Genomic DNA, 111488 nt, shown 5'->3' on the forward strand with positions numbered 1-111488 from the left:
TCAGACCCCAACGAAAGATCACTAGAGGCATTTGCGCGTGACGACGATTGATCTTCCAGAGGCCCTGCAGCGCGAACTCTGCAAGTTTGCTGACAAATATGAGCGTGCCACATGGAGCGGCGCGAGGGAGCCCACACTAAAGTCCCCTAGTCCGACCTTAATCGGGCAGGAACGGGAGCGCACAGATGCGGCGCTGGAGCATCTATGCCAGACGCGGGCGCTAAAACCAGTCTTTGGTAGGCGCCGGGACCAAGCTCATGTCATTGAGCGGTACAAGGTCGCAGACTTGGAATCATTGAACGAACAGTTGAGTAGGTCCTTGCTTGGCGACCGCATCGAACGCGGTTTGGCCTCTATTTCTCATATCTACGCAGACCGAGCAGAGGCCCGCAACTTTCAAGACTGGGTAATCCGAGCAGCAGCCGAGAAGTGGCGCACAGGTCAATCTTTCTATGGCTACCGTATTGACAACGCCTTAGCCCTTTCAAAGGTCGTTACAGTGGCCACCTCACTCATTGCAGGCAAGGGCGGAGGCAAAACAATCAGGAAGTTCAGCACTGAATCTGTCAGGGACAGCAAGTTCGTCGGAGACCACCAGAGCAAGATACAACGATTGTTGGTTGCCTATTATGGCTTTGAGCCGGAAACTGCACCAGATTTTCTGAGCAAGTTTGGACTCGGGACCCCAGCCGCGCCTGTATTCGTCTCAGGGCAACTTAAGGCGGTATATGACGGCCACGCAGGGATAGACGTTGGCGAAGTCCCGTTTGTCGGTTTGCCACCAAATGGCGCCTTTTCGCCAGCGCTAGCAGTGAAGGCCGTTTTGACAATCGAAAACTGGGAGAGCTTCTATAGGCATATTGTCGAGGTGCCGGAGCGCGAAGTGATCGTTCTCTATACCGGGGGTTTTGCGTCAGTGGAGACAGCTTCTATCCTTGAGAAGCTGATAAGCGCTGGCCTCGACTGGTTCCATTGGGGTGACATAGATCCATACGGCCTAGCCATTATTCAAGCGCTTGAAGGTGCGGTAGGCCAACCGTCAAAACCACATCTTATGTCTCTCGAACGACTGCACGAGATTGGGGCTTGGGCTGACCGGCCAGCAAATGCGAAAGTCCTGCAAGACCTGGCCGACAGAGATGGATGGATGCAAGACTTGGCACAGTATTTCCTGAGTGAAGATCGCACCAGGTGGCTTGAACAAGAAATGCAAGACCCTGAGCCAATTTTTCGCCCCTCGAACGTCAAGCCAGTTGAAAATCCGCCCTCGGAAAAGCCGCTCTATTAGCCTTGGTTGAGGCTGCTGACGCTGCGTAGCACTGCCGCCTATATCATGTTTTGTCCGGGAAAAGGCCTGGCATCCATCTGCCTGCCAATGTAGCTGGGAATGTAAGCCGCAGTGGCGCCCGTGTGCTTGCACTTGTGAGTACCCCTCGATCCAGCAAAGCCGACGTAATGCGCCGCGCGGTACGTTCACTGGCGTTCAAGAGTGGGCCGACATCACCGCGTGGCAGTTCACCCCGAAACAGAACCGCCTCCATGACATTTCCGGACTTGGCCGGCAGACGGTCTCCGCGGATTTCTTCTTCCACCCAAATCAACATGCGATCCCGCAACCGGTCTGGCTGAACCAGCTCTTCCATAAAACTAACCTCGTCAATGCAGGCCTTCAGGAAGAATTTGGCAAACTCCGCGAGCGATTCTTCGCTCAGGTTTCCACGGCCATCCAGGTCATTGCGTCGGGGTTGATCGCAAGCTGCCAGATGCGCCTTGTAGGTTTCGACATTGCGGGCAAGTCCACGCGCAATTGACCAAATGCCGCCTGTATCGAGCGCATCACGCAGCATGGCATAAGACATCAAACGAGATACACGTCCGTTGCCATCCAAGAATGGGTGAAGCCAGGCAAGTCGATGGTGTGCGGCGGCGGCGGCAATGATGGAATCCAACCTACCCAGCTTTTCATACGAAGCCTCAAAACGCTTCATGAAACGAGGCAGGGCCCCTGGGCTGATTGGGATATGCCGTCCGACCTCTACATCTCGATCACGAATTTTCCCCGGTACGACCTCGATCTTACCTTTCGTGACTGGGTCTTCTACCCACAGCAGCTCCTTCGGGAGCAATTCACAGAAACGGCGATGGATTTCCAAGATGCCTGCTGCTGAAGTCGCTTTACCATTCAGGCCACCTTCATCAATCCATTTCTGCACAGCAATGTGGGCTTCAGCCTCAAGTTGCAAATCACGCTGTTGGGGGTCGGCGCTATAATCTTTTTTCATTGCGCGTTCGATATCGACCGGGTGCGTATCATGTCCCTCAATAAGATTGCTGTAATAGCAGTTCATGGCACGTACGAGATCGGACAAGGCGGTAACCACGCCGTCGGGCAGGCTCCGCCGCAGGCCTGTCGATTTAGCGGTCAGCTCCAAAGCGAGATCAGCCAATTCCCCCCGGTGTTTAGAGCTTTCAGGCACAAGCATGGGCTCCATACTTGTAACAGCTTCACCTCGATCTACGGGCATTTCCTTGTCCATATCTTTGGCCGCTTATCTGTCCGGTTTTAAACAAGTAATAAGTACATATATATCATTATGTTATATTTTTAAATAGGCGTTTATGTCAGAGAAATTGGCCACTTTATTGGCCTATGAATTATAAGACAACTCTATGCTTTTAGCATCGCCCAAAAGACGAGAGATCCCTGGCTACATTATGTCATGGAAACAGATGGCAGGTGAGGATGGTTGACAAGAACACCCACATCAAAAAGAGCGATTTATCTGCTGACGAAAGAGTGATTTACTAAACAGGCGGTTTAACGCCGCCTGTTTACATTATCCTCGGTGGAACGATCCGGATTGTCCCGCGCATACTCACGGCCGTTGATTTTGACAACATGTGCATCTGGATGTTCGCCGCGTTTGATTTCAGCGACAACATTCCTGCGCGGTACATCTTTTCGTGCACCAATATCATAGTGTTCATTACGACCTCCAGGGCCGTCGTTTTTGCCAACAATTTTTGTCATTTTGACTTCTCCTGCTATTTGGCTTTCCATCAGTTAAGTGAATTGATCACACGCCCGACCTAACGCAAGCGCCGTTTCATCCGTTCGATCTGTTCGGGAGAGCCTTCAGCCTCAAAGCCATTCCGGGTTTTCTTCACTCTAACGCCCGGACCCGCAGCCCTACGGATTCCCTGCTCAATCGTTTTTTCAAACGATCGTTTCATTTCGCGTTCAAGCTGCTGCGAGCTTGTAATGTGTTTACCGTTAAACTTCATATCAATGCGTACCATGTCAGGCCTCCTATTATCCCTTGGGTGGAAAAGGGTCATTGCCGTATGAGTCGCGAGCGCGAATGCGTCCATCGCGGCCATGAATCAGCAATTCACTTTGCTGGTTGCGAGCAATTTCGCGGGCAGCATCAATAGCTTCAGCCTGCGTGTCGTGAATGGACGTTGCCCGGGAATTTCCTTCGCCCTGGACAGCCCATTGGCCTTGCCTTGGCGTAACATGTTGATTTTTAGACATTTTACTAACCTCTTCCTGCATAACACGTTGACAAAAACGCCCTGTCGTCATATTGTTTGTGACGTTTTGTCATAGGTGCGGCTCAAAAAATATCGCCACGCAATTGTGACGATTTCGTCATCGTAACAAATACGGAGTAGTCATGTCAAGTCCATCCCGCCCTGGTGAAATCTTTGCAACCCGACTAGCTGAAGCAAGAGAACTAAGACGGCTTAATCAGTCCGAACTTGCACGCAAAGCAGGGCTGCAGCCCTCTGCTATTGCCCATTTCGAAGGGAAAAGGCGTAAACCGTCGTTCGCTAACATTCTGGCGCTAGCAAATGCGCTCGGTGTTTCGTCTGATTATTTGATTGGTAAAGCAGCCAATATTCAGGGAGCCACAACCGCCTTTCGAAACGAGGAGAAACTTACGGCTGATGATAGAGATTTTATTCAGTCAATCATCAATGCTCGTATTCAGAAAACCGAGGAAGAGTAATGGCCGAGCGCTTCCAGCTAAAGATGGCGAAACAGGAAGGTGAACGGATTGCAAAGGAAGCTGGCTTCGACAGCTTTCCCATCTGCCCGCGTACCATAGCAAGTAAACACAATATCCTTATTGAAGCTAAGCCGCCTGACATCGCGGGGGTAAGTGGCGGAATCATTTTTGTGAACAACCAGGCCATAATTTTTCACGCGACAAATATTGAAAATGAAGGCTTCATAAATTTCACTATATCTCACGAGCTGGGGCATTTCTTTTTGCCCGGACACCCTGAAGCAATTCAAGAACAAGGTGGGGCGCACGTCTCTAAAGCTGGCTTCACCCAAGGAGATTCCTCTATCGAACTTGAAGCGGATCACTTTGCTGCGGGCCTTCTGATGCCCGAACATCTGGTGAGAACACATATAAATCAGAATCCTCCCGGCCTGGGCTCCATATTAGAGTTAAGTTCTATTGCAGAATGTTCTGTTACTGCCGCAGCAATTCGTACGGCTGAATGCAGCCGAGATCCCATCGCAATTGTTGTTAGCTCCGCTGATACCATTGCTTACGCATTTATGTCAGAAAGCCTCAAAGATTTCAGACCACGCTTTTTGAGAAAAGGTTCGGCACTTCCAAGCTCAGCGACTGCTCAGTTCAATAAGGCTCCAAATCAGGCACTTACTGCAACTCGCAAATGTGCGCAGACAACGTTTTCAGATTGGTTTGGAGGGGAGCATTCTTTCGTGATGGACGAGGAAATTCTTGGCCTTGGCCAATATGGATTTACGCTGACCGTCTTATCGTCGGAGGAAGTGCCCAAACTTGATGATCCTGATGATGAGGAAGAAAATAATTTAGAAGAGAGCTGGACACCGCGTTTTGCCTATGGGCGGTAGTCCTGTCGAAGAGATACGCATTTCATTTCAGCATACAAGGTCAGCAATAGACACCCTCAAAGCCGCCGCAATTTCACTGAGCACTGTGATTGTGGGGTTCCGAACACCCCTTTCAACACCCGAAATATAGGTGCGGTGCAGCCCCGATCGAAAAGCCAGTTCCTCCTGCGAGATGTTCTGCTCCCGCCGGATTTTTGCAATGTTAGCGCCGACTTGCTGCTTGATGTCCATGCAGCAACTGTTCGGCCATCGTAGATTATTGGTCTACAGACTATGAGTCACATTAAGCATTGATGCTGGCCTTAAATTGCATACTATAAGTAACAGCACGACACGAGGAGACGTAGGATGATTAGGAAAACTGCGGTCGGCTTGGCTGCTGAACAGGCCGTAGAAAATACCAGGCGGCGCCAGTGGGAAGCAGAACAGCATGCAAAAACTGAAAAGCTAGTTCAGGAAGCGGTAGAGGACGCGGTTCTGGAACAGACCAACCCTGCAGTTGCCAAACAGAGAAAGGAAGCGAAAGCAGATGCCAAAGGTGTCGTGCCGTTTTGCCTTTTCTATTTGGTTATGGGAGGCATCGCCTACAGCAATATAGGCCAATATGAAAGCTTGGCGTTTCTCAACTTCCCAGGAATCGGTTGGCTAATGGGGTTTGCAATCTTCTATTGCGGCATCGTCATACCTGCGAGAGACGTTCGTTGGCCCTACCTGCCAGGGATCGCGGTGATGCTCTACCCAATATATGATATGGCACCATTTTTTACATCCTTGGTTGGCATGCAGGAAAACATGCAAAATGTTGGCGTTGTCGCCGCCGTCATGTTTGGGTTTTGGTTTCTGGTGCTGCGGACGGCACGAACCGCCCAAGGGTTTGCCTAGAAACTTGAAGGTAGAAACCACGTGTTCCCATGTCCAAAGGGACCCACAAAATGAACACTGTCAGGTACCCATTCTACACGATACTATCGACGGTCAATGCGCCCTACAGAGAGCATATTGATGCCGACCAGCTAGCAGAGTGCATTCGCGACGTTGGCGAAGTAAATAAGTTTACGGCGCAAGTGTGGGGCTTTTTCGGGGAAGTGCCTATCCCGCATCAAATAGCTTTTGCCGCCCATTATTCGATGTCCCCGAAAGAACTGCAGGCGGCAGCGAGAAGGTTCAGCGAACTGTCGGGCGCGTACTTCAAAATCTGTGAAATCGACCTCTGACTGCGAAGTATATGGCTCAACAAATCGTTCCAGAAAACGCCTCCACCTCCTCATTGGTGGCGTATAGCACCACAGTCATGTAGGCTAACCAGCCAAGCATTTTGACGCCGAGGCGGCGACCCGCTTGGCCAGCCCCGAATTCTTGTTTTGTGTGGGCCAAAGTCGCGTACACGATGCCATTTTCATTACTGGGGTTTTTACGGCTTCTTTTTGTATTGAAATTTTTGTCTACAAGGTGAAAAAAAGGCGCTTTGCCCCAGTACACTAAAATATCATTTTCAGCTCTTTTTACTTCCTCGCCTGAGCCTTTTACCGTTGCAACCAATTCCAATTTCCAAAATTCATTGGGAAGCAAACCGTTCGAAAACCCGGCGATATCATTAAGCTCTTCGCGCGTATAAATAACGAGCTGGTGCTGGCTCACAGTAAAGGATTTTAGAACCGCTAGAGCTTGTCTTACTTTCAATTTGCGCTCACGTTTTTTTTTGCAGTATTTCCTAAGCTTATTGGCTGCCTCCATTGCCAACTGCCTGACTTTTGGGCTCTTGTGTAGATTTGGCAAAATAGCAGGCAGGCTTTCCTCGCACCCTCCATTAGAAACTAGTTTTTGTGCGCCTGTACTAGTTTTAATATCCGCCAATTTCCTGCATCTAGATAACATATCTGACAGATCGGACTTAGAAACAGGATACTGAACGATAACCGAACTTAACTCTTGTCCCCCTGCTAGCTTACTAAGTGCACCAGCCAAAATTAAATAGGTTGCAGGTAAATCAAATGTCAGGTCCGGTTTGATGCTTCTAGGTTTTTTAACAGGCTTTTGTTTTTCTCCTGTATTTTTACGCACCTTCTTAGCCAATCTATTCATTACTCGAACATAGCCCAGTTCATCCAATTCGCCTTGCCGGAAATTCAGAAGTTTCTTAAGCGATTCTTGAAGAGGGTCTAATTTCATTGGAGTGTCCTTATTAGTTTTTGGATGCCAAAGGCTTCTGGCCAGCTTCTGATGCATTATCTCTGGAATCGTATGAATGTACGTTTGTATGGAAGTGGCCGGTGACGCATGGCCGAGTGCCCTAGCGATTTGCCAGAGACCGTCCCGCGCCAGATCCTCACTTCGCAGCCAGTGCTCACGCAGAGCAAGCAATTTGTCTTCATCAAAACCAGTAAGTGTCTTTGCTAGATCCCATTCTTCGCTAACAATCGCATAGGAGGTACTTGCCCAGCTGTGACGTAGCGAATGAAAAACAACTTCAGTATTGCCAGTCGATTGCCTTAGAGCGCCCCCTAGAATTTGGCTGCACTTGACCTGTTCCAAAGGGATATTTTGCCCTCCAAGCCCAAACAGATAGTCAGCCTTATCACTATCAATCTTGAGTTCATGATAATATTGCTTGAGTAGAGTGAGCTCTTCCTCACATAAAAGGCTGGCCAACTCCAACTTTCGCAGTGAATTATCAGACTTGTTTGAGCCCAACCGGCTTCCGCGTACATAGATTGCCCAATTTGATTCTGGGTCGATGTCTCTAAACCGCAGCTTTAGAATTTCTCCAATCCTGACACCGCACCTAAACCCAAAAATGAGGATCAACTTCAGCTGCGCTCTGAAAATTTCGTCTTCATCGAGCTGATCTAGAGCTTCCAATACGTTATAGACATGCCGATAATCGACAATAGAGGTACAGACGAAGGTAAGTGAGGAGCTCGTTTTTAGAAAGGTTGCCAACTCGCCCTCTAACGGCCACCCATACTCCTCCACTCCAAACTGGTGAATCCAGCGAAGCCGCTGAATATATGTTTCACGCCGGTTGGTGTCAGTAGTACCTTCGATTATCTGCTGATACACAGCGAGTATTTGATCGGCTGTTAGCTCCTCGAAGCTGTGCCCCTGGACAGCGGTAAACCACTCAACATCGATGCTAGTCAGATAATCTTTGGCTGTCGCGACTTTGATATGGCTGAGTTTGTATTCAATCCATTGGACGAGTAACTGCGTTTCAATAGTCCAATCGCGCATTTCATGAATAATGAAATTCTGTATGTTGTTTCGCGACGCTTTAATACTTGTATTAACTAACAGGCTGCGAATTTGCGAAGCGGCCATTTCACCAAATGAGCTGCTTAGCCTGCCCTTTTTATGTTTGCGAACAGACTTCTTTTTCTCCCGAGCAGAATTGTCAACTGGTCGCCAAATTATGCGATTAATCGAATTGTGCAGGCTTAATAGTGATCCATTGTTCGGCGCAAAATTATACTGCCCCGGTCCGGCAATATAAGCATCTCCATAACTAATATCAGCCTTCAAAACGAACCACTGAATATATGGAACACATCGACATAGTTCCTTAAGGGAGTTAATGCCGCGATCACTGGCCCCTACAAACCAGGTCGAAAACCAAGAAAAAAAGCGGCTCCTGCTATTTGGTAGATTGTGATGCGAGACACTCGAACAAAACGGGCCAGCCAAAAGCAAACACAAAGTCTGCATGTCTACTGGCCAATGCAACTGCCTATGCGCTTCATCTTCTGACTTACGCAAATTGAAAGGGCCTTTGTCCACCTTGGAAGATAGGTCAACATAACTGCGGCCTCCCACTGTCCACCACTGGAGGCCGCCTCTGTGCAATTGGGTATAAAGTGCATACACCATCTCGGGTTTGGTTAGCCCTCCGCGGGTCATAGCGGAGTAGATTGTTAAGGCCATCCATGCTTCGATGTCTGGATGGTTTATTTGCAAACTCTCCAAGCGTGCAACAAACTTAGATTCCCAGTCCAAAAGGCTAACACACCTCTGCATTCGCTCTTTGGTCCAATACGCATGAGTTGGAGCAGATTGGTTCGTTGATTCCGGCTCTTTCTTGAGTCGGCTTTTTTCAGCATTGTTCCAACTGCCTAGTTTCTTCAAGGCCTCTGGCAATGAAACTTTTGGAGCCTCGGGCAATTTCCAATCGCAGGGGTTGAAAGGAGTGATACCAACGCCTTCCAGCACCCGAGACATTGTCTCAGACGCTTCTCTCTGAAGTACAGGACCCAGGCCTGAAAAACGGTCATCGGCTTCTTTTTGGCCTTCAAGGTGACCTGCCCATGCAGGAAATTGGTCTGCAGACAAGGTTGTTACTAACTTGGTCAATGTGAAGTGCCTCGCCCAATTCGGCGGAAAACGCCAGAACTTCTGCACCAAGGCCTTGAGATTCCTCACGCTGAAATCTTTGCGCTGTTTTTTGCCGTCGATCAGAAAAAATAGAGGCGCGTCGCCGTTCAAGCTCATTTCTATGTGCTTGGCCAATTGGAGCTGACTTAGGTCGGCCTGCCTTTTAAAATTTTGAAGGTAACCAAGATAAAATTTCAGTTGCTGAACTGCTGCGACTGATAACACAAGTGGCCGCGTTGTCTTGTCTTCGACAATGATCAAGCCTGACAACAAATCAAAATGTAAGACCGATTTTAGTGCGCCAACATTATGCCGATGTCCCGTTGACAGCTGAAAATATACCCAGGTCATGTAGGCTATTTCATTATGGCGGTTCACATATTCGGCTATGTCATCTGCCAAAGCACCCCGCAGGGGTTTGACCTGTTGCCGGTACATCCATGATAAGCTGTTGTCATCAATAGTTAATGCTGTGCCAACAACAGCATCAGGAACACTCGGTATTTCATCGTCCGAGAATCCTAGTTCCTTAAGAAACCTATGAAGGGGGGGAAGAATATCGGAGATCTTTAGTTGACTATAGTGAAGAGCTACGCATCGCCGAGGGCTTAAGCCGGTCAGATAGCCAATATCTGCGATCCCACATTTCTTGGTAGATAAATAGTAAGAAAGAGATGATGCCACTCGCCCAGGCGAATAGGGTCGCCGATCATATTCCTGCAGGTCTTTAATAATAGTGCCTGCAATCTTTCCTACTTCCTTCCGCCTGAGGACTGAAAGTTTAGCCCACAGCGTCAAATATACGCCTAACGACTTAGGAATGGGTTGCTGGAAGGGGCCAGTTTTCACCTCATTCACAAGGTGACTGTAGCCTGTTTCCTCAATGAAACCTTCCAGATCACTCCTGATTATTTGAGGGCGATAGTATAAGTATATACCCCCATCTTCTATACCCCACCATTCTTCATTTTCGGGATGAGCTTCAAACTGCAACCTCATCAATCGACGCTGGGAACGTCCAGTGACCAACGACAGTCCGGTGAATAGCGCCATGCACCATTTAGTGGAGCCCGATGGGGCAGCCTTCAATAACGACAAACATTTGCTCAAAAGGGCTTGGTCTTCACCCAAACTCTCGGCATTGTAATTGGCAGTTAGCCAGCGCTCTTGAAGGACAAAGTTTTTGCTCGACTTACCTTTTTCTCGGCCCTTTTTCTTACTGGCTAAATTGCCCCGAAAAACAGTCATGTGTCTGTTTTCTTTGTGTGAGACCAAAGGTTCATTTGATCACTCTGATCTTCACGATTTGCCGCCACTTCTATCAGGTAGTTGAGCAAAGCAGTTGCCAGGCTATCAAAGTCCTCCTCGGCTTTGGCTGGCCGTCGCGAGGTTTTTTCCACCGGCCTTTGTCCAAATGTATCGAATATTCCAACATGGGTTTTGCGACAAACTTCAATGACACTAAATGCAGCGCGAACCTTAGCCCAAACCAGCTCTTCCACCTCTTCCTCAGACATTGACACCACAATTGCAGGGATCGATATGTCATCGAAAGCAGCCCATTGGTGTTTCTTCAAGATCGCCGCAAAGACAGGACAAATCACATAAAACTCACGCGATTTCCCCGCCCTAGCAACTAACGGTCGGTCCGCAAGTAGATGCTGCTTACACCTTTGAAGGTTCTTTACAAGAGAAGAAGAGTGTCGGTCGGGATCAATAAACTCAGGTCGAATCTTCTGCTCCAAGAACGGATGGATCAGCAATCTGTGGTTCTTTACTGAGAGGTTTATGAATGCCAAATAATTTTCCTAAGTCGCAATTGTCAAGCAATCCCCAATCCCTCGAAGTGCAGAGTTCCTGGAACGAATACTGATTCCATTCATTGTGCTCCAACAACCCTACGCTTGTCACAAGACTTGACGAGTTATAGCGCACAAGGACACCGTGATGAAGGATTTATACAGGATTATATCCCATGATTATGCAGAAAATTTTATATACTTTGAAAATTGATTTTAATCAACGTCAATTACCTTAAGCCAAATATTGTATAACTAACTGATTTAACAATATAAATACACTTATCATATTTTTTGGTAAATTAATATACATGCTTAAATATTAGCTTCAGGTGCTAGTGTCCGTATGGACGTGGAGGTTCGAGTCCTCTTCTGGGCACCATCAAAACCCGCCTTAACCGTTTTCGGTCAGGCGGGTTTTTGCTTTTTGGGCCAACGGCCGCTCTCGACCCCAGTGCCTTCAGGATCCAACGCCGCGTCAGATAGCTGGTTCATTTCATGGAAGCATCAGGAAAGCTTTCCACGTCGCCTTTGGGGCCCAGTTTATGATTTTGGCAGCGGCCCGGGCTTGATTTCACATGTTATTTTCTTGCTGGTTTTTTGAAGAAAGAAACGGACAACCACCCCGTTGTTCAGCGATACCGTCGTTCCGCCGCAGATCTTTTCAAAGTTGGTCGGCCCCGGGTGTGGTTCGATGAAGAATTCGAATGAGTTCGAAGGATCGGGATTGTATCTTGGATAGCAGGATGCCGGTATCTGGTACTTGTTGTAGGTACCCTGATCAAGCAGTTCATTGGTAACCTGCACGATCTTGGTGGAATCCGGGTCGTCACCATCCCTGCATGTCAGCCAGATGTTATCTCCCGAAAGCCCGGGAATCGAACCAATTTCCGAACGAAGCGCCACATAAGCGGTCCAATTTTCCTCAGACTGAGAAGCCGCCCCTGCCCCAGAAACAAGACTGGCCGTCGCACCCAATGCGGCAGCGGCCGCCCCGATATATTTGATGTTCACATGAACCTCCTAAGAATAGAATATAACCATTGGTAGTATCGAGAATTGACCTTATCCATTGTGAGTGCCCAAATATAGCTGAGGCGGTATTCATCTAACTATTATTGGTTGTATTTTCGAAGCCACCGCTCCACAACCGTCGACGGATCGGCCAAAACAGGCTACTGATGCGCCATGAACACAAATGATGACTTAGAGATTTTCCTGGTGACCGTGCCGGGGCTGGAACCGGCCCTGCTGGCGGAAGCGACCGAACGCGGCTTCGATGGGGCCGAGGCTACCACAGGCGGTGTGACCGTGCGCGGCGGCTGGCCTGACGTATGGCGGGCCAACCTGGAACTGCGCGGGGCCTCGAAGGTACTGGTGCGGCTGGGCGAGTTTCGCGTGATGCACCTGGCCAAGCTGGACAAGCTGGCGCGCAAGTTCCCCTGGGGCGAAACGCTTCGCCGGGATGTGCCGGTACGCGTGGAAGTGACCTGCAAGAAATCGCGCATCTATCATCATAAGGCGGCGGCCGAGCGGATCGAAAAGGCCATCACGGAAGAGTTCGGCGGCACGATTTCACCAGATGCCGAGGTGTGCATCAAAGCGCGCATCTTTGACGACATGTGCACCATCAGTGTCGACACCTCCGGCGAAAGCCTGCACAAACGCGGCCATAAGGAAGCCGTGAACAAGGCGCCCATGCGGGAAAACCTGGCGGCGCTACTGCTGCGCGAATGCGGCTATAAGGGCCAGGAGCCGGTTGTGGACCCCATGTGCGGGTCCGGCACCTTTGTGATTGAGGCGGCAGAGATGGCGCTGGGCCTGAACCCCGGCCGGTCACGCACGTTTGCGTTCGAGCAGCTGGTGGGCTTCGACAAGGCGGCCTGGCGCAGGATGACCAAACTGAAACCCAACCCGCAAACAGACGTACGCTTCCATGGCTTTGACCGCGACAAGGGCGCCGTGGCCATGTGCGACGCCAACGCCGAGCGGGCGGGGGTCAAGCATATCACCCACTTTGACCAGCTGACCATCAGCCGCCTCAAGGCGCCCGAAGGCCCGGCGGGCCTGGTGATCATCAACCCGCCTTACGGCGTTCGCATTGGTGAAGTGAACAAGCTGCGGTCGCTTTATCAGTCGCTCGGTAATAGCTTGAAGGCCGAGTTTGTCGGCTGGCGCGTCGGGCTGGTGACCAACTCGGACGAGCTGGCGCGGACGACGGGCCTCAAGTTCCGCAAAGCCAAAACCCGCTTTTCGCACGGCGGTATTCCGGTGACACTGTACCAGACCGCACCACTGGCGAACGGCGGCTAAACAGCCGCCAGCATCTCTTCGCTGATCGTCCATAGGCGGTCGGCATTTGCTTCATCGCACGCCCATTCGCGGACATGTTCCCAGCGCTGGCTGGTCTCGTCACCAAGCTTGGCAATATCGCAGTCTTCACAGTAAAGGCCACCCATGCCCTCAAGCTTTGGGGAGGTCGCGGCCCACACGGCGGTCGATGCCCCTTGCTCTGGCGTCTTGAACATGGCCTTCACGCGCTCAGGCACCGTGCCGTCGGCGTTCTTCCAGCCGAGCGCAACCATTTCTTCTTCCGGCAGGTGGCGCTGAAGCGGCGTGAAAATGCCGCCCGGATGCACTGAAAAGGCCCGGATACCGTTTGCCGCCTCGCGCCGGTCGAGCGCGTTTGCAAACAGGGCGTCGGCGGTTTTGGATTGGCCGTAGGCTGTCCATTTCTGATAGTCCGTGCGCTCAAAATGAATGTCGTCCCAGAGGACATCCGTGATGATGTGGGCCGTGGACGACAGGGCAACCACCCGCGCGCCACCCGCGCGCCTGAGCGCTGGCAAGAGGCCGAGTGTAAGCGCCATATGCCCCAGGTGATTGACACCAAACTGGGCTTCCCAGCCCGGGCCCACGCGGGTTTCGGGGCAGGCCATGATGCCCGCGTTGTTGATCAGGATATCAAGCGGCTTGTCCGTGGCTTCATAGCTATCCGCGAAAGCGCGGACCGAGGCGATATCCGCCAGGTCCATCGCCGCCACGGTGACGCCAGGAATGCCTTTAAGCGCCTCAGCCGCTGTGTCCACGCGCCGGGCCGGAACGGTGATGCTGGCGCCTGCTGCCACCAGAGCCCGCACCATCTCAAGCCCGATGCCGCTATAGCCACCGGTGACAATGATGTTCTTGCCCTTGAGATCGATGCCCTCAAGCACCTCCGATGCCGTTGATTTTGCGTGAAACCCCGATCCGATCGGTTTCTGGTCTGCGGCTGCCATATGATGTCCCCTCATGAATATGTTCCTTCATGAGGTAAGGGGACGGGGCCCGAAGGCAAGGCCGTTAATCCATTCGTGAAAACCGGGGGTTATTCAAAATAGGTCATGCATTGGCGTGACAGCGCGACCAGATCACCGCTTTCGGTGAATATCTGGCCGGATTGCTGGCAATAGCCGCCAGCCGCGGCCTCCAGGCTATAGTCCAGATAGAACCAGTCGCTGTCCACTTCATGCGCGGGCACGACAAACTCAAGCGACCAGCTGAGCGAGCTGGCCATGATCCGCCGGTCATAGTGCGCCATCATGAGCGGCGGCGGGATATCGGCGACCGCGATGATTTTCTCGACCGGAAAGGCGCTCATGTCCGACTTGTGGCGCACCCACTTGCCAAGCCGGCGGGCGCCGGTATTCGATGTGGGGATGCCGTCGCCTGTCCAGTGAATGTCGAAATTCTGAAGGAAAGACGGCAGCGGCGTGCGTGAAGGGTCCATCGGGGGGACGCTGTCGCGCGGTTCCGGCCGGAAGGCTGCAGCCGGGGCGACCGCTTTGGTGTCGCGCGCGCTGCCGAACGCGGCCGATGCCTGAAGGCACACCGCATCACCGGCCAGAACCCGCGTCGTCGCCTGGCTGACATTCTTGCCTTCGCGCAACAGTTCTGACCGGACAGTCACCGCTTCTGCCGGGATCGGCCCAACGAAGGACACCATCAGGGACCGCATGGGCTTTTCCTCTGGCAGGACCTGGCGCATGCCCGTGGCCGCCATAGCCGCGCCAAGCCCACCGAAGGCCGCGCGCCCCTGCATCCACAGGGGTGTCACCTGGGTCATCGCTTCTGGTCCATCAATATCGGCCAGAATGTCGGCCATCGTTCTGTCTGTCATCTGTCTCAGCCTCAAAAAAACACTGCACGCTCAGCAATGCACGCATCGCAAACAAGGAAATAAGGCACTTGCATGCCAGAACAAGCGTTCAATGATGCATGGCGCCTATGTCCAATTGTATTCAAGCCTTTCCGGCATATAGTTCTTTTTTCTGCCACAAGGCTCTTTATAATAGCCATTCGTCATGACAAAAGGTGGCAGTAGGGTGCCTTAAGGGGCCCACAGACTGTTTACATCTATTTCAGGAGCACATATGGCCATTCACTTTTACGAGGGCGACCTGCCGGACGGGCTGGATTTCGGACCGTCCGTAGCCATCGACAGCGAAACCATGGGGCTCCTGCCGCACCGGGACAGGCTGTGTGTGGTACAGCTTTCAAGCGGCGACGGCGACGCCCATCTGGTGCGCTTCAAAAAGGGCGCCTATGACGCGCCGAACCTGAAGAAACTGCTCGCAGACCCGAAAGTTCTGAAGATTTTCCATTTCGCCCGCTTTGATGTCGCGGTGATGAAGCAGTATCTGGGCGTCGACACGGCGCCGATCTACTGCACCAAGATCGCCTCCAAGCTGGTGCGCACCTATACCGACCGCCACGGCCTGAAGGACCTGTGCCGCGAACTGGTTGGCGTTGAGCTGGACAAGCAGCAGCAATCAAGCGACTGGGGCGCAGACGACATCAGTGATGCGCAGAAAAATTATGCCGCATCCGACGTGCTGTATCTGCACAAGATGAAAGACAAGCTGGACATGATGCTGGCCCGCGAAGGGCGCACGGCGCTGGCGCAAGCGGCTTTCGACTTCCTGCCGACCCGCGCCGAGCTGGACCTGGCAGGGTTCGAGCCGATGGATATTTTCTCCCACTAATGGATAGGGACAAGTTTCGTGACCAAGGCTGATCGCGACCATTATACAAGCCCAGGGTTGGCCCGCGAGGAAGCCATGGCCGCCTTGTCGCCTGTCATGGCGACCCCTTCCAGCCCCTTTTGGGACAGCTTCATTCATGCCATGCGCGTGGTGCTGCCTTTGGTTGCCATCATCCTGGGCGGGATAACCCTGCTGTGGCCCATCCTGAACGAAACGGAAGTCAGCTTCACCCTGTCGAAAGATGAAGTGGCCAAATCGGACGGCGTGATCCGGATGACCAACCTGAGCTATGCCGGCACGGACGGGCTGGACCGGCTGTTCCGGGTACAGGCGGCCTCCGGCCTTCAGGAAAACCCGAGCGCGCCGCGCATCCGCCTGACAGACATCCGCGCCGAAATGGAACTCGACCCCGGCATGCCGGCAACCGTTGAGGCCCGCACCGGCATCTACCGCATGAAAGAAGGGACGCTGTCGCTTGTGGGCGGCGTTCATGTCAACACATCGAACGGCTACCGGCTGGATATGGCTGGCGCCGAAGTGGACCTGAAAGCCCACACAGCCACAGGACAGGGGTCCATCAACGGCGTGTCCGACCTGGGCACGCTTGAAGCAGGCCGCATGGAAATCCTGGTGGATGAACGCGAAGGCCTGTTTGATGGCGGCGTGAAGCTGTCCATCACGCCCCGCCGCCCAAAAGGCAATGACACAAAAGACAACCCAGCCGCTAACCGTGAGGCAAAATCATGATTTCCAAGACCCTGAAGACCGTGGCCGTATCGGCAATGCTGCTGGCCGCACCGGGCGCGATGGCGCAGTCCGTGCTCAAAAATCATGATACCTATCAGCCGCTGGATATCTCTGCTGAGCGGCTGGAGATGAAACAGCGGGAAGGCCGGGCAATCTTTCAGGGGTCCGTCAATGTCAAGCAAGGGGGCATGACCCTGACATCAGACACATTGACGGTGTTCTATGAGACCGAAAGCGGCATCAAGAACCCCAGCATCGACCGGCTGGATGCCCAGGGCCATGTGACCCTCACGTCCTCGTCCGAGAGCCTGGCAGGCGACTGGGCCGTCTATGATGTGGACCGGCGGCTGGTGACCATTGGCGGCAATGTGGTGTTCACCCAGGGTGACAACAGCCTGCGCGGCGAACGGCTTGAATTTGATCTGGTTTCCGGACTGGCAAAACTGGATGGTGAGGCCAGCAATGAGGGCCGGGTGCGCGGCACCTTCAACGTGCCAACCAAGAAAGATGGCGACCAGCAATAGCAGCCCTTTGGCCACATTCACCTGATGATTCATTGCCTGGTCTTTTAGGAATTTTCCTGCCTAATGGGCTGGCGTAAACATCTTATTCATGATTTATTGACAATGCTTATGCATAAAATGAGCCAACAGCAAGTTTGGCTTGCTGCTAAGCGTGGGGGATGGCCCGGGGCCCGGGTCACATCGAGAGGCAGTATATGAGTGTAGACACAGACATCAAGGCAGGCGGCGCCCCCGCCCACGGCCTGACCGGCGGGACCGATGAGGGTCTTATTATCGACGGTATCGGCAAGTCCTATAGCGGCCGGCCGATCCTGCGCGATGTGTCATTGTCTGTGCACCGCGGCGAAGTTGTCGGCTTACTCGGCCCCAACGGCGCGGGCAAAACCACCTGCTTCTATTCCATCACCGGACTGATCGCGCCAGACCATGGCCGCGTCATGCTGGACGGCAATGACATCACCCACCTGCCCATGTACCGCCGTGCCCGTTTGGGCATCGGCTACCTGCCGCAGGAAACATCCATTTTCCGCGGCATGACGGTCGAGGACAATATCCGCGCCGTGCTTGAGGTGGTCGAAACTGACCGCAAGCTTCGCGACGCGATGCTCGACAAGCTGCTCGAGGAATTCTCGATCACGCACCTGAGGAACACGCCCGCGCTCGCGCTTTCAGGCGGTGAACGTCGGCGCTGCGAAATCGCCCGGGCGCTTGCCGCCCGCCCAAGCTTTGTGCTGCTCGATGAACCGTTCGCCGGCATTGACCCGATCGCCATCGCCGACATTCGCGACCTGACGGCCCACCTGAAGGACCGCGGCATCGGCGTGCTGATCACAGACCATAACGTGCGCGAGACTCTTGATATCATCGACCGTGCCTACATCATCTATGACGGGCACGTTCTGTTTGAAGGTAACGCCGAAGCTGTCCTCAAGGACCCGGATGTCCGCCGGGTATACCTTGGCGAAAGCTTCAGCCTGTAGGAGGTGGAGACGTGGCGCTAACGCCAAGACTTGATCTCAGGCAAAGCCAACAGCTGGTGATGACTCCCCAGCTGCAGCAGGCGATCAAGCTTTTGCAGCTCTCCAACTTAGAGCTGGCCGACTATGTCTCGACCGAAGTGGAGCGCAACCCGCTTCTGGAAATTGGTGAGCCCGGCGACAGTGGCGGCCCGGACGAGGGCAGCAACCAGGGCGACAGCGACTTTAGCGACTCGAACCTGCGCGACGGCGGCGAAGCCCGCGACGGCAGCGACGGGATCGTGGCCGCCGACAAGAGCATGGACAGCGACTTTGATACGTCGTCCAGCTCGGACGGCGCGCTCGACGCCAACTATGAGACCAATATCTACAATAACGACGCCGTTTCCGACCGGGTGCCGCAGGAAGGTGGCGGTGCCAGCAGCGGATCGCTTTCCTATGAAGGCGGCGGCGCCATCAAGGGCGGCGGCGGCTTTTCCGACGAGCGCAGCCTGGACCAGACGCTTGAAGGCGAAGAAAACCTGCATGACTTCCTGATGCGCCAGATGTCCGTGCTGCTGCAGGAGCCTGCAGACCGGCTGATCGCGACCCACCTGATCGACCTGGTGGATGAGGCCGGCTATGTGAATGCGGACGATGTCCAGGAGGTTGGTGAACAATTGGGCGCCACACCGGAAGACCTGGAGCGCGTGCTGATGGCGCTGCAGACGCTCGAGCCTTCGGGCTGTTTTGCCCGCTCTTTGTCTGAGTGCCTCGCGATCCAGCTGAAGGAGCTGGACCGGTACGACCCCGCAATGCAGGCGCTTGTCGAAAACCTTGAGCTGCTGGCCAAACGCGACATGGCAACCCTGAAGCGCCTGTGCGGCATCGACCAGAATGACCTGGCGGACATGATCAAGGAAATCCGCCTGCTGAACCCGAAGCCGGGCCTTGCCTATGGCGGTCAGGCGGTGCAGCCCGTGGTGCCCGATATTTTCGTTCAGAAAAGCCGGGCCGGCACCTGGGTGGTGGAACTGAATACCGACACGCTGCCGAAGGTGCTGGTGAACCAGCAATATCTGACGGAACTGGGTGACGTGAGTGGCGGCAAGGAAGCCAAAGCTTTCGTGTCCGACTGCCTGTCGAACGCCAACTGGCTGGTAAAGGCCCTGGACCAGCGCGCGCGCACCATCCTCAAGGTTGCAACAGCGCTTGTGAAAACCCAGAGCCAGTTTTTCGAGCATGGCGTGCGGTTCCTCAAACCGCTGACGCTCAAGGACATCGCGGACGAGATTGAAATGCACGAATCCACCGTCTCGCGCGTGACCAACAACAAGTTCATGTCCTGCCCGCGCGGTATGTTCGAGTTGAAGTATTTCTTCACCTCCGCCATTTCTGCGGGCGATGGCGGCGATGCCCATTCGTCCGAGTCGGTCAAATTCCGCCTCAAGGAACTGATTGACGATGAAGATCCGAAGAAAATCCTGTCCGATGACAAGCTGGTGATCATGATGAAGGCAGAGGGCATCGACATCGCACGACGCACGGTTGCAAAATATCGGGAGGCGATGAAAATCCCGTCTTCCGTCCAGCGCCGTCGCCTGAAAAACATGGGCAGCTAGAACACGGCTGGCTGAGTCGTTTTCGGCCCTTGCAAAACCACCTGCCAGACCTCACATGAAAACTTGTTAAAATTCAAAAATTTGACACAAATCAAAGTGGATTAACCACACTTAAACCATCTTTTGTGGTAGGCTGAAATTTCCAACCGCAATGGTTGGAAAGCGGCGCCAGTGTCAGACGGGGACAGACGCTGGAACTCAACGCTGCAGCCGGACCGCAACGGTCCGTGGTATAGTAGCGGTAGCCTCCCCGGCTACCTGAGAAAGGATGATTGGCTCCTATGGATATCAATGTTACCGGACGGAAAATGAATGTTGGTGAATCGCTCACTCAGCATGTCGAAGAACGCCTCGAAACTGTCGCAGAAAAGTTCTTTAACCGCACCATTGATGCAAACGCCACTTTTGTCAAAGAAGGACACTTATACCGAGTTGATGTATCGCTTCACGCCAATCAAGGGATCAATATGCAGGCCCACGCGGAAGCAGACGACCCCTATGCTGCATTCGAACTCGCAGCCGATAAAATAGAAAAACAGTTGCGTCGATACAAACGACGCCTTAAGAACCACCACCACACGCCGCAGCGCGAGATTGCAATTGAGGTCGCAAGCGACCTGGTGCTCGCGCCGGAAGAAGAAGATGCCGAGGGCATGCTGAACGGCGAGAGCGCCGAAGGCCAACCGTTGATCATCGCGGAGAACAAGAAAGAGATCCCCCACGTCAGTGTGCGGGACGCCGTGATGTTGATGGACCTGGCCGATGCCAATGTCTTCATGTTCCGTAATCGCAAGGGCGATACGCTGGACGTGGTATACCGTAGGCCAGATGGCAACATCGGGTGGATCAGCCCGAGTGCCGCCTAACAGGTAGCAGGTAGGAAACAGACAAGAGGGTTTACCGGGCCCATCAGTGGTGGGCCCGGATGAGAGAGAGATCATGGAGATCGAAGATCTGCTGACAGCGGAGAACGTGCTTGGTGACTTCAAGGCATCAAGCAAGAAACAGACACTGCAATCCCTGTCCCGCAAGCTTGCAGACTTTGCCGGGCTGGACGCACGTCTTGTTTTCGACAAGCTTCTCGAACGCGAAAAACTGGGTAGCACCGGCGTTGGCAAAGGTGTGGCCATCCCGCACGCGCGCGTCGAAGGCCTGGATGAAATCAAGGGCCTGTTCGCACGGCTCGCGAGCCCGATTGATTTTGACTCGGTTGACGATCAGCCGGTGGATATCGTCTTTATGCTGCTGGCCCCGACGGACGCGGGCGCTGACCACCTGAAGGCGCTGGCTCGCGTCTCGCGCCTGCTGCGCGATGAAGGCACACTGAAAAAGCTCCGTGCCACGTCAGACGACAGCGCGCTTTATGCCATGCTGGCGCAGCCAACCAGCAACGCGGCCTAATCCACAGCCCTTCGCGGCTTATCACGATCTTGCTGCAATCATCGCCCCAAGCCAATCAGGCCCTTGGGGCCTGTTCCGCTGACCTCTATATCAGCCTTAGTGCTTTGAATAATAGAGACAGCGAGACCTCAATGAACACCCTGAAATCCTTCCTTCTGAACCGTCCGGTTAGCGGCTCAACCTGCCTGATTGCCATCAGCCTGCTGGTGGTGCTGGGCATTCCCTATCTGTTTGCCGATACACCTTCGGTCGCCTTGACGCTGAAAATCGCCACCCGCCTGCTGATTGCCGCGGCGGCGGTCTATGCCCTTGTGAAGATGCAGCTCGTGCAGGCTGCCGGGCTCGGTGGTCGCCCCTGGCGCAAACGCTGGTGGATTGCCCCCCTGCCCATGTTGGCTATTGTTGCCATCAACATACTCGGTGTTAACTGGTCGGCGCTTGTCTTCACGCCAAGCACAGTAGCGGGGTGGCTCGGCTATAACCTGTCTGTTGGGCTGTTTGAGGAACTGCTCTTGCGGGGTGTGTGTTTCTGTCTGCTGGCCACCGCCTGGCGGCACCGGAAAAACGGCCTGCTGTTGGCGGCCGTCACCCAGGGCGCCATCTTCGGGCTTCTGCACCTGATCAACCTCACGCATGCGCCCATGCTCGACACCCTCAGCCAGACGGTCTACGCCACCCTGCTGGGCATCGGTTTTGCCGGAATGACGGTCTTTTGCCGCAGCATCTGGCCTGCGGTCATGGTCCATGCCGCCATCAACCTGGCCGGGTCCATGAATATTGATCTGGTGCCGGGCGCCACCCCGCCCGAGGGGTCCCTTAGCGGTTATATCGTGGCAACGGTGGTGATTTTGCTGGTGTCGGCCCTGCCGGGCCTATGGCAGCTCAGACGCGAACACCGGGCGCTCGCTGGCGCCTAGCCTTCAAACTCGACATGTTTGAAATAGAGGCCGTCAGGCGGGGCATTGAGCCCCAATGCCTGGCGGTCACGGGCGTCAAGCGCGGCCTGCACATCGGCTTTGGTCCAGTTGCCAGCGCCCACAAGCTTCAGCGTGCCCACGATCGAGCGGATCTGGTGATGCAGGAAAGACCGGGCGCCTGCCAGCAGGCGCACTTCGTCGCCTTCACGCTCAACCGTCAGGTAATCCATAGTCTTGACCGGGCTTTTGGCCTGGCAGGCCACATGCCGGAAGGTGGTGAAGTCGTGCTGGCCAACCAATATCTGGGCGGCGTCATGCATCGCTTCGTGGTCCAGCGGCGTTTTCACATGCCATTTGAGGCCCGCGTCAAACGTCAGCGGCGCGCGGCGGTTGGCAATACGGTAGACATAGTGGCGCTTGACGGCGTCAAAGCGGGCGCTGAACTCGCTGTCCACCGCCTCTGCCTTCACGATCGCGACCGTATTCCTGGGCTGCATATGATAATTGAGGGCACCCTGCACCTGGTCTGGCGTCATGTCGCGCTCCAGGTCAAAATGCGCGACCTGGCCAAGGGCATGGACGCCGGCGTCCGTGCGGCCGGAACCGATCACCCGCGGGGCTTCACCCGGCGCAAATTTGGTGATGGCATCCTCAATGGTGGCCTGAACGGACGGGCCGTTTTCCTGGCGCTGCCAGCCCACGAAGGGACGGCCATCATATTCAACGATCAGTTTGAAACGCTGCATGCTCTTGCCCTATTCAAACCGGGTGCCCTTGGGCACGCTGAAACCCCGCAGAAGCTCCTCGCGGTCCATCGCGCCCTTGCCGGCGCGCTGGGCGCGGTCAATGCGGTAGGCGCCACTACCGCAAGCCACCAGAAGCGCGTCATCAAGGGCCGTACCCGCGTCACCAGACCCGGCTTCCACACTGCCCGCCAGCAGCTTGAGCCGCTCGCCGTCCACCAACGTCCAGGCGCCAGGGAAAGGGAACAGGCCGCGCACCAGCCGGTCAACGGCGCTCGCATCAGCTGACCAGTCCACCCTGGCTTCGGCCTTGTCGATCTTATGGGCGTAAGTGACGCCTTCGTCCGCCTGGGGTTCCGCCTTAAGCGAGCCGGCCACCAGACCTTCAACGGCCTCAACGATCAGCGCACCGCCCATGGCCGACAGCCTGTCATGCAAACTGAGGGTTGTGTCCGTGGGCGCGATATCGGTTTCCGCGCGCATCAGCACCGGCCCGGTATCCAGTCCGGCTTCCATCTGCATGATGCATACGCCGGTTTGTGTGTCGCCTGCCATCACCGCCCGGTGGATCGGCGCCGCACCGCGCCAGCGCGGCAGGAGGCTGGCGTGCACATTCACGCAGCCATGCTTCGGCGCGTCCAGCACCGCTTGCGGCAGTATCTGGCCGTAGGCCACCACCACCGCAACATCGAGGTCGAGCGCCTGAAATTCGGCCTGAGCGGCCGCGTCGCGCATGGATTTCGGGGTATAAACCGGGATGCCCTGGCTTTCAGCCCAGGCATGAACCGGCGAGGGGCGCTCTTTCTTGCCGCGGCCCGCAGGCGCGGGTGGTTGGCTATAGACCGCAACGACATCGTGGCTGGATGCCGCGAGGGCCTTCAGCGTCGGCAGGGCAAAATCGGGGGTGCCCATGAAGGCAATGCGCATGGGGTCTCTCCCTTAAAGGACGGTGACGCCCTTGGTTGCCTTCTGAACTTTCTTGATGATCATGTTGCGTTTCAGCTTCGACAGATAATCGATAAACACAACACCGTTCAGGTGGTCGATTTCATGCTGCACGCAGGTGGCCATCAGGCCTTCCATCAGCTGGTGCTGCTGCTTGCCGTCATAATCCAGGTATTTCACCTTCACCGACGCCGGGCGCTCAACTTCGGCATAATGCTCAGGCACCGACAGGCAGCCTTCATTATAGACGTTGAATTCAGGCGACTCCCAGGTGATTTCCGGGTTCACCAGGAAAAGCGGCTGACGGTCTTCCTCGTCGCCTTCGGTATCCACCACAATCACGCGTTTGGGCACGGCCACCTGGATCGCGGCCAGGCCAATGCCGGGCGCGTCATACATGGTTTCCAGCATGTCGTCCATCAGGCGACGCAGATCATCATCCACCTGTCCGACCGGGTCGGACATGGTTTTCAGAAGCGGGTCTGGCACATTGACAATTTCAAGTTTCGACATGCTCGGTTTCCTTAAACGCTCAGAACTCGGTAGTTTCCTATGGGCTTTACCTATGGTTGGCGCCCTTCTCCGTCAAGCGCAAAGCGGCCTAATACTCGGAAATTGGGGCATCCGGCTCATATTTGCCAGTGTTATCCTCAATCTCGATCACCCAAAGGTCCGTGTCAAAGCCCCGCTTCTTGGCGATCAGCGCGTCAGCCGCGGCCTCATCCTGCCCTTCTACGGCCCCCAGGCGGCGCCAGATGCGGTTGCCGTCAAAATCAAGCGACTGCTCGAACACCAGCACCCCTGCGGCGAACCGGTTGACCTTCAGGATGATGCCGCCGCGCTCCGCGTCACCCTTGGCAACCACGAACGACGGCATATCCGCACCAAAACAGGTGCGCAGGTGGGCATCAATCCAGAGCTTGGTTGAAAGGCGAACGGTCATGGAAAGGATATGCGCCCAGGCAGGCGCCGCGGTCAAGAGCGAAGAAAGCGGGAAGGCTTAGTCGTCTTCGCTAAGGCCAAGGACATGCAGGCGGTCTTCGAACATGCGTTTGACCACCTCCGGGCCGACGTCAAAGGCGACGCCGAGAAGCTCGCCTTTGGCCCAGGCGACTGTGGCCGGTATCTCGCCGCGGCCTGTCAGCACCAGCTCGATCTTCACGCCGTCCTGAAGCGGCAGGTCAACGCGAACACGGGCACCGCCCAGCGACAGATTCCAGATCTGGCAGGAAAGCTCATGCTTGCCGACCCGTATTTTGGCAGGCCAAAGCACGGACCGCCGCTTGAAACGGCGGCTGTCTGCCTCTTCAGCCTTGGCTTTTTCAGCCGCTGCCTTCTTTTTTACTGTTTCTTTCGCCACGTCTTGTGCCACGCCACCAATGAACGATACCCGCAAGCGGTTGCGAGCATGCTACCATAATTCCGCATTCAGACTATAGCCTTAACCGGTAAACCAAAAATGACCAAATCCATATAATTTTCCTAAATTCAGCGTATGAAGAGCCAAAGGTCAATGCGAAGGAGATGCTTGCCCAGGGGCATGCCATTCGATACCAATAGAGAACCGGGGGTAAGGAGCGCTCTATGGCGTCGAAAGAATTGGCCGAAAAAAAGGGTGATGCTGCCCAGCATCCGATCCTGATCGTTGAGGACAGCCCAACCCTGGCGCTGACATACCGGGAATATCTGCGCCGTGCCGGCATGGACGCAACCATCGCGGAAACCGGCGCCGCCGCACTCCAGGAAATCGAACGGTCGAAACCCGCCATCATCCTTTTGGACCTGCGGCTGCCGGACATGGATGGCCTTGATATCCTCAAGCAGCTGAAAGCGGAAAAAAACAGCGCCCGTGTTGTCGTGATCACTGCCCATGGGTCCGTCAAGGTCGCGGTTGAAGCCATGCAGGAGGGCGCGTCCGACTTCCTCCTCAAGCCGTTTGCCGCCGAACGGCTGGTCACCACGGTCAACAACAACCTGGAAATTAAGCGCCTTGCGGGCCTCGTGCAGCAATATGCCGGCGGCCAGAAGAAGAAATTCGGCCGTTTCATTGGTGTCAGTCCGGCGATGCAGGCCGTTTACCGGATGATCGAAGATTGCGCGTCATCAAAAGCCTCCGTCTTCATCATGGGCCAATCGGGTACAGGCAAGGAACTGTGCGCCGAGTCGATCCACAACCAAAGCCCGCGCAGGGACAGGCGGTTTGTGGCCCTGAACTGCGCCGCCATCCCGTCAAACCTGATTGAAAGCGAGATTTTCGGCCACAAGAAAGGCGCTTTCACCGGTGCCACATCCGACCGCGAGGGCGCGGCCGTGACCGCCGACGGCGGCACCCTGTTCCTGGACGAAATATGCGAAATGCCGCTTGATCTGCAGGCCAAGCTCCTCCGGTTCATCCAGACCGGTGAAGTGGTGCCCGTGGGCAGCAACACGCCCATCCAGGTGAATGTGCGCTTTGTCTGCGCCACCAACCGCACACCGTGGGAGGAAGTCGAGGCCGGGCGTTTCCGGGAAGACCTCTATTACCGGCTTCATGTGGTGCCGATCCATTTGCCGCCGCTCGCGGAACGGGACCAGGATACCCTGATCATCGCCCGTCACATGCTCGAGAGCTTCGCCAAGGAAGAAGGCAAGGGCTTCACCAGCATCAGTCCTGACGCCGAATCCCGCCTGCTGGCACACAGCTGGCCGGGCAACGTGCGCGAGCTTGGCAATGTGATCCAGAGCGCTGTGGTGCTGAACGACGGGCCGGAGCTGACCGGCGCGATGCTGGATCGGCTGATGGGCCCGACCCGCAGGCACGCCCTGAGGCAGGCTGCGAGCCATGCCGCGCCGGAAAGCCTGACAGCAACGGGCGCCATCGAGCCCCTGGCAGCTGTTGAACGCCGCGTGATCGAACGCGCCATCGATATTTGTGGGGGGAAAGTAAGGCTTGCGGCCAAGCGGCTGGAGGTAAACCCCTCAACGCTCTACCGCAAGCTCAAGGACTGGGAAGAGGAATAGCGCTGCTATTCCTCGTCTTCGCCGTTATGGCTAAGCTCTTCGCGTGCCTGCTCAAGCGCAAAGGCCGTGCTGGCCGCAAGACCCGCCATATTCACCAGATCAGACGCGCTCGCGGTCATCCGTGCCACCTGGATGGAATGCTCCATCCCCAGCAGCATCGGGCCAATCACCCGGGCGCCGCCCAGTTCCGTCAAGAGCTTGTAGCCGATGTTGGCGCTGTGAAGCGCCGGCATCACCAGCACGTTCGCAGGGCCCGAGAGGCGCATGAAGGGATACTGTTCCATCAGGTCGCGGTTGAGCGCCACATCCGCCTGCATCTCGCCGTCATACTCGAAGTCCACATCGCGCTCATCCAGAATGCTCACCGCTTTCTGGATATGCTGGGTCTTGTCAGACGGTGGGTTGCCGAAGTTTGAGAAGCTCAGAAACGCCACGCGGGGCTCATGCCCGAGCCTTTTCACGAAATAAGCCGCGCTTTCCGCGATATCCGCCAGTTCTTCCGCATTCGGGCGTTCGTTCACCGTGGTGTCGGCCATAAAGACCGTGCGGCCCTTGGTGACCACAATCGACATGCCGAACGGACGGTGGCCCGGGATCGGGTCGATCACCCGGCGGATGTTCTTGAGCGCGCGCCAATAGTGCCGTGTCACGCCGGTGATCATGCCGTCGGCATCGCCCGTCGCCACCATGCAGGCGGAGAAGACGTTCCGGTCACGTTTGACCAGACGCTGCACGTCGCGCAGCAGGAAGCCGCGGCGGTTCAGGCGCTCGTAGATATAATCGATATAGTCGCTGGTGCGTTTGGTGTTGGCCGCATTCCAGATTTCAAACCCGTCGTCGTCCACGCCCATTTCGCGCAGTTTCTCACGGATCGGCGCTTCATAACCCACCAGGATCGGCACGCCGTAGCCGGCGTTCTTGAAGCCAACGGCGGCACGCAGGACTTTTTCTTCCTCGGCTTCCGCAAACACAATGCGCTTGGGCTCGCGGTGCTTGAGGTCCTCGAACATGGTCGACAGCGTATCGGCCGTCGGGTCAAGCCGGGCCGAAAGCTCCTGCTCATAGGCTTCCAGGTCCTCGATCGGCTTCCGGGCCACACCCGTGTCCATCGCGGCCTTTGCCACCTTGACCGGAATACGGCGAATGAGCCGCGGATCAAACGGCGCAGGGATGATATATTCAGGGCCATAGTGCGGCTGCTTGCCGCCATAAGCCGCTGCCACTTCTTCCGGCACGTCTTCACGCGCCAGTTCGGCCAAAGCGGTCGCGGCAGCGATCTTCATTTCTTCATTGATGGTGCGGGCACGGACATCCAGCGCCCCCCGGAAGATATAGGGGAAGCCGAGAACATTGTTCACCTGGTTCGGGTAATCCGACCGGCCAGTGGCGATAATGGCGTCAGGGCGCGCCTCGCGGGCGTCCTCCGGCGTGATTTCAGGGTCCGGGTTGGCCATGGCGAAAATGATCGGCTTGGCCGCCATTTTCTTGACCATATCCTTGGTGATGGCACCGGCAGCCGCCAGGCCGATCACAGCGTCTGCGCCCACCAGCGCTTCTTCAAGCGTGCGCGCGTCGGTCTTGATGGCGTGCGCTGATTTCCACTGGTTCATGCCTTCCGTGCGACCGGCATAGATCACACCCGTCCGGTCCACCATGGTGACATTCTCATGCGGCAGGCCCATGGCTTTAATGAGCTCAATACAGGCGATACAGGCTGCACCCGCACCCAGCGCCACCACTTTGGTGGTCTTCAGGTCGCGACCCGTCAGGTCAAGCGCGTTGATGAAGCCAGCGGCTGTGATGATCGCCGTGCCGTGCTGGTCATCATGGAACACCGGGATGTCCATCAGTTCCCTGAGGCGCTGTTCGATGATGAAACACTCAGGCGCCGCGATATCCTCAAGGTTGATGCCGCCGAAGGAGGGGCCCAGAAGCTTCACGCAGTTGACGAATTCGTCAATGTCTTCGCTGTCCACCTCAAGGTCGATGCTGTCCACATCGGCAAAGCGCTTGAACAGGACCGATTTACCCTCCATCACCGGCTTGGAGGCCGCCGCACCCAGATTGCCCAGCCCCAGGATCGCTGTACCGTTCGAGATCACCGCCACCAGGTTGCCCTTTGTGGTATAATCATAAGCTGTATCGATGTCTTCCGCGATCGCCTTTACCGGGACTGCCACACCGGGGCTATAGGCCAGCGACAGGTCGCGCTGGGTGGCCATTGGCTTCGACGGCGTAATCTCAAGCTTGCCGGGACGACCGGCGGAATGGAACCTGAGGGCCTCCGCATCCGTAAATTTGGATGAATTGCTCGGCATGGGGAATCCTTTGTTCTTATGATTGGTGTCTTATGGTAGCAGTCCGGGGCAGAATGCTCTAAAAGCGTTTTATGCTATGCGGCATACTATGGCATAAAGCGGCTGACAATTGAAATCGGGAAGTTAACCGGGAGTTAGTTAAAAAAATGGAAGGACGCGCTGTTTTGGGCTCCGAAACGGAAGAAAATTTGTCATCCGACGCCCAAAATGAAACAAAATATCAAAATGGCGTGGACAACAAGTGGGCACGGGCGGCAAAGGTCCCTGGCGTGACCCCGATGATGGCCCAATTCCTCGAAATCAAGTCCCATTACCCGGATTGCCTGCTGTTTTACCGCATGGGCGACTTTTACGAGCTCTTCTTCGAAGACGCGGAAAAAGCCGCTGCCGCCCTTGATATTACTCTCACGAAACGTGGCAAGCACGACGGTGACGACATCCCCATGTGCGGGGTGCCCGTACATTCGTCTGAAATGTATCTGTCGCGCCTTATTCGCAAGTCTTTCAAAGTGGCGGTGTGCGAGCAGACGGAAGACCCGGCGGAAGCTAAGAAGCGAGGCTCCAAATCCGTGGTGCGGCGCGAAGTGGTGCGGCTGGTTACCCCCGGCACCATCACCGAAGAAAACCTCTTGGACGCCCGCTCCAGCAACTATCTGGTGTCCCTTGGCCGGGCACAGAGCGATTTTTCGCTCGCGGTTGTCGAAATGTCCACCGGTGACTTTTTCATCCTGCCCACCAAGATTGGCCGGCTGGATGCCGACTTGGCGCGCCTCACTCCCGGCGAGCTGATCATCCCCGAAGGCCTGATGGACGACGACAAGATCAGCCGCGCGCTGTTTGACTGGCGCAGCATCATCAGCCCCCTGAATGCGGGCAGGTTCGACAGCAGCTTCGGTGCCCGGCGCCTTGAAGACATCTTTGATGTTGCGACGCTGGATGGTTTCGCGTCCCTGACCCGCGCGGACCTGGCGGCTGCCGGTGCGCTAGTGGACTATCTGGACGACACGCAGAAGGGCAAGATGCCTCGGCTGTACCCGCCCAAGCGCCTGTCCGCCGACGGCACCATGATGATCGACGCCGCCACGCGCAAAAGCCTGGAGCTGACGCGCACGCAAAACGGCGAAACCTCTGGCAGCCTCTTGTCTGTCATTGACACCACGCTCACGGGGGCTGGCGCCCGGCTGCTGGCCAAGCGCCTGTCTGCGCCGCTAACGGACCCTGTGCGCATCAACGAACGCCTCGACGCCGTGGAATATATGCTGGAGCGTGCGGGGCTCAGGACCGACCTGCGCGTGGCGCTCAAGGCCGCTCCAGACATGGAGCGGGCACTCGCTCGCCTGTCGCTGGGTCGTGGCGGCCCACGGGACCTGATGGCAATCCGCGTGGGGCTGGAAGCCGCGCGCACCATCGAGCATTATCTGACCGCCCCCAAAGGCGCCCTTGAAGACATGGCCGAACTGGTGGCCGATGCCGTCAGCGACCTGGGCGAGCATGAAGCCCTGATTCATGAGCTTGAGCGCGCCCTGGTGGACGAACCGCCGCTGATCACCCGCGATGGCGGCTTTATCCGCGCCGGCTATAGTGAGGCGCTTGACGAATACCGCATGCTGAAGGACGAAAGCCGCCGCCTGATCGCGGGGCTTGAAGCGGACTATCAGAAGCTCACGGAAGTGAACTCGCTCAAGATCAAGCATAATAATGTGATCGGCTATCATGTGGACGTGACGGCAAAGCATGCTGAGAAGCTGATGTCTGCGCCGCTGAATGAAAGCTTCATCCACCGCCAGACACTGGCCAATTCGGTGCGCTTCTCCACCAGCGAGCTTTCAAAGCTTGCGGGTAAGATTTCGGAAGCGGGTGACCGGGCCCTGTCGCTTGAGCAGGAGCTGTTCGGCTCGCTCGTGGCTGCGGTGCTCGAGAAAGCCGGCGATATCTCTATCGCCGCCGAAGCCCTGGCGACCCTCGATGTCTCCACGGCACTCGCGACTCTCGCCGAGAACGAACGCTGGACCCGCCCCGATGTGGACGACAGCCTGGCCTTTGAAGTGACCGGCGGACGCCACCCGGTGGTTGAAAAGGCGCTTCGGGCAGAGAACGACACGCCGTTCGTGGCAAACGACTGCGACCTTGGCCCCGACGACCGCCTGTGGCTGATCACCGGCCCCAACATGGCCGGTAAAAGTACCTTCCTCAGGCAGAACGCCCTGATCGCCGTACTGGCGCAGATGGGGGCATTCGTGCCCGCCGAACGCGCCCATGTCGGCGTGGTGGACCGCCTGTTCAGCCGCGTGGGCGCATCAGACGACCTGGCCCATGGCCGCTCCACCTTCATGGTCGAGATGGTCGAAACCGCCGCCATCCTCAACCAGGCCGGGCCACGCAGCCTGGTGATCCTGGACGAGATCGGCCGCGGCACCGCCACCTATGACGGGCTGTCGATCGCCTGGGCCGCCGTTGAGAATTTGCATAACATCAACCAGTCGCGCGCCCTGTTCGCCACCCACTATCATGAGCTGACGGCCCTCAAGGAAACGCTTGAGGCTGTGTCGCTTCGGTCCATGAAGGTGCGGGAGTGGAAGGGTGAAGTTGTCTTTTTGCACGAAGTTGGCTCAGGCGCCGCGGACCGGTCCTACGGCATCCAGGTTGCCAAGCTTGCGGGCCTGCCGCCCCGTGTGATTGAACGCGCGCGCCAGGTTCTTGATCATCTGGAAAACAGCGACAAGGGCGACAAGTCTACAGGGCTTGTCAATGATTTGCCGCTTTTCCAATCTACACCATCTTACCATGCACCGGCACCAAGTGGGCCGTCGGAGCTCGAGGAAAAGCTGACGGACATCAATCCGGACCAGCTGACGCCCAAAGAAGCGCTCGACCTGATATACGCCCTGAAGGACATGTTGCCTCAAGACTGACGACTATCGCTTAAGGACATGACATGACCCCCATCCGCAATCGCCGCGCCATCATCAACCGCAAGAAGCTTGTGGTTGCCCTGAACGAGCTCGCCGAAACCAAACGCCCCGCCGATTGCCAGCAGGATGTGGTGAAACTGCTGAAGGATGCCCACACGGCAGGCTGGAACGAGGTGAAGCGCCGGTTCGATGAGGAAGCGGAAAACGGCCGCACGGCGGCCAAGTCGCTCTGTTACCTGATGGACCAGCTGTTGCGCACGCTTTATGACTTCGCGACTGAGCATGTCTATCCGCTTGCCAACCCGACAGCGTCAGAGCAGCTGTGTCTTGTGGCCACTGGCGGCTATGGCCGGGGCGAGCTGGCACCCTTTTCTGACGTCGACCTGTTGTTCCTGATCCCCTACAAATCAACGCCCTGGGCCGAAAGCGTTGTGGAATATATGCTCTATGTGCTGTGGGATCTGGGCATCAAGGTGGGCCACGCAACCCGCACGCCCGAAGAATGCTCGCGCCTCGCCAAGGAAGACCTGACCATCCGCACCGCGCTTCTTGAAAGCCGCTACCTGTGGGGCGAAGAAGTGCTGTTCCAGAAAGCCGCCAAACGCTTCATCCGCCGCGTGGTCGCGACGAGCGGTTCCGAATTCATCGAGCTGAAGCTTGAGGAGCGCGACAAGCGCCACCAGAAAATGGGCGACAGCCGCTATGTGGTGGAACCCAACATCAAGGACGGCAAGGGGGGCCTTCGGGACCTCCAGACCATGTGGTGGATCGCGCGCTATCTCTATGGCGGCATCTCGCGCGACAAGATGATCGGCGACGATATGCTGACCATCCACGAAAACCGACAGTTCAAGAAAGCCGAGAGCTTCCTGTGGACCGTGCGGGTGGCCATGCATTTCATCGCCGGGCGCGCCGAAGAACGCCTGACCTTCGATATGCAGCGCTTGCTGTCGGAAAAGCTGCACTATAAGGACCACCCCGGCGCATCCGGCGTCGAACGCTTCATGAAGCACTATTTCCTGGTGGCCAAACAGGTGGGGGACCTGACGCGGATTTTCTGTGCCGTGCTTGAGGAGCGCCAGCACAAGAGCACCTTCCTGGCCCGGTTCCGCCGCACCAAGAAGGTGCAGGAATTTGCCGTTGAAGCCGGCCGCCTGACATTTGTTGCGCCAGACGACATTAGGGAAAGCCCTGTCCTGATGGTGAAGATTTTCGCCGTCGCAGACGACAAGGGCTTCGACATTCATCCAGATGCCCTCAGGCTGATCAAGCTGAACCTCAGCCGCATCACAGACAAAGTACGCCGCGACCCGGAGGCCAATGAATATTTCCTGTCGGTTCTGACCAGCACCAAGGAAGGCGAGATTAACCTGAGGCGCATGAATGAGGCGGGCGTATTTGGCCGCTTCATCCCCGACTTCGGCCGCGTTGTCGCCCAGATGCAATATGACATGTATCACCACTATACGGTGGATGAGCATACCATCCGCGCCATCGGGCTCTTGCCGCGCATCGAAAGCGGAGAGCTGAAGGATGACCACCCGCTCTCGACCGACGTGATCCAGAAGGTGATCTCGCGCCGGGTCTTGTATGTGGCGGTGCTGCTGCATGACATCGCCAAAGGCCGCGGCGGCGATCATTCGGTGCTGGGCGCGGAAGTGGCCGAAAAGCTGTGCCCGCGCTTGGGCCTGACGCCAGCGGAAACAGAAACCGTGGCCTGGCTGGTGCGCTGGCACCTCTTGATGAGCAACACCGCCTTCAAGCGGGACCTCAGTGACCACAAAACCATCCTTGATTTCTGCGAAGTGGTGAAAAGCCCGGAGCGCCTGCGCCTTCTCCTGGTGCTGACCGTTGTCGACATCCGCGCCGTGGGCCCGGGTGTGTGGAACGGCTGGAAGGGCCAGCTTCTGCGCGAGCTTTATTCCGCCTCAGAGGAAGTTCTGCTGGCAGGCCACGCAACCAAGGGCCGGAACGAGCGCGTAAGGGCCAAGCAGGAAGAGCTGCGCGACACGCTCAAGAACTGGTCCAAGAAAGAATTTGACGCCCATGTGGCGCGCATGAATGACGCCTACTGGATCGCCGAAGGCCCGCGCACGCTGGCGCAAAACGCCCGGCTTATGAAACGCACCGATGAAACCGATGCGGCGCTCGGGGTCACCGCCCGTGTCGAACAGTTCCAGGACATGACCAAAGTGTCTGTCTACACGCAGGACCACCCAGGCCTGTTTGCCCGTATTGTGGGCGCGCTGGGGCTCGCGGGCGCCGCCATTCAGGGGGCGAAGATCCACACCTCGCGCGACGGTTTGGCGATGGACAATTTCGCGGTGCAGGACCTGGACGGCAACGCCTTCGACAGCCGCCGCCAGCTGGACAAGCTTGAGGAAACCATCCTCGAGACGCTCAAGGGCAATGTGAAACTGAAGGAACAGCTGAAGGAAAAGCGGGTGTTCGGCGCCAAGGATGGCGCGTTCGAGGTAGAGCCCGTGGTGCTGATCGACAACAAGGCCTCCAACTGGTCAACGGTGATCGAGGTGAACGCCAAGGACCGTCCGGGCCTTCTGTATGACCTGGCCTATGCGCTCTATAGGCTGAAGCTGTCGCTGGTGTCCGCCCATGTCGCCACCTATGGCGAGCGCGCGATCGACGTATTCTATGTGCGCGACCTGGTGGGCCAGAAAGTCAACAACAAGATCCGGCTCAGAAACATTGAAGACAAGCTTCTGAAGGCCGCCAAGGGCGAACAGATATTCACCCGCAAGAATATGCATACGGAGACAGCCGCGTGAGCCTGGCGAAGCGGATTTCCACGGTCGGGGGCTTCACGCTCCTGAGCCGGGTTTTCGGCTTCATCCGCGACGTTCTGATGGCGCGCTATCTGGGCGCCGGCATGGCGTCGGACGCCTTCTTCATTGCTTTCAAGCTGCCGAATTTCTTCCGCCGGCTTTTTGCCGAAGGGGCCTTTTCCGTTGGCTTTGTGCCGCTGTTTGCCCGCGCGCTGGGCAAGGACATCACACCCGAGAGCCAGCAGGCGGCGCTTGATTTCGCCAGCCGCGTATTCGCCTGGCTCTTGCCCATCCTGCTTGTGTTCCTCCTGATCATGGAAGCCGCCATGGTGCCGGTGATGCTGGGGCTCACGGGCGGCTTTGACGGCGACCAGACCAAGTTCGACCTGACGGTGGAACTGGGGCGCTACACCTTCCCCTATCTGGCACTGATCTCGCTGGTGACTTTCTATGCCGGCATGCTGAACGCCATGGAGCGCTATTCCGCCGCCGCTTTCGCGCCAGTGATCCTGAATATCTTCATGATTGGCGCGCTGATCGCCTTCGGGGAAAGCGAGATTGGCGCGGCCCGCGCGCTTGCGGCTGCTGTGTCCCTTTCCGGTATCGCCCAGTTCCTGTGGCTGGTGCGCGCCGCCATGCGCGCTGGGCTCAAGGTCAGGCTGGCGCTGCCGAAGCCAAGCGAAGACGTGCGGGAGCTGATGCGCGTGATCGCCCCCGCCGCCATTGGCGCGGGGATCATCCAGATCAATCTGCTGATTGATGTGCTGCTGGCCGCGCGCTTTTTGCCAGAGGGCTCAGTGTCCTGGCTGTTTTACGCGGACCGGCTAAACCAGTTGCCGCTCGGCGTCATCGGCGTGGCGGTTGGTACAGTCCTGCTGCCCAGCATTTCCCGCCTGCTCGCGGGCGGGGACGAGGCCGGCGCGCTCAGGCAACAGAACCGGGCGATCGAGTTTTCCCTGTTCCTGACCCTGCCCTCTGCTGTCGCGCTGGCGGTCATCCCCGGGCCGATCATCGCCACGCTGTTTGAGCGCGGCGCCTTCACAAGCAGTGAGACCGGCCAGACAGCTGCAGCCCTGATGGCCTATGCCCTTGGCCTGCCGGCCTACGTGATCGCCAAGGCGCTGACACCGGGCTATTTCGCCCGCAAGGATACCAAAACGCCGGTGAAGTTCGCGACCGCGTCATTGGTGGTCAATCTGGTGCTGAACCTGATCCTGATCCAGTCTCTGGCGCATGTGGGCCTCGCGCTCGCCACCGCCATTGCCGCCTGGTTCAACGTCCTCCTCCTGTATCTGGGCCTCAGGCGCAGCCATGGCTTCCATTTTTTCCGCGAAACGCTGGTGCGCCTCGCCAAGATGATCACCGCCAGCCTTGTGATGGCAGCTGGCATCTATCTGATGCTGGACCGTTTTTCCGGCAGTTTCACGGCTGACGGGGCAGAGCGGATTGGCGCGCTGGCCATCATGGTTGTCGCGGGCGCCGCGCTCTACTTCATCGCCATCATCGCCCTCCGTACCCTGCCGATGGATGAAATCCGCAAATTCGTGAAGCGCTAGGCCGCTTGCGCGCTTGACCCCCCCGCGATCGCTTGCCATAAGGTTTGCGCTCGGCGGCCCGTCCAAAGGTGCCGCCATAATTATGGAGACAGACAAGTGACCAATCGTGTTTTTTCGGGCGCCCAGCCCAGCGGCAATATGCATCTCGGCAACTATCTTGGTGCCTTCCGCAACTGGGCAAAGCTGCAGGACGACTTTGAATGCATTTACTGCGTCGTTGACATGCACGCGATCACTGTCTGGCAAGACCCGGAAGACCTGAAAAATCAAGTGCGCGAAGCGGCTGCTGCCTATATCGCCTCCGGCGTTGATCCATCGAAATCGATCCTGTTTAACCAGAGCCGCGTGCCCGGCCATGCTGAACTGGCGTGGATCTTCAACTGTGTGGCGCGGATCGGCTGGCTGAACCGCATGACCCAGTTCAAGGACAAGGCAGGCAAGAACCGCGAGAACGCAAGTGTGGGCCTGTATGTGTACCCGAACCTGATGGCGGCGGACATTCTGCTGTATAAAGCCACGCACGTGCCGGTGGGCGAAGACCAGAAGCAGCATCTGGAGCTGACGCGCGACATCGCGCAGAAGTTCAACAATGATTTCGGTACGGAGCTGTTCCCACTGACAGAACCGCTCATTCTGGGTGAAGGCGCGCGGGTGATGAGCCTGCGGGACGGCACCAAGAAGATGTCCAAGTCCGACCCGTCGGAATACAGCCGCATCAACCTCAACGATGATGCCGACACGCTGGCGCTCAAGATCCGCAAGGCCAAGACCGACGCGGAACTGCTGCCTGCGCTGGCGAAAGACCTGGAGGGCCGCCCGGAAGCCCAGAACCTTGTGGGCATCTATGCCGCCCTGATGGACATGAGCCGCGACGCGGTGTGCGGCCAATTCGAGGGCAAGGGTTTCGGCGACTTCAAAAAGGCGCTGACGGACGTGGTGGTGGACAAGGTTGCCCCCATCACCAACGAGATGACCCGCCTGATGGCGGACCCGGCTTATATCGACAGCATCCTTCAGGCTGGCGGCGAGAAGGCCCAGGCCATCTCCGAGCCCATCCTGGCGGACATCAAGAAGGCTGTCGGCTTCCTGGCCTGATGAAAAAACCTGGCCGCCGCGAGATATCTTGCGGCGTTCAGTTTGCGTTCAGCCAGCCTCTGGTAAAACTTGTCCCATACCCGGTATGCGGCCTTGCTAACAGCTTAAGGCCTGATAGAGTAACGGGGATTGGAGAAAGAGGCTTATGACTGCATTCATGTCCCGCTTGAAACCTGTTGTGATTGGCGCGCTTGCGCTGACGCTCGCGGCCTGCACCAACACTTTCCGAAGTGATGTCGCAACCTTCCACGAACTGCCGATGCCGAAAGGCGAGAAGGTTTCCATCATGCCGATGAGCGAGGACCGGCAGGACAGCCTGGAGTTTCGCCAGTATGCGGCCATTCTGGGCAATCACCTGCGCCTGAACGGCTATGACCAGGCCGGTGACGCCAAGCCCGACCTGATCGTTGGCTTCGATGTCATGATCAATGACGGCCGGGAAAAACTGGATACCCGCCCGAGCCTCGCAAGCCCGCGCCGCTTCTATTGGCGCAGCTATTGGCACTATGGCTATTTCTGGGACCCGTATGACCCCTTCTATCGCCACAATACCGAAGTGGTGGCGCGCACGGTTTATACCGCCACGCTGGTGATGGAAGTCCGCAAGCCCGACGGTACGCTGCTGTTTGAAGGCCGCGCGGAAACCGAAACCCGCACCAAGGCCGTGCCCGAAGTGGTGCCGCTTCTGGCTGAAGCCCTGTTTGTCGATTTCCCCGGACCATCCGGCGTGACCCGCCACATCAAGATCGACCTGGACGAAGCAGGGCGATAATCGCCTGAAAACAAAGACACCAAAGCCCCGCGCCACCGCCGGGGCTTTTTTATTGTTTGGGACAAGATGAATAAGCGGGCTATAGAGAAACCCTGTGCTCAACTAGAGGTATGGGGGAGATGGGTATTATGTCGCCCGAATTCCACGAGGTTGGAAAATGGTTACAATTTATGATCTAGCTGTGGATGGCTATGAATACTGGGATGTTGCAGCCATTGGGTTGTTTTTCTCTGGTATTGGTTTCATCTTTAAAAGAAGGCCAGCAATCTTCAACGCCGCTCCGGGAAGTAGCCTAATGCCTTGGATGCCAGGTCTCTTCTTTTGGGGAGGGTTGTTTTGGGCTTTCGCCGCTTTTGGTTTGACCTATTCCGAATATGCCAAGCAGAAAGAACTCTACAAATCCGGTCAATATGACGTTGTTGAAGGCGTGGTTGAGGCTGTATTGCCCGCGCGACGGGCGAAGCGCGGTTATCAAAGCATCAAAATTGACGGAGAAGAATATGTGTTGCCGCTCGCGTTGCGCTCGGAGGAGGGTGATCAAAAAAGGTTGCTTGGAAAAGAAGTAGTAATTTTCGAAATCAACAAAAAGATAATTTATATGGCTCGAATTCCTGGGGCATAATACTTAATTGCCCCATTAGCTGAAATGGGCACAGTTTGGGCCCTAAGGGTGTGCCCTTTCCCGGTGTGTGCCCTTGAGTGCACACCAAAGCCCCGCACAACTGCCGGGGCTTTTTATTGGCTACGCCCCCCTAAAAAAACAGGCTAAGGGCAACCACCGGTGTGATGGAAGAGGGCGTACCGTGGCTTTTCGGCACAATCCGCACGCCCGCGAGGATGCCCTTGGTTTCTGACCAGCTGTATTCCACCGCAGGCGCGATGGCGAAACTGTCTGCCGTGCCGGACCGGTAGGCGTAAGCGCCGCCATTCAGGATGCCCTGCACTTTGGTGCGTTCCGTGTGGCTGTAGCTCAGGTCTACGGCCAGAACCCAGCTTCGCGTCAGGCTGTATTCCCAGCTGTGGTCTATGGTGAAAGAGGACCCGGGCTTGGCTTCGCCCAGAAAGCCGTCCGGCGTGCCGTAAACGCTTCTGTCTTTAACCGTGGCGGTACCAGCGAAGGTCCGCGACAAGCCAAGGCGGGCGCGAAGCAGCCTGCCGTTCGGCGCCCAGAAAACCTCCTGCGCCAGGAACCGGAGCGTGAGCATCGACGTGCCCGCGCCCATGCCGTCCCCCAGGCGCTTCAGCTGGTCATGCCTGCCTGTCGGCAGCGACCATTCAAGCGCCAGTGACGTGTCGGGCATATAGGTTTCGGCGTTATATCTGGTCAGCTGGTACCGCGCGATCAGCGACAGGTCCCCCATGCGCGGGCCAGACGCATTTTCGCCGCCGCCCAGGCGGTTATAGCCAAAGACCGGTATCAGCCCCAAGGTGAGCCTGTCTGTGGCGCCGTAAAGCATATAGGTGCGGGAGCGGACATAGTCGTTGCCACCGGAGTGGACGTTATAGAGGTAAGGCTCGAAATAGGCGTGGCCTTTGGGCATGGCCGCAGCCGACATGCTGATGATCGGACCAGTCCACCAGGCGTCATCAAGGCGCTGTCGGCCGGGGGCGGTCTCTTCACCCGCAGAGGCGGCCGTCACTGTGAGCATGCCCACAGTGGAAATGATAATCGTTCGGACTGTTTTTCTGGCAAATTGCATCTGTTGGGCCTTTCACTCGGAACCTGAAATCATGTCGCCGGTGAAAGGCTATTAAAGCATAGACCGGCCACCTGCTGTGATCTTTGTCACAGAAAGGGTCGCTTCGGTCTGGCCATGACCGGACATGGCTTTACCCAAAATGGGCACATTATGGGCCCTATGGGTGTGCCCTTCGTGTGCCCATTTTCCCGATGTGTGCCCCTGAGCGCCCCCCAAAACCCGCCCCAATTTAGCCTTTTCGGTCAAATGCACCGCAGATTCTGCGGTCTGGTGTCAACACCGCACATCCCCCTCTTGACATCCGAAAAAAAACACTTACTTTGTAATTCAAAGTTCTTTGAATAAACAAAAGGATGACACGATGGCACAAGAAAACCTGACACAAGAAAGCGCGGCAAGCGACCTGGCGCTGATCCGCGAGATGATGGAGGCCGGCAAGCGCCGCGTGGCCTTCAACGGCACGCACCTGATTATCTGGGGCGGCGTGTTGATGGTGGGTTTTTTCGCCCAGTTCCTGGCCGTTGTGGGCAGGTTGCCGGATACGGTTCTGGGTATTTGGGGCCCTGTGCTGGCCGTTGGCTGGGGGCTTGAATTTTTCCTGTTTCGCGGCAAGGCCGGCCCGAGCGAGAAGAACCTGCCGATTTTGGCGCATGCCACCAGCTGGCTGGCTGTGGGCCTTGGCACGATGATCTATTTCGGCATTTCCCTGGCCTTTGGCACGTTTGAACCCAAAGCGATCACGCTTATCTCCACCGCCCTGATCGGCTCGGCCTTCTTTGTCACCGCCGCCATGACAGGGGTAAAGTGGCTGAATGTGGTAACCGCCGGCTGGTGGGGGCTGATGGCCTATGTGGCGCATCAGGCAACCTTTGACGCTGAGATGCTCCTGGTGATGGCCGTGGCCACCGGGCTGTTACTCTCTCTACCCGGCTTCCTGATGCGGCGCCTTGCTCCCGCCGGGGAGTAAGGGCCATGACGGATTACGACTACCGGAATATCGACGATGTGATCCATTCCCGTGTCCGGCTGGCGATCATGTCCTACCTGATGACCGCCAAGGAAGCCGATTTCACCGAGCTGAAAACGGCCCTGAAGGTTTCGGACGGGAACCTCTCGACGCACCTGACCAAGCTTGAAGGCACGGGCTATGTGACGCAGGAGAAGAAGTTTGTGGGCAAGAAACCCCAGACACTGGTGCAGATGACACCTGAAGGCGAAGCCGCCTTCAAAACCTACCTTGAAGGCCTCGCAGCTATGCTGGGCCAGCAAAACAAATAACAAACCAACAAAAATAAATCACGACAGCAACCCCGGCCCAGGAGCCACAACAGCGAGGATACTGACACCAGCGACCCTGGTGGAGATTGGGGCCGCAGAAACCGCGGCCCTTTCTTTATTGCGAATGAGCAGGGCAACCGCCATCCAGCACTGTCGTGTAGAGGAACTCCGGCGCCACCTCCATCATATCAAGGACACCCTGCCAGGCACCGATATCGACCAACCGGTTATGATGGGCCTGATGATGGGCAACGGACTCCCAGCCTTCAACCAGCACAAAGTGCGCACGGTCGGCAATATCCCGCCGAACCTCGACCGATCGGAAGCCCGGTACTGTGGCGTTTGCTTCTGCAATGCCGCCCAGAATTGCTTCAAAGGCCGGGACAGCATCCGTCTTCACCTGAAAATCGATCACTAAGTCCACACCGTGATCGCATTGGTTTTCGGCATGCGCCGCCGCGGTGAATACAGTGGCAGCCACACAATATGGCAGAAACAGCTTCTTCAAAATCATACTCGCTCCTTTTACAAATGGCCCGAAGGACCTGTTATCGGTACTGGATATAGGCGCAAAAAAACCGCCGCTGTGACACGCGTCACAGGGCGGTTTCGATTTGCTGTTGCTCTGCAGGCTTAACTAGAGACTTTCATACATGAAGCCTGCAACCTCGCTCGCCCAGCTATCATGGAACTGGATCAGGTCATAGTCCTTGAACGGGTTGATCGCCTTCACTTCCTCAAGCGTTTTGCCCACTGCCTTCAGCTTGGCCACAATGTCCCTCATCTCGCCAATGGTCTTGCGGTAGGCAACAAGCCCCGCCTTGTCTGTCACCTGGCCGTGGCCCGGGATAACGATGGTGTCTTCATCCGCCACCTCGATGGCCTTGTCGAGGGCGGCGAGAATGCCGTCAACATCGCCGCCGTTGGGCACATCAATGAAGGGGAACATGCCATTGAACATCAGGTCGCCCATGTGCAGCACATTGGCCTTCCTGAAATGGATCATGCTGTCGCCGTCGGTGTGGGCGTTTTTCACATGAATGATGCGCACGTCATCCCCGTTCATATGGAGCGACATCTCGGCGTTGAAGGTAATGGATGGCAGGGCCACTTTGGGCTGTGGGTCCATCTTCATGTCGAAGGCCGCAACGAACGCCCCTTCGCTCAGGCGCTGGCGGACATTGTCATGCGCCACAATCACAGCCGCATCCCCGAGGTTTTCATTACCGCCGCTGTGGTCGCCGTGGAAGTGGGTGTTCACCACATAACGCACCGGCGCGTCTGATAGCTCCGCGATCGCTGCTTTGATCTTGTCAGTCAGCGGGGCATATTGGTCGTCGATCAGGATGACGCCGTCTTCGCCCACGGAAACGCCAATGTTACCGCCGGCCCCATAGAGCGCATACATGCCGTCCCGAAGCTGTTGGGCCTTGATTTCAACCTTGTCCCAGTCCTGCGCCTGTGCACCCATTGTCAGGCCCGCAATCAGCGCGCCGCCCAGAAGGCTTTTGGCCCAAATCGATTTCTTCATCTTATGCTCCCTGTACTGTCCGGATGGTTGTACGTTTGCCGCAAGTGTATGGTTTTTAACGCCTTCGTCAATTGACAGCTTGGTGAAGGCGGGCACGAAATGTCAAAGCACAGCCCTATCATTGCCCTCAAAGCGCCAAGCTTTCCGCTTTTAGTCGCTTTGGGCTTGGATTAGCCTTTGCCCAAATGCCTTGAATTGGCTACATGAATAGGGAGCCCGGTGGCAACAAATCCGCTGGGCGCAGTATTGGTTTAAAAAGGGGGAGCGCCCGTGGCCCAAAAGAAGGTCATTGCAGTCATTTTTGGCGGAAGAAGCGTGGAGCATGACGTAAGCGTGCTGACCGGCTTGCAGTTTCTTGAGGCGCTCGATCCCGGTCAGTATGACGGCCTGCCCATTTATGTAGACCCATTGGGCCAGTGGTGGACCGGCGATGCCCTGTTAAGGCGCGCGCATTATCCGCTCAAAAGCGACAAGCACAAAGACCTGCGGCAGGTCATGCTGGATCTGGCAACCCCTGCGACCGGCCGCCCGCAGCTGGTGTCCTTCGCCAAAGGCATGATGGGCGAAAAGCGCACGGTCATTCCGTTTGACCTGATGGTGCCTGCGATCCACGGCTCGAACGGCGAAGACGGATCATTGCAGGGCTTGCTTGAGTTTGCCGATATCCCGTTCGCCGGGTGCCGGTCCTTGGGGGCCGCCGCCACCATGGACAAGGTTTTCGCCAAATCGGTCGCTCGCACGGGGGGCATTCAGGTATTGCCGGAGCTGGCGCTGAACCGCCCTCTGAGAGGCACCTTCCTGGACCCCGAAACGCTTGAAGGCCAACTGAAAAGCGCGTTTGGCGCAGTCACATATCCCTACATCGTCAAGCCCTGCAACTTGGGCTCCAGTGTGGGCGTCGGCAAGGCCGACGATATGGACGGCCTGATCGCCGCGCTGATGTCCGCCTTCCGCCTGGACAGCCGGGTGATCATCGAGCCATTCGTCGCCAATCTGACGGAATATAATATCGCTGTGCGCCGCGGGGGTAACGGTACCATCCTTACCTCGGCCATCGAACGCCCGCTCCGGGAAGCCGAGCTTCTGGATTTCAAGAACAAGTATCTCGCAGGCGGTGAACCCGGTGGCCCGAAGCTGGACACCGGCCCAAGCGAAGGCATGGCCTCCCTGAACCGGGAGCTGAACCCGACTGAGCTGACCGATGCCCAGGAAAGTTTCATCCGCGACAGCGCCAGCCGCATGTTCGACCTGCTGTCGCTGGGTGGCAGCGTGCGCGTTGACTTCCTCTCGAACAGCGAAACCGGTGAGCTGTGGCTCAATGAAGTGAACACCATCCCCGGGTCTTTCGCCTATTTCCTGTGGGAAGCGGCGGCAACGCCCACCAGCTTCCTCGAGCTGACGTCGGCCATCATTGAGGAAGGCTTCCGCCTGTCCGCTGATCGTCTGGGCAGCACCGACAGCGGCCTTGGCGGCGCCACCATTTTCAAAGGCAAGGACTGACGCAGGTATCCCGCATGACGGCGCATTCCCCAAAGTGGCATTTTGAGCAGATCGGCGATGAGGGCCAGTCCTTCGTGTGGCTGCATGGCTGGAGCCAGGACAGCGCGTCCATGCTGCGGTTGGCAGAGCTGTTCAAGGCCGAAGGCCAGCACCGCATTTATGACCAGCCGGGGTTTGGCAGGACCGGACGGCTCCCGGACGGGGCAGGCACCGAAGATTATGCGGATGCGCTCGCGCTTGAACTGGCGGAAGTCGGCCACGGGCCCCACATCCTAATCGGCCACAGTTTTGGTGGAAGGGTTTCTGTGCAGATGGCCGCGCGCCACCCGACCTTGGTGAAAGCCATCATTCTGATTGGCGGCGCGGGGCTGCAACGCAGGCGGTCCTTGGCTTTCCGCTTGCGGGCCTTCGTGCTAAAAACGCTTGGTCGTTTGGCACGACTTTCCGACAAGCTGTTCAGCACTTCTTTCCGCGATGCCTACGTGGAGCGTTTCGGCAGTGCTGATTATAAGAATGCAGGGCCCCTGCGTCCGACCTTTGTCAAAGTGGTGAATGAAAACCTGGTACAGGAGGCGAAAGCTGTACGGTGCCCTGTACTGTTGATTTACGGCGCGGACGATACGGAAGCACCGCCTGAAATTGGCAAAAAGTATGAACAGTTGATGCCCATCGCCCGATTTACTGAAGTCAAAGGCTTCAATCATTGGGACATCCTGACCCGCGGCGCTTACCAATGTCAGGCACTGATCAAATCCTTCCTGAAAGACCTGCGCGATGACTGACGCGATTTTGCCCTTCCTCTGGCCAGCTCTGGCAGCCATTACTGCGCTTTATTTTGCCCATGAACGTGGCCTGGCACTCATGATGTTCTTCCAGCAGGAAGAGTATGATGGCCCTCGCTTCTTCACGTGGCTTCAGGAAAACAAGGCCTATGACCGGCGCACAAGCGTGTGGCTGATGGGTGCGATCCTGGCAGGCATAGTGCCGCACCTGCCTATTCTGTCTGAGATGGAAGCGGTGGCAACCATATTGCTGGCGTTTGGCTGGGTACCGATATTTCTTGGCTTTGGCCATGGGGTTCTGCGGTCTCGCGCGATCAGGAAGCAATCCAAAAAACCACTGGTGGTCACCGCCCGCGTCAAACGTATTCTCACTGTTTATCTGGGGCTCGCTGCTGCACTTCTCGTGCTTGTCGTGCTGGCGGCGCAGCTGGCGCCGCAGGGTACAAATTATGCGCTGCAGCTGGATCGCAGCGGGTTTGGCTTCGTGGCCATGACGTTCAACTGGGAAGCTGTTCTGCTGGCGGCACTGCTTGTCGTATTTGTGCAGACCATACCGGTCCTGTTGGTTTTCGCCAACAAACTGCTGGAACCTGCCGAAGAGCGCGTGAAGGCAAAATTCCGCCAAGAAGCCGTCGACAAGTTCGCGGAGCTGCAACCCAAGGTGATTGCCATCACCGGCTCTTTCGGCAAGACATCCACCAAGCATATCCTGAACCATATCCTGGCCGCCGCCGCGCCAACGCTGGCGACACCCGGCAGCGTGAACACCGACATGGGCATTACCCGGGTGATCCGCGAACAGCTAAAGCCCGATCACCAGTTTTTCATCGTGGAGATGGGCGCCTATGGCCCGGGTTCCATCGCGCGACTGTGTACGCTGACACCGCCTGACGTATCGCTGATCACGGCTGTGGGCGCCGCCCACTATGAACGCTTCAAGTCGCTTGAGACGGTGGCACGCGCCAAATTCGAAATCGCCGAAGCCGCCTTTGCCCGAGGCGGCAAGGTGGTGGTCAACTGCGCCGGCATCGAAGACCGCCTTCTGGATGAACGCATGGCGGCGGTCAAGGGCCCCTACACGCTGGTGGGCAAAGGCAGGGATGTTTCTTTTGACGGCTTCGACGCCACCAAGGAAGGCCTTGTGGTGCATGTGACGGAAGGCGGCAAGAAGCACGCCCTCAAGGCGCCACTCTATGGCCGCCATCAGGCCGGCAATATCGCGCTTGCCGCCGCAACCGCGCGAGCCCTAGGACTGCCGTGGGCTGCCATCAAAGGGGCGCTCGCCAGCATGCCGCAAATCCGCCATCGGCTAGAGGTCAGCCATAGCGCGGGCCAGCCAACGCTGATCAACGACGCTTATAATTCGAACCCTGTAGGCTTCGCCGCCGCGCTTGAAACACTTGATGTGCTGGTGGAAGAGAACGGCAGACGCATCCTGGTGACTCCCGGCATGGTGGAACTGGGTGACAAGCATGAGGAAGAACATGCACAGCTGGGGGGCCTTGCAGCCAAACATTGCGATATTGTCGCCGTGGTAACGCCAGACAGGATCCCCACCTTTGTCAAAGCGCTTGAAAAAGCCAATGACGGCAGTGTTACCGTCATGACGTTTGCAAAGCAAGAAGATGCGGAAACCTGGGTACGCAGCCACTGGAAAGCAGGTGACGCGGTTCTTTTTGAGAATAACCTGCCAGACCTCTATGAGGCGAAAGTCAGTTTCTAGCTGGCTTTCTTTTCCTCGACTGTCAGGTCCATGCGCTCGATATTCGCGCGGGCGGCATCCGCGTTCGGGCCCTCGTCCTCGAGCAACAATACCTTGAGCCACGCCTGACGGGCAGCTTCCTTGTCGCCTTCAGCGTGCCTGAGGTTCCCAAGTTCCAGATAACCGGAAGCCTGATTTGGGAAAACAGCCTGAAAGTCAGCAAGCGCCTGATTGGCGCGCATGAAGTCAGCCACGCCACGGGCGGCGGCGGCCACCAACACCAGAATGTCTTTCCGGCCCGGATCGCCCTTCAGGACATAGTCGAGATCCGTCAGTGCCAACTGGAAGTCTTCGTCCGCGGCCGCAATACGGGCGCGGTCCAGCACCAGTTCATATTCCTGGGAGGAGTTCTTGGGCGCCAGAGTCAGCGCCAGATCGATAGCGTCTTCAGCGCGTACAATTTCACCTGCCAGCAGCCACGCATTGGCAGCCTGACCATACATGTCCGCCAGCATCGGCGCGCTCGCGACCACCCTTTGACCCATGCGGATGGGCATATCACGGCCAATACGCATGTCTTCCGCGATCTTGAGGAATCGCGCTGCCGCTTCGGCATGCTCGCCCATTCGGGCAAGACCATAGGCCTCGCAGTGACGCGCAGGTACACCGCCGCCATCCGCAATCCAGGCAAGCGCAAGATTGATGCCCTTGTCGGGCGACCGATCAGCCATGTCCATGCACGCGGCATAGCGGTCTTCACCTTTGGTAACGGGCTGGCCCAAAGCGGCACCTGTCACAGACGTGATTGCGATGGCACTGGCGACGCACAGGAAAATCGGTATGCTGACATTTGTTTTCATAGCAGCGAAAATGCGCAAAGCGCGTGTCAATTTCAAGGCAGTAAGTGACCTATATGTCGAATAATCCGCATCTCCTGATCTTCGGGCCCGGCTTCAGCGCCCGCGCCATTGCAAAAAGGGCCCAGGAAGCCGGCTGGGATGTGAGCGGTACCTATCGGAATCCGGATAAGGCGGCCGAAATTGAAGCTTTGGATATTACCCCCGTCGCCTTTGACGCAACCGCACTCGCGGATGTCCTTCAGGCGGCTACGCATTGGCTGGTGTCTACAGCTCCGGGCGTGGATGGCGATCCCGTATTGAATTTGCTGAAAAGTCGAGCCGATAACCAAATGCCGCCCAAGTGGATCGGCTACCTTTCAAGCACCAACGTCTACGGTGATCATGGCGGCGCCTGGGTGGATGAAGACACGCCACCCACCCCCAGCCTGGACCGCGGCAAGCGGCGGGTGGAAGCGGAAAACAGCTGGCGAAAAAGGGCTGACACACTTGAAGCCACTCTTCATATCTTTCGCCTTGCAGGTATCTATGGCCCAGGCCGAAACGCCGTGCGGTCGCTTCTGGACGGCAAGGCCCGGCGCATTGTTAAACCAGGGCAGAAATTCAGCCGGATTCATGTAGCCGATATTGCCCAGACCGTCTGGACGGCTATGAACAGCACCTGCCCGAGCGGCGTTTTCAACCTGGCGGACGACGCGCCCTGCCCACCGCAGGACATCATCATGGAGGCGGCCACTGCCATGGGCATCACGCCGCCGCCCGAGATTCCGCTGGGACAAGCCGAGATGAGCCTGATCGCGCGGAGTTTCTATGCGGAAAGCAAGCTGGTGAGAAACGAACGAATCAAGCGCGATCTGGGCATCAAGCTGATCTATCCAAGCTTTTCAGATGCCCTGCCGGATCTGGTGAAATCAGAAAAATAGGCGCATACACCAGCCATCAGGCCATGGCATCAACCTGCTCGTATGTCATGTTGCCGGGAATGAGAAACAGCGGACACGGTAGCTGGCTCGCCAGTTCATTGGTGAAATAGTCCACCAAAGGCCCAGGACCACCTTCAGACCCCACGCCCAACACCAGGCCGAAGATATCCTGCTGGCCTTCAATGCTTTTCTTAATTTCTTCCTGAGGTTCGCCTTCGGCGATAATGACTTCCGGGATTACGCCACAGTAGGCATGCAGGCGCTCTGACACTTCAGCCAAAAGGGCTTCGGCTTCCTCATAGGCTTCCTCGCGCATGCGGTCCGCCACAGCCATCCAGTGCTGGAATTCGCCGGGACGGATGCAGTGAAACAGGATCAACTCACCGCCCGTAATATGGGCAGCACGTGCAGCAGCAAACCGGATAGCGACCTTGGATTCAGGCGACCCATCCACGACCACCATCAATTTTCGAACACGTTTTGTGACCGGCCGTATCGGCCCGTGAATTTCTTCTGTCACCCTGCCAGTTCCCCTCGTTTCCTTGCACCAGAGTGTCTTATGACTTACTTACCCGCAAGTTATTTGAGCAAAATATTACTCACTTCTCTCAGTTGGGTTCGGGCGCGAAGCAGATAAAAACCCTGCACTGACAAGTGGTTAGCGGCCAAGCCGTCTGCTGCACCATTCGACACAAGAATGGGGTCAAGCATTGCGGCCCTGGTCATGGAGCTAATCAGCTCATCATAGAGTGCACCGAGCTCCCTGTCCTCGATCACATTCGGGAAATCCTGCCGTAGCGCCTTCAGTATCATGAGATAACCATAAACCTGACCCTTGACCTGATAAAACAGATCATCTGCGCCCAGATCAGGCAAAACACCCCCGGCATTTTCGCCAACATACTGCTCCAAAGCAGCCGAAGACGCACCAAGATCAAGCGCGATCCGGTCAATGGTCGCCAGGAAATTATCCGCGCGGCGCTCAAAGATGGCATCCCCCTGAACAAGCCGCACGTTATAGGCCTCCAATTCCTTGACTGCCTCCTTGTAGAAACTGTCAGACGGTCTGGTCGGCAACATCGACGTAGAGAAATCAATCACCCAGCGATCAGGCTCGATGCCCAGGCCGCTGGCCGCCCTTTGAAGGTTCTCATCCACCGTGCTTGACCCCCTCATGCGGCCGAGCTGATCGCGCAGCTCAAACGAAAAGCGCTCAAGCGCGCTCTTGAGTCCCATCTGGTAATTGGGTGTATTGTCGACCCACCAACCGGGCAGGAAAATCGGATCATTTGGCGTCCAGTTATGGTCCATTGCCTCGCGGCGCACCAAGTAGGCAACTGTTGTGACCGCCTGAGATCCCCCTTCTGGGGCAGCCGGCACATCGTCCATGCTGTCATCCACACGGTGCACGACCATCATTCCCAAAACGATATAAAGGAAGAACAACACCGGCACGGCAATCGCCACCTTGCGCCAGGTGCTGCCGGATACAGTCGACAACCACCCCATCAGGTAGCGCCATAGCTTTCTGAGCCATCCGCCAAGGCCACCGAGCGCCTTGCCAGCCATCTCCTTCAGCCAGAGCCATATCTCTTTTGCCATCCGGTCGTCTCCCTGACGAAATTCATTGCCTGAATTCCTAATGTCGTCACTAATTGGGGTCAAAACAAGTGGTAACTCGCGAAAGCCATTGTAAATTCATGATTGGTTCAGGTTGTTCTCTCAACCATGTGCCATGATTGAATTTGAGGAAGACAATGCCGAACCAAAGCCGACACTTTCTGACAATGACCTTGGCCAGCTTGCTTTGCCTTGCACCTACAACGGCGCTGAAAGCCCAGGAAACCGCTGAAGCAAAAAAATGTATCGATGCCGGCAAAATAAGTGGCTACAGGATCGTCACTGATGAAGTCATCCGCCTTGAAATGCAGGGCCAGAAGGATGTGCTCTTGCGCCTGAAACGACACTGTCCGCAACTTCATTATCACAAATACATGTCTTTCACCCCGGTCAACGGCCAATTGTGCGCCCGGTTTGACGACATTATCACGCGCAGTGGCACCCCATGCCGTATCGAGTCTATTTCAGAAGTTTCCGACGAATCCGCGGATACCAACCCATAGCGCCAGCAGGCTGCCACTATTCGCTTGAAAGGCGCTGTGGAAGCGCTTATTCAAACGGCATGTCTGCCATGATTTTAAAAATTCTGCGCCCCAGCGAGTGGCTTGAAGCTCAACATGCCGACTATTTTGCGGGCGCGCCCATCGACCATGAAGATGGCTATATCCACTTCTCAACAGACGCACAGGTAGTAGAAACTGCCGCTCGCTATTTCGCGAATGAACCTGTCATTCACGTGCTGGCCATAGACCTGGCCCGCCTACCTGAGGCAGAGCTCAAATGGGAACCGTCCCGTGGCGGTGATTTGTTCCCGCACCTGTATGGCCGCCTGCCCATGGCGGCTGTCAGTAAAGTGTGGCATCTGGAGAAAGCTGAGAGTGGCTTTAATTTCGGTCCCATTCTTGAGGACTTACACAATGATTAACCTGTTCCCATTGGCCCGCCCTTTCGTTCATGCACTCGATCCTGAGAATGCCCATAACCTGACAATCGCGGCCCTCAAGCACGGTGTCACCGGATGTTTTGGCACCGGTATTGACGATCCTGTACTGGCTTCAGAAGCTTTCGGCCTCCGGTTCTTAAACCCTGTTGGCCTGGCAGCAGGTTTTGACAAGAACGCCGACGCCGTGATGGGCGCGCAGAAAATGGGATTTGGTTTCACCGAAGCAGGCACGGTTACCCCCAGACCGCAGTCAGGCAACGACAAACCGCGCCTATTCCGCCTGTCTGAAGACCGTGCGGTGATCAATCGCTTCGGTTTCAACAATGAAGGCCTCGACTATTTTGAGAACCAGATGAGGGCATTGCCGGAACAGCGCCAGCCCGTAGGAGCCAACGTAGGTGCCAACAAGGACACTGAAGACCGGACAGCAGATTATGTTACCGGCATCAGGCGGCTTTATGGCCTAAGTGACTATTTCACAGTCAATATCTCCAGCCCCAACACACCGGGTCTGCGAGCACTGCAGTCGAAAGCTGCGCTTGAAGACCTGATAGGGCGGGTATTGGAAGCCCGCACGGAAAAGATGGCTGAAGGCCACCGTTATATTCCAATGCTGGTCAAGATCGCACCAGACCTGCTGGAAGCCGATATTACAGACATCGCCGACCTGGCACAAAAGACAGACATCGACGGGCTGATCGTCTCCAACACCACCATCACACGACCCGACACGCTGAAATCCGCACACAAGGGCGAAACAGGTGGCCTATCAGGAGCTCCCTTGATGAGTCTGTCCACGGAAACACTGGGCGCCATGTACCAAGCCACCGGCGGCAAAGTGCCCTTGGTGGGGGTTGGCGGCATTGCGAGCGGCCAGGACGCTTACGCCAAGATCAAAGCGGGCGCGGCGCTGGTACAGCTTTATTCCATGTTGGTTTATGAAGGCCCAGCACTAGTGCACAGGGTAAAGCGCGAACTTGCAGCGCTCCTGAAGGCCGATGGCTTCAACTCTGTTGGGGAAGCGGTCGGGGTCAACCACCGCTGAAGCGTCAGGCAATCAGGTCAATGCTGATAGACACTGGCTGTTGAACTGCAGGGCGCGGCGCACCCACACCAAACACCGGCGCGTCAGGCGCAAGCGCCGCCTCATCTTCACTTTGGTCTGCCAATTCAAATGGTGATGCCACAGCGGCATCAGCGCCGCCGGCACCTTCACCCTGTTCCTGTTGTTCTGCTGTACGCTGTTCCTGAAGCTCAGCTTGCGCCGCTCTAAGGGACTGTTCGGCGGCTGCAGCCACAGCCCGGTCCTGGCCTGATGGTCGGGCGGGCGCCAGCGCCGCTTGACGCACCACTTCCATCTTGGCAATGGTGGCTTCCGGATCATCCGGTACAGTGCTTGTGTCAATGCTGACATGACCACCAACCGCATACTGAACGCCGTCAGGCCCTCGAACATATTCGAAATTGGGTTGACTGGTATAACCGCTGCCCGCTGTGGCGTGGGCAGCCTCATGAGCGCGCACTTCACGGTCCCGGGACTTGAGCTGCCGCACATAGGCCTTGTCTTCGTCCGACAGTTCCCCAGACAGCTTGATGTCCTGGGGCTTTGGCTGCAGGTCTTCGACCTTCGGTGGGTCGATTGAGGCGTTGGCGGGCACTGCGTTTGAAGTTGCCGTTGCTTGCCTGCCCTCTAACACCTGAAGGGCGACTGCAGAATTGCTGCGCTGAGGCTGTTTCCCATTTCCGCCTCGACGTCCTTCAAGTTCAGGCGCCGGTGGCTTGGGCTTCGGTGTGGGCTCAGGTTCTGGGCGCTCACGTGCATTGCCCCGGCGCGAAAGCTCTTCCGCCCGGGTGGCAATCTGTGGTTTCAAGTTCTCCGGCACATTGGGTCGCCGCATATTCGGCGGCGGTGGTCCAACCGAAGGCAACGTGCTAGTGCTTGTCATACGGGCATTTTAGCACGAAAGCCCCAGCCACGCTAATTTTCATGAATTCTTTACGAAAATGTGAGGTGCTATGCCCCAGGAGGTGGTGGCGGCCTATACTTCGGGTCAAGCCCTTCATCATCCCGTAGTGGCGGTGGTGGACGCCGGTCGTGTGGGAAGCCTTCCATACCCTGTCGACGGGGCGGGCGGCCGTCGGGCCCTGGCCTGCGGCGCTCGAACAAATCGTCAGCCAGTGCCTTGCGTGTCTCCTGATCCAGTTTGGCGACCACATTCAGGATAATGTCGCGAAGCGGAGCCTTGAGCTCTTCCGCCTTGGTCTGGTGGCTATCAAGCGCAGCTTCAAGGGCAGAAAGGTCGACAGTTTCGGCCAGCAACAGATCCTTGATGCGTTGTTCGCTCACACGCATCTCCCGGAAATGACCCCTCAGCTTCTGGCGGTGGTCGCGCATGATCATCCGCAGTTCGTCCTGCTCGGATTCCGGCAAATAGGATGCAAGGCGTCGCAGGTTAAACTCCACCCGCTCGCGGGGGCTGCCCATGGGGCCCTCTTCACCGCGAATTTGCCGCCCAAGCATCACGCCGCCAATGAACAGGTTGACGGCCAGAGAAGCGGCAAGGAGAACCAATATCCATTTCATTTTGCCGGTCATATCTTATTGATCCTCAAGGTAGAAATCGGCACTACTGGAAAAAAGCGTACTGCTCAGATCAACTGAGCTTTCTTCATCATAGGGCTGTTGTAGCCCAACAAAAACCCCTACGACCAGAACAAGGGCATACGCAACGCCTTGGGACGCCAGTCCCAGCGGGGAGAACAGGGTTCGGAAGTCCTGATATAGGCCTGCGAGGGCGGAAAGAAACCCGCTATTTGCTTGCTGCACCGGCATATGCTGTACGGGCACATCCAGAAGCCGGCCGAGAAACACATCAGCCCTGGCCTGCGTACCAGGCTGGTCGGCGAAGGCCGCCAACCGGGCATCCAGCGCCAACTCAGAGGCTGCAAAAGCAGCCCCTTTATCGGTTTTCAGGAACAGGCGCGCTCGGTCAGCGACATCAGTAGGCCAGTTGGCCATATCCGTCCCGTGCGCCACCCGCGCCAGTTCAAATTCTTCAATCGTCATGGGCTTCATCTTTGCCCTCCTATCCTAAAACCGCAAGCAAACCGGACTTGCTGTTTTCAAGCTCGTCCCTGAGCTTCGCCCGCGCCCGTACCAAAAGGCTTTCATAGGCTTTCAATTTCAGTTCCATAACGTCCGCCGCTTCTATGTTCGACAGGCCGTCAAAATAACTTAGGGTCACCGCCACTCGCTGACGTTCTGGTAACGCCTCGACTGCCGCCCTCAAGGCACCGTTGGCGCTATCGGTGACCATGGTTTCCTCCGCGTTATCGGTCTCGTCTTCCTGGTCAAACCCTTCCGGCAGCGGATCATGGGTGCGTTTGCGCTTTTCGTCCAAACACCGGTTCACCACAATACGGTGAAACCAAGTGGTGAACTTGGCCTTGGCCGCATCAAACCGGTCCGCGTGGGTCCACAGCTTGACAAAGGCTTCCTGCACAAGATCCTCCGCAAGCGCCAAATCGCCCGTCATACGGTACGCAAGCGCCCGGTAGCGGAGGCCGTGCCGATGCACCAGCACGGCGTAAGCCCCCCTGTCAGCCGCAGCAACATGTGTTACCAGCGTTTCGTCATCCAGTTCTTCACTCTTTTGCCGCAAGCTCTTACTCTTCAGGCAGTACACATTCTCTGATCCTGTTACGGACAGGAAACGCACCACCCTTCGCAAAAAATGGGGGCGATGGAATTACCCTATCACAATAGCGTAATATCACCACGCTATGGCATGCGCCATTGACGAAGGCGCCGCTAGCTGCAATGAACGTCAGCTAAGGCATTGTTTCAGGGAAGAGATCATGAAGATTGCAGTCATCGGCACCGGTTATGTGGGACTTGTTTCCGGCACCTGTTTTTCCGAGTTCGGTCACACGGTTACCTGTGTGGACAAGAATCCTGGGAAAATTGAAGCCCTGAACCAGAATGTCATGCCCATCTATGAGCCTGGGCTGGATGTCATGGTGGCCAAAAACCGCTTGGCGGGGCGGCTCCATTTCACGACAGACCTCAAAGCCGCGATGGCGGAGGCAGAAGCCGTGTTTATCGCGGTTGGGACCCCAAGTCGACGGGGCGATGGCCAGGCGGATCTGCAGTATGTGTTCGCCGCCGTGGAAGAAGCCGCCGCCTATATCCAGGACTATACGGTCGTGGTGACCAAATCGACCGTCCCTGTTGGTACGGGCGCAAAGATCAATGACATCCTGGCAGCAAGGCTGGACAAAAGCCTGTTTGATGTGGCGTCAAACCCAGAGTTCCTGCGCGAAGGGGCGGCAATCGAGGACTTCATGAGGCCCAACCGGGTGGTGTGCGGCGCGGACACTGATCGTGCCCAGGCGGTCCTGAAGGAGCTCTATCGGCCGCTGTTCCTGAATGAAACGCCAGTGTTGTTCACCAGCCGCGAGACGGCGGAAGTGATCAAATATGCCGCCAACGCCTTCCTGGCCACCAAGATCAGCTTCATTAATGAGATGGCCGATCTGTGCGAAAAAGTGGGCGCAGATGTGCAGGAAGTGGCCAAGGGCATCGGCCTCGACAGCCGCATCGGCGGCAAATTCCTGCATGCGGGCCCAGGTTATGGCGGCAGCTGTTTCCCCAAGGATACCAGGGCTTTGGTGAGCACTGCGGACGAACACAAGGTGCCGATGCGGATCGTGCGGTCCGTTGTTGAGGTGAACGAAGAGCGCAAACGCGCCATGGCCGACAAGATCATCCGCGCCTGCGGTGGGTCGGTCGACGGCAAGCGGATCGCGATCCTTGGGCTGACGTTCAAACCCAACACCGACGACATGCGCGAGAGCCCGTCGCTGGATATCATCCCGGCGCTACAGGCAGCAGGCGCCAGCGTCGCCGCCCATGACCCAAAGGGCATGGAGGAGGCGCGTGAACTCCTTGAAAACATGGAGTTTTGTGACGACCCCTATGAGGCCATGAAAGGCGCCGATGCGCTGGTGATCCTGACCGAATGGAACCAGTATCGGGCGCTTGACGTCGGGCGTATGAAAGACCTTCTGAAGGCGCCGGTGATGGTTGACCTGAGGAATATCTATGGCCGCGCCGACCTGGCTGGCGAGGGCTTCAAATATGTGGGCGTGGGGCGGTGCCCGGAATAGGGACACACCAAAAGGGCACACATCGGCCCCCAATGTGCCCTTTTTCCCATTTTGGGCACACCCATAGGGCCCACCGTGTGCCCAAAAAGGCCGCGCGAAAGACCAAGCCGTGACCAAGCCCGTCCTCGCCCACCCCCACAGGCGCATCTGGGCCATCGCCGGCCCGGCCATCATCGCCAATTCCTCCGCCCCGCTTGTGGGACTTGTGGACACCTGGATCATCGGCCACCTGCCGGCGGCCAAATATCTGGCAGCCGTCAGCGTCGGCAGCCTTCTGTTCAGTTATGTTTACTGGGCGTGCGGCTTCCTGCGCATGAGCACCACCGGCCTGGTGGCGCAGGCGCATGGGCGCGACGACCAGGACCAGGTGGCGCGGGTGCTCTTGCGCGCCACAATGCTGGCGGCGCTGCTGGGGCTTCTTTTCCTGGCGCTGTCCACGCCGTTTCGTGTCGCAGCCCTGGGGTTCCTTGACCCGCCTGCTGATGTCATCCCGCTCTTTGACACCTATTTTGACATCCGGGCGTGGGCCATCCCAGCGGCGTTGCTGGGGCTGGGGATCAACGGTTTCCTGATCGGCACCGCGCGGGCCAAGCTGTCGCTTTATGTGCAGCTGACGCTCAATATTGCCAACGCTGTTCTCAGCCTTCTGTTCGTGCTGGGGTTCGACATGGGGGTAGCCGGTGTGGCGCTGGGGTCACTGATCGCCGAATGGCTGGCGGTGGCACTGGGGTTTGCCTTTATCAGCCGTACCCTGGGCTTGAAGGCGCTGGCCGCCGCCGTACGCGAGAGTGAGACCTATAACCCGGCCAAGATGAAAAAGCTGATGAGCGTGAACGGCTTTATCTTTGTCCGCACCCTGTTGCTGATCTTCGCCTTCGCGCTGCTGACCCGCGAGGCGGCGGCGCTCGGCGGTGTGGCGCTGGCGGCGCACCATGTGCTGAATACCTTCATGATGCTGATCGCCCTGGGGCTGGACGGCTTCGCCTATGCCTCCGAAGCGCTGGCGGGCGCGGCATACGGCAAAGGTGTGCGGCACGAGTTTCGTGGCTGGGTCAAGTACGGCATGATCTGGTCGGGGGCCATGGCCATCCTGTATGCCCTTGGCTTCTACCTGGGCGGCGCATCGTTGATCTTTGCCCTGACAGATTTGGAAAGCGTGCGCGCGGCGGCAACGGAAGTGATTCCAGTAATCGTGCTACTGCCGCTCGTAGGCGCCTGGTGTTACCAATATGACGGCATCTATATTGGTGCCACCGCCGGGCGCGCCATGTTTGGCACGATTGCGGTCTCGGTCGCGGTCTTTGTTCCCTCAATCGGACCGCTGGCGGACGCCTATGGCCTGGTGGGGCTGTGGATGGCCATGATGGTGTTCCTGGCCATGCGCGGGCTGACGCAGGCCGTCTGGTACCCGCGCCTTGAGCGGCGGCTGGCCACAGATAAGACTGAGGGCGCATCATGAACACCGCGCTGTTCCTTGGGTTCCTGGCGGCAACGCTGGTGATCGCAGTCTCCCCCGGGCCATCGGTGGCGCTGGCCTCCAGCCAGGCGGTCAGGCACGGCCCGAAGGCCGCCTTTGTTGCCACGCTCGGCGATGCGCTGGGCACGGTGGTGCATATCCTGGTGGCGGTGATGAGCCTGGAAGTGCTGGTCCGCTCGGCGGCCAGCATCCTGCCGTGGCTGCAGATTGTCGGCGGGCTGTATATTTTGTATCTGGGCGGGAGAAGCTTGAAGGCCGCGAAAGCAGCGAGCGAGAAGACCGCCAAGCCGCCAGCTTACCGGTCCGCCTTCACCAGTGGTTTTCTGGCGTGTGTGAGCAACCCCAAGGCCATCGTGTTTTTCATGGCGCTGTTCCCCGGCTTTATCGACCCCGCGCTGAGCCTCGCGCTGCAGTCTGCCGTTTATGGCACAGCCTTCGTCCTGATCGACGGGGCCTTTATCTTTGGCTATGCGCTGATCGCGCATGGCGCTGCGACGTCGCGCCTTGGTCACCGCCTGAATATGGATATGCTGAGCGGCCTTGGCCTGCTGGCCGTGGGGCTATTGCTGGTGGTGCGGGGGGGCGCGGCCATCTAAGCCAAATTGGCCTGAAAAAAGAACTGGTTTAACAGGCGCCGGGCAGCCCCAAGCCTGTTAAACGCCTTGTTTTCCTGAACAAAAGTACACTGAACGCAGTGAAGGCCTTTTGTTCAAGTCAGAGGATTTCCACGACACCTTCAGGTGGGCGGCCGATCCTGGCTTTGTCCGCATTGAAGACAATCGGGCGTTCGATCAGCTTCGGCGTATTCGCCATGGCAGCCACAAGCGCCTCGCCTTCCATGTCGGCACAGCCACCCTCTTTATACTCGGCCTCGCCCTTGCGCATCAGCGAGCGCGGGTCGTCCATGCCGAGCTTCGAAAGCGCATCTTTGATCTCTGCTTCCGTCGGCGCGTCCTCAAGATACAGGCGCACAACAGGCGACAGGCCCTTTTCTTCAAGAATTGCCAGCGTCTGGCGGGATTTGCTGCAGCGCGGATTGTGCCAGATGGTGAGTTCCATGGTTGCTCCCCTAATTTTCATATCTTGCTTACCAGACGGTTTAGCGGTGATATGACAGCGGAGCAAGCGTGATCGACCATATCCTGAAAACTCAATCTCATGAAAAAACGAGCCATGAAATTCCGAGACACATTTCCACTGACAGATGAGCAGGTCGCTCTCATTGAATCTGAAAATGGATGGACCTTCCCACAAGCATACAGGGATTTTCTTGGTCGCCATAACGGCGGCGTGCCCGATGTCAATATGTGCGCTGTTGGCGACAACCAGGACTGCCGCGTTACCGGCTTTATCCCGGCTGATGGAATCAAGGAAGAAGCGCGTTTCATCGAAAACCTTTCCGAAAATGCAATCCCGATCGCCTGGGCCGAGTGTGGCAACTATGTGCTTATGGAAATGAGCGGGTCAGGCGCCATCCGGTACTGGGATCATGAGGAACCCACCCGCGATGTGGTGCTTGCAGAAACATTTTCTGGCTTTATTGGCGCTCTCAGGGAATTCAGCTTAGAAGAACTTCCCCCACACAAGGTTATCCGTGTCTGGATTGATCCTGAATTTGCGAAAACCCTGAAGTGAGAAAGCTTGGAACGACGGCATGAAAAAGTTGAATAGGGTCGGTTTTTTCAACGAACTCCGTCACGGCGACCCGGATGGGCCAAGTTTGACGACCGGCCAGGACAACCTTCCGGAAGACATTCTCGAAAGGGTCTGTCGATATCTGGAATCTGGACATCTTTTTATCGGGTGCCCAGCCCTAGTCAAAGACGTCCTGAATGATACTGGTCCCTTCATTGGCGCGCCAAACATTTTAACCGACGGAGAATGGGCCTGGCCTGCCGACCTTGTACATTATGTCAACGTGTATCGAGTGGCTTTACCGTCCGCCTTTTTGGACCACATGATAATTTCCAACTGGCAGGTCCCCGCTGTAGGTTTGGAACAGATCAGCCTTTAAAGGTAACCCCCAAACGTTTCAGCTCCCGTACCGCCCGTACATGGATCAGGCGTTTACCTGCGGCCTTTTCCTCAAGTTTCTCTAATAAAGCGTCATTCCAGAACAGCGGTGATTTCCTGAGGAACCGCCAACTGGCGAGCGTGCCTTTCCAGACACTGGCGCCTTCGGGCCAGCCTTCGGGCTTGCGCCATAGGCTGACAAGCCAGCGTTTCGTCACCCACCAATAGTGCCGGGCATAGGGCAAATCCACATAGACCAGTGTGTCGGCAGCGTCCACCCGGCGCCAGAAGGTCTCGAGTGTGCCCAGGCCGTCGACAACCCACGCATCGCCGTCAATGACCTCTTGGTGGGCCTCAAGGAATGCGTGCCTAGGCATCATCTCGCCATTTTGCCGGTACTGGATCAGGTCCAGCGGATGGAGGGGCAACCCGGCCTGCGCAGCAAGGTATTTGGCAAGCGATGACTTCCCGCCGCCGGGTTTGCCGAAAACCATGACCCGTTTCATATGATCCTATCCTCAAATCTGTGCCGCCCCTGTGGGCTGGTTCTGTCTGTTCTGGGGTATCTACTCAGCGGTGGGGGCTTCAATGCGCTCGAAAAACACTTTGGCGATCTTGCCGTCCCTGACCTCATAGCGGGCGATGACTTCCCGGGTGCTGCCGACCAGGCGTTCACGGTCAATCACTGTATTGCCGTCGACCGAGCGGGACAAAATAACCGCGTACAGGTCCGGCCTTTTCTCAAACAGCGCGCCATAAATACGCCGGACATCATCCAGATTGGTGGCGAACGGGTCACGCCCTTTCCACTGCAACACGACATCTGGATGATAGGTGGCCACAAAGGCATCGATATCGCCGCTGTTGTAGGCATCCAGCTGGCGCTGGACCACCTCAGCCGCCATCGCTTCTTCCACCGTTACCGGCGCCAGCGTGTCCGAAGCCGCGCGCAGCTCTGTGCCGATGGCAATTGCCAGTATAGCAAGCGTGGTGATCAACAGGTTTTTCATAAGCTCTCCCCCAAAAGGCTTGTTGTTGCGCCGGAACTCTATGGCAATTTGGGAGAAAGGCAAAGCCCGGCTGGAAATGACAGATGGCCGACAGCTTTATCTTGACCTGTCCCCTTGGGCAGCGCATCAAAACAGCGCAGACCATCAAGCATAGAATAGGGCATCCATGTCGTTCATCGCCAAAGACGTTATCCGGCTTCACGGATTAAAAATCGGTATCGACAAGGACGCCGTGTCCATGCCGATCCTTCGGTCCATGCTGCAAGGCTGGTATGAAGCCGTTGAGTTGACGCTGATGAAGAAAGTGCTGACACCGGGGGACCGGATTGTGGAAGTTGGCGGCGGTATAGGCATCACCGCCATGAAAGCCGCAGACATCATTGGCGCCGAGAATATCTTCTCGTTTGAGCTGAACCCCTACCTGATTGAATGGTCGGCCGATAATTTCAAGCGCAACGGCTTTGAAATTCAAGTGTTCCAGCAGGCGCTGTTCCCGCGCGCGTCCCTGCCCGACGGGCTGGTGGACTTTCATGTGCACCAGAATTTCTGGGCGTCGTCGCTTGCGCCAAGGGAAGGCACCGTGGAAACCATCAAGGTGCCCGCAGCCTGCCTTGAAGACAAGATCGCGGAGCACCGCGCTAACGTTCTGATCGTGGATATCGAAGGCGCCGAGGTTCATCTGTTCAACGGCCTGGACCTGACGGGGATCGAGAAGATCGTGATGGAAATCCACTACCGGGCCGCGGGCAGGACTGAGACCAACGCCATGATCCGCAGCATCGAAGACCGGGGCTTCTTTCTGGACTATGAGATGATCGACAGCGGGGTGCTGTGCTTCACCAGGACTGCGGACGCACAGACGTAAACGACCCAAGGGCACAGGCCCAGGATCGCCACATATTCAGACTGTCGGAGATTGGAGCGGGTGAAGGGAATCGAACCCTCGTCTTAAGCTTGGGAAGCTTCTGCTCTACCATTGAGCTACACCCGCGTGCCATCGGCTGGTGAAATCACCATTAACGACAGCTTCTCTGAAAAGCAAGAAATGATAGACTGCCATCACATGCTTTGTCTTGACGCGTCAGAAATGGCGGCGCATCAAAGGTTCGCGTACTTTTATGCATATGCAATGAACCCCTGAAGTTAGCAAGATCTGGAGACTACAGATGAAAAACCGCACCGGTACAGACCGCAGCAAGACCAAAAAATGGGATCGCCAGACCCAGATGGTACGCGCGGGCTCGATGCGGTCCGACTTCGGAGAAATGTCTGAGGCCATGTTCATGACCTCCGCCTTCACCTATGAAACAGCCGAGGTGGCGGAAGCGCGCTTCGACGGCCGCGCGGAAGGTTTCACCTACAGCCGCCAGACGAACCCGACCGTGGCCATGTTCGAAGAACGCATGGCGCTTCTCGAGGGTGCAGACGTGGGCCGGGCCACCGGCACCGGCATGGCGGCCATGACCGCAAGCCTGATGGCCAGCCTGAGGGCGGGCGACCATGTTTTGGCCGCGCGGGCGCTCTTTGGCTCCTGCCGCTGGCTGCTCGACACTTACCTGCCGCGCCTCGGCATTGAGACAACCGTGGTGGACGGCACGGACCTTGAGGCCTGGAAAGCAGGCATCAAGCCCAACACCAAGATCCTGTTCACCGAGACGCCCGCCAACCCGACGCTGGAGATCGTTGATATCCGCGCGCTGGCAGACCTGGCGCACGAAAACGGCGCGCTTCTTGTGGTCGACAATGTGTTCGCCACCCCCGTGCTGCAGCGCCCCATGGAGATGGGTGCCGATATTGTGGCCTATTCCACCACCAAGCATATCGACGGCCAGGGCCGCTGTTTGGGTGGTATCGTTCTGTGCAGCAAAGAGTTTGATGAAGAACATCTCTATGCCTATTACCGCCACACCGGCTGTGCCATGTCGCCCTTCAATGCCTGGGTCAACCTCAAGAGCCTTGAGACCCTGAGCCTGCGTGTCCACGGCATGTGCGATAACGCCGAAAAAGTGGCGAAAGCAGTGGCCGACCGTGTAGTAGACACCCGCCACCCGGACCTGCCCAATTTCAAGCAGCAGAATCTGGCCCGCGCCCAGATGGACCGTGGCGGCACCATGGTGGTGTTCGAGCTGCCAGGCGGGCGCGACCAGGCTTTCACTTTCATGAACAGCCTTGAAATTGTGGATATCTCCAACAATCTGGGTGACAGCCGCTCGATCGCCACACACCCGTGGTCAACCACCCACAAGGCGCTGGCGGAAGAGGATCGGCTGGAGCTTGGCATCACGCCCGGCCTGATCCGTTTTTCCGTGGGCCTTGAGAACGCGGACGATCTGGTTCAGGATGTGATGCAGGCGCTCGACAAAGCGGGCGTCTAAGTCGTTCAGCAGGAGTAAATATGGACAGCGATGATGATCTGATTGATGGCGTTCTGACGTTCGAAGCGGAAACGGCAGGCGTCCATATCGCTGTCCAGAGCTATTTCCTGAGCGAACAGTCCGCGCCCGAAGAAGGCCAGTATGTCTGGGCTTACCGGATCAAGATCACCAACAAAGGTGATGTGCCGGTTAAGCTCCTCAACCGGCACTGGATCATTACCGACGGTATCGGCGGTATCCATGAAGTGCAGGGCGAAGGCGTTGTGGGCGAACAGCCGCTCATCAGCCCTGGCGACAGTTTCCTTTATACAAGCGGCACGCCGCTTTCGACCCCCACAGGCTTCATGCGCGGGTCCTACGAGATGCGCCGCGCCGACGGCCAAACCTTTGATGTTGAAATTCCCGCCTTTTCGCTGGATAGTCCCCATACGTCGCTGGACATTAATTAGCGCCCGGCCATCGTTTGGTCGAGCCAAACAGCCATAAGCGGGAAACCCGGCATACATGGACTTCAGACCTGTTCTTTACACGCTTGGCGCGCTTGTCGTGCTGCTGGCTGCGGGCATGATCCTACCAACGCTGACCGACCTGGCGATGGGCAACCCTGACTGGCAGACTTTCCTGATCGCGCTGTTTCTGACCGCCATGGTTGGCGGCATGATGATGCTGTCGACCCGCGACAGCGGCGATGCGCTGAACCTCAGGCAGGCCTTCCTGGTGACCACGCTTGCCTGGGCGGTGCTGCCGGGCTTTGCCGCCCTGCCACTGGCCTTCTCAGAACTGGACCTCAGCTTCACTGACGCCTATTTCGAGGCCATGAGCGGCCTAACAACAACCGGATCCACTGTGATATCCGGGCTGGATCACACGCCGCCCGGTATACTTCTGTGGCGGTCGCTCCTGCAGTGGTTTGGCGGCATCGGGATTGTTGTGATGGCTGTTGCCGTCCTGCCGATGCTGCAGGTGGGCGGCATGCAGGTATTCAAGGTGGAGAGCTTTGAAACGGTGGAGAAGATCCTGCCACGCGCGGCCCAGATTTCCGTAGCCATGAGTGGACTTTATGTGGCCTTCACGGCGCTTTGCATGATGCTATATATGATTGCGGGTATGGGCGCATTCGATGCCCTCGCTCATTCCATGACTGCCATCTCAACCGGAGGTTTCTCAACCTCCGACGCCTCCTTGGGCAAATTCGACAGCTACGCAATCGACATGATCACGCTGGTGTTCATGATCATCGGGTCCATGCCGTTCCTGTTGTTCCTGCAGGTCCTGAGGGGCCGCCCCGTGGCCCTGTGGCGGGACGAGCAGACGCGGGGGTTCCTCTCGCTCGTCCTGTTCCTGTGCGCCTTTGTCACCGTCTGGCTGGTGATCTGGAAAGATTTCACGGTCGCCGACGCTTTCCGCTTCGGTAGCTTCAATATCATCTCGGTGCTCACCGGCACCGGCTATGCCTCGACAGACTATGGCCAGTGGGGGGCTTTCTCCTCGACCCTCTTCTTCTTCGTCATGTTCATTGGTGGCTGTGCCGGGTCAACAAGCTGCGGCATCAAGATCTTCCGCTTTCAGGTGCTCCTCAAGTCCATGCGCAGCTGGATCCGGCACACGGTGCAGCCGAACGGTGTGTTTGTGGCGCGCTATAACGGCCGCCCGATCCCGAGCGATGTGCGCGGCTCGGTGATGAGCTTCCTGATGTTTTTCATGGCCATTTTCCTGGTGCTATCGATCCTTGTCGCCAGCACAGGTGCAGACCTGATCACCGCCATGTCGGCTGTCGGCAGCGCCATGGCCAATGTGGGCCCGGGCGTTGGCGATGTGGTCGGCCCCGCCGGTAATTTCTCCAGCCTGACAGACACCGCCAAGTGGCTCCTGTCGTTCGGCATGCTGATCGGCCGGCTGGAGCTTTTCTCCGTACTGGTTCTCTTTTCACCCGCCTTCTGGAGGGCCTGAGCCTTGGGAAAACATTGCTGTTATGCTCAGGTTCATCTCAGCCCCCCTATGCTGGATTTCATGAAAGCCCTTCTTTTAAGCCTGTGCCTCACGCTTTGCTTTCCCCTGACCGCCCGCGCCGATGAAGCTTTGGGATGGCAAGCCTACAAGGCCGGGGACTTTGTGCGGGCCCGCGAGCTTTTCGCACAAGCCGGCACTCCTGACGGATTTGCCGCCGCCTGCCGCACTGGCCTGGTGCTGGGCGGTTTTTATCAAACCGGCGAGGCCAGCGTGCGCTCGCTCCACCGCGCGCTGGATGACTGCAAGGCCGCAGTGGCCGTTGAGCCCGCCCATGTGGATGCCCATATCAGCTATGCCATTGGCCTCGGGTTTGAGGGCAAACGCCTGAAGAAGGCCAAATACGCCAAGGCATCGCTGCTCCTGCTTGAAGACCTATTAGTTGTTTCAGACGACTACGGCATTTTACATGCCGCATTGGGCGGATGGCATACCTCCGTCTATGAAGCCGGCTTTTTCGCCCGGCTGGCACTTGGCGGAAAACGCAGCAAGGCCCGGGCCCATTTTGAAAGGGCTGTAGCGCTGGCACCCGAGGATATCGGCGTACGATATGAATTCATCAAATATCTGGCCTACGGCAAGAGCGACGAGCGCCAGGAAGCCCTGACCGAGATCGCCACGCTGGCCACCTTGCCTGTGCGGGATATCTTCGACCGGTTTCTGCTGCAGCGCGCCCAGGACATTGGCGCAATGATCGAAGCCGAAGACAAGGATGGCCTTGAGGCGGCGCTGGAAGCGGCCACCGCATTTACCAATATCCGGGAGCAGAAAGACCAGCCTGCCTACCCGCTGGAGGCCGAATAGGCATGGCGTGCGGCCACCATATTGATCACATTTGCGCAAGCTGCTGGTCTGGAACGGCCCAGATGACGTAGAATATTCTTTCGGCGCTGTCCTTTCGGGCCAGTGGGAGGGATAAACCCGATGTCACATGACGTGATTGAACGCTACACAGGCACCGCCATGCTGCTGCACTGGCTGACCGCGGCCAACATTCTGGTCCTGCTGGGCCTTGGCTTCATCATGACTGGCATGCCGGACGGCAATATCGAGCTGAAATTCACCCTGTATCAGCTGCATAAATCCTTCGGAATCCTGCTTCTTCTGATAACGCTTGTCCGCCTGGGCTGGCGCATCAAGGCATCGCCGCCTGCGCCAATCATTTCAGGATGGATGTTGCGCGCCGCAAGCCTCACGCATTGGGCACTCTATGCCATCATGATCATGATGCCGATTGTCGGATGGATGATGGTTTCCGCTTCGCCGCTACAGATCCCGACCGAGATTTTCGGCCTGGTGGAGCTGCCGCATCTGCCTCTTTTCGACAGCGGCGTCGACCGCAAGGCGCTGGAGCATTTGTTTGAGGAAATCCATGAAAGCATGGCATTCGTCCTGATCGGCATTCTGGTTCTACATGTTGGCGCCGCGCTTTATCATCACCTGGTCCGCAAGGACGCAACGCTGGTGCGTATGACACCAGGGGCGATCCACAAAAACTGAGCACGATCCGGGGGCTTGATACCAATGATACGACTGATCGCACTGATAATGGGCCTGACTATAAGCCTGATCACGCTGACACCATCAGCCAAGGCCGACAATTGGCAGATCATCGCCCCCGAAAGTAGCCTCAGCTTCACCGCCACGCAGGCTGGCAGCCCTTTCACTGGGCACTTCAAGCAGTTTGATGCCGCCGTCACCTTCGATCCCGCAAGCCCAGAAGCGGCCCACATTCACGCAGAAATCGACCTAACCAGCGCCCGGACAGGCGCGGATGACCGCGACGCGGCGCTCATGACCCCCACCTGGTTTAACTCAGAAGCTTTTCCTAAAGCCGTCTATGAAGCATCTGGCTTCACACCGGTAGGAGATGGCCGCTTTGAGACACAGGGCACACTGACCCTCAAGGGTATCAGCCAGCCACTGACGCTTCAGTTTACCCTGGAGATAACAGACGACATGGCCCACGTAACAGGTGTGGCGAAAATCGTTCGGACCAACTTTAATGTGGGCAGTGGCGATTTTGAAAGCGGCAAGTGGATATCGAAAGCCGTCGAGGTACAGCTGATGCTGACCGCCGAGAAGGTGCCTGCGGGAGACGCGCCATGACAAAAGCCCTGCGACCCACCCTGAAGCTGATGCCCTTCCTGTTGCTGGCGGCCTGCGCGGCGGCGGCAAAAGTGCTTTACCCTGTCAATGAAGATGCCTTCAACGCCAAGCCCGGCGATTATCTGCTGGACGGTGAGCATGCCACAGTGATTTTTGGCCTGGATCACATGGGCTTTTCCACCTTTTATGGCCGGTTCGATACGCTTGAAGGCAGGTTTTCCTATGACGGTGACACGCCGACCGACAGCGAGGTGGCCATCCGCATCCTGACAGCGTCGGTGAATACAGGCTCCAGCGCACTGGATGAAGACCTGCGCGGCAAGGCCATGTTCGACAGCGCGGCTTACCCGGCCGCCAGCTTCATCAGCACCAAAGTCACCCAGACAGGCGAGAAGACAGGCACCGTTGAGGGCCTTCTGACCATCAAGGATGTCACCAAACCGGTGACACTGGCGGTTACCTTCGGCGGCAGTGGCACCCATCCGCTTACGGGGATGAAGACTATCGGCTTCAACGCCACCGGCATGATCAGGCGCTCAGACTTCGGCCTCAGCCGCTGGCTTCCGTTTGTGGGCGACGAGGTGTCGCTGATCATCGAGGCCGAATTTACCCGCAAATAGGCAATAAAAAAAGGGCACCTGATTGGGCACCCTTCTTCTGTGGACTGTCGACCGCGCCTTAGGAGAAGGTTTTCTGTCGCGCAGCCACACCACGTTCAATCGCTGCAGCCGTCAGCCGTTCGATGTTGAAATAGTGGCGGATCATTTCAAGCAGGCGCAGCTCTTCCTGGCTCAGGGAACCGTCCGACGCCGCCACTTCGCAGGCCAGGCCATATACCAGGTCCATATGGCTATCCGGCACTGCTTCATCGATCAGGCCCAGAACGGCGTCCAACCCTTCCTCGCTTTGCAGCAGCTCGATACAGCTGTTGGTATCCGTGCGCAGGCGCTCGATATTATAATTCCGGAAGGCCGGAAGATAGCCAATGATCCCGGTCATCCGGTTCAGTTCGCTATCGGTCATTTCCTCGTCCGACGCGGACACGGTCACCATGATATAGACCAGCGCGGTTTCTGGACTGATTGTCGACATACTTAAACTCCTCTTATCGCGGGTCGAGCCTACCCGAGCCCGATAGGGAGATACAAGTGAAATGCCGATCAGATCGGTAAAAACCGGCGCATTCGTTCGGTCACCGGGATGGTTTCCCTGTCCATGAAATAAGCTGCTTCATCAATGCCTTCGACCAATCCAAATTGCTGCCACACCTTCAGGACTTCGGGGATGATGTCTACGTCTTTTTCCTGCAGCACCGCACGGTGAACGCCCATGCAATAGACATCTGCGTCCGCCTGCAGTCTACCCAGTACTTCCCCGGCCCTGTCCGGTCTGGCGCGGGCGCCGCGGAACAAGGTCGCCGTCGGGCAATTTCTGCGCTCATAGGTGATGTCAAAGTCGCCCCGAACACTCAAATGATAGGCACTATAGAGGCTGAATTCCGTGAAGCGGCCTTTGGCCTCCATGAAGAAACGTTCGAACGGCTTGCCTGATCGGGCTTCCACAGCGGCAAGCATGTCCACGACCAGCTGTCGGTCCGCAATGAAGGGGGTCGTTGTCGGCATGCAGGGATTATCATGGTCCGCTTCTACACCGAAAAGCTGGCAGGCCGTGGAGAACTGCCGTCGGAATTTTGGCGCCATCAGGTTGAGATGAGAGCGCCAGCGTAAATCGGCAGACCGAATAGCCTGCCCTGACACCTTGCGGATGAAATGGTTTTTGGCATCCAGGATCATATAGGCATCTGCTTGAGACAAGCGGGCCACCAGCAGCTTACACACCTGCTGCGATTGCCATCCTACGCCGTGACGGCCTCCACGCCAAAGCTCGTCCCGCTTCACAATTTTGACCTGAGGGCCCAGGGGGCCGTATTCGGGCAGGGTATGATGATGGATAAAGCGGGAAACCCACGCCTGATGGGGATCATTCACGATGACAAAAATGGTGCCCACCAGGGCGGGATCGAGATAGCGGGCCATGGATCGGGCCTGCAATTTCAGCAGCCTGAGTTCGTCGCCAAAGACAACTGTCACCACATCCAGTGGTTTCCGTTCCATACATTGACCCCCATCAATATCGATTTTTAGTGCTAAAGCATTGGTTGCAAGCATGCAATCAGGCAAAAGTTTAGGTGTTGCATACCAGGAACCATTGCAACAGGCAGATCAACGGCTGGTCAAAAGGGCAGATACCGCCGCCACTTTGGCAGCCCGTTCTGGACGGTTGTGAAATAAGTCTGCTCTTTCGTATCCGTCACAAGGCCAAAACGAGCCCAGGTATCCGTGACAAGGTTGATCACTTGCGGGTCGGCCTGTTTGAGGACCTTCCGGTGGACGCCCATGCAATAGACGTCCGGTCGGTCGAGTTGGGCCAGGATTTCAGCGCCTTGCCGAGCGTCTTTTGCATGCCCTCCAAAAAGGGTTGCGGTCGGCGTATATCGCTTTTCATAGAATTGTTGGTGGCCACGATAGCGGGCCAAAATATAACCGTAATAGAGGTAGAATTCCGTGAACAGCCTGTCTTTCATGAAAAAACTCTGGAATGAAACAGCCTCTCGTGCCTCGATTTCCGCCATCATTGCCCGTACAATTGAGCGCTTCATCAGGAATGGCGTTGAGGTGGGCAACCCCGTCGTCAGGTCAGGCTCGCTCCCATAGCCAAAATAGGCACAGGCACGCTTGAAATGTCCCGTGAATTTTGAATGAATGCGGTACATCTGGGTTCTGAGCCTGCCATCTTCGGCAATAAAATCGGCAACGGTGGTAGGGCGAATGAAGTGGTTTTTAGCATCCAGTATCAGGAAATCTTCCGTTTCAACAACATTGGCCGCCATCAGTTTGAGCGCCTGCTGCGACCCCCAACCGGACTTGCGTGAAACTTCTGGCCAAAGATCACCCGAATGCCACAGCCTGACCTTTGCCGACAGCCCGCCATACTCGGGCAAGACCTCGCGCAAAAAACGACGCCGAACCGCGCGGAAACATTGATCATTCACTATGATATGAATAGTGCCAACCATCGCCGGGTCGGCATATCGCGCGAGAGATCGCGCCTGCAGTGCCAGTAATCTGAGATCGGCGGAGTGTACCACCGTCACGATATCAAGTCGTGTCGTCTTCATAGCCATGCCCCCAAACATGTTGTCTCAGGGTTTAGCGTATGTGTGAAGAGAACACAACTGAAAGGTTAGTCTATTCTCCGTTATTTTGGGAAAAATTCACAGATTGATTTCACGGCGTCGGCAAGACCGAGGCGTTCGATTTCCACGCCTTCGGGCAGGGCCTCCAGAAGGCGGGTCGGCGTCTGGCCGTCCAGCATCACGAACACGCCGCGGTCACCCGCGCGGCGGACCAGCCGGCCGTAAGCCTGCGCCAGCTTCAGGCGCGTCAGCATTTCGTCATAACCGCGGCCGCCAAAGGCCGCACGGCGGGCGCGGTGAAGAAGCGTGGGCCGGGGCCACGGCACCCGGTCGAACACGATCAGCCTGAGGCTTTCACCCGGCACATCTACCCCGTCCCGGACCGCATCGGTACCGAGGAGGCAGCTGTCCATCTCGTCGCGGAAGATATCGACGAGCGTTGCAGTATCCACCGGGTCCACATGCTGGGCATAAAGCGGGATGTCCATGCTCTCAAGCGGGCCAACGATCTGCTCATATGTGGACCGCAGGCGGCTGATGGCGGTAAACAGCCCCAACGCCCCACCGCCTGACGCCATGAACAGCGACCGGTAAGCCGAGGCCACCTGCCCAGGGTCATGCTTGTTCACATCGCCGACAATCAGCACTTTGGTCTGAGCCGGGTAGTCAAAGGGCGACGGCACACCAAGCCGCTTGGGCGCGATGGTCAGGTGCTGGGCGCCCGTACGCATATCCGCCGTACGCCAGGCATCGTCACTGAGCGCCTTGTCGCGGAGTGTCGCGGAAGTGATCACCACGCCGTGGGCGTTCTCGAGCACCACATCGGCGAAAGGTTTTGTGGGGTCGATGAAGTGGCGGCACAGGCCCATATCACGCTCGCGCCCGAACGCGCGGTCCAGCATCAGCCATTCAACGAACTGTTCGGGCACAGGCGCACCGAAACCGGTAGCCATCTGGGCCCACATGGTCACCGTGTCAGCCCGAAGTTTGAGCGACCGGGCGCCGGCCTCAAGCCTGCCGCGCGACGTGCTGTCGAGCACCTCGGCGTCCTCATCCAGCCTGCGAACCAGCAAGACTGCCAGCGCCGCCATGGGTTTCGCCAGCTGCATCAGGGATTCCCCCAGCGCGTGGGCCGCATCCACAAGGCCTTCAATTGGGTCTGATGTCGTGGCCTCTAGCCCATACGGCCCCTCGTTCGCGTCAGACCGCGCCAACACTTGCGCGCGCGCCAGCATCAGGAAAGTCTCGAACCGGGTCATGGCGGCGGCGCCGGTCACGCGACCCAGCCAATTGTCTGACGGCAGCAGGCTGGCGGCATCCAGCACCTCTTCCATCAGTTTCCTGGCTTCCATATCGTCGCTGATCAGCTCTTCAAGGCGGGACTTGAGCCCCCGCGCCCTAGTCGTGCCGCCCGACTCCTTACCGCGCAGCCAGCGCCGAAGCTCCGCCCCTTCCATGCCTGTCAGGTGGGCTGAGAACGCGCTGTCAGCGGCTTCGAACACATGGTGGCCTTCGTCAAACACCAGGCGGCGCGGCAGGTCCGGGTCGTCGCCGCGCGTGGCGGCCTGGGTGACCACCAGCGCATGGTTCGCAACCACAAGGTCAGCGTGTTTGGCCTTGCGGGCGGTCTTCTCAACGAAACATTTGCGGAAATGGGCGCAGGCGGAATAGAGGCATTCGCCGCGCCGGTCGGTCAGCCCCGCGATGCGGCCCGCGCCGAAGTGGGCGCCCAGCCAGCTGGGGAAATCGCCGCCGATCATGTCGCCGTCGCGGCTATAGCGCGCCCAGCGCACCACAAGCCCCATCAGGATCTTGTCCCGATCCATACCTTTGTTTGCGTCCACACCGGCGCGCATCATCACCGCGCGCATGGTTTCCTCGATATTGAGGAGGCAGGCATAATTTTCGCGGCCCTTGCGGATAACGGCGCGCTTGGCCTTGATCTTGGGGTCCGGATACAGTTTCGACAGTTCCTGATCCAGCTGGCGCTGCAGGTTCTTGGTGTAGGTGGAAAGCCACACGGCTCCGTCATTCTTTTGCGCCCACATGCTGGCGGGCGCGATATAACCCAGCGTCTTGCCGGTGCCGGTCCCGGCCTCCAGAAGCTGCAGGTTCGGGCCGTCCTTGAACTCGCGCGGGCGGAAAGCATGGGTCGCGGCGGCGGCGTAGCGCTGCTGGCCTTCCCGCGTTTCAGAGCCGTCACCGAGCAATTCCGCAAGCCGCGCCTGGCTCTCGTCCGGCTCCACCGGCTCGTCACCCGGCGGCGGCGGCGGGGCGCCGTCTTCCCATTCCGTCAGTGCAGTCCACACCAAAAGGCCATCGTCACGGCTATGGTCCGGGTAGGCCTCGATGGCTTTGAGCGCATAGGGGCCCCAGGTCCAGCCGGCGCGCGCCATCATCATGGCGACCTTCGCGCCCCCGGCCCGGTAGGCGTAGGTCTGGGCTTCCATATCCAGCAGGAGACGCTCGGCAATCGCCTTCACCGCCAGGCATTTGTCCTCATCCGAGTCGATATCCAGGCTAAGGTGCAGGGCTTCCATCAGCCCCTGGATGGTGGGCAGGCAGTAGCGGGCGGGGCGCACAAAGGCGTATAATTCGAGGGCATCAAACGCGCGGATCGGTGGCAGGCCAAGGCGGCGGGCCGCCATCACCCGGTTGACCATCAGATGCGGGGTGCGGGAAATGCGCTCGGCCGCATCGTCAAGGGACAGGCGCTCAAACTCTCCGTCAGCCGAGAGAAACTGCGCACTTCGGGCCCCCACCACTGCCACAGGCAGGGTGGAAAGGTCTGCGCCTTTCATCTCCGCACTAACAACAAGGTCTTCCATGGGCCGGAGCATAGCGAGGGAAATGTCCAAAAAACAGTGAATAAGTTGCGTGTGCGTAAATAAGCTATATCTTGACGGAACGCCGCGGAGAGCCTAGCTTCCGCCGCTGATTTCAACGACCAGAGAAGGTAACGATTATGACCGGTAACATTGACCTCGCCCTTGCGTCCAAAGCCTGGCCCTTCCAGGAAGCGGAGAAGCTGGTCAAACGGTACAAATCGGGCAAACCCGAGAAGGGCTATGTGCTCTTTGAAACGGGATACGGGCCATCGGGCCTGCCGCACATCGGTACCTTCGGTGAAGTGTCGCGCACAACCATGGTGATGCGTGCCTTCCAGGAAATCTCCGATATCCCGACAAAGCTGATCTGTTTTTCGGACGATATGGACGGCCTCCGTAAAGTGCCGTCGAATGTGCCGAACCAGGACCTGCTGACCACAGCGCTTGGCAAGCCACTGACGCAGGTGCCGGACCCGTTCGGCACGCATCCAAGCTTCGGCGCGCACAATAACGCGCGCCTACAGGCGTTCCTCGACCAGTTCGGCTTCACCTATGAGTTCTATTCGGCGACCGACTGCTACAAGTCTGGCATGTTCGACGAGACACTCATGAAAATCTGCCGCCTGTATGACAAGGTCATCAATGTGGTGCTGCCAACGCTCGGTGAAGAACGCCGCCAGACCTACAGCCCGTTCCTGCCGATCTGCCCGGACACCGGCGTGGTGCTGCAGGTACCTGTGCGCGTCGAGGACCCCGAGGCGGGTATCATTTCTTTCGAAAATGAAGCCGGCAAGCGGTTCGAGACGGTCGTGACCGGCGGCAAGGTGAAATGCCAGTGGAAAGTGGACTGGGCCATGCGCTGGGACGCGCTGGATGTGGACTATGAGATGGCGGGCTCCGACCTGATCGAGAGTGTGAAGCTGTCGTCGATCATTCGCCGCATCCTCGGTGGCCAGCCGCCTGAGGGCTTCAACTATGAACTGTTCCTCGATCAGGACGGCAAGAAAATCTCCAAATCCAAAGGCAACGGCCTGACGATTGAAGAATGGCTGGCGTATGCGAGCCCGGAAAGCCTGTCCCTTTACATGTTCCAGGCGCCAAAGAAAGCCAAACGGCTGTATTTTGACGTAATCCCGAAGGCGGTTGACGAATATTATACGTTCGCAACCAAGTTCGAGGGCGAAGACGAAGCCGCGCGCTACAAGAACCCGACATGGCACATCCATGGCGGCGATGTGCCGAGCTATGACCTGCCGGTCAGCTTCGCGCTTCTGCTGAACCTCGTTTCTGCCGCGAACGCGCATGACAAGGAAACCCTGTGGGGCTTTGTCAGCCGCTATGCGGAAGGCGCGACGGCTGAAAATCATCCGGAACTTGACCGCCTGATGGGCTATGCGATCCGCTACTATGACGATTTCGTCAAGCCAACCAAGACCTACCGCCTGGCGGAGCCGCAGGAAAAGGCCGCATTTGAAAGCCTCAAGCTGCGCCTTGAAGCGCTGGACGAGAACGAGCATGACGCCGAGGTGATCATGACCGAGGTCTATAGCGCCGGCAAGGACGCCCAGTTTGAAAACCTGCGCGACTGGTTCAAGGCTTGTTACGAAGTGCTTCTGGGCCAAAGCCAGGGTCCGCGCATGGGTGGCTTCATCGCGCTCTACGGCATCAAGGAAACCCTCGCGCTGATCGATAAAGCCATCAAAGGCCAGCTTGTCGGCTGAAAATACTGTCGCCCCGGCGCAGGCCGGGGCCTCTTCGCACAATTGGGCTTCAGTTGACGGAGATACCGGCTTTCGCCGGTATGACGGCTCGAAACAAAAAAGAAAGCCCCGCTCAACAGGCGGGGCTTTTTTCATTTGGGCTAAACGATGAATTTGGGCTTTGATGTTTACTGAGAAAAGGTTGTTGGGCTAACACTGAGCATAATTGGGGGAATACTTTGAACAAGATTGCGCTGGTTGCTGGAACCATTGCCGTTGCTTGTATTTATTGGCTTCACGTCGGTTCGTACTTCGACGGGCTAGAATTTACCAAGTCCTGGCGTTACCCCATGGTAGGCGTGCCGCTTCTTGCGACGTCCGTGGCGGTCTATTTGCTATTTACGGTTCTGGCGCTGATCGCCGTTGTCAGGAAAACCAAGAAGGTAGGGACCTTGGTGCCGCTACTGGTGCTGCCAATACTGTTTTTCGGCAGTTATTATCTTCCTATCCCAAGATTTGTTGATGGGTTGCATGATGCCGTCACCGAAAAGCTTGATCCACCCCAACTTCTCGAAATGGCCGAGTTTGCACGGGCACTCAAAGAGCGTGAGGAGGGCTTGTCCCTAAGCGATGAACTGACAACCGAACTCCAGAAGGCCTTCCCAAAAGAGCTTTCCCTAAGTAGGCACCAGCCGTATGTGAGCGTTGATGCCGACACAGTGGATATTGTTTATGGCGGCGCCCTGACCAAACACTGGGGTTATGCCGTCATTAAATCCGACACATGCCCAAGAAAGGGTGTCCCTGAAAGCTTTTGCCGCAAGGTCTTTGACAATGTGTGGGTTTATCAGGACATCTGGTAGTCCAAAAAGAAAGCCCCGCTCACTTGGCGGGGCTTTTCAATTCTAGGTTCGGGAAGTCTTAGACTTCCTGGTCCACCTTCTGGACTTCGCCTTTGGCCACGCCAACCATGGCAGGCCTCAGCAGGCGGTCCTTGATCACATAGCCCGCGGCCACGACCTGCATCACACTGCCGGGCGCGTGCTCGTTGGTCGGCACTTCGAACATGGCCTGGTGGAACTGATGGTCGAACTTTTCGCCCACTTCCGGCTCCACTTTGCGGATGCCGTGACGCTCCAGGATGTTCAGAAGCTCGCGTTCTGTCATGTCCACGCCGTCCACGAAAGCCTTCAGAGCCTCAGGGATTTCGGCAGGCGCACTTTCAAGCGCACGCTTCAGGTTATCGGACACATTGAGGATATCGCGGGCGAAGGCTGTCACACCGTAGGCGCTCGCGTCGGCCTTGTCCTTCTCGGCGCGGCGACGGACGTTTTCCGTTTCCGCAAGCGCGCGCACAAGTCGGTCTTTCAGTTCCGCGTTTTCAGACTTCAGCTGGGCCAGCGGGTCTTCTTCCGCGTCCGCACCCTCTGCGGCCTGGGCCTCAGCGGCTTCTGCAGCAGCTTCAGCGGCCGCGGCGGCCTCTTCCATCTGCTCTTCCGGCTTGTTGGTCTCTTGTTCGCTCATGGACTGCTCTCTTTACTCTTCATTCGGTTCAGGCGGGGGCAGATGCCTACAGCATCCGGCCAATCACCCGCGCGGTGTAATCCACCATCGGTACGATCCGGGAGTAATTCAGCCGCGTTGGGCCGATCACCCCGATCACACCTACAATATTGTTCGCCCCGTTCATATAGGGAGAGACGACGAGAGATGAACCCGAAAGGGAAAATAAATTATTCTCGGCTCCAATGAACAGGCGCACGCCTCGCCCGTCTTTGGCGAGTTCCATCAGCTTGATCAAGTCTTTTTTGCGTTCAAGCTCGTTAAACAGCTGCCTGATCCGCTCCAGATCCTCAGCCGCCTGCACATTCTCAAGAAGATTAGCCTGCCCGGAGATCAGGAGCGAGGCCTTGTCGTCGCCCCCGCCCCACACCGCGAGGCCTTCTTCAACCACCTTGGTTGTCAGTTCATCCAGTTCCGCCTGGCGGGACTGGAGCTCGGATTCTACGCCGCCGCGCACCTGCTCGAACGTGCGACCCACAAGGCGCGTGCTCAGGTAATTCCCTGCCTGAATGAGGGCTGACGGCGGCAAGCCGGGCGGGATGGTGATGATGCGGTTCTCGACACTGCCGTCTTCGGCCACCATCACCACAAGGGCGCGGTCAATTGCTATGGGCACAAATTCAATATGTTTGACCGTCAGGTCCTGCTTGGGAACCATCACCACAGACGCGCAGCGCGACAGACCCGAAAGCGCCTTGGTGGCGTCAGACAATACATCTTCGAGCGCGCGGCCAGTGGCCGAGCATTGCCCCTTGATCGAGGCGCGCTCTTCGCGCGTCAGGTTGCCCACTTCCATCAGGCCGTCGACAAAAAACCGCAAGCCAAGGTCCGTGGGGATACGGCCTGCCGACGTGTGCGGAGAAATGAGGAGGCCTGCGTCTTCAAGGTCCGCCATCACGTTCCGGACGGTGGCTGGCGACACGTCGATGCCGTCGGCGCGACTGATGGTGCGCGAGCCAACGGGGTCTCCCGAGTCCAGATATGTTTCCACAATCTGGCGGAAGATCGATTTCGATCGTTCGTTAAACACTGCAAGCGACATGCTTTTTGCCCTCTGTCCCTGCCTTCCATCCTTGGCACAATAAAAAAGCCAAAGACACGCATCAATCGAATAATCGGCGAAATGGCGGCGGAGAAGCGCTTTCACCTTTGACCTAAATGGGGTGAGTAGGTAGAAGAAGCAACAGAAGAACTGCCAAAAACAAAGGAATTTCCATGCGACCCAGTGGACGCGCAGGCGACGAGCTTCGCACCCTCGAAATGACCCCCGGCTTTGCCAAGCATGCTGAAGGCAGCTGTCTGGTGAAATTCGGCGACACCCATGTGCTGGTAACGGCCACGGTTGAGGACAGCTGCCCACCGTGGCTGAGGAACACCGGCAAGGGCTGGGTAACGGCGGAATATGGCATGCTGCCACGCTCCACCCACGGCCGCATGCCGCGCGAAGCCGCCAAGGGCAAGCAAAGTGGCCGCACGCAGGAAATCCAGCGCCTGATTGGCCGGGCATTGCGTGCCGTTGTGGACCTGCGCAAGGTCGGTGAACGCCAGGTACGCGTGGACTGTGACGTGATCCAGGCCGACGGCGGCACCCGCACCGCCTCCATCTCTGGCGCTTATGTGGCACTCTATCAGGCGTTTGAATGGATGCTGAAGCAAGAGATGATCACGGAAATGCCGTTCACCGACAGCGTGTCTGCCATCAGCTGCGGCATCTATAAAGGGACGCCTGTGCTGGACTTGGACTATGACGAGGACAGCGCTGCAGAAACAGACGCCAACTTCGTGCTGACCGGCAAGGGCGGCATTGTGGAAATCCAGAGCACCGCAGAAGAAGAGCCTTTCAGCGAGGAAGAGTTCCTGCGCATGCTCCGCCTGGCGCGCATCGGCTGTGACCAGATCACGGCGGCGCAGAAGAAGGTGCTGGGCTAACCATGGCGCGGCATTTTGACGGCAACAAACTGGTGATTGCCAGCCACAATAAGGGCAAGGTGCGCGAGATTGGCGAACTCCTTGAGCCCTTTGGTGTGGAAACCATCTCCGCCGGTGACCTGGACTTACCGGAACCGGTTGAAGACGGGCTGACCTTCATTGCCAATGCGGAAATCAAGGCCTTGGCGGCGGCAAAAGCCGCTGGCCTGCCGGCGCTGGCGGACGACAGCGGCCTTGAAGTGCACGCACTGGGCGGCGAACCGGGCATCTATAGCGCCCGCTGGGCCGGGCCAACAAAAGACTTCAGCGTCGCCATGGCCGCCGTGAATGAAAAGCTGGGGAACGTGGAGGACCGCGGCGCCAACTTTACCTGCGCCCTGACCCTGGCATGGCCCGACGGCCATATGGAAAGCTTTGAAGGCAAGGTCTTCGGCAGCCTCACATGGCCGATGCGCGGGGAAAAAGGCTTCGGCTATGACCCCGTGTTCGTACCCACCGGCTTCGATGTGACGTTTGCTGAGATGGAACCGGCAGAAAAACACGCCATGAGCCACCGGGCCGAGGCGTTCAAGCAGTTGATTGATGCCTGTTTTAAGCCCGCATAAACCGCCTGTGATTGAGGCTTCAGCCTATAAGGGGCCAGCCGCCATTTATGTGCACTGGCCCTTTTGCCTGAAGAAATGCCCTTACTGTGATTTCAACAGCCATGTGCGCGACGAAGTCAGCCACGACCGTTGGCGCGAAGCGCTGGTGCGCGAAATTGACAGTTTTGCTGAGCGTTTCCCCGGCCTTTCCGCCAGTTCGATCTTTTTCGGTGGCGGCACCCCCAGCCTGATGGAACCGGACACAGTTGCCGCCGTCATTGAACGGGTGCGCCATCATTGGGGCGACAGCAAGATTGAAATCACGCTGGAGGCTAACCCGTCAAGCGTCGAAGCCGCCCGGTTCCGGGCCTACCGGGAAGCCGGTGTGAACAGACTTTCCGTGGGCATCCAGTCTTTGCGCGATGATGCACTCAAGTTCCTGGGCCGGCTCCATAACGCCAGCGAAGCCCTCAAAGCCCTTGAAGTTGCGCGAGCCAACTTTGACCGCGTCAGCTTTGACCTCATCTATGCCCGGCCTCAACAATCACTTGAAGACTGGCGCACAGAGTTAACCGAAGCACTGGCCTTTTCGCCCATGCACCTGTCGCTTTACCAGCTGACCATCGAGGAAGGCACCGCCTTTTATCACCAGTTCAAGCGCGGTAAATTCACCCTGCCGGATGAAGACGAGGCCGCTGCACTTTATGACCTGACACAGGACATCACTGAAGCGGCAGGGCTTCCGGCTTATGAAACGTCAAACCACGCAGCACTGGGCCAGGAAAGCCAGCATAACCTCAGCTATTGGCGCGGGGATTATTATGTCGGCATCGGGCCTGGAGCGCACGGGCGCGTGCCTGCCACCTTCCCCGGCACCGCCACGGCACACGCCCAGATCAAACGGCCGGAAAACTGGCTTGAAAGCGTTGAGGCCTTCGGGTTCGGCACGGACACCACAGAGCCGGTCAGCGCAGAAGACAGGTTTATTGAAACCATAATGATGGGGCTCAGGCTCAAGGACGGTATCAATCTCAAGGGCTTGGAGGACCGGCTTGGTGTTGGCGCGAAAAGCATTGTAGATTTCGGCGCGGCAGCAGACCTGGTAGCCTCAGGCCACTTGCTCTATGACGGCGAAACCCTTCGGCTCAGCCCCAATGGACGGCCGCTCCTGAACTTTATTCTCGGGAAACTGATTGCCTGAGCTGATAGCCGAAGCTTGGGAAAGCGGTCGGGGCCGGATCCAGCACCTTGAATTCACGCCGGGATACTTCAAGGATCGCCAGCGCCCGTTCGTTCAGGCCGTCCCTGTTCAGCCGGAACAGGCCATCAATACCCACAAAACCTGTGGGGCTTGTGAGGCGCGCGGCCGAGAAACGTTCCTCGCCTTCCTCGAGCGTGTCGCGCGAAAGCGCCGCCACAAGGCTCATGGCATCATAGGCAATGGAGGCAATACGCGGCGGGCGGCTGCCGAACAGCTCTTCATAGCGGGTCATGAAAGCTTCCGGGCGCGCTGGTTCGGGGGCCGCGAACCAGCCGCCATGCAGCGGCGGTTCATCCATCAGGCTGGGGTCGTTCCATAGCCCGGTACCCAACAGCTGTACCTCTCCCAGATCAACCTCATAAAAAGGCAGTAGCGGCCCAAGCGTGCGCAACAGTGCCCCGCCTTCTGGCACAAGCACCGCGTCAAATCCGACGGGCTCAAGCTCTTCGGCTCTGGCCAGGCGGTCCGCGATCTCGTCCGTCACATCATCCCGAAGCGCCCTGAGGGCGCTGATTTCATCGCGCAGGTTTTTCTGTCGCAGGTCATAATTCGCCAACGCCTTGACGGGTTCAAACACATTGTCCGGGTCCGGCGGGTAGCTCTCGAGCGCAACAACGGCGGCGCCGTCATAGCTCACCGCATCCCCAAAGGCGGCGCGGACCCGTGCGCCATAGCGCCCTTCGGGAATCAGCGCGCTGAAGCGGCTGTGGCCCTGGCTGACCGCATAATCCACCACCCGCTGCACTTCTTCTTCTGGCAGGAAGCCCAAGATATAGCGGCCGGGTTCCGCCACGCGGCTGTCGTTTGAAAAACCGATCACCGGAATGCCGGCGGGGCCGAAAACCTGCCCTGCAATCTGCACGTTGCCTGCCAGAAGCGGGCCCAGCACGATATCCACACTCGCTTCAAGCGCCTGGCGGGCCGCAGAGTCGGTGGTCATGCCGTCAGCTTTGGTATCAAAAGGCAGCAGCGTGAGGCGAGGGTCATAAGCATCGAAAAGCGCCATTGTCGCCGCATTCAGCAAGGACTGGCCGGTTTCGGCTTCGGTGCCAGTAAGCGGCAACAGGATGGCGATGCGCACAGGGCTTTCATCGGCTTCAGTGATGCCCGACACCGGTTGTTGGTCGCCCGCCTCTGCCTGGTCTGACTGTTGCGCAGTATCCTGTGGGGCTGGCGCGCGTATAACAGGTGCCTGGCCCGCGCCGCCACAAGCCGCAAGCAGGCCGCACAGCGTCAGTGCAGCAACTGCCTTCAAGTCTTTCAGAAACTTACTTGCAACCATGACCAACCTTGGTGTTATCTGGGGCTCAACCGTGCCAGCACAGACCCATGTTTGCGCTGACCCTACTGATAAACAGGGCGCCTGTAAATCAGTGGCTTAGGGGGATATCCGCGCCGCGCCAGCAAAGGTGCGGGCGGTGATGCCCTCACAACACATAATGGATCATAAAAATGGCTGAAATCGGGTCACAGAAAAAGCTGCCGGCAGGGCTTTATATTGTCGCGACACCGATCGGCAACCTGTCGGACATCAGCCAGCGCGCGCTCGAGGTGCTGGCGGGCGTTGATCATATTGCCTGCGAAGACACGCGGGTGACCGGAAAGCTCCTGACTGCCAAACTGATCAAAAAGCCCCTGAGCTCCTATCACGAGCATAACGGTGCCCGCGAACGGCCAAAGCTGTTGGCGCGGATTGAAGCGGGTGAACGCATTGCGCTGGTCTCCGACGCTGGCACGCCCTTGATTTCCGACCCCGGCTTCAAGCTGGTCGCCGAAGCGCAGGATGCCGGGCTTTATGTCACATCCATCCCGGGCCCTTGCGCCGCCATCACGGCGCTCAGCCTCGCGGGCCTGCCGACAGACCGCTTCCTGTTCATGGGATTCCCGCCCAACAAATCCGGCGCGCGCCAGAGCTGGTTTGCGCTAGAGGCCAAAACCCATGCCAGCCTGGTGTTTTACGAAAGCACCCGCCGCCTGCCAGACTGCCTGGCGGACGCTGCGGAAACCCTCGGTGGCGACCGGTTCGTGGCTGTGTGCCGGGAGCTGACCAAAAAGTTCGAAGAAGTGAAGCGCGGGACGCTCGCGGAACTGGCGGCCGCATACGCAGAAGACGGCGCGCCCAAGGGCGAATGCGTGGTGGTGATCGGCCCGCCTGCCCATGTGGAAGAAGCCGGTAGCGGGTCCGATATGGACACCGAACATCTCCTCGCGGCCGCATTGAAGCATATGAGTGTCAAATCCGCCGCGGCTTTTGTCTCTGAGATTACGGGCGAGAAGAAGAAAGCCATCTACGCCCGGGCCCTCGAGCTTTCAGGGAAGTAGCGATGACCGGGGCGCGGCAACAGGCAGAGGCACGGGGCCGCAAGGCCGAGGCGTTCGCCGCCTGGTTCCTGCGCCTGAAGGGCTATAGCATTCTGGAAGAACGCTACCGCTCGCGGTATGGTGAAATTGATTTGGTGGCCAGAAAAGGAAAGCTTATCGCCTTTGTTGAGGTGAAAAGCCGCAAAACAGACCGGGACGCCAGGGAATCCGTGACCTTTCGCCAGCGCAGTAGGATTGAAAAGGCAGCGTTGGATTGGCTGGCGCGTCACAAAGAAATGAACGCGTCCGTTCGCTTCGATGTGATAGCCATTGTACCCGGCGGCTTACCGTCCCATATCAAGGATGCCTGGCGACCGGAGGGCTAGTCCCGAGACGCTTTTTGGCTTCAAGTAACACTTTAAGTAATGAGAATTTTCTAGAGGAAACGTTAATGGCAGCGCGCGCTCTTAAAGTAGCGGTTCAAATGGACCCCATCGAAGATATCAATTTTGACGGCGACAGCAGCTTTGTCATGGCGCTTGAAGCCCAGGACCGCGGCTACAGCCTGTGGCACTATCAGCCGGAAGACCTGTTTTTCGATGAAGGCAAGGTTCAGGCGCACGCCCGGCCAATGCTGCTGCGGCGCGAACGCGGCAATCACTATAGCCTGGGCGACGTTGAGCTGATTGACCTCAAGGACATGGATGTGGTGCTGATGCGCCAGGATCCGCCATTTGACATGGCTTATATCACCGCGACCCACCTGCTGGATCTGGTGCACCCCGACACGCTGGTGGTCAACAACCCCGCGGAAGTACGGAACGCGCCCGAGAAGCTATTTGTCACCGAATTCCCGGACCTGATGCCGCCTACCATGATCACTCGGTCAGAGGCGGACGTGAAAGCCTTCCGCAAGCGCCACGGCGACATCATCGTCAAGCCCTTGTACGGCAACGGTGGCGCGGGCGTGTTCCACGTGAAACCTGATGACCCGAACCTATCGAGCCTGATGGAGCTGTTCCTGATCGGCAGCCGCGAACCCGTGATGGTTCAGAAGTTTCTCCCAGAAGTCGTTCGAGGCGACAAACGCATCATCCTGGTAGACGGCGAGCCCGTGGGCGCAATCAACCGCGTGCCGGCGGAAGGTGAGATCCGCTCCAACATGGTGGTGGGTGGCCGCGCCGAGAAATCCGACCTGACGCCGCGCGAGCAGGAAATCTGCGACCGCATCGGCCCGGCACTGCGGGAAAAAGGCCTGATTTTCGTGGGCATCGATGTGATCGGCGACTGGCTGACGGAAATCAATGTCACCTCGCCCACGGGCCTGCAGGCCGTGAACCGCTTTGACGGTGTGAAGCTTGAGGCAGACATTTGGGACGCTATTGAAAAGCGCCTAAACCACTGATAATAAAGAAAAACCGACCAAGAGCAGTCCTCAAGGTCGGTTTCTGATCTATTGCGGATGAAAGTACACTGAGCGTTAGCGAAGGACTTTCATCCGAGATTAAAACCCGCAAACACCCAGTTTGCTGCAAAGCTCATCAAGGTCTTCCAATGTTTCATATGAAATGGTGACCTTGCCGCCCTCGCCTTCATGGTCGATGGCCACTTTCATGCCCACAGCCGCCGTGAGGTCCTTCTCAAGTGCGATGGTGTCAGCGTCTTTCTTGGCACCCGACGAACCTGTGCCACCTGGACGCGGACTGCGCTTCTGCTTGCCTTTGGCTTCATTCGCAAGCGCCTCGGTCTGGCGCACGCTCAGGCCCTCAGCCACAATGCGTTTCGCCAGCATGAGCGGGTCATCCGCGCCAATAAGCGCACGAGCATGGCCCATGGAAATTTTACCTTCGCCCACCATCGTCTGCACTTTTTCAGGCAGGCTAAGAAGGCGCAGCAGGTTGGTCACATGGCTTCGGCTTTTGCCCACCACTTCGGCGACCGCTTCCTGGGTATGCTTGAATTCTTCCATCAGCCGCTTGTAGGCCATGGCCTCTTCAATCGCTGACAGGTCCTGGCGCTGGATATTCTCGATGATTGCGATCTCAAGCACTTCCGTGTCGTTGAGTTCCTTCACCACCACCGGCACTTCATGGACGCCTGCCTTCTGGGCCGCGCGCCAGCGGCGCTCCCCCGCCACGATCTGGTATTTCTCAGGCTCAAGCTCGCGCACCAGGATCGGCTGCAGCAGGCCCTTTGCCTTGATAGAGGCCGTCAGTTCAGCCAGCGCGTCTTCATTGAAGTGAACCCGGGGCTGATTTACGTTCCGCTCCAGGAACTCGATCGGCAACCAGCGGCGCCCTGCCTGGGGCCGGCCTGTGGTGGTTGCTGCAACCACATCGCCTTGCTCATCAAATATCGGGCGGTCGTCACCAAGCAGTGCCGAAAGCCCCTTCCCCAATCCTTTACGTGCAGTCTTTGTCATAAGAAAAACTTCTAACCTATTGTTTTTATTAGTTTATGCCGCCATTTTCCGGTCACGACCCAACAGCTCGCGCGCCAGCTTGATATAGGCCTGGCTGCCCACACAGCGGTGATCATAAAGAAGCGCCGGCTTGCCGTGGCTGGGCGCTTCCGACACCCGCACATTGCGCGGAATCACAGTCTGGTACACCTTGTCGCCCAGGAAATCGCGCACATCACCCGCTACCTGTTCCGACAAGTTGTTCCGCTTGTCGAACATGGTCAGCACCACCCCGTTGATGGTGAGCTTGGGGTTCAGGCTGCCGCGCACCTGCTCGATGGTTTTGAGAAGAAGGCTGAGACCTTCAAGCGCAAAAAACTCGCACTGCAGCGGGACAAGGACACTGTCGGCTGCCACCAGCGCATTGATCGTCAGGAGCGACAAGGACGGTGGGCAATCAATCAGGATATAGTCATATTCTGCGCGCGCCTGCGCTTTTTCCATGGCGTACCGCAGGCGGAAATTGCGGTGTGGCAGTTCTGCCAGCTCAAGGTCCGCGCCAGACAGGTCAATGGTGCTTGGGATGATAGACAGGCCAGGCACACCGCTGTCGATAATTGCGTCGCCAAAGGGCGCAGCGCCCAGCACCACATCATAGGATGTGATCTCGCGCGCGTGGCGGTCAATACCGAAACCGGTGGAAGCATTGCCTTGCGGGTCCAGATCCAGGATCAGGACCTTTTTCTTCACCGCTGCCATGGCCGTGGCCAGATTGATGGCTGTGGTGGTCTTGCCGACGCCGCCTTTCTGGTTGGCGACAGCGATAATTTTCGCCTTCTTTCCCGTCTGCGAAGCAGAACTCATGCAAACCCCTCCCCGGATCAGGCAAAAGCCTTAAGATTCAAACATTTACAACCGTTTTATCGATGATAGCCTCAAGATGACACCGGTTGGGTCAGACAGGCTTTTGAAACGATCAACGTTCATCTTCCAACAAGCTTTGGCTTCGGTCAATTCCTCATCCGCGATCTCACCCTTCAAAAGCCACATCTCTGTGTCCTCATTCAGGAAAGGCGCTGCCCAATCAAGCAGTTGACTGATGCGCGCGCAGGCCCGGCTGGTGACAATATCGACCGGAAAAATATCCATCTCCTCGATCCGCTGCGCATGAATCGTGGCATTTGCCCCTGTTTCACGTGAAACCTGATTCATGAAAGTGCATTTCCGGCCATTCGATTCGACCATATGGGCGGTTGCCACCCCCATCGCTGAAAGCACCAACCCAGGGAAGCCCGCGCCGGACCCGATATCCAACAGCGTGACCTCGCGGTCGCCGAAACGTTCCTTCAGAAGCGGTGCGAGCTGCGCGCTATCGAGGAAATGACGCCGCCACATATCGTCAAGCGTGGAGTTGGCAACCAGGTTCTTGGCCTTTTGCCATTTGGCCAGCAGACCAGCATAGACCTTCAGCTTGTCCAGTGTTTCACGTGAAACATCCAGATCACGCGCCAGATCATCAGCACCATACATAAGCGATTCCAGTGATTTATGCCGCGCGGCGTTTCTTGATGTGGCCGAGAAGGAGCGTCAGCGCCGCCGGTGTCACACCCGCAATCCGTGCGGCTGCGCCAAGTGTGGCTGGCCGTGCTTCCCTGAACTTTTCACGCATCTCGTTTGACAACCCGTTGATCATGGCGAAATCCAGGTCTTCCGGAATATCGAGCGCTTCGTCCTTGCGGAAGGCTTCGACATCCTGTTGTTGGCGCTCAAGATAACCGCGGTACATGGCATCAATCGACAGCTGTTCAGCAATGGCAGGGTCGATCTGCCCCAACACGTCCGGCCAGATAGCCTTGAGCATATCAAAGTCGATGGTGCTGAACGCAAGCAGGGTTTCCCCGTCCCGGCGCACACCATCCTTGTTGATATTGAGGCCATGCTTTTCGGCCTCATTCGGCGTCAGCGAAACAGACTTGAGAATCTCGCGCCCGACTGTCAGGGCAGCCTTTTTATCAGCAAAGGCCTGTGCACGTGCCTCGCCCACCAATCCAATGGCGGTGCCTTTTTCGGTCAAACGCTGATCGGCATTATCCGCACGCAACAGCAGGCGGTATTCCGCCCGGCTTGTGAACATGCGGTAGGGCTCACGCGTGCCCTGGGTGACCAAGTCATCCAGCATCACGCCGATATAGCCGTCGGCCCGGTCGAGCACGAAGCGCTCATCGGACCCGCGGGACTTGATCGCCGCGTTCGCCCCGGCCATCAGGCCCTGTGCTGCTGCTTCCTCATAGCCCGTGGTGCCGTTGATCTGGCCAGCCAGATACAGGCCGTCTGCGCGGCGGGTCTCAAGCGTGACCTTAAGCTCGCGCGGGTCGACAAAGTCATACTCGATCGCATACCCCGGTTTGATGATGCGGACATTTTCAAGCCCCGGGATCGAACGGATCATCGCGTCCTGCACGTCTTCCGGCAGGCTTGTGGAAATGCCGTTCGGATAGACTGTGTCGTCATCCAACCCTTCCGGCTCCAGAAAGATCTGGTGGCTGGATTTGTCGGCGAAGCGCACAACTTTGTCCTCAATCGACGGGCAATAACGCGGGCCTTTGCTGTCAATCTGACCGGAATACATCGGCGCCCGATGGAGGTTTTCGCGGATGATCTCGTGCGTGCGCTCAGTGGTTCGCGTCATATAGCAGCTGATCTGCGGCACCTTGATTTCGTCCGTCAGGAACGAGAAGGCCACCGGCGGATTGTCGCCCGGCTGCTCTTCGCACACAGACCAGTCGATGGTCTTGCCGTCAAGGCGTGCGGGTGTGCCGGTCTTCAGCCGGCCGAGTTCAAACCCCAATGACATCAGCGTGTCCGACAAGCCAAGGGCTGGTGCTTCATCCACCCGCCCGGCTGGGATTTTCTTCTCGCCAATATGAATAAGCCCGCGCAGGAAGGTGCCTGTTGTCAGGATCACTGCATTCGCCGTGATCGTCTTGCCATCACCTGTGACAATGCCCGTAACCTTTGGCTTGTCGCCCGTACGGTCAATCATCATATCCTCAACCGCGCCCGCCTCAATGGTCAGGTTCGGATAGCCGGACAGGATGTCCTGCATCGCGTTACGGTAAAGCTTGCGGTCGCTTTGGCAGCGTGGCCCCTGAACCGCTGGCCCCTTGCGGCGATTAAGCAGACGGAACTGAATGCCGGAACGGTCAGCCACCAGCCCCATGATGCCGTCAAGCGCATCAATCTCGCGCACCAAATGGCCCTTGCCCAAACCACCAATCGCGGGGTTACAGGACATCTCGCCGATGGTTTCAACCTTGTGGGTAATCAGCAGCGTGCTCGCGCCCATCCGTGCGGAAGCCGCCGCGGCTTCACAGCCGGCGTGCCCGCCCCCAATAACAATGACATCAAAATCAGCCATTCAATCAATCCATATTGCCGGGTGCCCTATATATAAAGACACCAACAAAAAGAGGCCCCTGCAAATCTATGCGGGCCCCACTTGGTGCGTTCTATACTAGCGAATGATTTTTAAGTCAAAGTTAAGTGGCGGATTGCGGATCCACTGTTCCCATGTTTCACGTGAAACATGGATACCAACCCACCCTACTTTCCGATGCAGAAATCCGAGAAGATCACATCAAGGATATCCTCAACGCCGACTCGGCCTGTAATTTTACCCAACGACCGCGCGGCCATCCGCACATCCTCGGCGGCGAGGACAGCATCCATTCCGGCGTTCTGGTCAAACCGATCCAGGTGATCAACAGCTTCCTCGAGCGCCCTGCGGTGACGCACGCGCGTAAGAGACGGCACTTCCCGGGGCGCCATCGCGTCGCGCACATGGTCCGTAAGAGTGTCGAACAGTTCATCCAAACCATGATCCGCTTTTGCTGATACGCTGGCTGCACCGATGATCCCCACGGGCAGCTCGTCATGTTTCACGTGAAACATCGTCTCACCCTCCGCCGCCGCACGACGATCTGTCTGGGTAATCACCAGCAGCGCCTTTTCGTCCAGCCATTTCTGCATGCTCTCAGGCACCTTGGGCCAGTCATCTGCCCGCACCAGGACGAGGCGAAGATCCGCTTTTTCGGCGCGGGCAAGCGCCCGGCGGATGCCTTCCTGCTCAATTGCGCCCTGGCCCTCTCGCACACCAGCGGTGTCGATCAACCGGACGGGATAGCCGGCCAGATCAAGCTGAATCTCAATCGCGTCCCGCGTTGTGCCTTCTTCGTCGGAGACAATGGCCACATCGGATTTTGCCAGTGAATTCAACAGGGTAGACTTGCCCGCATTGGGTTCACCCATGATGACAATACGAAATCCCTCACGCAGGGCCTCGCCGCGCCGCCCATCCACAAGATGTTGTGTTATTTCCTGCTTAAGTGACAATATGTTTGGTCTAACAGCACCTGCGACGCCCTCCGGCAGGTCTTCGTCCGGGAAATCGATATCGGCCTCAAGGTGAGCGAGGTGCGCCACCAGGCGACCGCGCCAGTCCTCGTATAAATCCCGCAGTGCGCCGTCCATTTGCCGAAGTGCCTGCTCCCGCTGGGCGGCGGTCTGGGCATGAATCAGATCGTTGAGGCCCTCAGCTTCGGTGAGGTCCAGCTTCTGGTTATCAAACGCCCGTCGGGAAAACTCACCCGGCTCAGCAGGACGAAGGCCCTGAATTTTGTCGAGCGCTTCCAGAACACCGGCGACCACCGCACGACCACCGTGCAGATGCAGCTCCACCACATCCTCGCCCGTGAAACTGGCAGGGCCTTTGAAGGCGATCACCAATGCCTGGTCGAGCCGCGCGCCGCTGCCGTCTGTCAGCAGCCGGAGCGCCGCATAGCGGGCTTCCGGGACCGGCTTTCCGGACAAGGCTTCGAGTGCTGCAAAAGCATGCGCGCCCGACAGCCGCACAACAGCGACACCCGCCGTGCCGGCGCCGGAAGAGAGCGCGAAGATCGTCTCCGGATTATTCTCGGAATTTTGGCCCACAGGATCGGTCTTTCGTATCAGGTCAGTCTTTATCGCTTGCGCGACAGCCTTGCACACAATAGCAATGAGTTAATCAATATAGAGAGGCAATCCATGTCGCAACTCTCAATGCACACACCGGTGATCGATATCACCATCACAGAATTCGACGGGGCCATCGTCTCGCTCGATTGGGGCTGGAGTCCGTTCCAAGAACCGACGCCTCTGCTTGTTGAAGCGAAGCGGCAGCTGGACACTTATTTTGACGGCGAGTTGACACGCTTTGACCTGCCTTTGTGCCCCATGGGAACGAAACATCAGGAACAGGTGTGGAAAGCCATGCGGGAAATCCCGTATGGTGAAACCCGTACCTATGGCGACCTGGCCAGCGAGATCGGTTCAGCCGCGCAGGCTGTTGGGACGGCGTGCGGCCGGAACCCGATCCCAATCCTGATCCCGTGCCACCGGATCGTTGCATCGGCCGGCAAGCTCGGGGGCTATTCGGGTGACGGTGGGCTTTATACCAAACGTGCCCTGCTGGTGCTTGAAGGCGCATTAACGGTTGAAGAAGGCAAAGCCCTTGAAGAAGCTGGAGCGCTTGATTAGGTCTCTAGGACCAATTGGATCAGACAGATAGGAACGAACCATGAGGGGACAGACGATGGCAGACTATATCGACATCCAGGCGACTGACGGAAGCGGCAGCTTCAAGGCCTATGTCGCCCGCCCAGCCAAATCTGCGACTGGCCCCGTGATCGTTGCACTGCAGGAAATCTTCGGCGTCAATGAAGGCATGCGCCAGATCTGTGACGACCTGGCGCGTGAAGGCTATATCGCCATCTGCCCGGACCTGTTCTGGCGTATGAAGCCCGGCGTGGATATCACCGACAAGACCGAAGAAGAATGGAAAGAAGCCTTCGGCTATTTCCAGAATTTCGATCACCCGAAAGGCATGGAAGACATCAAAGCCACTGTGGCTGTGGCGCGCTCGATTGAAGGCGGCACCGGCAAGGTGGGCGCTGTGGGCTATTGCCTGGGCGGCCTGCTGGCCTTCAAGACATCGGTGGAGACTGACGTGGATGCCAGCGTGTCCTATTATGGTGTCGGTATCGATACAAAGCTGGACCAGCAAGACCAGATCACCACGCCGCTTCTGATGCATATCGCTGAAGAGGACGGCTTTGTCGACAAGGACGCCCAAAAGCGCATCAAGGCGGGTCTGAAAGATAACGCGAATATCACCATCCACAGCTATCCCGGCGTGGACCATGCCTTCGCCCGCCCCGACGGCGTGAACTGGAACACCGCCGCCGCCAACCTGGCGAACGGCCGTACGCGGGACTTTTTCAAAACCAACCTGAAGGATTAGGCCTGTGGTTAAAGCGATCCGGATGGAGGCCTTTGGCGGCACGGATGTGCTGAAGTGGCAGGATGTTGAGCTGAGCGCCCCAGGTGTGGGCGAGGTTAGGATCCGCCACACGGCCATCGGGCTGAACTTCATAGACACCTATCACCGCACCGGGCTTTACCCGCTGCCGCTGCCGGCCACGCCGGGGCTGGAAGCCGTGGGCGTTGTTGAAGCTGTGGGGGACGGCGTTGGTGGCCTGGCTGTGGGGGACCGGGTTGGCTATCCCATCGGCCCCATCGGTGCCTACGCGGAGGCGCGCAATATCCCTGCCGACAAGATCGTCAAAATCCCGGACAGCGTATCAGACGAGGACGCTGCCGCCCTGATGCTGAAGGGCTGCACGGTCGAGTTTCTGACCGAACGGCTGTATCCGGTAAAGGCCGGTGAAACGGTTCTGCTGCATGCCGCCGCCGGTGGCCTTGGCCTGATTGCCTGCCAGTGGCTGAAGGCCCTGGGCGCAACCGTGATCGGTACTGTAGGCAGCGAAGAGAAAGCTGAACTTGCGCGCGCCAACGGCTGCACCCACACGGTCCTCTACCGGGATGAGGACTTCGTCGCCCGCGTGCGCGAGATCACGAACGGTGAAGGCGTGCCCGTGGTTTACGACAGCGTCGGCAAGGCCACCTTCATGGGCTCGCTGGATTGCCTGAAGCGCCGCGGTGTGATGGTCACCTTCGGTAACGCCACCGGCCCGGTGGACCCGGTGCCGCCCGCGCTGCTGGCACAAAAGGGCTCGCTGTTCCTGACGCGCCCGACGCTGATGGATTATGCCGCCACGCGGGCCGACATGGTGCATTCCACCAGCCGTGTGTTCGAGATGATCGCAAGCGGCAAGCTGAAATCACAGATCAATCAGCGCTTTGCCCTGAAGGATGCCGCCAAGGCCCATGAGGCGCTCGAGGCCCGCAAGACCAGCGGCCAGACAATCCTCATTCCCTGAGCCACGGTATGACAGCGCCCTTGTACCTGATCCCCGGCACCATGTGCGACGCCCGGCTGTGGGAACCGGTGCTCACCCATCTGCCTGGTGTGGAGGCCCGCCACTGTGACTATACGGCGGCAGAGACCATGGACGACATGTGTGATGCAGTGATGCCGGACACGCCCTGCCATCTGGTGGGATTCTCGCTTGGCGGCTATCTGGCGATCATGGCGGCGCTGAAGGCGCCAGAGAAGGTTGAAAGCCTGACCATCATCGCGGCCTCGCCTTACGGCTTGACGGACACGGAAAAAGCCTTGCGGATCCGCAACGCGGAGATGCTCACACGCCTCACCTACAAGGGCATGTCAAAAACCCGCCTCGCCCAATTTGTGAATGCGGACCATCTGGATGATGAAGCCATCACCAGCACGATCCTGCAGATGGAAAAAGACCTGGGCCAGGATGTTCTGATCCGTCAACTGATTGCGCCCATCGACAGGAAAAACATCGCGGATGACCTTCTGGCGCTTGAGATGCCCATCACCTTCATCATGGCCGAAGACGACCAACTGGTGCCCATCGGTGCGATAGAAAAGCTCGCGGCAAAATCAAACCACATCACCCTGCACCGTATGGCTGGCACCGGCCACATGATCCCCTTGGAGGCGCCGGGGGATTTGGCGACTATTATGTCTTCAGCTTGCTTTACTATCAGCATGCCATGTACGATAGAATTCTGAACTATTCTTCTTTCTTCGATAGAAAGGAGCTCTCTTGGTCCTGTCTGACAATTCAGCATGAATGTCTGTGAGGCTTACCATAAACGAGAAAACCATCTGTCCACCGGTACCCGCCTGAATGACCTGCTCATTCTCCGCTCGAATATAGACATTCTCACTATCAGCGTAAAACCTATGGACTTCCTTCTGACCAATTTTGATGCTGCGACGAGTAACCTCCATACGGCTTAGTTCTTCAGAGTCTCGCAGAGCCTGTTTCAATTTCTTGACCGAAACACCTGCGTCTAACAATTTCCGATAGAGCCTCAGTAAAAGAAGATCCTGAAAGGTGAAAAGCCTTTTTCTGCCTCTCCCCCTTACCCGACCATTCTGCGTTGATGGCTCTACTAAGCCTTCCTTGCACAGATAATCCACCATGTAGGTAGTATCATATCCGCAGTAATCTGCAGCTTGCCTAATGTCATAATATTCTGAGTGATTGACCATAAAAATAGTCCAATTCTTAACTCTATATTTTTTCTAAATATATATTAATTACTTAAGCAATACTAGTTCATGATTTCGTATATTGCTCTAATTTTGACACAATATCTTGTGTTACCATTCAAAAATAGAAAAAGGACTATCTACCTAAATTAGGAGTATGGAATGTTTGAGGACCCCGGTGATCATATGCTTCGTGGCATTGTTGAGAAAATGAAGATCGAGGTTTGGCAAAAGGCCAGAGTTATTGAAGGCCATGACCCCAATATTTTTCGAGAAGATATTTCTGGAAATACCATCAGATATCTAGATGAAGGGAAGAACAGCGAGTTTGGATGGCGTGTTTGTTGTTTAGTGCCTTTGCCGAAAGGAGGAACAACAGAGCCAGAAAACCTAGTCCCTCTACATTGGCAAAACTCCGCTATCAAAAACACTCAAATTGTAGTGTTTCCAAAGATGGGTGTCTTTGACGGATAATGTAATACCGTTAAAGCGTCATCCGGTAGAAGCGGGTGTCCACAGCCATGCGCGGGAAGCTTTCCGGTAAGTCGTGTTCATCCACCAGGTCAAACCCGTTCTTCTCATAAAACCGGTGGGCTGCGAGGAAGGCCGCTGTTGTCCCGAGATAGATATCCGTGACGCCCGTACCGCGCGCTTCCTCAATCACAAAATCCAGAAGCTTCTGCGCCACACCGTAGGTCCGGCCCCTGTAGGCCTGGGCCACGAACATTTTCCTGAGCGCCACCTGGCCCGCGCCAATATCGATCAGCGCGATCGAGCCAATCACCGCATGGCCGTCGAGCGCCACCCAGAAGCCGCCCTTGCCTTTCTGGTAAAAGCCATCAATGTCATGCAGGTCCGGCTGGTCATCATAGCTGATGTCGATACCGAATTCTTCGCGCTGGATTGGCAGGATCAGGTCGCGGACGCCGTCCTTGTGGTAGGCCTCATAGGCTTTGATGCTGATCATAAAATCTCGCCCAATATCTCGTCTGTCGTTTTCACTGTCGCATAATCGGCCGCCAGGTGTGCGAGCGTCAGCGCATGCACGTCCGCCGCCAGCCACGTCATGCCGCGCCCGTCCATCACCTCTGTCGCCGCTGTGGCGTCTGACACCACCGTAACCTCAAACCCAAGGCTTGCCGCCATCCTGGCTGTGGTATCCACCGAATGCTGGGTCAAAACACCAGCAATGACCAGACTTTGGATATCCCGCGCGCGCAGGTGCTTTTCAAGCCCGGTCCCGACAAAGGCATTGTTGGTTGTCTTGCCAATGACAGCTTCAGCGCCCTGAGGGGCCACCTGAGGCTTGAAGGCGTGCCCGGGAGTACCTGGCGTGTATGGCGAGCCTTCACAGACGCTGTCGTGCCTTATATGGATGATATCACCACCACGGGTGCGCCAGGCATCCAGCAGCCGCGCCATATTGGCTTCGGCATTCACATTATTGCGCACACCCCACTTGGGGTCGTCTATCGCGATCTGCGTATCGATGATGATCAGCGCTGTGTTGGTCATGATTGCCCCCATCCTCACTCCCAGAAAGCAAAAAGGGCCTGCGTTTGCAAGCCCTTAGCTTATTTGACACTCAAAGAATTTCTACCACCTAGTTGTTCATACTGGTGAAGAATTCCTCGTTGTTCTTGCTGTCCTTGAGTTTACCAAGCAGGAACTCCATCGCGTCCACGGTGCCCATTGGCGTAAGGATACGCCTGAGGACCCACATTTTCGACAGCGTTGCCGGATCGACAAGAAGCTCTTCTTTCCGGGTACCGGACTTGAGGATATCGATCGCTGGGAACACACGCTTGTCTGCAACCTTGCGGTCGAGAACAATCTCGCTGTTGCCCGTGCCTTTGAATTCCTCAAAGATCACTTCGTCCATGCGGCTGCCGGTTTCAATCAGTGCGGTTGCGATGATGGAAAGCGACCCGCCTTCCTCAATGTTCCGCGCGGCACCGAAGAAACGCTTCGGACGCTGCAGCGCGTTGGCATCCACACCACCTGTGAGAACCTTACCGGAAGACGGCACCACAGTGTTGTAGGCGCGGGCCAGACGGGTGATACTGTCGAGAAGGATCACAACATCCTTGCCGTGCTCCACAAGGCGCTTGGCTTTCTCGATCACCATCTCAGCCACCTGGACGTGACGGCTTGCAGGTTCGTCAAAGGTCGAGGAAACAACCTCGCCATTCACACTGCGCTGCATGTCTGTCACCTCCTCAGGGCGTTCGTCGATCAGAAGCACTATCACGAAACACTCGGGATGGTTGGCGGTGATGGATTTGGCGATATTCTGCAACAGAACGGTTTTACCGGTCCGTGGCGGCGCCACGATCAGCGCCCGCTGGCCTTTACCGATTGGCGACACCAGGTCAATCACCCGCGGGGACTTGTCCTTCACGGTCGGATTGTCCGGGTCCAGCTTCAGCTTGGAATCCGGGTAAAGCGGCGTCAGGTTGTCGAAGTGAACCTTGTGCTTGGTTTTCTCAGGCTCATCAAAATTGATCTTTGAAACCTTGAGAAGGGCGAAATAGCGCTCGCCGTCCTTGGGCGCGCGTATCTGGCCTTCAACCGTATCGCCGGTCCGAAGCGCAAAGCGCCGGATCTGGCTTGGGCTCACGTAAATATCGTCGGGGCCTGGCAGATAGTTTGCCTCAGGGCTGCGCAGGAAACCGAAACCGTCAGAGAGAATTTCGATGACACCGCCGCCCATGATTTCGATATCGTCGTCTGCAAGATGCTTGAGGATAGCGAACATCATGTCCTGTTTGCGCATGCTGCTGGCGTTTTCAACACCAACCTCTTCTGCAAGCGAAAGGAGATCTGCTGGGGTTTTGCTTTTGAGATCCTGAAGATGCATGGGATCGTCCGAATTGTTATTAGGAATGGTTTTTGTCCAGAATTATTGGGGCCAGAAGGCCCGAAAAGGATAGATCGATTGCCTTTGAATACATGATAATTCTGGCAATGATTGGGAAATACGTTGGACGGCGCGCGAGATACAGGCGTGCCGGATCAGCGCCCAAGCTATCATTTTCATCCCCTCTGTCAAGTCTGTTGCAGCCGCAACTAACTGCTAGAAGGCCTTGGGCACCGCCAGTAGCACAATGGCAATGATGAAAACTGCCGGTATCTCGTTGATCTTGCGGTAGAATTTTCCGTCACGCTTGCGCTCACCCCGGGCGAATTCCTTACGGTATTTCGACAAGGCCCCGTGAAAGCCGGACAGGATGAAAACAAGCAGAAGCTTGATATGCAGCCACAGGCCGGCATCAAAGCCAATATTGACCACCAGCATGAGCCCCAGAATCCAGGCGATGGTCATGGCCGGGTTGATGATGATGCGCATCAGGCGCTTCTCACGGTCGATCCATTTGGCGTCCTCATCCGACCCCGCCTCGCATTCACTGTGGTAGGCGAAATAGCGCGGCAGCATGAACATGCCGGCCATCCAGAAAATGACGAAAATAATGTGCGCAGCCTTCACCCACAGGTAAGAACCGCCCAAAAAACCGATCATGTCTGCCATGTCATTCCCCCTTGTTTTCCGAATTAGCGCCGGAAAGCTTTGATGGTGTCTGAGAGCAGCGCCACATTCTCCGGCGGTGTTTCAGGTACGAAACCGTGGCCCAGGTTGAAGATATGGGCGCCGCCCCTCAACTGCTCCAGGATACGGTTGGCCTCGGACACCATCAAATCACCGCCCGATACCACCAGGTGTGGGTCCATATTGCCCTGCACGCACACTTTCGGCTGAATTTCCTTGGCGGCCCAATCCAGCGGTACACCGGTATCAAGACCCACACAGTCCACGCCCACAGCATCCACAAAGGTTGGAAGGGCCGCACCCGCGAGCCGCGGGAAACCAATGATGGGTGTTTCAGCATGTTTGGCACGAATGCGGGAAACGATTTCCTTGGTGGGTTCAATCACCCAACGCTGGAACATGGTTTCCGGGATAGCGGCCGACCAGCTGTCGAAAATCTGTACGGCATCGGCGCCCGCATCGATCTGGGCGATCAGATATTCGCTGGTGGCGTCCACCAGCATATCCATGATCTTGCCGAACAGCTCCGGATTGCCGTAGCCCAGTTGGCGCGCAGCTGCATGATCCTTGCTGCCCTGGCCTGCGATCATGTAGGTGGCCACCGTCCAGGGCGCGCCCGCGAACCCAAGCAAGGTCACTACTGCAGGCAATTCAGCTTTCAGCCGGCGCACGGTCTCATAGACATTGCCCACCTTGTCGTGGAAGGCACCCATGGAAAGTTTGGCATAGCTGGCCTCATCATTGACAGGTTCCAGCTTGGGACCATGGCCTTTCTCAAACCAGACTTTTTGCCCCAACCCGTCTGGCGCCACCAGGATGTCAGCAAACAGGATCGCGCCGTCCATGCCGTAACGCCTGATGGGTTGTAGGGTCACTTCGGCTGCCTTGTCTGGACTGTAGCAGAACTCCATGAAACTGTTTGTCGTTGCTCGAACCTCAAGATATTCGGGCAGATATCGTCCTGCCTGACGCATGAACCAAAAAGGCACCCGGTCACCTGGGTTTCCCTTGAGAGTCTCTAGAAGAAGTTTGGTCATGCGCTGGTCCTTAAAGTTCGGGCGCCGTTCATTCGGCCTGACGCCCTCTTACTACTTAATAATAATTATATATAGAATCTTGTAGTTGTAGTTTATGCCTGTGAATCATGTGGAAAAGCATTTATCCACAATCTTGTGCACATACAAGGTGGGCGCGGCAATTCGCCCCGCAAAATGTGCATAAACTTATGGATTACCGGCATTTTACAGAAAAATGACAGCCATTCCGGGCGCTATATAATTTGTGGATAACGGGGATAACCGCAAAATATGGTGCCCCCGATCATCAGTTTTCCTCTCTTACAATTGACCGTGGATAGATTTAATAGAAGTTCTAACAAGTGCTTTCCAAATTGGGGGCAAGTGGCCTAGCCTTGTTATCAACCGATCCGCCAACAAGTTATCCACAGGATATTCCCATGAGTCTTCCAGAGCCACCGAAAAGCCCAGTCTCTCCAGTTGGCGTCAAGCGAAAAGGGTCAGCGAAGGATTTCCACCTGCATCTTGTATCGGACTCGACGGGTGAAACGCTCGAGGCCATCGTGCAGGCCGCGCTGGTGCAGTTTGAAGGCGTTGAGGTGAAAAAGCACTACTGGCCGCTTGTCAGGTCCGCCATGCAGATGAACCGGCTGATGGAAGATATCCGCGAGCAGCCGGGACTTATTATGTATACGCTGGTGAACCCACAAATCCGCGAGGCGCTCGAGACAGAATGCATGAAGGCAAACCTGCCGGTGCTCTCGATCCTCGATCCGGTGATCAACCTCCTCGGGTCCTACTTCGGGGTGCAGGCGTCGCACAAGCCCGGCAAACAACACAAGCTGGACGCTCATTATTTTGAGCGCATCGACGCGCTTCAGTTCACCATGGCCCATGATGACGGGGTCCTGGTGCAGGACATGCCGCAGGCGGATATCGTGCTGGTGGGTGTGTCGCGCTCGTCGAAAACGCCAACCAGCATCTATCTGGCGAACAAGGGCTACAAAACCATCAATGTGCCGTTCGTGCCTGGATGCCCAATGCCGCCGGAGCTGGATGAGATCAGGAACAAGTTCGTTATCGGGCTGACCACAAGCGCCGAGCGCCTTGTGGCCATTCGCACCAACCGGTTGAGGTCTATCAATGAAGAAACGGAAGGCGACTATACCGACATGTCGCACATCCAGGATGAGATCAAGGAATGCCGTAAATACTGCGCCCAGCGCGGCTGGGCCACCATCGATGTGACGCGCCGGTCGATCGAGGAAACGGCGGCGGCGATCCTGAACCGTTACCACCAGTGGCTGGATGCCCAAAACGGTAAAACACCGGAATAGGACCCCCGCACCATGGCTTTCATATTGGCGTCCGGCAGCCAGACCCGGGCGGACATGCTGACAAATGCAGGCGTCGCGTTTGAGGTTGACCCGGCGCGGGTTGACGAGGACGCAGTCAAGACCGCGTTGGTGGCAGACGGCGCGCCGCCCCGCGATATCGCTGATGCGCTGGCTGACCTGAAGGCGCGGGCCGTTGCCATGCGGCGGCCGGAAGATATGGTGATGGGTGCAGACCAGATATTGGTGTGTGACGGCAAGATCTTCTCAAAGGCAGATACGCGTGAGGAGGCCGCTGAAACCCTGAAGGCGCTGTCCGGGAAAAGCCATCAGCTTTTGTCTGCCGCCGTTGTTTACGAAGGCGGTCAGCCGATCTGGCGTACGGTCGATACCGTCAAATTATCGGTCAGGCCCCTGAGTGACGCCTTTATCGAAGGCTATCTGGACGCCATTGGCGACGCCGCTCTCTGGAGCGTCGGTGCCTATCAGATAGAAGGTCGGGGCGCCCAGCTTTTTACCAAAGTGGAAGGCGACCATTTCACTGTCCTTGGCCTGCCGCTCTTCGCACTTCTTGATTTCCTGCGCCGCAGAGGCATGATGCCGCTATGACAGAAGATCAGAAAACCGGGCCAAAAAAAGCAGCCGTGATCGGCTGGCCGATTTCCCATTCCCTGTCGCCCACTATCCATAACCACTGGATGCAGGCGGCGGGCATTGACGGCAGCTACGACAAGATCGCCGTTGGCCCCGAAGCGATAGAGACCGCACTGGCCCAGTTTAAGGCCGAAGGCTATGCCGGCTTTAACGTCACCGTGCCGCACAAGGAAGCCATCATGCCGTTCCTTGACAAGGTCGCACCGCTCGCGCGCCAGATGGGGGCCGTGAATACGGTCAAGATTGCCGATGACGGCACCATGACAGGCTTCAACACCGACGGCATTGGCCTGGTGACCAACCTGAAAAAAAGCGTGCCGGGGTGGCCCAAGGACAAGCCTGTTCTGATTTTGGGCGCGGGAGGGGCTGCGCGGGCTGCCGCGCTCGGCCTTCTGATGGAAGAAGTACCCCTGGCGATGATCACCAACCGGACGCGGGCGAAAGCCGAAGCCATCGCGAATGAGATTGGCCGTGGCCGCATGACCGTGGTGGACTGGGACGACCGGGCGGACGCCGTGGCTGCTGCCGGGCTGATCGTCAACACCACCGTTCTGGGCATGAAAGGCCAGCCGGCGCTGGAGATGGACCTCTCGAAAGCCATGAAAGACACGGTTGTTTATGACATCGTCTATCAGCCGTTGATGACGCCGCTTCTTCAGGACGCGGAAGCCCGCGGCCTTCGGGTAGTGACGGGCCTTGGCATGCTGGTTTATCAGGCGGCCGCAGCCTTCAAGATCTGGTTTGGTGTTGACGTTGATTATGACGACACCTTGCGGACCGAGCTGGAGGGCCAGTTCAAATGAGCAACAATCCAATGATCATCGGCCTGACAGGGTCGATCGGCATGGGCAAGTCGGAAACCACGAAAATGTTCGCGCGTCTGGGCGTGCCGGTGTTTGATGCCGATGCGACCGTCCGCCAGCTGCAGGCGCCGGGTGGCCGGGCGCTTGGACCCATCGAGGAGGCTTTCCCTGGTGTGGTGAAGGATGGCGCGCTGGACCGGGATGCCCTTGGCAAAATTGTGTTCGCTGATCCCGACGCCAAGAAAAAGCTGGAGGCCATCATGCATCCGATGGTGGCCGAGGAACGCATCGACTTTTTCAACAAGGCCGAGGATGAAGGCGCCAAGATGGTGGTTCTCGATATTCCCCTGCTTTTTGAAACGGGCGGCGAAAAGGCCTGCGACAAGGTTGTGGTGGTTTCAGCCCCGCCTGAAATCCAGCGCGAACGGGTGCTGGCGCGCGACGGTATGACGGAAGAGAAATTCAACCAGATACTGAAAGCCCAAGTGCCAGATGATGACAAACGGGCGCGGGCAGATTATGTGGTAGAAAGTAATTTCGGGCTGGACCATGCCTTCAGGCAGGTTGAGGCCATCGTCAAAGAATTGGGGGAAGCAACATGAGCAAACGCGAACTGATTTTCGATACGGAGACCACAGGGTTTGACCCGATGACAGGTGACCGGTTGATCGAGATCGGCCTCGTGGAAATGGTGGACAAGTCCCTCACCGGCGAACATTACCACCAATATGTGAACCCTGAGCGCGATGTGCCCGAGGGCGCCGTGAAAATCCACGGCATCACCACCGACTTCCTGCGCGACAAGCCCGTGTTTTCCGACATCATGGATGATTTCCTCGAATATGTCGGCACGGACAGTGTGCTGGTGGCACACAATGCCGAGTTCGATATGCGCTTCATCAACTGGGAACTTGAGAACGCAGGCCGTCCGATCATCCACCCCAAGCGCTTCATTGATACGCTTGCCATAGCACGCACCAAATTTCCGGGTGCGGCCAACAGCTTGGATGCGCTCTGCAAGCGCTTTGGCGTGTCGAACACCCACCGAACCCTCCACGGCGCCCTCTTGGACGCCGAAATCCTGGCGGACGTTTATATCGAACTGCTGGGCGGCAGGCAGGCAGGCCTTGACCTGGCCGTCGACGCCGGCGGTGCGGTGGTGCGGGAAAAGAAAGCCCGCGAGCGGCGCAGCTTCCCGGTATCGGATGAAGAGCGCGCGCGCCACGCCGAATTTATCACCAAACTGAACGATCCCATCTGGAACGCATGACCAGGGTCGCTCTGATAACCGGCGCCAGCAGCGGCATTGGCGACGCGACAGCGAAAGCCTTTGCGGACGCGGGCTATAATGTGTTGGCTGTTGGGCGGAATGCAGAAAGACTGCAAGCTGTGGTGGCCCATGCCCCCGACCGCATCACCCCCATCGTGCAGGACCTCACAGGCCCCGATGTGTGCGCTGAGCTGATTGACCATGCAGTGCAGAAATTCGGGCGGCTTGATGTTCTGGTGAACAATGCGGGCATCATCTCCCGCACCACGGCTGAAGACACCACCGATACCATCTGGCGCCAGACCATGACGGTCAATCTGGATGTGCCCTTCTACCTGAGCCGCGCGGCGGTGCCGCATCTGAGGAACACCAAAGGCCGCATCATCAATGTGGCGTCTGACTGGGGACTTAGCGGCGGTGAAAAGGCCGCCGCCTACTGTGCCAGCAAAGGTGGGCTTGTGCTTTTGACAAAAGCCATGGCACGCGACCATGCCGCTGACGGCATCACGGTGAATGCCGTATGCCCGGGCGATGTGGTCACCCCGATGCTGGAGAAGGAAGCCGCCGACCAGGGCATGACGCACCAGGAAGCGCTTCAAGCGTGGAAAGCGGACGTACCGACCGGCCGCCTGACAGAAGCGGGCGAAGTGGCGGCAATGATCCTTTATCTGGCATCAGACGTGGCCGCCCAGGTCACGGGCACCGCCATGCTGATCGATGGTGGCGGCAACGCATGATATCGATGGCCACCAATGGGTTGACCGCGGGCCATTTGGGCTTACCTCACTCCTGAACCAACGAATTATCATTCAGGGAAAGGGATGAGCCTATGTTCAGCCATGTGATGGTTGGGGCCAATGATGTGGCCGAAAGCAAGAAATTCTATGATGCGACCTTGGAAGTTCTGGGGCACCGCCCCGGGCGGATGGACCCAAAGGGCCGCTGCATGTATGCCGAAAAATCAGGCCTTTTCATGCTGACAAAGCCGATCGACGGCGAACCGGCCACGCACGGCAATGGCACCACGCTGGGCTTCGCGGCCTCCAGCCCTGAAATGGTCGATGCTTGGCATAAAGCCGGACTGGCCGCGGGCGGTAAGGCGATTGAAGACCCGCCGGGCATTCGCGAAGGCGGCGGCATCAAGCTGTATCTGGCTTACCTGCGCGACCCATCGGGCAACAAAATCTGCGCGCTGCACAGGGTTGCGTAAAGGCTTTCATGATTGGGGCGTGCCTATGGGCTGGCCCCAATCAGCTAATTCAAGTCTATGAGAGAGCGGCTGTCGGCTGACCCGCCCGGGCATTCGGGGCCATTATCCTCGTGGCAGGCATACAGGCTGAAAGTTGTCATGAAGGCTTTGCCAACAATCCATTCGCCCTTGATGAACCCCAGGTCATACATATAGCGACTGTCGGCGCTGGCGTCGCGGTTGTCCCCCAACATGAAATATTGGCCTTCCGGTACGACAAACAGTTTGGTGTTGTCCTGCATTGCTGGGCCATTGTCATGACGTTCGTATATGCGGTGGACGCGGCCGTTGGGCAGGGTTTCTTCATACTCTTTCACGCGGCGTGCCGTCCCTTGGTAATCTGTATAGGCCAGATCTTGAACGAAGGCGCGCGGGACGATCGTACCGTTGATGAACAACCGTCCCCTTTTGATCTGTACGGTATCGCCCGGTAAGCCTATCACCCGCTTGACGAAAGTGAACGAACCTTTGTGTGGCGCGATGAAGACAACGATATCGCCATGGTCAATATCGCCGGGATCGATGTGTTTCTTGGAAAGAAACCGGTCGCCAACTTGCAAAGTGGGCACCATCGATCCAGCTGGGACATGGAAATGACTGAAGCTGTATAAGTACGCGACGACCCCTACGAACAAGATGCCGCCAGCAATTGCCAACCAGTTTTTCTTCATCTCGCCCCCAACAAGAAATGAATTGCTAATCAATCACATTGAAGAAGCGGCCGAGCGGGATGCCGATGGGGCAGAAGACGTCCTTGCCCTGGTCACAGTCATACAGGCTGAAGGTGGTGATCTGCGCGCGGCCCACCAGATATTTGTGCGCCACAAAACCCATGTCATCCAGATACCGGCTGTCGGCGCTGCCGTCCCTATTGTCACCCATCATGAAATAATGGCCTTCGGGCACCACAAACAGCTTGGTATTGTCAACGCGGGGCGCGCCGTCGTCATGGCGTTCGTAAATCCGGTGTTTTACGCCGTTCGGCAGTTCTTCGACATATTCGCGGGCGCGCCGGTCAATGCCTTGATAATCGGTATAATTCACATCGCGGATAAAAGTGCGCGGCGCCATCTCGCCATTGATGAACAGGCGCCCGCGGGTAATCTGGACAGTGTCGCCCGGCAGGCCGATCACGCGTTTGATGAAATCGTTGCTGCCTTTGTAGGGCAGCGTGAAAACCACCACATCTCCGCGGTCCGGCGCGTCATCGAACAGGCGGCCTTCCGGGACAATGCCTGGGTCGAACGGCACTGAATAGCGGTTATATCCGTAGCTCAGCTTCGAGACGAAGATGCGGTCACCGACCTCAAGCGTCGGTTCCATGCTGCCCGATGGGATATGGAAGCTGGACCATCCGAAGGTGGTGAAAATCAAGAAGAAGACAACAATGACAACCAGATCCTTCAGAAGCACCATGGCCTCATGCTTTTCCGGCTGTTGCTGTGCCATATTGGCTTTATCGTTCATGCAGGCCCCGCCCCGATCCGTCGTGGATTCTGTTGTTATGGTCCAAGTGTTTCCGCTCACGCCAACACGACTTAATTCAGGCGCGAGTTTAGCCGCCTGCCCCCCATTTTCAATGTTTGATTGCGGGCGACAGGGAAGACTGCCTGCTCACATACAGGCAAGTCCATCGTCTTTAAAGGCTTTTGGTCAGGAAAAAACTTACAAAATTTCTTGGCCACTGCCCTTGCGGGGGGTGGCTGCGCACCTTATATAGCCACTGAAACCTGCTGCCTGCCGGATGTTTTGGCTGGCCAGCAATTTGATCAAATAACACGAACCCTAAGAGGCTGTGATAGGGTGCCGGATGGGCCCAAGCAGTCGGCTTGCAACGGGAAGAGGTAAAAAAATGGGTAAAGTAATCGGTATTGACCTGGGTACGACAAACTCCTGCGTATCCATCATGGACGGGTCCAAACCTAAAGTAATCGAAAACTCTGAAGGCGCGCGCACGACGCCGTCTATCGTTGGTTTTACTGACGATGGCGAACGCCTTGTTGGCCAGGCTGCAAAACGCCAGGCCGTGACGAACCCGACAGACACGCTGTTCGCCATCAAGCGCCTGATCGGTCGTACGTTCGATGATCCAACCACCAAAAAAGACATCGACATGGTTCCCTACAATATCATCAAAGCAGACAGCGGCGATGCGTGGGTAGAAGCCAAGGGCGAGAAATACTCCCCAAGCCAGGTGTCTGCGATGATCCTTCAGAAAATGAAGGAAACCGCCGAGAGCTATCTTGGTGAAAATGTTGACCAGGCCGTGATCACAGTGCCTGCATACTTCAACGACGCCCAGCGCCAGGCAACGAAAGACGCCGGCAAGATCGCGGGCCTTGAAGTGCTGCGCATCATCAACGAGCCAACGGCTGCGGCCCTTGCGTACGGTCTTGAAAAAGAAGACGGCCACACGATTGCTGTGTTCGACCTTGGTGGCGGTACCTTCGACGTGTCCGTTCTCGAGATCGGCGACGGTGTCTTTGAAGTGAAGTCCACGAACGGTGACACGTTCCTGGGCGGTGAAGACTTCGACATGCGTCTGGTTGATTATCTCGCGGACGAGTTCAAGAAGGAAAACACCATCGACCTCCGTCAGGACAAGATGGCACTGCAGCGTCTGAAGGAAGCGGCAGAGAAAGCCAAGATCGAGCTTTCCTCCTCAACCCAGACTGAAGTGAACCTGCCGTTCATCACGGCTGACGCATCTGGCCCGAAACACCTTCAGATCAAACTGACGCGCGCCAAGCTTGAGACCCTCGTTGAGGATCTGATCAAGCGCACGCTCGAGCCTTGCAAGAAAGCCCTGAAGGATGCGGGCCTCAATGCAGGCGAGATCGACGACGTGGTTCTGGTTGGCGGTCAAACCCGGATGCCGAAAATCCAGGAAGTGGTGAAAGAGTTCTTTGGCCGCGAGCCACACAAGGGTGTGAACCCGGATGAGGTTGTGGCCATGGGTGCCGCGATCCAGGCTGGCGTTCTGCAGGGTGACGTGAAAGACGTTCTGCTTCTGGACGTAACCCCGCTGTCGCTGGGTATTGAAACGCTGGGCGGCGTGTTCACCCGCCTGATCGAGCGCAACACCACGATCCCAACGAAGAAGGCGCAGGTCTTCTCGACCGCGGAAGACAACCAAGGTGCCGTAACCATCCGTGTCTTCCAGGGCGAGCGCGAAATGGCTGCAGACAACAAACTGCTGGGCCAGTTCGACCTGGTGGGTATCCCGCCAGCCCCACGCGGTGTGCCGCAGATTGAGGTTGCCTTCGATATCGACGCCAACGGTATCGTGAATGTGTCCGCAAAAGACAAGGGCACAGGCAAGGAGCAGCAAATCCGCATCCAGGCTTCCGGTGGTCTCTCTGACGAGGACATTGAGCAGATGGTCAAGGACGCAGAGGCCAACGCCGACGCGGACAAGAAGCGGAAAGAGCTTGTTGAAGCCAAGAACCAGGGCGAAGCGCTTGTTCACTCGGCTGAGAAAAACCTCGACGAGCACAAGGACAAGGTGTCCGACGACGATAAGAAAGCCATTGAAGATGCGGTTGCGAGCCTGAAGACCGCGCTTGAAGGCGAAGACGTTGACGACATCAAGGCGAAAACCGAAGCACTGGCACAGGCCACCATGAAACTTGGCGAGCAGATCTACAAAGCAAGCCAGGAAGAAGCTGCCGCGGCCGGCGACGAGTCCGAGGTTGAAGCTGCTGACAAGGCGGCCAAGGAAGCCGACGACGATGTGGTGGATGTGGACTTCGAAGAAGTCGACGAAAACGACAAGAAATAAGGTGGCCGCCTGACGCCATACCAATGCTCGCGCCGCCTCTGGATGTCTGGAGGCGGCGTCTGAGTTTAGGGGCGCGGCGACAAAAGCGGAGAACCGCCTATGTCTAAAGCAGATTATTACGAGCTACTCGGCGTCTCGAAAGACGTCGACGAAAAAGCGCTGAAAAGCGCTTTCCGCAAGGCTGCCATGCAGTATCACCCGGACCGCAATCCGGGCGACGCGGAAGCAGAAAAGAAATTCAAGGAAATCGGTGAAGCCTATGAGGTCCTGAAGGACCCTGAAAAGCGCGCGGCCTATGACCGGTACGGTCATGCAGCATTCGAGGGCGGCATGGGCGGCCCCGGCGGCGGCCATCATGCGGGCGGCTTCGATTTCTCTGACGTGTTCGAAGAATTCTTCGGTGATTTCATGGGCGGCGGTGGCCGCCGGCGGCGCGGTGGCGGCGGCCCAGGGCGCGGCAGTGACCTGCGATTCAACATGGAAATCACGCTCGAGGATGCTTTCCGCGGCAAGGAAGACAAGATCCGCGTGCCCACGTCTGTGGCGTGTGAGCCATGCGGTGGGTCTGGCGCTGAGCCCGGCTCGAAGCCTGAAGTGTGTGACACCTGCGGCGGCGCTGGCAAGGTGCGCGCCAGCCAAGGCTTCTTCATGGTGGAACGCACCTGCCCAAGGTGTCAGGGCAATGGGTCGATCATTACCAACCCGTGCAAGAGCTGCTCTGGCGCGGGCCGGGTAAGGAAAGAAAAGACCCTGCAGGTCAAGATCCCGAAAGGGGTTGAAGAAGGCACGCGCATTCGCCTGGCGGGCGAAGGCGAGGCGGGCAGCCGTGGCGGCCCGGCGGGTGATCTCTATATTTTCCTGACCATCAAGCCTCATGCGCTGTTCAAACGTGACGGCGACATGCTCTATTGCCAGGTGCCGATCCCGATGACCAAAGCCACCCTTGGCGGCGACATCGAGGTGCCGACCATTGAAGGCAAGCGCGCGCGGATCAAAATCCCTGAGGGGACGCAGTCAGGCCGGCAGTTCCGCCTCAAGGGCAAGGGCATGCCAGAGCTGAACGGCGGCTTTGTGGGCGACATGATTGTTGAGATGAATGTGGAAACACCCACCAACCTCAACAAGAAGCAGCGCGAGCTTCTGGAAGAATTTGCCAAAGAGGGCGGCGATAAAATCTCGCCGCGGTCCGAAGGGTTCTTCTCCAAGGTCAAGGACCTATGGGACGACCTGACCGAATAGGGTCAGGGCTCAAACAAAATTCAGGAAAGCCGTCTCCAGATCGGGGACGGCTTTTTTATTCGAAATAGCGGTCCAGCAGGGTGGTGATCTCGTCGATCAGGGCGTCGGCCTCGGCGTCGTCATCTTCCTCCAAGGCCTGGTCGATCAGGACGGAAAGCGTGGTGACCGCCGTACGCAGCATGACCTGCTCGCGGCCTTCCGGCAGTTGAACGCCGGCAACCGCCAATGTCTGCCGGACAAGCTCATCCAGATGACTTTCCGGCCCCGGTGTCACATCCCACAAGCTGTTGTGCGCGTTGGCCCATCGGGTCAGGTCGCGGAATGTGGGGTGGCTGCGGGCCGCACGCCAGAAAACACGGATCAGCTGTTCGTGGGTTTTGCGAAAGCCCTGGCCGGGCTCCATCTGTTCAAGGGCGTTCGCTACCGTGCCGACCACGTCATCATAGGCCACCTGATGGAGAAGCCCGATGATATCATTCCTGTCTTTGAAATAGCGGTAGATAGACCCAACCGGGATACCTGCCTCGCGCGCGACTGCGGTCGTGGTGATAGCCTCGATGCCGTCCCGAGCCAGGATATCTTCCGTGCGGGCAATAATCATGTCCCGGCGGGCTTTGGCCCTCGCCTGCATGGGTTTCTGAACGGTCGTTGACGGCACGCGGTGCTCCCTTTTCAGGCGCTTTTAACCCCCGCGAGGGATACTAGTCCAGTTCCAAAAAAAATGAAACACTTTCACTTTTTCTTGACGAAAGACCAAAGCTTCTGCACTGTGGCACGCAGGAATTAATGGATTCCATTGGAGGGGAAGCCGATGGAAAAGGGGGAAGCGATGACCAGTTTCAAACATGCTCTTATGGGGCTTCTTATTCTTGTGGTGGCACCGGCTGCCCTTGCGGAAGACGCGATTGTCCGGATTGATGCCGGCACTGATATTCAGGAGGCGCTGCAGGAAGCGCTGATCCTGGCTGAACCGGGCACCACTATCGAACTACCGGAAGGCACGTTTTCCTTTTCCGCCGCGCTTTCACTGGACGTGCCGGACATTACGGTGCGCGGCGCCGGGATGGACAAGACGATCCTCACTTTCAAGAACCAGATCGCCGGGTCGGAAGGTCTGTTGATCACGTCTGACCGGGTATCGATCGAAAACCTCGCGGTGGAAGACACACCCGGTGACGGCATCAAAGCCAAGGGCGTGGATACGGTTTCCTTCCGTAACGTGCGGGTTGAATGGACCCGCGGGCCGAACGCTGAAAATGGCGCATACGGCCTCTATCCCGTTGAATCGAAGAACGTGCTGATCGAGGGGTCTGTGGTCAAAGGCGCATCGGATGCCGGCATCTATGTGGGTCAAAGCCAGGACATCATTGTCAGGAACAACCGCGCCGAACTGAATGTGGCCGGGATCGAGATCGAGAACAGCTACCGCGCTGACGTCTACGGCAACACAGCCACCCGCAACACGGGCGGCATCCTGGTGTTTGACTTGCCGAACCTGCCGCAGATGGGCGGTCACAGCGTCCGGGTCTACCAGAACAAGGTCGTGGGCAACGACACCGCCAACTTTGCCCCTCCGGGCAATATCGTGGCCACTGTGCCGCGCGGTTCCGGCATCATGATCATGGCCAACCGCGAGGTAGAGGTGTTTGAGAATGAGATCGGCGAAAATGCATCTGCCAACATTCTCCTGGTTGCCTACCCGCGTGAATATAACGATCCAACCTATAACCCGTTGCCACGCCGCATCTATGTGCATGATAACAAGCATGGTCGCGCTGGCTGGGACCCGGACGGCGCCGTCAAAGACCTGATCGCGCCGCGCACTGGTATGCCTGTGCCGCAGATTGTGTGGGACGGTGTCGTTGACGGCTTCTGGGCGGGCCTGTTTGGTCCTGACGATGAGGAAAGTGTCAGGATCAATGAGCCGGAAGGCACCACCTTTGCCAACCTGCAGTTCGTCAAGGACCATATCCTGCCCTGGGGCGCTGACCCGGACCGGGACATCGAAGATTATGCCGGTTCCTATGAATTCCGTGGGCCGGTAGAGTTGCCGCAGGACAAACCTGTGGCCGTGGCTGAAAACAACTAGGGGGATGGGTCAGGTGCGTGTTCTGTTATTGGTATTCCTGACACTGGTTTTTCTGATGGGGGTAACCAGTGCCCCGGCGGTGGCGGCCCCTCCGTCCACCGCTGCAGTCAATGATGCCGCGCTCCTGACCCCGCGCCCTGCGCGCAAGCTTTCAGCCTATAATCTGTTCAAGGATGGCGCTGCCCAGGTGCCGAACGACGGGGTTTACCCTTATGACCTGGCGACGCCCCTGTTCACAGATTACGCCCACAAATACCGCTTTGTTTATGTGCCGGAAGGCAAGGCCGCGGCCTATGATGACCGCGAATCATTTGTCTTTCCCGTCGGTAGTGTCTTGGTCAAAACCTTCGCCTACCCGGCTGATTTCCGCGAGCCGGAAGAGAATATCCGCCTGATTGAGACGCGGCTTCTGATCCGCGGTGACAAAGGCTGGGCTGCCTGGGCCTATGTCTGGAACGCCGATATGACCGACGCCGACCTCAAGGTGGCGGGCAAGGTGCTGCCTGTGTCGTGGGTTGATGAAGCGGGCGACCAGCGTGACATTCAATATGTGGTGCCGAACCGCAACCAGTGCAAAGGCTGCCATGTGATGGGGGATGAATTTTCGCCCATCGGGCCAAAAGCCCGGAACCTGAATTTCACTTATGACTATGACGGCGGGGCAGAAAACCAGCTGGCCTTTTGGGCCAACCATGGCTTGCTGGACGGAGCGCCTGCGCCCGCAGACGCCCCCAGCGTGCCCCGCTATGATGATCCCGCAGCGCCCCTTGAGGCCCGCGCACGGGCTTATCTGGATATCAACTGCGCCCACTGCCACCGCGCCGAAGGTCCGGGGTCCACATCAGGC

At 57.3% G+C, this 111488-nt stretch carries 117 protein-coding genes, 1 tRNA gene and 1 pseudogene (2 of these 119 only partly in view); 68 read left to right on the plus strand and 51 right to left on the minus strand.

Going from position 1 to position 111488, the window contains the following annotated elements:
* Together B3Z17_RS07660 and B3Z17_RS07665 are read left to right on the plus strand one after the other, a co-directional pair.
* Positions 1-51, plus strand: the final stretch of a protein-coding gene (locus tag B3Z17_RS07660; protein WP_286829271.1) for an SbcC/MukB-like Walker B domain-containing protein. The gene continues 3546 nt to the left of window position 1, outside the view; only the last 51 of its 3597 coding nucleotides appear in the window; its start codon lies off the left edge, out of view; its stop codon occupies positions 49-51.
* Positions 38-1288, plus strand: a complete 1251-nt coding sequence (locus tag B3Z17_RS07665; RefSeq protein WP_286829272.1) for a Wadjet anti-phage system protein JetD domain-containing protein — start codon at positions 38-40, stop codon at positions 1286-1288. The genes B3Z17_RS07660 and B3Z17_RS07665 overlap by 14 nt, the downstream gene beginning before the upstream one ends.
* 43 nt (positions 1289-1331) lie before the next feature.
* Here B3Z17_RS07665 and B3Z17_RS07670 read toward each other — a convergent pair whose 3' ends face one another.
* The 4 genes from B3Z17_RS07670 to B3Z17_RS07685 all read right to left on the minus strand — a co-directional run bounded on the left by B3Z17_RS07670 (position 1332) and on the right by B3Z17_RS07685 (position 3535).
* Positions 1332-2537, minus strand: a complete 1206-nt coding sequence (locus tag B3Z17_RS07670) for a Fic family protein (protein WP_286829273.1) — start codon at positions 2535-2537, stop codon at positions 1332-1334.
* Between the two features lie 281 nt (positions 2538-2818).
* Positions 2819-3031 carry a hypothetical protein gene (locus B3Z17_RS07675; protein WP_286829274.1) on the minus strand — a complete coding sequence of 71 codons (213 nt, stop codon included), beginning with the start codon at positions 3029-3031 and terminating at the stop codon, positions 2819-2821.
* Positions 3032-3090: 59 nt separating this feature from the next.
* Positions 3091-3300, minus strand: a complete 210-nt coding sequence (locus B3Z17_RS07680) for a hypothetical protein (RefSeq protein WP_286829275.1) — start codon at positions 3298-3300, stop codon at positions 3091-3093.
* Between the two features lie 13 nt (positions 3301-3313).
* Positions 3314-3535 (minus strand): DUF2188 domain-containing protein, encoded by a 222-nt coding sequence (locus B3Z17_RS07685; RefSeq protein WP_068148654.1) that lies wholly within the window; start codon positions 3533-3535, stop codon positions 3314-3316.
* 142 nt (positions 3536-3677) lie between these two features.
* On the opposite strand from B3Z17_RS07685, the gene B3Z17_RS07690 reads away from it, so the two are divergent.
* Together B3Z17_RS07690 and B3Z17_RS07695 are read left to right on the plus strand one after the other, a co-directional pair.
* Positions 3678-4013 carry a helix-turn-helix domain-containing protein gene (locus tag B3Z17_RS07690; RefSeq protein ID WP_286829276.1) on the plus strand — a complete coding sequence of 112 codons (336 nt, stop codon included), beginning with the start codon at positions 3678-3680 and terminating at the stop codon, positions 4011-4013.
* On the plus strand, positions 4013-4897 hold the full coding sequence (locus tag B3Z17_RS07695; protein ID WP_286829277.1) for an ImmA/IrrE family metallo-endopeptidase: 885 nt from the start codon (positions 4013-4015) through the stop codon (positions 4895-4897). Before B3Z17_RS07690 ends, B3Z17_RS07695 begins: the two co-directional genes overlap by 1 nt.
* Before the next feature lie 27 nt (positions 4898-4924).
* Here the strand turns inward: B3Z17_RS07695 and B3Z17_RS07700 are convergent, their stop codons facing one another.
* Positions 4925-5128 (minus strand): helix-turn-helix domain-containing protein, encoded by a 204-nt coding sequence (locus B3Z17_RS07700; RefSeq protein WP_286829278.1) that lies wholly within the window; start codon positions 5126-5128, stop codon positions 4925-4927.
* Positions 5129-5245: 117 nt separating this feature from the next.
* Between B3Z17_RS07700 and B3Z17_RS07705 the strand changes: the two genes are divergently transcribed.
* Entirely contained in the window at positions 5246-5779 is a 534-nt protein-coding gene (locus B3Z17_RS07705; protein ID WP_286829279.1) for a hypothetical protein, read from the plus strand.
* Between the two features lie 50 nt (positions 5780-5829).
* Positions 5830-6111, plus strand: a complete 282-nt coding sequence (locus B3Z17_RS07710) for a hypothetical protein (RefSeq protein ID WP_286829280.1) — start codon at positions 5830-5832, stop codon at positions 6109-6111.
* Positions 6112-6127: 16 nt separating this feature from the next.
* Here B3Z17_RS07710 and B3Z17_RS07715 read toward each other — a convergent pair whose 3' ends face one another.
* The 3 genes from B3Z17_RS07715 to B3Z17_RS07725 form a co-directional block, all read right to left on the minus strand.
* Positions 6128-10510 carry a tyrosine-type recombinase/integrase gene (locus B3Z17_RS07715; RefSeq protein WP_286829281.1) on the minus strand — a complete coding sequence of 1461 codons (4383 nt, stop codon included), beginning with the start codon at positions 10508-10510 and terminating at the stop codon, positions 6128-6130.
* Complete coding sequence (locus B3Z17_RS07720) at positions 10507-11061, minus strand: hypothetical protein (protein WP_286829282.1); 555 nt, start codon at positions 11059-11061, stop codon at positions 10507-10509. The genes B3Z17_RS07715 and B3Z17_RS07720 overlap by 4 nt, the downstream gene beginning before the upstream one ends.
* A 543-nt stretch (positions 11062-11604) precedes the next feature.
* Complete coding sequence (locus tag B3Z17_RS07725; protein ID WP_068308579.1) at positions 11605-12075, minus strand: hypothetical protein; 471 nt, start codon at positions 12073-12075, stop codon at positions 11605-11607.
* Positions 12076-12249: 174 nt separating this feature from the next.
* Between B3Z17_RS07725 and B3Z17_RS07730 the strand changes: the two genes are divergently transcribed.
* Complete coding sequence (locus tag B3Z17_RS07730) at positions 12250-13374, plus strand: THUMP domain-containing class I SAM-dependent RNA methyltransferase (protein ID WP_286829283.1); 1125 nt, start codon at positions 12250-12252, stop codon at positions 13372-13374.
* On the opposite strand, the gene B3Z17_RS07735 is transcribed toward B3Z17_RS07730, so the two are convergent.
* Together B3Z17_RS07735 and B3Z17_RS07740 are read right to left on the minus strand one after the other, a co-directional pair.
* Positions 13371-14339 carry an oxidoreductase gene (locus B3Z17_RS07735; RefSeq protein WP_286829284.1) on the minus strand — a complete coding sequence of 323 codons (969 nt, stop codon included), beginning with the start codon at positions 14337-14339 and terminating at the stop codon, positions 13371-13373. The two genes, B3Z17_RS07730 and B3Z17_RS07735, sit on opposite strands and share 4 nt — an antisense overlap.
* 89 nt (positions 14340-14428) lie before the next feature.
* Positions 14429-15220, minus strand: coding sequence for a thioesterase family protein (locus tag B3Z17_RS07740; protein ID WP_286829285.1), 792 nt, complete (start codon positions 15218-15220; stop codon positions 14429-14431).
* A gap of 253 nt (positions 15221-15473) precedes the next feature.
* On the opposite strand from B3Z17_RS07740, the gene B3Z17_RS07745 reads away from it, so the two are divergent.
* The 8 genes from B3Z17_RS07745 to B3Z17_RS07780 all read left to right on the plus strand — a co-directional run bounded on the left by B3Z17_RS07745 (position 15474) and on the right by B3Z17_RS07780 (position 22252).
* On the plus strand, positions 15474-16085 hold the full coding sequence (locus B3Z17_RS07745) for a ribonuclease D (RefSeq protein WP_068308586.1): 612 nt from the start codon (positions 15474-15476) through the stop codon (positions 16083-16085).
* 18 nt (positions 16086-16103) lie between these two features.
* Positions 16104-16832 carry a hypothetical protein gene (locus tag B3Z17_RS07750; RefSeq protein WP_068308587.1) on the plus strand — a complete coding sequence of 243 codons (729 nt, stop codon included), beginning with the start codon at positions 16104-16106 and terminating at the stop codon, positions 16830-16832.
* A complete protein-coding gene (locus B3Z17_RS07755) occupies positions 16829-17356 on the plus strand; it encodes an LptA/OstA family protein (RefSeq protein WP_286829286.1) in 528 nt (175 codons plus the stop codon). The genes B3Z17_RS07750 and B3Z17_RS07755 overlap by 4 nt, the downstream gene beginning before the upstream one ends.
* A gap of 194 nt (positions 17357-17550) precedes the next feature.
* A complete protein-coding gene (gene lptB, locus B3Z17_RS07760) occupies positions 17551-18336 on the plus strand; it encodes an LPS export ABC transporter ATP-binding protein (RefSeq protein WP_286829287.1) in 786 nt (261 codons plus the stop codon).
* An 11-nt stretch (positions 18337-18347) separates the two neighbouring features.
* Positions 18348-19934, plus strand: a complete 1587-nt coding sequence (rpoN, locus tag B3Z17_RS07765; RefSeq protein WP_286829288.1) for an RNA polymerase factor sigma-54 — start codon at positions 18348-18350, stop codon at positions 19932-19934.
* 281 nt (positions 19935-20215) lie between these two features.
* Positions 20216-20800: a ribosome hibernation-promoting factor, HPF/YfiA family gene (hpf, locus tag B3Z17_RS07770; protein WP_068308593.1), complete on the plus strand. Its 585-nt coding sequence runs from the start codon at positions 20216-20218 to the stop codon at positions 20798-20800.
* A gap of 73 nt (positions 20801-20873) precedes the next feature.
* Positions 20874-21335, plus strand: a complete 462-nt coding sequence (gene ptsN / locus B3Z17_RS07775) for a PTS IIA-like nitrogen regulatory protein PtsN (RefSeq protein ID WP_068308595.1) — start codon at positions 20874-20876, stop codon at positions 21333-21335.
* Positions 21336-21466: 131 nt separating this feature from the next.
* The gene (locus B3Z17_RS07780; RefSeq protein WP_286829289.1) at positions 21467-22252 is read left to right on the plus strand and encodes a CPBP family intramembrane glutamic endopeptidase; all 786 of its coding nucleotides are present in this window, start codon (positions 21467-21469) and stop codon (positions 22250-22252) included.
* On the opposite strand, the gene truA is transcribed toward B3Z17_RS07780, so the two are convergent.
* From truA to B3Z17_RS07805, 5 genes are all read right to left on the minus strand, one after another.
* Positions 22249-22998, minus strand: coding sequence for a tRNA pseudouridine(38-40) synthase TruA (gene truA, locus B3Z17_RS07785; RefSeq protein WP_286829290.1), 750 nt, complete (start codon positions 22996-22998; stop codon positions 22249-22251). The genes B3Z17_RS07780 and truA overlap by 4 nt on opposite strands.
* Before the next feature lie 9 nt (positions 22999-23007).
* Positions 23008-23922: a methionyl-tRNA formyltransferase gene (fmt, locus tag B3Z17_RS07790; RefSeq protein ID WP_286829291.1), complete on the minus strand. Its 915-nt coding sequence runs from the start codon at positions 23920-23922 to the stop codon at positions 23008-23010.
* A 12-nt stretch (positions 23923-23934) separates the two neighbouring features.
* Positions 23935-24453, minus strand: a complete 519-nt coding sequence (gene def, locus B3Z17_RS07795; protein WP_286829293.1) for a peptide deformylase — start codon at positions 24451-24453, stop codon at positions 23935-23937.
* Between the two features lie 88 nt (positions 24454-24541).
* The gene (locus tag B3Z17_RS07800; protein WP_286829294.1) at positions 24542-24883 is read right to left on the minus strand and encodes a DUF1491 family protein; all 342 of its coding nucleotides are present in this window, start codon (positions 24881-24883) and stop codon (positions 24542-24544) included.
* Positions 24884-24940: 57 nt separating this feature from the next.
* Positions 24941-25300 (minus strand): PilZ domain-containing protein, encoded by a 360-nt coding sequence (locus tag B3Z17_RS07805; RefSeq protein WP_160328657.1) that lies wholly within the window; start codon positions 25298-25300, stop codon positions 24941-24943.
* Positions 25301-25524: 224 nt separating this feature from the next.
* Here B3Z17_RS07805 and B3Z17_RS07810 point away from each other — a divergent pair, with 224 nt between their 5' ends.
* Entirely contained in the window at positions 25525-26940 is a 1416-nt protein-coding gene (locus tag B3Z17_RS07810; protein WP_286829295.1) for a sigma-54-dependent transcriptional regulator, read from the plus strand.
* Positions 26941-26945: 5 nt separating this feature from the next.
* Here B3Z17_RS07810 and B3Z17_RS07815 read toward each other — a convergent pair whose 3' ends face one another.
* Positions 26946-29258, minus strand: coding sequence for an NADP-dependent malic enzyme (locus tag B3Z17_RS07815; RefSeq protein ID WP_068308612.1), 2313 nt, complete (start codon positions 29256-29258; stop codon positions 26946-26948).
* Positions 29259-29536: 278 nt separating this feature from the next.
* Here B3Z17_RS07815 and mutS point away from each other — a divergent pair, with 278 nt between their 5' ends.
* The 6 genes from mutS (at position 29537) to B3Z17_RS07845 (ending at position 38998) form a co-directional block, all read left to right on the plus strand.
* Entirely contained in the window at positions 29537-32170 is a 2634-nt protein-coding gene (gene mutS / locus B3Z17_RS07820; RefSeq protein ID WP_333697982.1) for a DNA mismatch repair protein MutS, read from the plus strand.
* Between the two features lie 23 nt (positions 32171-32193).
* Positions 32194-34956 carry a [protein-PII] uridylyltransferase gene (locus B3Z17_RS07825; RefSeq protein WP_286829297.1) on the plus strand — a complete coding sequence of 921 codons (2763 nt, stop codon included), beginning with the start codon at positions 32194-32196 and terminating at the stop codon, positions 34954-34956.
* A complete protein-coding gene (gene murJ, locus B3Z17_RS07830) occupies positions 34953-36509 on the plus strand; it encodes a murein biosynthesis integral membrane protein MurJ (RefSeq protein WP_286829298.1) in 1557 nt (518 codons plus the stop codon). Before B3Z17_RS07825 ends, murJ begins: the two co-directional genes overlap by 4 nt.
* A 96-nt stretch (positions 36510-36605) precedes the next feature.
* A complete protein-coding gene (trpS, locus tag B3Z17_RS07835) occupies positions 36606-37604 on the plus strand; it encodes a tryptophan--tRNA ligase (RefSeq protein WP_286829299.1) in 999 nt (332 codons plus the stop codon).
* Between the two features lie 145 nt (positions 37605-37749).
* A complete protein-coding gene (locus B3Z17_RS07840; protein WP_068308618.1) occupies positions 37750-38376 on the plus strand; it encodes a DUF4136 domain-containing protein in 627 nt (208 codons plus the stop codon).
* Between the two features lie 157 nt (positions 38377-38533).
* Positions 38534-38998 carry a hypothetical protein gene (locus tag B3Z17_RS07845; protein WP_286829300.1) on the plus strand — a complete coding sequence of 155 codons (465 nt, stop codon included), beginning with the start codon at positions 38534-38536 and terminating at the stop codon, positions 38996-38998.
* Positions 38999-39128: 130 nt separating this feature from the next.
* Here the strand turns inward: B3Z17_RS07845 and B3Z17_RS07850 are convergent, their stop codons facing one another.
* Positions 39129-40076: a transporter gene (locus B3Z17_RS07850; RefSeq protein WP_286829301.1), complete on the minus strand. Its 948-nt coding sequence runs from the start codon at positions 40074-40076 to the stop codon at positions 39129-39131.
* 361 nt (positions 40077-40437) lie between these two features.
* Here B3Z17_RS07850 and B3Z17_RS07855 point away from each other — a divergent pair, with 361 nt between their 5' ends.
* Positions 40438-41043: a hypothetical protein gene (locus B3Z17_RS07855; protein WP_068308626.1), complete on the plus strand. Its 606-nt coding sequence runs from the start codon at positions 40438-40440 to the stop codon at positions 41041-41043.
* Positions 41044-41048: 5 nt separating this feature from the next.
* Positions 41049-41354: a winged helix-turn-helix domain-containing protein gene (locus B3Z17_RS07860; protein ID WP_286829303.1), complete on the plus strand. Its 306-nt coding sequence runs from the start codon at positions 41049-41051 to the stop codon at positions 41352-41354.
* A gap of 115 nt (positions 41355-41469) precedes the next feature.
* Here B3Z17_RS07860 and B3Z17_RS07865 read toward each other — a convergent pair whose 3' ends face one another.
* Positions 41470-41868, minus strand: a complete 399-nt coding sequence (locus B3Z17_RS07865) for an antibiotic biosynthesis monooxygenase family protein (RefSeq protein ID WP_286829304.1) — start codon at positions 41866-41868, stop codon at positions 41470-41472.
* Between the two features lie 123 nt (positions 41869-41991).
* The gene (locus B3Z17_RS07870; protein ID WP_286829305.1) at positions 41992-42885 is read right to left on the minus strand and encodes an MBL fold metallo-hydrolase; all 894 of its coding nucleotides are present in this window, start codon (positions 42883-42885) and stop codon (positions 41992-41994) included.
* A 270-nt stretch (positions 42886-43155) separates the two neighbouring features.
* Between B3Z17_RS07870 and B3Z17_RS07875 the strand changes: the two genes are divergently transcribed.
* Genes B3Z17_RS07875 through B3Z17_RS07885 form a run of 3 tightly spaced genes read left to right on the plus strand, consistent with a single transcriptional unit; the run spans position 43156 to position 46890 of the window.
* On the plus strand, positions 43156-44385 hold the full coding sequence (locus B3Z17_RS07875) for a hypothetical protein (RefSeq protein WP_286829306.1): 1230 nt from the start codon (positions 43156-43158) through the stop codon (positions 44383-44385).
* A gap of 14 nt (positions 44386-44399) precedes the next feature.
* Complete coding sequence (locus B3Z17_RS07880; protein ID WP_286829307.1) at positions 44400-45167, plus strand: alpha/beta fold hydrolase; 768 nt, start codon at positions 44400-44402, stop codon at positions 45165-45167.
* Positions 45160-46890 carry a Mur ligase family protein gene (locus tag B3Z17_RS07885; RefSeq protein ID WP_286829309.1) on the plus strand — a complete coding sequence of 577 codons (1731 nt, stop codon included), beginning with the start codon at positions 45160-45162 and terminating at the stop codon, positions 46888-46890. The genes B3Z17_RS07880 and B3Z17_RS07885 overlap by 8 nt, the downstream gene beginning before the upstream one ends.
* On the opposite strand, the gene B3Z17_RS07890 is transcribed toward B3Z17_RS07885, so the two are convergent.
* Entirely contained in the window at positions 46887-47729 is an 843-nt protein-coding gene (locus B3Z17_RS07890; RefSeq protein ID WP_286829310.1) for a hypothetical protein, read from the minus strand. The genes B3Z17_RS07885 and B3Z17_RS07890 overlap by 4 nt on opposite strands.
* 53 nt (positions 47730-47782) lie before the next feature.
* On the opposite strand from B3Z17_RS07890, the gene B3Z17_RS07895 reads away from it, so the two are divergent.
* Positions 47783-48649, plus strand: coding sequence for an SDR family oxidoreductase (locus B3Z17_RS07895; RefSeq protein ID WP_286829311.1), 867 nt, complete (start codon positions 47783-47785; stop codon positions 48647-48649).
* 16 nt (positions 48650-48665) lie between these two features.
* Here the strand turns inward: B3Z17_RS07895 and B3Z17_RS07900 are convergent, their stop codons facing one another.
* Both B3Z17_RS07900 and B3Z17_RS07905 read right to left on the minus strand, forming a co-directional pair.
* A complete protein-coding gene (locus tag B3Z17_RS07900) occupies positions 48666-49169 on the minus strand; it encodes a universal stress protein (protein WP_068308640.1) in 504 nt (167 codons plus the stop codon).
* Positions 49170-49228: 59 nt separating this feature from the next.
* Positions 49229-50251, minus strand: a complete 1023-nt coding sequence (locus tag B3Z17_RS07905) for a DUF2333 family protein (RefSeq protein WP_286829312.1) — start codon at positions 50249-50251, stop codon at positions 49229-49231.
* Positions 50252-50406: 155 nt separating this feature from the next.
* Here B3Z17_RS07905 and B3Z17_RS07910 point away from each other — a divergent pair, with 155 nt between their 5' ends.
* The 3 genes from B3Z17_RS07910 (at position 50407) to B3Z17_RS07920 (ending at position 52257) form a co-directional block, all read left to right on the plus strand.
* The gene (locus tag B3Z17_RS07910) at positions 50407-50772 is read left to right on the plus strand and encodes a DUF6491 family protein (protein WP_286829313.1); all 366 of its coding nucleotides are present in this window, start codon (positions 50407-50409) and stop codon (positions 50770-50772) included.
* A gap of 68 nt (positions 50773-50840) precedes the next feature.
* Positions 50841-51194 carry a DUF952 domain-containing protein gene (locus tag B3Z17_RS07915; protein WP_286829314.1) on the plus strand — a complete coding sequence of 118 codons (354 nt, stop codon included), beginning with the start codon at positions 50841-50843 and terminating at the stop codon, positions 51192-51194.
* Positions 51187-52257: a quinone-dependent dihydroorotate dehydrogenase gene (locus tag B3Z17_RS07920; RefSeq protein WP_068308648.1), complete on the plus strand. Its 1071-nt coding sequence runs from the start codon at positions 51187-51189 to the stop codon at positions 52255-52257. The genes B3Z17_RS07915 and B3Z17_RS07920 overlap by 8 nt, the downstream gene beginning before the upstream one ends.
* Positions 52258-52261: 4 nt before the next feature.
* On the opposite strand, the gene B3Z17_RS07925 is transcribed toward B3Z17_RS07920, so the two are convergent.
* The 4 genes from B3Z17_RS07925 to B3Z17_RS07940 form a co-directional block, all read right to left on the minus strand.
* The gene (locus B3Z17_RS07925) at positions 52262-53095 is read right to left on the minus strand and encodes a putative metalloprotease CJM1_0395 family protein (RefSeq protein ID WP_286829315.1); all 834 of its coding nucleotides are present in this window, start codon (positions 53093-53095) and stop codon (positions 52262-52264) included.
* A gap of 131 nt (positions 53096-53226) precedes the next feature.
* Entirely contained in the window at positions 53227-53808 is a 582-nt protein-coding gene (locus B3Z17_RS07930) for a periplasmic heavy metal sensor (RefSeq protein WP_286829316.1), read from the minus strand.
* A 3-nt stretch (positions 53809-53811) separates the two neighbouring features.
* Positions 53812-54288 carry a hypothetical protein gene (locus tag B3Z17_RS07935; RefSeq protein ID WP_286829317.1) on the minus strand — a complete coding sequence of 159 codons (477 nt, stop codon included), beginning with the start codon at positions 54286-54288 and terminating at the stop codon, positions 53812-53814.
* 10 nt (positions 54289-54298) lie between these two features.
* Positions 54299-54874 carry a sigma-70 family RNA polymerase sigma factor gene (locus B3Z17_RS07940; RefSeq protein ID WP_286829318.1) on the minus strand — a complete coding sequence of 192 codons (576 nt, stop codon included), beginning with the start codon at positions 54872-54874 and terminating at the stop codon, positions 54299-54301.
* A gap of 196 nt (positions 54875-55070) precedes the next feature.
* On the opposite strand from B3Z17_RS07940, the gene B3Z17_RS07945 reads away from it, so the two are divergent.
* The 3 genes from B3Z17_RS07945 (at position 55071) to B3Z17_RS07955 (ending at position 58454) form a co-directional block, all read left to right on the plus strand.
* Entirely contained in the window at positions 55071-56381 is a 1311-nt protein-coding gene (locus tag B3Z17_RS07945) for a UDP-glucose dehydrogenase family protein (RefSeq protein WP_286829319.1), read from the plus strand.
* 109 nt (positions 56382-56490) lie between these two features.
* Positions 56491-57840, plus strand: coding sequence for an MATE family efflux transporter (locus tag B3Z17_RS07950; protein WP_286829320.1), 1350 nt, complete (start codon positions 56491-56493; stop codon positions 57838-57840).
* Positions 57837-58454, plus strand: a complete 618-nt coding sequence (locus B3Z17_RS07955) for a LysE family translocator (protein ID WP_286829321.1) — start codon at positions 57837-57839, stop codon at positions 58452-58454. The genes B3Z17_RS07950 and B3Z17_RS07955 overlap by 4 nt, the downstream gene beginning before the upstream one ends.
* Before the next feature lie 118 nt (positions 58455-58572).
* Here the strand turns inward: B3Z17_RS07955 and arsC are convergent, their stop codons facing one another.
* Positions 58573-58917 carry an arsenate reductase (glutaredoxin) gene (gene arsC / locus B3Z17_RS07960; protein WP_286829322.1) on the minus strand — a complete coding sequence of 115 codons (345 nt, stop codon included), beginning with the start codon at positions 58915-58917 and terminating at the stop codon, positions 58573-58575.
* 114 nt (positions 58918-59031) lie between these two features.
* Between arsC and B3Z17_RS07965 the strand changes: the two genes are divergently transcribed.
* On the plus strand, positions 59032-59493 hold the full coding sequence (locus B3Z17_RS07965; protein ID WP_160328658.1) for an SMI1/KNR4 family protein: 462 nt from the start codon (positions 59032-59034) through the stop codon (positions 59491-59493).
* A 19-nt stretch (positions 59494-59512) separates the two neighbouring features.
* Positions 59513-59872, plus strand: coding sequence for a hypothetical protein (locus B3Z17_RS07970; RefSeq protein ID WP_286829323.1), 360 nt, complete (start codon positions 59513-59515; stop codon positions 59870-59872).
* Here the strand turns inward: B3Z17_RS07970 and B3Z17_RS07975 are convergent.
* Both B3Z17_RS07975 and B3Z17_RS07980 read right to left on the minus strand, forming a co-directional pair.
* Complete coding sequence (locus tag B3Z17_RS07975) at positions 59862-60377, minus strand: hypothetical protein (RefSeq protein ID WP_286829324.1); 516 nt, start codon at positions 60375-60377, stop codon at positions 59862-59864. The two genes, B3Z17_RS07970 and B3Z17_RS07975, sit on opposite strands and share 11 nt — an antisense overlap.
* A gap of 60 nt (positions 60378-60437) precedes the next feature.
* Positions 60438-60881 carry a nuclear transport factor 2 family protein gene (locus B3Z17_RS07980; protein WP_286829325.1) on the minus strand — a complete coding sequence of 148 codons (444 nt, stop codon included), beginning with the start codon at positions 60879-60881 and terminating at the stop codon, positions 60438-60440.
* Between the two features lie 166 nt (positions 60882-61047).
* Here B3Z17_RS07980 and B3Z17_RS07985 point away from each other — a divergent pair, with 166 nt between their 5' ends.
* Complete coding sequence (locus B3Z17_RS07985; protein WP_286829326.1) at positions 61048-61746, plus strand: FkbM family methyltransferase; 699 nt, start codon at positions 61048-61050, stop codon at positions 61744-61746.
* Positions 61747-61798: 52 nt separating this feature from the next.
* Here B3Z17_RS07985 and B3Z17_RS07990 read toward each other — a convergent pair.
* Positions 61799-61872 (minus strand) — tRNA-Gly (locus B3Z17_RS07990).
* A gap of 175 nt (positions 61873-62047) precedes the next feature.
* Between B3Z17_RS07990 and metZ the strand changes: the two genes are divergently transcribed.
* From metZ to B3Z17_RS08025, 7 genes are all read left to right on the plus strand, one after another.
* Positions 62048-63256: an O-succinylhomoserine sulfhydrylase gene (gene metZ / locus B3Z17_RS07995; protein ID WP_286829327.1), complete on the plus strand. Its 1209-nt coding sequence runs from the start codon at positions 62048-62050 to the stop codon at positions 63254-63256.
* A gap of 20 nt (positions 63257-63276) precedes the next feature.
* Positions 63277-63705, plus strand: coding sequence for a Co2+/Mg2+ efflux protein ApaG (gene apaG / locus B3Z17_RS08000; RefSeq protein ID WP_068308681.1), 429 nt, complete (start codon positions 63277-63279; stop codon positions 63703-63705).
* A gap of 55 nt (positions 63706-63760) precedes the next feature.
* Complete coding sequence (locus B3Z17_RS08005) at positions 63761-65206, plus strand: TrkH family potassium uptake protein (protein ID WP_286829328.1); 1446 nt, start codon at positions 63761-63763, stop codon at positions 65204-65206.
* Between the two features lie 60 nt (positions 65207-65266).
* Complete coding sequence (locus B3Z17_RS08010; protein ID WP_286829329.1) at positions 65267-66067, plus strand: hypothetical protein; 801 nt, start codon at positions 65267-65269, stop codon at positions 66065-66067.
* A gap of 120 nt (positions 66068-66187) precedes the next feature.
* Positions 66188-66763 carry a cytochrome b gene (locus B3Z17_RS08015; protein ID WP_286829330.1) on the plus strand — a complete coding sequence of 192 codons (576 nt, stop codon included), beginning with the start codon at positions 66188-66190 and terminating at the stop codon, positions 66761-66763.
* A gap of 24 nt (positions 66764-66787) precedes the next feature.
* A complete protein-coding gene (locus B3Z17_RS08020; RefSeq protein WP_286829331.1) occupies positions 66788-67372 on the plus strand; it encodes a YceI family protein in 585 nt (194 codons plus the stop codon).
* Entirely contained in the window at positions 67369-67992 is a 624-nt protein-coding gene (locus B3Z17_RS08025) for a YceI family protein (protein ID WP_286829332.1), read from the plus strand. Before B3Z17_RS08020 ends, B3Z17_RS08025 begins: the two co-directional genes overlap by 4 nt.
* 58 nt (positions 67993-68050) lie before the next feature.
* On the opposite strand, the gene B3Z17_RS08030 is transcribed toward B3Z17_RS08025, so the two are convergent.
* The 4 genes from B3Z17_RS08030 to B3Z17_RS08045 all read right to left on the minus strand — a co-directional run bounded on the left by B3Z17_RS08030 (position 68051) and on the right by B3Z17_RS08045 (position 73408).
* On the minus strand, positions 68051-68464 hold the full coding sequence (locus B3Z17_RS08030) for a tellurite resistance TerB family protein (protein WP_068308693.1): 414 nt from the start codon (positions 68462-68464) through the stop codon (positions 68051-68053).
* 68 nt (positions 68465-68532) lie between these two features.
* A complete protein-coding gene (locus B3Z17_RS08035) occupies positions 68533-69486 on the minus strand; it encodes a DUF6492 family protein (protein WP_286829333.1) in 954 nt (317 codons plus the stop codon).
* A gap of 119 nt (positions 69487-69605) precedes the next feature.
* Positions 69606-70550 carry a DUF6492 family protein gene (locus tag B3Z17_RS08040; RefSeq protein ID WP_286829334.1) on the minus strand — a complete coding sequence of 315 codons (945 nt, stop codon included), beginning with the start codon at positions 70548-70550 and terminating at the stop codon, positions 69606-69608.
* An 80-nt stretch (positions 70551-70630) separates the two neighbouring features.
* Positions 70631-73408 carry an ATP-dependent DNA helicase gene (locus B3Z17_RS08045; RefSeq protein ID WP_286829335.1) on the minus strand — a complete coding sequence of 926 codons (2778 nt, stop codon included), beginning with the start codon at positions 73406-73408 and terminating at the stop codon, positions 70631-70633.
* A gap of 125 nt (positions 73409-73533) precedes the next feature.
* Here B3Z17_RS08045 and B3Z17_RS08050 point away from each other — a divergent pair, with 125 nt between their 5' ends.
* Together B3Z17_RS08050 and B3Z17_RS08055 are read left to right on the plus strand one after the other, a co-directional pair.
* On the plus strand, positions 73534-75117 hold the full coding sequence (locus B3Z17_RS08050; RefSeq protein ID WP_286829336.1) for a lysine--tRNA ligase: 1584 nt from the start codon (positions 73534-73536) through the stop codon (positions 75115-75117).
* Positions 75118-75335: 218 nt separating this feature from the next.
* A complete protein-coding gene (locus tag B3Z17_RS08055) occupies positions 75336-75959 on the plus strand; it encodes a hypothetical protein (protein ID WP_286829337.1) in 624 nt (207 codons plus the stop codon).
* Positions 75960-76017: 58 nt separating this feature from the next.
* Here B3Z17_RS08055 and grpE read toward each other — a convergent pair whose 3' ends face one another.
* On the minus strand, positions 76018-76620 hold the full coding sequence (gene grpE / locus B3Z17_RS08060; protein ID WP_286829338.1) for a nucleotide exchange factor GrpE: 603 nt from the start codon (positions 76618-76620) through the stop codon (positions 76018-76020).
* Positions 76621-76666: 46 nt separating this feature from the next.
* A complete protein-coding gene (hrcA, locus tag B3Z17_RS08065) occupies positions 76667-77701 on the minus strand; it encodes a heat-inducible transcriptional repressor HrcA (protein WP_068308701.1) in 1035 nt (344 codons plus the stop codon).
* Positions 77702-77874: 173 nt separating this feature from the next.
* On the opposite strand from hrcA, the gene rph reads away from it, so the two are divergent.
* From rph to hemW, 3 genes and pseudogenes are all read left to right on the plus strand, one after another.
* Positions 77875-78588, plus strand: coding sequence for a ribonuclease PH (gene rph / locus B3Z17_RS08070; RefSeq protein WP_068308702.1), 714 nt, complete (start codon positions 77875-77877; stop codon positions 78586-78588).
* A 77-nt stretch (positions 78589-78665) separates the two neighbouring features.
* A pseudogene (rdgB, locus tag B3Z17_RS08075) lies at positions 78666-79193 on the plus strand (RdgB/HAM1 family non-canonical purine NTP pyrophosphatase); the annotation flags it as partial.
* A complete protein-coding gene (hemW, locus tag B3Z17_RS08080) occupies positions 79171-80373 on the plus strand; it encodes a radical SAM family heme chaperone HemW (RefSeq protein ID WP_286829340.1) in 1203 nt (400 codons plus the stop codon). The pseudogene rdgB and the gene hemW, both read left to right, overlap by 23 nt.
* Here hemW and B3Z17_RS08085 read toward each other — a convergent pair.
* Complete coding sequence (locus tag B3Z17_RS08085) at positions 80348-81715, minus strand: penicillin-binding protein activator (RefSeq protein WP_286829341.1); 1368 nt, start codon at positions 81713-81715, stop codon at positions 80348-80350. The two genes, hemW and B3Z17_RS08085, sit on opposite strands and share 26 nt — an antisense overlap.
* A 170-nt stretch (positions 81716-81885) precedes the next feature.
* Between B3Z17_RS08085 and rsmI the strand changes: the two genes are divergently transcribed.
* The 3 genes from rsmI (at position 81886) to gshB (ending at position 84139) form a co-directional block, all read left to right on the plus strand.
* Positions 81886-82755 (plus strand): 16S rRNA (cytidine(1402)-2'-O)-methyltransferase, encoded by an 870-nt coding sequence (rsmI, locus tag B3Z17_RS08090; RefSeq protein ID WP_286829342.1) that lies wholly within the window; start codon positions 81886-81888, stop codon positions 82753-82755.
* Between the two features lie 2 nt (positions 82756-82757).
* Positions 82758-83120, plus strand: coding sequence for a YraN family protein (locus B3Z17_RS08095; protein WP_286829343.1), 363 nt, complete (start codon positions 82758-82760; stop codon positions 83118-83120).
* A 65-nt stretch (positions 83121-83185) separates the two neighbouring features.
* On the plus strand, positions 83186-84139 hold the full coding sequence (gene gshB / locus B3Z17_RS08100) for a glutathione synthase (RefSeq protein ID WP_286829344.1): 954 nt from the start codon (positions 83186-83188) through the stop codon (positions 84137-84139).
* A 99-nt stretch (positions 84140-84238) separates the two neighbouring features.
* On the opposite strand, the gene B3Z17_RS08105 is transcribed toward gshB, so the two are convergent.
* The 5 genes from B3Z17_RS08105 to mnmE all read right to left on the minus strand — a co-directional run bounded on the left by B3Z17_RS08105 (position 84239) and on the right by mnmE (position 90124).
* Positions 84239-85156, minus strand: coding sequence for a ParB/RepB/Spo0J family partition protein (locus B3Z17_RS08105; RefSeq protein WP_068308717.1), 918 nt, complete (start codon positions 85154-85156; stop codon positions 84239-84241).
* Between the two features lie 33 nt (positions 85157-85189).
* Positions 85190-85999 carry a ParA family protein gene (locus B3Z17_RS08110; RefSeq protein WP_068308719.1) on the minus strand — a complete coding sequence of 270 codons (810 nt, stop codon included), beginning with the start codon at positions 85997-85999 and terminating at the stop codon, positions 85190-85192.
* Positions 86000-86044: 45 nt separating this feature from the next.
* Positions 86045-86665 (minus strand): 16S rRNA (guanine(527)-N(7))-methyltransferase RsmG, encoded by a 621-nt coding sequence (rsmG, locus tag B3Z17_RS08115; RefSeq protein ID WP_068308720.1) that lies wholly within the window; start codon positions 86663-86665, stop codon positions 86045-86047.
* Between the two features lie 16 nt (positions 86666-86681).
* On the minus strand, positions 86682-88553 hold the full coding sequence (mnmG, locus tag B3Z17_RS08120; protein ID WP_286829345.1) for a tRNA uridine-5-carboxymethylaminomethyl(34) synthesis enzyme MnmG: 1872 nt from the start codon (positions 88551-88553) through the stop codon (positions 86682-86684).
* Positions 88554-88738: 185 nt separating this feature from the next.
* The gene (mnmE, locus tag B3Z17_RS08125; protein WP_286829346.1) at positions 88739-90124 is read right to left on the minus strand and encodes a tRNA uridine-5-carboxymethylaminomethyl(34) synthesis GTPase MnmE; all 1386 of its coding nucleotides are present in this window, start codon (positions 90122-90124) and stop codon (positions 88739-88741) included.
* Between the two features lie 93 nt (positions 90125-90217).
* On the opposite strand from mnmE, the gene B3Z17_RS08130 reads away from it, so the two are divergent.
* The 4 genes from B3Z17_RS08130 to B3Z17_RS08145 are packed head-to-tail and all read left to right on the plus strand — an operon-like array spanning position 90218 to position 93173.
* The gene (locus B3Z17_RS08130) at positions 90218-90709 is read left to right on the plus strand and encodes a methylated-DNA--[protein]-cysteine S-methyltransferase (protein WP_286829347.1); all 492 of its coding nucleotides are present in this window, start codon (positions 90218-90220) and stop codon (positions 90707-90709) included.
* A 55-nt stretch (positions 90710-90764) separates the two neighbouring features.
* Positions 90765-91472: a dienelactone hydrolase family protein gene (locus B3Z17_RS08135; protein WP_286829348.1), complete on the plus strand. Its 708-nt coding sequence runs from the start codon at positions 90765-90767 to the stop codon at positions 91470-91472.
* Positions 91473-91476: 4 nt separating this feature from the next.
* Positions 91477-92451, plus strand: coding sequence for a quinone oxidoreductase family protein (locus tag B3Z17_RS08140; RefSeq protein ID WP_286829349.1), 975 nt, complete (start codon positions 91477-91479; stop codon positions 92449-92451).
* Positions 92452-92459: 8 nt separating this feature from the next.
* Positions 92460-93173: an alpha/beta fold hydrolase gene (locus B3Z17_RS08145; protein WP_286829350.1), complete on the plus strand. Its 714-nt coding sequence runs from the start codon at positions 92460-92462 to the stop codon at positions 93171-93173.
* Here B3Z17_RS08145 and B3Z17_RS08150 read toward each other — a convergent pair.
* Positions 93129-93659 carry a MerR family transcriptional regulator gene (locus B3Z17_RS08150; RefSeq protein ID WP_286829351.1) on the minus strand — a complete coding sequence of 177 codons (531 nt, stop codon included), beginning with the start codon at positions 93657-93659 and terminating at the stop codon, positions 93129-93131. The two genes, B3Z17_RS08145 and B3Z17_RS08150, sit on opposite strands and share 45 nt — an antisense overlap.
* Before the next feature lie 162 nt (positions 93660-93821).
* Between B3Z17_RS08150 and B3Z17_RS08155 the strand changes: the two genes are divergently transcribed.
* Entirely contained in the window at positions 93822-94133 is a 312-nt protein-coding gene (locus B3Z17_RS08155; RefSeq protein ID WP_286829353.1) for a hypothetical protein, read from the plus strand.
* A gap of 10 nt (positions 94134-94143) precedes the next feature.
* On the opposite strand, the gene B3Z17_RS08160 is transcribed toward B3Z17_RS08155, so the two are convergent.
* The 5 genes from B3Z17_RS08160 to hemE form a co-directional block, all read right to left on the minus strand.
* Positions 94144-94626 (minus strand): GNAT family N-acetyltransferase, encoded by a 483-nt coding sequence (locus B3Z17_RS08160; RefSeq protein ID WP_286829354.1) that lies wholly within the window; start codon positions 94624-94626, stop codon positions 94144-94146.
* Positions 94623-95174: a cysteine hydrolase family protein gene (locus B3Z17_RS08165; protein ID WP_286829355.1), complete on the minus strand. Its 552-nt coding sequence runs from the start codon at positions 95172-95174 to the stop codon at positions 94623-94625. The genes B3Z17_RS08160 and B3Z17_RS08165 overlap by 4 nt, the downstream gene beginning before the upstream one ends.
* Before the next feature lie 88 nt (positions 95175-95262).
* Positions 95263-96519: a transcription termination factor Rho gene (gene rho, locus B3Z17_RS08170; RefSeq protein WP_068308733.1), complete on the minus strand. Its 1257-nt coding sequence runs from the start codon at positions 96517-96519 to the stop codon at positions 95263-95265.
* A 216-nt stretch (positions 96520-96735) separates the two neighbouring features.
* On the minus strand, positions 96736-97179 hold the full coding sequence (locus tag B3Z17_RS08175; RefSeq protein WP_175445638.1) for a CopD family protein: 444 nt from the start codon (positions 97177-97179) through the stop codon (positions 96736-96738).
* 32 nt (positions 97180-97211) lie between these two features.
* Positions 97212-98243, minus strand: coding sequence for a uroporphyrinogen decarboxylase (gene hemE / locus B3Z17_RS08180; protein WP_286829356.1), 1032 nt, complete (start codon positions 98241-98243; stop codon positions 97212-97214).
* 419 nt (positions 98244-98662) lie between these two features.
* Between hemE and B3Z17_RS08185 the strand changes: the two genes are divergently transcribed.
* The 7 genes from B3Z17_RS08185 (at position 98663) to B3Z17_RS08215 (ending at position 103493) form a co-directional block, all read left to right on the plus strand.
* On the plus strand, positions 98663-99559 hold the full coding sequence (locus tag B3Z17_RS08185; RefSeq protein WP_082714756.1) for a pyruvate, water dikinase regulatory protein: 897 nt from the start codon (positions 98663-98665) through the stop codon (positions 99557-99559).
* 12 nt (positions 99560-99571) lie between these two features.
* On the plus strand, positions 99572-100165 hold the full coding sequence (locus tag B3Z17_RS08190; protein WP_286829357.1) for a Maf family protein: 594 nt from the start codon (positions 99572-99574) through the stop codon (positions 100163-100165).
* Positions 100162-101013: a shikimate dehydrogenase gene (locus tag B3Z17_RS08195; RefSeq protein ID WP_286829358.1), complete on the plus strand. Its 852-nt coding sequence runs from the start codon at positions 100162-100164 to the stop codon at positions 101011-101013. The genes B3Z17_RS08190 and B3Z17_RS08195 overlap by 4 nt, the downstream gene beginning before the upstream one ends.
* A complete protein-coding gene (gene coaE / locus B3Z17_RS08200; protein ID WP_286829359.1) occupies positions 101010-101615 on the plus strand; it encodes a dephospho-CoA kinase in 606 nt (201 codons plus the stop codon). Before B3Z17_RS08195 ends, coaE begins: the two co-directional genes overlap by 4 nt.
* Entirely contained in the window at positions 101612-102283 is a 672-nt protein-coding gene (gene dnaQ / locus B3Z17_RS08205) for a DNA polymerase III subunit epsilon (protein ID WP_286829360.1), read from the plus strand. Before coaE ends, dnaQ begins: the two co-directional genes overlap by 4 nt.
* Positions 102280-103020 carry an SDR family NAD(P)-dependent oxidoreductase gene (locus B3Z17_RS08210; protein WP_286829361.1) on the plus strand — a complete coding sequence of 247 codons (741 nt, stop codon included), beginning with the start codon at positions 102280-102282 and terminating at the stop codon, positions 103018-103020. The genes dnaQ and B3Z17_RS08210 overlap by 4 nt, the downstream gene beginning before the upstream one ends.
* Positions 103021-103112: 92 nt before the next feature.
* The gene (locus tag B3Z17_RS08215; protein WP_286829362.1) at positions 103113-103493 is read left to right on the plus strand and encodes a VOC family protein; all 381 of its coding nucleotides are present in this window, start codon (positions 103113-103115) and stop codon (positions 103491-103493) included.
* A gap of 44 nt (positions 103494-103537) precedes the next feature.
* Here B3Z17_RS08215 and lepB (B3Z17_RS08220) read toward each other — a convergent pair whose 3' ends face one another.
* Both lepB (B3Z17_RS08220) and lepB (B3Z17_RS08225) read right to left on the minus strand, forming a co-directional pair.
* Positions 103538-104203, minus strand: coding sequence for a signal peptidase I (gene lepB, locus B3Z17_RS08220; protein ID WP_286829363.1), 666 nt, complete (start codon positions 104201-104203; stop codon positions 103538-103540).
* Positions 104204-104228: 25 nt separating this feature from the next.
* Positions 104229-104999 (minus strand): signal peptidase I, encoded by a 771-nt coding sequence (lepB, locus tag B3Z17_RS08225; protein ID WP_286829364.1) that lies wholly within the window; start codon positions 104997-104999, stop codon positions 104229-104231.
* Positions 105000-105384: 385 nt separating this feature from the next.
* On the opposite strand from lepB (B3Z17_RS08225), the gene dnaK reads away from it, so the two are divergent.
* Positions 105385-107313, plus strand: coding sequence for a molecular chaperone DnaK (dnaK, locus tag B3Z17_RS08230; RefSeq protein ID WP_286829365.1), 1929 nt, complete (start codon positions 105385-105387; stop codon positions 107311-107313).
* Positions 107314-107412: 99 nt separating this feature from the next.
* Positions 107413-108552 (plus strand): molecular chaperone DnaJ, encoded by a 1140-nt coding sequence (gene dnaJ / locus B3Z17_RS08235; protein WP_286829366.1) that lies wholly within the window; start codon positions 107413-107415, stop codon positions 108550-108552.
* 55 nt (positions 108553-108607) lie between these two features.
* Here the strand turns inward: dnaJ and B3Z17_RS08240 are convergent, their stop codons facing one another.
* A complete protein-coding gene (locus B3Z17_RS08240) occupies positions 108608-109210 on the minus strand; it encodes a TetR/AcrR family transcriptional regulator (protein WP_139167388.1) in 603 nt (200 codons plus the stop codon).
* A gap of 171 nt (positions 109211-109381) precedes the next feature.
* On the opposite strand from B3Z17_RS08240, the gene B3Z17_RS08245 reads away from it, so the two are divergent.
* Both B3Z17_RS08245 and B3Z17_RS08250 read left to right on the plus strand, forming a co-directional pair.
* A complete protein-coding gene (locus tag B3Z17_RS08245) occupies positions 109382-110641 on the plus strand; it encodes a parallel beta-helix domain-containing protein (RefSeq protein WP_286829367.1) in 1260 nt (419 codons plus the stop codon).
* A 4-nt stretch (positions 110642-110645) separates the two neighbouring features.
* Positions 110646-111488 carry the 5' portion of an SO2930 family diheme c-type cytochrome gene (locus tag B3Z17_RS08250; RefSeq protein WP_414672766.1) on the plus strand. The gene runs 243 nt beyond the window's last position, so the window shows 843 of its 1086 coding nt (coding positions 1-843); it begins with the start codon at positions 110646-110648; the stop codon falls past the right edge of the window.

Source organism: Kordiimonas sp. UBA4487 (genome assembly GCF_002389025.1).
Lineage (GTDB): Bacteria > Pseudomonadota > Alphaproteobacteria > Sphingomonadales > Kordiimonadaceae > Kordiimonas > Kordiimonas lacus.

Excerpts from the sequence above, each read along its gene's own strand:
- B3Z17_RS08185 (WP_082714756.1), top strand. The coding sequence starts at position 98,663 with ATGAGTCTTCCAGAGCCACCGAAAAGCCCAGTCTCTCCAGTTGGCGTC.
- B3Z17_RS07965 (WP_160328658.1), top strand. The coding sequence starts at position 59,032 with ATGAAATTCCGAGACACATTTCCACTGACAGATGAGCAGGTCGCTCTC.
- B3Z17_RS07755 (WP_286829286.1), top strand. The coding sequence starts at position 16,829 with ATGATTTCCAAGACCCTGAAGACCGTGGCCGTATCGGCAATGCTGCTG.
- B3Z17_RS08190 (WP_286829357.1), top strand. The coding sequence starts at position 99,572 with ATGGCTTTCATATTGGCGTCCGGCAGCCAGACCCGGGCGGACATGCTG.
- B3Z17_RS08175 (WP_175445638.1), bottom strand. The coding sequence starts at position 97,179 with ATGATCGGTTTTTTGGGCGGTTCTTACCTGTGGGTGAAGGCTGCGCAC.
- B3Z17_RS08010 (WP_286829329.1), top strand. The coding sequence starts at position 65,267 with ATGAAAGCCCTTCTTTTAAGCCTGTGCCTCACGCTTTGCTTTCCCCTG.
- ptsN (WP_068308595.1), top strand. The coding sequence starts at position 20,874 with ATGGAGATCGAAGATCTGCTGACAGCGGAGAACGTGCTTGGTGACTTC.
- dnaQ (WP_286829360.1), top strand. The coding sequence starts at position 101,612 with ATGAGCAAACGCGAACTGATTTTCGATACGGAGACCACAGGGTTTGAC.
- B3Z17_RS07935 (WP_286829317.1), bottom strand. The coding sequence starts at position 54,288 with ATGAAGCCCATGACGATTGAAGAATTTGAACTGGCGCGGGTGGCGCAC.
- grpE (WP_286829338.1), bottom strand. The coding sequence starts at position 76,620 with ATGAGCGAACAAGAGACCAACAAGCCGGAAGAGCAGATGGAAGAGGCC.
- B3Z17_RS07685 (WP_068148654.1), bottom strand. The coding sequence starts at position 3,535 with ATGTCTAAAAATCAACATGTTACGCCAAGGCAAGGCCAATGGGCTGTC.
- B3Z17_RS07895 (WP_286829311.1), top strand. The coding sequence starts at position 47,783 with ATGTCGAATAATCCGCATCTCCTGATCTTCGGGCCCGGCTTCAGCGCC.
- B3Z17_RS07930 (WP_286829316.1), bottom strand. The coding sequence starts at position 53,808 with ATGACCGGCAAAATGAAATGGATATTGGTTCTCCTTGCCGCTTCTCTG.
- hrcA (WP_068308701.1), bottom strand. The coding sequence starts at position 77,701 with ATGTCGCTTGCAGTGTTTAACGAACGATCGAAATCGATCTTCCGCCAG.
- B3Z17_RS07885 (WP_286829309.1), top strand. The coding sequence starts at position 45,160 with ATGACTGACGCGATTTTGCCCTTCCTCTGGCCAGCTCTGGCAGCCATT.
- mutS (WP_333697982.1), top strand. The coding sequence starts at position 29,537 with ATGATGGCCCAATTCCTCGAAATCAAGTCCCATTACCCGGATTGCCTG.
- B3Z17_RS08195 (WP_286829358.1), top strand. The coding sequence starts at position 100,162 with ATGACAGAAGATCAGAAAACCGGGCCAAAAAAAGCAGCCGTGATCGGC.
- lepB (WP_286829363.1), bottom strand. The coding sequence starts at position 104,203 with ATGAAGAAAAACTGGTTGGCAATTGCTGGCGGCATCTTGTTCGTAGGG.
- B3Z17_RS07690 (WP_286829276.1), top strand. The coding sequence starts at position 3,678 with ATGTCAAGTCCATCCCGCCCTGGTGAAATCTTTGCAACCCGACTAGCT.
- B3Z17_RS07800 (WP_286829294.1), bottom strand. The coding sequence starts at position 24,883 with ATGACCGTTCGCCTTTCAACCAAGCTCTGGATTGATGCCCACCTGCGC.
- dnaK (WP_286829365.1), top strand. The coding sequence starts at position 105,385 with ATGGGTAAAGTAATCGGTATTGACCTGGGTACGACAAACTCCTGCGTA.
- B3Z17_RS07970 (WP_286829323.1), top strand. The coding sequence starts at position 59,513 with ATGAAAAAGTTGAATAGGGTCGGTTTTTTCAACGAACTCCGTCACGGC.
- rph (WP_068308702.1), top strand. The coding sequence starts at position 77,875 with ATGCGACCCAGTGGACGCGCAGGCGACGAGCTTCGCACCCTCGAAATG.
- B3Z17_RS07860 (WP_286829303.1), top strand. The coding sequence starts at position 41,049 with ATGACGGATTACGACTACCGGAATATCGACGATGTGATCCATTCCCGT.
- def (WP_286829293.1), bottom strand. The coding sequence starts at position 24,453 with ATGTCGAAACTTGAAATTGTCAATGTGCCAGACCCGCTTCTGAAAACC.
- lptB (WP_286829287.1), top strand. The coding sequence starts at position 17,551 with ATGAGTGTAGACACAGACATCAAGGCAGGCGGCGCCCCCGCCCACGGC.
- rsmG (WP_068308720.1), bottom strand. The coding sequence starts at position 86,665 with ATGTATGGTGCTGATGATCTGGCGCGTGATCTGGATGTTTCACGTGAA.
- B3Z17_RS07735 (WP_286829284.1), bottom strand. The coding sequence starts at position 14,339 with ATGGCAGCCGCAGACCAGAAACCGATCGGATCGGGGTTTCACGCAAAA.
- B3Z17_RS07870 (WP_286829305.1), bottom strand. The coding sequence starts at position 42,885 with ATGAAGAAATCGATTTGGGCCAAAAGCCTTCTGGGCGGCGCGCTGATT.
- B3Z17_RS07715 (WP_286829281.1), bottom strand. The coding sequence starts at position 10,510 with ATGACTGTTTTTCGGGGCAATTTAGCCAGTAAGAAAAAGGGCCGAGAA.
- B3Z17_RS07700 (WP_286829278.1), bottom strand. The coding sequence starts at position 5,128 with ATGGACATCAAGCAGCAAGTCGGCGCTAACATTGCAAAAATCCGGCGG.
- B3Z17_RS07980 (WP_286829325.1), bottom strand. The coding sequence starts at position 60,881 with ATGAAAAACCTGTTGATCACCACGCTTGCTATACTGGCAATTGCCATC.
- rho (WP_068308733.1), bottom strand. The coding sequence starts at position 96,519 with ATGCATCTTCAGGATCTCAAAAGCAAAACCCCAGCAGATCTCCTTTCG.
- B3Z17_RS07945 (WP_286829319.1), top strand. The coding sequence starts at position 55,071 with ATGAAGATTGCAGTCATCGGCACCGGTTATGTGGGACTTGTTTCCGGC.
- B3Z17_RS07855 (WP_068308626.1), top strand. The coding sequence starts at position 40,438 with ATGGCACAAGAAAACCTGACACAAGAAAGCGCGGCAAGCGACCTGGCG.
- hpf (WP_068308593.1), top strand. The coding sequence starts at position 20,216 with ATGGATATCAATGTTACCGGACGGAAAATGAATGTTGGTGAATCGCTC.
- lepB (WP_286829364.1), bottom strand. The coding sequence starts at position 104,999 with ATGAACGATAAAGCCAATATGGCACAGCAACAGCCGGAAAAGCATGAG.
- B3Z17_RS08135 (WP_286829348.1), top strand. The coding sequence starts at position 90,765 with ATGGCAGACTATATCGACATCCAGGCGACTGACGGAAGCGGCAGCTTC.
- coaE (WP_286829359.1), top strand. The coding sequence starts at position 101,010 with ATGAGCAACAATCCAATGATCATCGGCCTGACAGGGTCGATCGGCATG.
- B3Z17_RS08040 (WP_286829334.1), bottom strand. The coding sequence starts at position 70,550 with ATGAAGACGACACGACTTGATATCGTGACGGTGGTACACTCCGCCGAT.
- B3Z17_RS08215 (WP_286829362.1), top strand. The coding sequence starts at position 103,113 with ATGTTCAGCCATGTGATGGTTGGGGCCAATGATGTGGCCGAAAGCAAG.
- B3Z17_RS08095 (WP_286829343.1), top strand. The coding sequence starts at position 82,758 with ATGACCGGGGCGCGGCAACAGGCAGAGGCACGGGGCCGCAAGGCCGAG.
- B3Z17_RS07905 (WP_286829312.1), bottom strand. The coding sequence starts at position 50,251 with ATGGCAAAAGAGATATGGCTCTGGCTGAAGGAGATGGCTGGCAAGGCG.
- B3Z17_RS07865 (WP_286829304.1), bottom strand. The coding sequence starts at position 41,868 with ATGATTTTGAAGAAGCTGTTTCTGCCATATTGTGTGGCTGCCACTGTA.
- B3Z17_RS08150 (WP_286829351.1), bottom strand. The coding sequence starts at position 93,659 with ATGGTCAATCACTCAGAATATTATGACATTAGGCAAGCTGCAGATTAC.
- B3Z17_RS07810 (WP_286829295.1), top strand. The coding sequence starts at position 25,525 with ATGGCGTCGAAAGAATTGGCCGAAAAAAAGGGTGATGCTGCCCAGCAT.
- B3Z17_RS08105 (WP_068308717.1), bottom strand. The coding sequence starts at position 85,156 with ATGACAAAGACTGCACGTAAAGGATTGGGGAAGGGGCTTTCGGCACTG.
- B3Z17_RS08155 (WP_286829353.1), top strand. The coding sequence starts at position 93,822 with ATGTTTGAGGACCCCGGTGATCATATGCTTCGTGGCATTGTTGAGAAA.
- B3Z17_RS08165 (WP_286829355.1), bottom strand. The coding sequence starts at position 95,174 with ATGACCAACACAGCGCTGATCATCATCGATACGCAGATCGCGATAGAC.
- B3Z17_RS08245 (WP_286829367.1), top strand. The coding sequence starts at position 109,382 with ATGACCAGTTTCAAACATGCTCTTATGGGGCTTCTTATTCTTGTGGTG.
- B3Z17_RS08110 (WP_068308719.1), bottom strand. The coding sequence starts at position 85,999 with ATGAGTTCTGCTTCGCAGACGGGAAAGAAGGCGAAAATTATCGCTGTC.
- B3Z17_RS08145 (WP_286829350.1), top strand. The coding sequence starts at position 92,460 with ATGACAGCGCCCTTGTACCTGATCCCCGGCACCATGTGCGACGCCCGG.
- hemE (WP_286829356.1), bottom strand. The coding sequence starts at position 98,243 with ATGACCAAACTTCTTCTAGAGACTCTCAAGGGAAACCCAGGTGACCGG.
- rsmI (WP_286829342.1), top strand. The coding sequence starts at position 81,886 with ATGGCTGAAATCGGGTCACAGAAAAAGCTGCCGGCAGGGCTTTATATT.
- B3Z17_RS07910 (WP_286829313.1), top strand. The coding sequence starts at position 50,407 with ATGCCGAACCAAAGCCGACACTTTCTGACAATGACCTTGGCCAGCTTG.
- B3Z17_RS08050 (WP_286829336.1), top strand. The coding sequence starts at position 73,534 with ATGACCGGTAACATTGACCTCGCCCTTGCGTCCAAAGCCTGGCCCTTC.
- B3Z17_RS07920 (WP_068308648.1), top strand. The coding sequence starts at position 51,187 with ATGATTAACCTGTTCCCATTGGCCCGCCCTTTCGTTCATGCACTCGAT.
- B3Z17_RS07840 (WP_068308618.1), top strand. The coding sequence starts at position 37,750 with ATGACTGCATTCATGTCCCGCTTGAAACCTGTTGTGATTGGCGCGCTT.
- dnaJ (WP_286829366.1), top strand. The coding sequence starts at position 107,413 with ATGTCTAAAGCAGATTATTACGAGCTACTCGGCGTCTCGAAAGACGTC.
- B3Z17_RS08035 (WP_286829333.1), bottom strand. The coding sequence starts at position 69,486 with ATGGAACGGAAACCACTGGATGTGGTGACAGTTGTCTTTGGCGACGAA.
- hemW (WP_286829340.1), top strand. The coding sequence starts at position 79,171 with ATGCCTGTTTTAAGCCCGCATAAACCGCCTGTGATTGAGGCTTCAGCC.
- B3Z17_RS07730 (WP_286829283.1), top strand. The coding sequence starts at position 12,250 with ATGAACACAAATGATGACTTAGAGATTTTCCTGGTGACCGTGCCGGGG.
- B3Z17_RS08020 (WP_286829331.1), top strand. The coding sequence starts at position 66,788 with ATGATACGACTGATCGCACTGATAATGGGCCTGACTATAAGCCTGATC.
- B3Z17_RS07815 (WP_068308612.1), bottom strand. The coding sequence starts at position 29,258 with ATGCCGAGCAATTCATCCAAATTTACGGATGCGGAGGCCCTCAGGTTC.
- B3Z17_RS07705 (WP_286829279.1), top strand. The coding sequence starts at position 5,246 with ATGATTAGGAAAACTGCGGTCGGCTTGGCTGCTGAACAGGCCGTAGAA.
- B3Z17_RS08045 (WP_286829335.1), bottom strand. The coding sequence starts at position 73,408 with ATGCTCCGGCCCATGGAAGACCTTGTTGTTAGTGCGGAGATGAAAGGC.
- mnmG (WP_286829345.1), bottom strand. The coding sequence starts at position 88,553 with ATGGCTGATTTTGATGTCATTGTTATTGGGGGCGGGCACGCCGGCTGT.
- B3Z17_RS07955 (WP_286829321.1), top strand. The coding sequence starts at position 57,837 with ATGAACACCGCGCTGTTCCTTGGGTTCCTGGCGGCAACGCTGGTGATC.
- B3Z17_RS07695 (WP_286829277.1), top strand. The coding sequence starts at position 4,013 with ATGGCCGAGCGCTTCCAGCTAAAGATGGCGAAACAGGAAGGTGAACGG.
- B3Z17_RS07915 (WP_286829314.1), top strand. The coding sequence starts at position 50,841 with ATGATTTTAAAAATTCTGCGCCCCAGCGAGTGGCTTGAAGCTCAACAT.
- apaG (WP_068308681.1), top strand. The coding sequence starts at position 63,277 with ATGGACAGCGATGATGATCTGATTGATGGCGTTCTGACGTTCGAAGCG.
- B3Z17_RS07975 (WP_286829324.1), bottom strand. The coding sequence starts at position 60,377 with ATGAAACGGGTCATGGTTTTCGGCAAACCCGGCGGCGGGAAGTCATCG.
- B3Z17_RS08085 (WP_286829341.1), bottom strand. The coding sequence starts at position 81,715 with ATGGTTGCAAGTAAGTTTCTGAAAGACTTGAAGGCAGTTGCTGCACTG.
- B3Z17_RS08005 (WP_286829328.1), top strand. The coding sequence starts at position 63,761 with ATGGACTTCAGACCTGTTCTTTACACGCTTGGCGCGCTTGTCGTGCTG.
- B3Z17_RS07740 (WP_286829285.1), bottom strand. The coding sequence starts at position 15,220 with ATGACAGACAGAACGATGGCCGACATTCTGGCCGATATTGATGGACCA.
- B3Z17_RS07845 (WP_286829300.1), top strand. The coding sequence starts at position 38,534 with ATGGTTACAATTTATGATCTAGCTGTGGATGGCTATGAATACTGGGAT.
- B3Z17_RS07745 (WP_068308586.1), top strand. The coding sequence starts at position 15,474 with ATGGCCATTCACTTTTACGAGGGCGACCTGCCGGACGGGCTGGATTTC.
- truA (WP_286829290.1), bottom strand. The coding sequence starts at position 22,998 with ATGCAGCGTTTCAAACTGATCGTTGAATATGATGGCCGTCCCTTCGTG.
- B3Z17_RS08210 (WP_286829361.1), top strand. The coding sequence starts at position 102,280 with ATGACCAGGGTCGCTCTGATAACCGGCGCCAGCAGCGGCATTGGCGAC.
- B3Z17_RS07780 (WP_286829289.1), top strand. The coding sequence starts at position 21,467 with ATGAACACCCTGAAATCCTTCCTTCTGAACCGTCCGGTTAGCGGCTCA.
- B3Z17_RS08160 (WP_286829354.1), bottom strand. The coding sequence starts at position 94,626 with ATGATCAGCATCAAAGCCTATGAGGCCTACCACAAGGACGGCGTCCGC.
- B3Z17_RS07825 (WP_286829297.1), top strand. The coding sequence starts at position 32,194 with ATGACCCCCATCCGCAATCGCCGCGCCATCATCAACCGCAAGAAGCTT.
- B3Z17_RS08025 (WP_286829332.1), top strand. The coding sequence starts at position 67,369 with ATGACAAAAGCCCTGCGACCCACCCTGAAGCTGATGCCCTTCCTGTTG.
- fmt (WP_286829291.1), bottom strand. The coding sequence starts at position 23,922 with ATGCGCATTGCCTTCATGGGCACCCCCGATTTTGCCCTGCCGACGCTG.
- B3Z17_RS08030 (WP_068308693.1), bottom strand. The coding sequence starts at position 68,464 with ATGTCGACAATCAGTCCAGAAACCGCGCTGGTCTATATCATGGTGACC.
- B3Z17_RS07880 (WP_286829307.1), top strand. The coding sequence starts at position 44,400 with ATGACGGCGCATTCCCCAAAGTGGCATTTTGAGCAGATCGGCGATGAG.
- B3Z17_RS07710 (WP_286829280.1), top strand. The coding sequence starts at position 5,830 with ATGAACACTGTCAGGTACCCATTCTACACGATACTATCGACGGTCAAT.
- B3Z17_RS07850 (WP_286829301.1), bottom strand. The coding sequence starts at position 40,076 with ATGCAATTTGCCAGAAAAACAGTCCGAACGATTATCATTTCCACTGTG.
- arsC (WP_286829322.1), bottom strand. The coding sequence starts at position 58,917 with ATGGAACTCACCATCTGGCACAATCCGCGCTGCAGCAAATCCCGCCAG.
- gshB (WP_286829344.1), top strand. The coding sequence starts at position 83,186 with ATGGCAGCGCGCGCTCTTAAAGTAGCGGTTCAAATGGACCCCATCGAA.
- B3Z17_RS07670 (WP_286829273.1), bottom strand. The coding sequence starts at position 2,537 with ATGGACAAGGAAATGCCCGTAGATCGAGGTGAAGCTGTTACAAGTATG.
- B3Z17_RS07680 (WP_286829275.1), bottom strand. The coding sequence starts at position 3,300 with ATGGTACGCATTGATATGAAGTTTAACGGTAAACACATTACAAGCTCG.
- metZ (WP_286829327.1), top strand. The coding sequence starts at position 62,048 with ATGAAAAACCGCACCGGTACAGACCGCAGCAAGACCAAAAAATGGGAT.
- B3Z17_RS08130 (WP_286829347.1), top strand. The coding sequence starts at position 90,218 with ATGTCGCAACTCTCAATGCACACACCGGTGATCGATATCACCATCACA.
- B3Z17_RS07675 (WP_286829274.1), bottom strand. The coding sequence starts at position 3,031 with ATGACAAAAATTGTTGGCAAAAACGACGGCCCTGGAGGTCGTAATGAA.
- B3Z17_RS07985 (WP_286829326.1), top strand. The coding sequence starts at position 61,048 with ATGTCGTTCATCGCCAAAGACGTTATCCGGCTTCACGGATTAAAAATC.
- B3Z17_RS07890 (WP_286829310.1), bottom strand. The coding sequence starts at position 47,729 with ATGAAAACAAATGTCAGCATACCGATTTTCCTGTGCGTCGCCAGTGCC.
- B3Z17_RS08015 (WP_286829330.1), top strand. The coding sequence starts at position 66,188 with ATGTCACATGACGTGATTGAACGCTACACAGGCACCGCCATGCTGCTG.